Origin of the sequence: Peribacillus sp. NPDC006672 (genome assembly GCF_050274955.1) — a bacterium.
Lineage (GTDB): Bacteria > Bacillota > Bacilli > Bacillales > DSM-1321 > Peribacillus.
The window spans coordinates 1-81,599 of sequence record NZ_JBNNOR010000016.1 but is presented as its reverse complement, the minus strand read 5'-3'; the positions used below and the strand labels follow the sequence as shown (position 1 = coordinate 81,599).

The window sequence follows — 81,599 nt, the reverse complement described above, 5'->3', positions numbered from 1 at the left end:
AAAAGACGGATATGTCAGCACTAAATATCTATCGACAACAAAGCCGGGATCGGGATCCACAGTAGTTACACCTGAAAAAACGACGACGAAATATGTCAATGTCAGCTCGGGTTCCCTCAATATGCGAAAAAGCGGATCGGAAAGTGCCAGCATAGTCGCGACGCTTTCAAAAGGAACGCAAGTAACGGTGTATTCGGAATCAAATGGCTGGGCGAAAATTAAAGCCAATGGAAAAGACGGATATGTCAGCACTAAATATCTATCGACAACAAAGCCAGGAACGGAAACCAAACCAACCACACCTGAAAAAACGACGACGAAATATGTAAACGTAAGCTCGGGTTCCCTCAATATGCGAAAAAGCGGATCGGAAAGTGCCAGTATAGTCGCGACGCTTTCAAAAGGAACGCAAGTAACGGTGTATTCGGAATCAAATGGCTGGGCGAAAATCAAAGCCAATGGAAAAGACGGATATGTCAGCACTAAATATCTATCGACAACGAAGCCAGGAACGGAAACCAAACCAACCACACCTGAAAAAACGACGACGAAATATGTGAATGTCAGCTCGGGTTCCCTCAATATGCGAAAAAGCGGATCGGAAAGTGCCAGTATAGTCGCGACGCTTTCAAAAGGAACGCAAGTAACGGTGTATTCGGAATCAAATGGCTGGGCGAAGATCAAAGCCAATGGGATAGATGGGTATGTAAGTAACAAATATCTATCGACAACGAAGCCAGAAACGGATCCTAAACCAATCATACCTGAAAAGACGACCACGAAATATGTAAACGTAAGCTCTGGTTCTCTGAATATGCGGAATAAACCGTCAGAAAGTGCTTCCATCATTGTGAAATTGGCCAAGGGTGTAGAGGTAGAAGTCATCTCAGAATCAAATGGCTGGTCAAAAATTATAGCGTATGGCGGAGAAGGTTACGTTAGTACGCAATATCTATCAGAAACGAAGCCTGGTTCTGTACCGGAAAGCCCGGATCCGAATCCAGACGAAGAAGAAACCACGTTAGTTAAATATGTAAATGTGAATGATGGTTCCAGTCTGAATATGCGCTCTTCTGCATCAGCTTCCGCTTCGATTATTGCCAAGCTTGTAAACAATACGGCCGTAAATGTATATTCTGAGTCTAATGGCTGGTCAAGAGTCACAGCTAATGGAAAAACGGGATATGTAAGTACGCAATATTTAACAACCAAAGCGCCGGAAGGTCCAGGGAGTTCTAATGGATCGATAATCAGGATCGATAAAGAGTACAATCTTACGATGGACAAGATGGTTGAAATCCAAATGGCCGTGAATGGTCAAACGGATAAAACGTATAAAACATACATACGTGAGGATGGGTTAACGTTAATCAATTCAACAAAAGGTACGGTAAAAGGAACCGGATGGCGTGTAAGGGGCGGAGCTGGATCTAATTATTGGGTAGTCGGTGACGTCAGCAATAATCAATCATTGAATATTAAGTCAAAAGTCAAGGGCACTGACGGATACTATTGGTATGAGGTGGATTATAATAAGACATGGGTAAATGCCAGCCCGGAAGATATAGAATATAATCTCAATCCGGATAATTTTGTGAATGATCCAGTCAAATCGTTCCAGTTCGTTAAGCTCTCCCAAGTCACCAATATGAACGTTTCTGAAGTGAATGATAGAATCCTTTCAGGTAAAGGGATTTTACAAGGCCAAGCTGCAACCTTCACTTTGGCAGGGGAAAAATATGGGGTGAATGAAATTTACCTGATTTCACATGCTTTGCTGGAAACCGGGAATGGCACTTCGCCGTTAGCGACTGGAGTTAAGGTGAACGGGAAAACGGTCTATAATATGTATGGAGTGGGGGCTTTTGACGGGACAGCGTTAAGCAGCGGCGCTCAATACGCATATAATGCAGGCTGGTTCACTCCGGAAGCGGCCATCATAGGCGGTGCCGAATTCATCGCAAAAGGATATATCTCTGCTGGACAGGACACGCTTTACAAAATGAGATGGAATCCTACAGCTGTAGAGAAATATGGATATGCTACACACCAGTATGCAACTGATATTGGCTGGGCAACAAAACAAGTGAAACAGATTTATAATTTGTATAGTTTATTAGATTCCTATAAATTGACGATTGAAGTTCCTAAGTACAAATAAGAAAGAAGCAAAAAACGCATGAGACAGACTCAATGTGTTTTTTGCTTTTAAAACCATCTTTCCGCTCGAAAAAAGCTTCATATCGAGGAAAAAGATAAAATGAAATGAATTATTGATTATTTCATTTTATCCTTTTCTAAAATATCCTTAACGACATCCTCAATCGTTACTACTCCCAATGCCTTTTCCAAGGCAAGTTCAGCAACTGAAAAGATTGGTTCTATCGTATTTTGTATATTTCTTCCAACAGTGCATGCTGGATTAGGATTTTCATGGATTCCAAATAACTCTTTATCGGATACAACGTTAACAGCCTGGTAAACATCGAGTAAAGTAATATCCGATAATTCCTTGGCCAATGTCGCTCCGGCAATACCTGGACGAACGTTGACTAAACCTGCAGCCTTCAGCATGCCGGTAATTTTTCTGATTAAGGCTGGGTTGGTGTTTACACTTTTTGCAATAAAATCAGAAGTGTTAACGCCTTCTTTATTTATTTCTAAAAGAGATAATATATGGATTCCTACGGAAAAGCGGGTACTGATGGACATCTCTTTTTTCTCTCCTTTAAAATCTCTATTCTTATATAGTATAAATTATTTAACATGTAATTCAAGTAGTTACAAGTTATAATTGAGCTGCAAGAATAATATTTATCCATTAACCGTTTCCCTGTCAAGTAACGCCGTTCAGGCAAAGCAAAAATAAAAGGTATGTGTAATTGACAAAAATCATAGTGAAACTTATATTATTACGTGTAAATGAATCAGTTACAGGTGAGAGGCATATAGGAAGGGGGAACTGAAATCGGCCTTAATGGTGCTTATAGGTTCCATTATGGCAGTATAAGGAATTTCTAAACAACTACAACAGATGGAGGTATATGATGTCTAATAAAAAAAAGGGTAATCCAAAACAATCTTCTGCATTCATGTTTTGGGTCATAGGGTTAATCGCTGTAATCATTATTGGCTTTATATTTTTAGCGAATGGGAAAGACAAAGATACAGATACCGCTGTAAATGAAATGGATTATAAATCACAGCCCTATTTGGGAGAAGAATCGGCTCCTGTTCAAATTGTGGAATTTGGTGATTATAAATGTCCAGTCTGTAAGACATTCGAGGAGAAGTTCTTTCCTTCTATACAAAGTGAATTGATTGATACTGGAAAAGCACAATTCTATTTCATGAATTATTCGTTCATTAACGTTGATTCAATTAGATCCGCTAAATTTGCGGAAAGTGTTTATCAAGAATTAGGAAATGATACCTTTTGGAAATTTCATGAGCTGTTGTACGATAAGCAGCCAGATGATCTGAAATATGAAAAGGAAGATGTGTTTACGGACAAATTCCTAGAAGATACATTGAAAGAAATCGCAAATGACAAAGATGTGAAAAAGGTCGTTTCCTCTTTTAAAGCCGGTAATTCTGAGGGCCCATTGAACAAGGATATGAAGATTGCCGACGAATTAGGCGTTTCTGGAACACCTTCCTTATTTGTTAATGGCAAGAAGTTTGAAGGAAATACAATCGATGATTTAGTGAAAATGGTTGATGATGCAGCGAAGGAGAAATAGTTGATGAACAAGCCATTATTATTTTCGTGGATCCTATCGATCATTGCCACTGCTGGAAGTCTCTATTTTAGTGAGGTTCTCCATTATGTACCTTGTAACTTTTGTTGGTATCAAAGGATCTTGATGTATCCGCTCGTTATTCTATTGGGCCGGGCCTTTTATGAGCAGGATCTGAAAATCCATCGATACATCCTCCCATTATCGATTTTGGGCATGTTGGTTTCAGGGTATCACTATGGCCTGCAAAAAATTCCAGCACTAAAGCATTTCGAAATGTGCCAAAGTGGTGTTCCTTGCTCCGGTGAGTATATTAATTGGTTAGGCTTCATCACAATTCCGTTTTTGGCTTTTATTGCTTTTACTCTCATTACTATCTGTATGGGACTGCTAATGCGGAAGAATCGCCATATTTGATAAGCGCACCATTCTTTGTAAATTCTACAGGGAATGGTGCTTTTTTATCGGCGAAAACAGAAATATATCGACGAAAATCGGAATATATCGACGGAAACCGGAATATATCGACGAAAATCGAAATATATCGACGAAAATCAGAATATATCGACGAAAACAGGATATATCGGCGAAAATCAAAATATATAGACGAAAATCGAAACTTATCAATCGCAACTCCTCTGGCATGACTCATAAGACTAGAGTCTGGATAAAATATATTTGACAAATCAGCGACTTGTAACTTATATTATTACCTGTAAGTAATTTGATTACAATTAAAGATTCAAAAACGATATAGGAGGAATTTGAAAATGAAAATAGGTATTATTGGTGCGAGCGGAAAAGCGGGAAGTATGATTTTAAAAGAAGCATTGACTAGGGGACATGAAGTTACCGCTATTGTCAGGGATCAAGCCAAAGTCCAAATTCAAGGAGCATCCGTACAGGAAAAAGACCTATTCGATCTGAAAGCAGCCGATATTAAAGAATTTGATGTGGTAGTAAATGCCTTTGGTGCTGCGCCAGGGAAAGAACAGTTGCATGTCGATGCAGGAAAAATCTTAATTGACGCCATAAAAGGGGCTCCTCAAACTAAACTGATCGTTGTTGGTGGAGCTGGAAGCCTTTTCGTTGACGAGGCGAAAACAATACGTGTACTGGAAACACCTGAATTCCCGAAAGAATACTTTGCAACAGCATATAATCAATCCAAGAACCTTGAGGATTTAAATAATGCCACTGGCATCCAATGGACGTTCATCAGTCCTTCAGCCTTCTTTGATCCGCAAGGAAATAGAACAGGTGAGTATAAACTGGGTAAAGACAACCTTCTTGTAAACTCAAAAGGTGAAAGTTATGTAAGCTATGCCGATTTTGCCCTTGCAGTACTTGATGAAATAGAAAACCCGCAACACATCAATCAACGCTTTACGGTTGTTGCCGAAGCTGAATAATTTGTTTGTAAGGTGATCCATTATAATGGACATCAGCTCCTGTCTTAAGAGTAGGGAAGGAGCTGATGTCTAAGATTACCGAATCAAACGCCATCCCCTGATTATTGCCTCCATTCAAATTCAAAAGATTATCATCCCTAAGGCAAACCTTTTTATGTTGAAAATATTGACTGATATCCATTTATTGCTGATAATATAGCGAAGAAAGTCCTATGAATGGCTTTTTTTATTTCAGTGATAACTGTTAGTCTTAAGTAGAACATCTAGATTTCCCAACAGGGAACCAGAAAGAAAGAAGGACAATGTGAAAATGGATTATAAATGTTCTTACCACTCATGGGTGAATTTCGAAGCCCTTGATGAGGAAATGAAGTCTTTACTTAACAAGATGCAAGATGATGAAAAAAATATTGAAGATGCGTTTTATAAGAACTTGGAATTTGGCACAGGCGGTATGCGCGGGGAAATTGGGGCAGGTACCAATCGAATGAATCTTTATACGGTCCGCAAAGCAACATTGGGATTAGCCCATTATCTGCAATCGATGGGTGATGAAGCAAAACGCAGAGGTGTCGTGATTGCCTACGATTCACGTTTTAAATCACCTGAATTTGCCTTGGAAGCAGCCAAGACCTTGGCTACAGAAGGGATCAAGGCTTATCTATTCGATGAGTTAAGACCAACGCCGGAGTTATCCTTTGCCGTTCGAGAACTGAATGCCTATGCTGGGATCGTTATCACGGCAAGTCATAATCCCCCTGAGTATAATGGCTATAAAGTGTACGGGCCAGATGGTGCCCAGCTTCCTCCGGCTACTGCTGATAAAGTGATTGAATTCGTGAATGCGATTGAAAATGAACTTGCCATTTCGGTAAAAGATGAAGTGACATTGAAAGCACAGGGCCTCATTGAGATTGTCGGAGAGGAAATCGATGCCGCTTATAATGAAAAGTTGCTTACTGTGCCCGAAAACAGAAGTCTAAGCGAAGAAGTTGATGTGACAGTAGTATTCACACCACTTCATGGAACAGCAAATAAGTCGGTTAGACGGGCTTTACAAGATCTGGGATACGAAAAGGTACATGTTGTAAAAGAGCAGGAATTGCCTGATCCCAATTTTTCGACAGTCAAATCACCGAACCCTGAAGAACATGCAGCATTTGAAATGGCCATTGAATTAGGAAATGAGGTATCGGCAGACCTGTTGATCGCAACAGATCCGGATGCAGATCGGCTCGGTATCGCCGTTAAAAATAAAAATGGCGAATATGTGGTGCTTACAGGTAATCAAACTGGTGCACTAATATTGGATTATCTTTTAAAAGAAAAGAAATCGAAACGCACTTTACCTGAAAATGGAGTTGTCTTAAAAACGATAGTGACTTCTGAAATAGGCCGCAGAATCGCAAATGAATATGGCTTAGGGACCGTTGATGTATTAACGGGTTTTAAATTCATCGCTGAAAAAATCAATGAATATGAGATAAGCGGTAAGCACACATTCTTATTCGGATATGAAGAAAGTTATGGTTATCTAATCAAGGATTTTGCCCGTGATAAAGATGCAATCCAAGCTGCCGTTCTTGCGGTGGAAGTGTGTGCCTACTATAAAAAACAGGGCATGGACCTATATGAAGGTTTGCTAAATATATTTGAAAAGTACGGATATTACCTGGAGGGACTCCAGTCATTGACCTTAAAGGGAATCGAAGGCGCTGGGCAGATTCAAGGGATACTAAATCAATTCCGTGAGGATCCTCCAAAGCAAATAGCCGGAAAAGCTGTAACGGTGCAGGAGGATTATCAAAGCGGCATGAAGCTGACGGTGGGCACCGGTAAGGAAGAAGTCATTGATTTACCTAAATCAAATGTAATTAAGTACTTCCTTGAGGATGGCACATGGGTATGCTTACGGCCATCTGGGACAGAACCTAAAATCAAATTCTATTTCGGAATCCAAGGTGAAACGATGGAAGAAGCCGAGCTAAAGTTGAACCAAGTCATGAATGCTTTCATGGGAAAAATAAATGGTATGATCAATAGGACTAAATAAGTCAGTCTTTGGACCTGACAACCGTAAAATCAAGAAAATAAGGCCTTTTCCTAATATTCGTTCAGGGAAAGGCCTTATTTACTTTATCACACGTTCCATTCCAAGCTGGAGACGGTGAATAGTGTCAATTTATGTGTCTATACAGTTGTGGATGGACATTCTTCCAGTCAATAAAGCGAAATATTTACCTAATAAGTTTTAAATTTTGAATAAATTGGTATATAATAAATGGGTATGAAAGTATTGAATATACAAACATTTTAACAAAAAACCAGACTATGTTACTATGAATATAGTTTAAGAAAACTTGTAATTAAATGGATTAATTTTTGAAGTTGATATGGAGGAGTAACAAGAGTATGAAAAAAGTTAAAAAGGCCATTATACCTGCAGCGGGATTGGGAACTAGATTTTTGCCTGCTACGAAGGCAATGCCAAAAGAAATGCTGCCAATAGTGGACAAACCAACTATTCAATATATTATAGAAGAAGCCGTGAAAGCGGGAATCGAAGATATAATCATTGTCACAGGAAAGAATAAACGTGCGATAGAAGACCATTTTGATAATGCATATGAACTAGAGAATAACTTGAGGGAAAAAGGGAAATTCGATTTATTGGAGAAGGTACAATACCCATCGAATTTAGCTAATATCCACTACATTAGGCAAAAAGAACCGAGAGGCCTCGGACATGCTGTTTGGTGTGCCCGTAACTTTATTGGTGATGAGCCATTTGCCGTCCTTTTAGGCGATGACATCGTTCAAAGTGATGAGCCCTCACTACGTCAATTAATCAACGAATATGATGTGACAGGTTCGTCCATCATTGGTGTGCAGCCAGTAAATGAGAATGAAACACACAGATATGGCATCATTGATCCGCTTACTCAAGAAGGCAGAAGATACGAAGTGAACCGATTCGTTGAAAAGCCAAAACAAGGAACGGCACCATCCAATTTAGCGATCATGGGAAGGTACATCCTAACCCCTGAAATATTCGATTTCTTAGCTAAGCAGGAAACAGGAGCTGGCGGTGAAATCCAGTTAACGGATGCCATCCAAAAACTAAATGAAATCCAAAAAGTCTTCGCTTACGATTTTGAAGGAAAACGTTATGATGTAGGCGTTGTTGATGGCTTTGTGAAAACGACAATTGAATTTGCCCTGCAACGTCCAGATTTAAGAGACGACATTATAAGAGAAATGGAAAATCTCCTCAAGGTGCATAAAGCAGGAATCAAATAGGCCATTTTAAATAGGGAAAACTCCTATGTGATATCATCCCCTTTAGGTAGAGAGTGTACTAATGAACAATTTTGGATTGTACACGAATACCTGGAGGGTATTATTATGGCTAAAAGGGCTCAAGTGCGATTCAGGGACGCCCAATTCTTAAGACGCGTGAGGTTTATAAAGTGAAGAAGTCAGTTTTTTAAAAAAGGGGAAATTCTATATGATTTTGGTCGTTGGCGGTGCAGGTTATATTGGAAGTCATCTTGTAAAAGAGTTAGTAAATACAGAAGAGGTTGTTATTCTAGATAATCTCTCTACCGGTTTTCGTTCGCTGGTCGATTCGAAGGCCATCTTGGTGGAAGGGAATTTAGGGGACGAAGCGGTCTTGAATGATATATTCCTTAAGTATCCCATTAAAGCTGTTATGCACTTTGCTGCAAATAGCTTGGTTGGGGAGTCTGTCCAAGATCCTTATAAATACTATGAAAATAATGTAGGTGCAACTCTTACATTGTTGAATACCATGCTCAAGCATGATGTTAAGAATTTCATTTTTTCATCAACGGCAGCTACTTACGGGATACCGAATGTTGATATGATTGATGAGGATCAGCCAACCAATCCGATTAATCCATATGGCCGCTCGAAATTGATGGTAGAGCAGATCTTAGGAGATTTCGCAAAAGCATATGGACTTCATTATGTCGTCTTGCGTTACTTTAATGCGGCCGGAGCACATGCATCGGCAGAAATCGGTGAAAGCCATGATCCGGAAACACACTTGATTCCGATTATTTTACAGCATTTATTAGGTCAACGTGAGAAGATTTCCGTGTTTGGTACGGACTATGACACAGAAGATGGCACGTGCATCCGTGATTATATCCATGTAACGGATTTAGCTCAAGCCCATATAATCGCGCTTCAAGCCCTATTGTCCGGGAAGAAGGATACGGCCATCTACAATCTTGGGAATGGAAAAGGATTTTCGGTTAAGGATGTAATCGACACTTGTGAAAAGGTCACTGGAGTGAAGCCGACCATCGAGTATGCAGACCGTCGCCCTGGAGATCCAGCCCGTCTTGTTGCTTCAGCCAATAAGATATATGAAGAACTTGGATGGAAAGCATCAATAGATTTGGAAGAGATTATTGAAAGTGCGTGGAAATGGCATAAATCTCAAATGAATTAAAGGCCCGAATAGTTTAACAATTAAAGGTCGTTTCAGGCTGGAGACAAACTCGAAGAAAAGCGAGTTTGTCTCCAGTTTTTTTATTCGAAAAAAACTGGAGACTGGCTTTCAGCAAAGCACCAGCTCTCTTTGGAACAGAAACTATAACGTATTCTTTCTCTTCATGGAATTTTAAATAAAATTAGATTAATTTGAGTTATTGTATAATAGTCAGAAAATAAAATCAATGGTTATTACCAGCAAGGAAAACGGTTATTTCTTTTAATATAGGATAACTGGACAAAAAGGGTTTTTATAAAGGACATAGAATTACTATTCAATAGAAACATCATTCATTTAATAGGAGATGTTATATTTGAAAATGGTAAGGGTTTTCCATTACGATGCGTTCAGCAATAAACCGAATAGAGGAAATCCGGCAGGTGTGGTTTTAGATGCGGATGGGCTGACGGAAAAGGAAATGCAGGATATAGCGATGAAGGTGGGGTTCAATGAAACTGCGTTTCCCACTAAATCCGATATTGCCGATTTTAGAATCCGTTACTTTACACCAGGACACGAAATGAATCTTTGCGGACACGCCACAATGGCTACCATTCATGCACTGAAGTCCCGGGGATTATTGGATAAAGATGTGCTAACGATTGAAACGGGAGCGGGAATATTGCCAATCAAGATCCATTCGACGGTGGATCAAAATCTATACATAACGATGAAGCAGGCCACTCCGAAGTTTGAAGAGTTTAGCGGAGATAAGGGTGATTTAGCTGGTTCCCTTGGACTTGATATAGAAGATCTAGAAGCGGAATTACCTATTATTTATGGAAGTACAGGTTTATGGACTTTACTGATTCCGATTAAAGAACGCAATGCATTCAAAAAGATGAAGGCGAACAATAACCTGTTTCCGCAAATATTAAAGGAAATGCCAAGAGCTTCTGTACATCCTTTTTGCTTGGAAACGTACGATAAGGATGCCCATATGCATGCCAGGCATTTTTCTTCGCCATTTTCAGGTACACTTGAGGACCCGGTTACAGGAACCGCTTCAGGTGTAATGGGAGCTTATTATGCAAAATACATAAAGAATGACCGTGAAAATCAGTTGCACCTGTTAATAGAACAGGGAAATGAAATCGGAAAGGATGGCAGAGTTCGCGTTACGGCCACCAAAAACCATGACACCTATGATATTGAAATCACAGGGAATGCTGTCTATGTTAATGAATTTGAAGTGGAAGTCTAAAGGTGAATGAAGGGGTACGAAGTAAAAGGAGGATGGGCGGTTGAGTGATAAGCATATTTTAAAGAACCGTTCATTCCTTTTCATTTGGATGGGAAATATCATCTCTGAATTAGGTGCTGCCTTTGGGACCTTTTGCAATTCAATCCTTATCTTTCAGCTTACAGGCTCCACCATGGCTTTGGGAAGCATGTGGATACTATATTTTGTACCATCCTTGATACTGCAATTATTTATCGGACCGTTTATTGACCGATGGAGCAGGAAGCGGATCATGGTATTTTCGCAGTTGAGCAGGGGACTGGTTTTTCTTATCCCGTTATTGTCATCATTAACAGGGAATCTTGAAGCATGGCACATTTTCGCCGTCCAGATCTTCATAGGATTAATAACCCCCTTGTATTCCCCCGCCAATCAATCGATAATACCTACAATCATTCCTTCATCCCAGTTAAGCGCTGCAAATGCGTATTTGGATGGGACAATTCGGCTGATGACTTTTTTGGCACCCTTTGCCGGAGGAGTGGTCGTGGAATCCATAGGCGTGAAGGCCACAATGCCTCTTGTTTGTGCATTGTTTATTATAAGTGGTTTCATACTCCTATTAATCCAAGAATCAAGAGTGGCATTGCCTATACGAAAATCATGGCTAGAGCAATTCACCGAAGGAGTATCTTATTTTTTCAAACAGCCCCTTATTGTATGGCTGGGAGTTTTTTTGGCGTTTGTTCAATTTGGAGTGGGCGTATCGATGGTCATTAACCTTCCCTATATTACAAGGGAGCTATCTGGCAGTTATGCTGAATACGGGTATTTCATGTCCAGTTTTCCGTTAGGCTATGTTTTGGGCGCCTTGCTTGTAAGAAGACTGAGCCATAGGAGCCGAAGGGCTTTGATGCTAGGGGCTCTAATCATTGGCGGACTCACATATATCCTACTAGGAATGAATGTAAGTATCCATTTTGCCTTTGTTACGGAGAGTGTTGCGGGCGTGGCCATGGCCATTTTCAGTGTTCATAATATAACCATTTTCCAACAATATGTACCGAATTCCATGATGGGGAAAATATCATCGGTCCGATTATTCATCATTAGAGGTGCGATGCTTTTAGGGGTAATGACAGGAACGATCCTGAGTGACATTTGGCCGATCCGGCTTTTATACATATTGATAGGTTCAATAATATGCACCGTATCGATTTTAGGATTGTTACATCCATACTTTAAATTCATGGATTACCCAAATGATGAGGAACGTACTGCCTGTGAAAGGTAAATTGAACACGTAAAAACCCTGTGCTAAGACGTTTATTGTCTTTGCACAGGGTTTTTTAATCAATCATTCCCCCATGCTCATTCCTTTTAAAACGACCGCAGTCAGAAACACGGTCACGCAAATGATTGAGGTAGATACGACAATCGCAATTGGTAAAGTCATTGGAAATCCCTCCTTTAGATGATGGTCACGCCGCTAAGATCAACCTTCGCTCCATATAAAAAGTTATAAGTAAGTTTATCCATTGAAGCTCCAGTAAAATCGATTTTCTTTAAATCGGACATCCGGAATTGAACATTGATGAGTGTGGCATCACGAAATGATGCCTTTTTCAATGAAGAACCTTCGAAAATGGTTTGGTTGAATGTTTCCCCATCAAATATAAGACCAGATAGATTACAGCTTTTAAAATGGGTTTTATTATAAATGCTGTTCTTGAAAGTTACGCCTTTTAAATTTGCACTTTTAAATAAGGTGCTCGTTAAATTGGCGTTTTCAAAGATGCAATTATTTAAGTTAGTGCTTTTAAATGTGCTGTTCGTCAGGTCGGAATGGCTGAAATCAGAACGGCTTAAATCGCAGGAATTAAATTTTCCATCATGCACGGAAACCGAGCGGAAGTCGGAATCCAATAAGCGTTGCCTAGAATAGTCCATGCTTATCGCCTGCTCAAGCACATTGTATTGCAGATTGAGTGATTCTATGAGCTCTGATACTTCCCCAATCGAATCCACAGTCAGCTTATACGCTTCCTGCTCACTGGTACCATTCCTTCTATGGTCATTGTATTTTTCCAGTAAGTTTTGCAGCAGTTCTTCTTCCAATTCCTTTGCTGTTTTTGCACTTTTGTACGGGGCGAAAATGCCATGAACATGTGCATGCAGTTTTTCAATCACATTTTATCTTCCTTTCTTACAAGAGGCGCTCAAGTATTCGCTTGGCCTGCTCCCAGTCACTTTTATTTTGGATATATGTGTCTTCCCCGATGGGGGTTATTTTGTAATATTTCCTTCTCCCGCCCTGTGAGGCATCTCCCCAATAAGAGATGATGCATCCGTCCTTTTCCAGACGTTTTAAGCTGGAATACATGGTCGCTTCCTTAATTTCATATTGCTCATCCGAATCCATATAAATCAGTTTGCTGATTTCATAACCATATTTATCGCCACTTTGCAGGAGTTTTAGAATCATTGTATCTACATGTCCGCGAAGCAGGTCAGAGGATAGTTGTCGTTGAACCAAATCCTCACCTCCTATGGTATATCTTATAGTGTATTACTATGACAGTCAAGGTAATTTATTAAAATGGGCGCAGGTGTAAGGTCTGTATTTAAAAAGGTCTAGCTTTTAGAGTTGGAGGGTTGTACTTTATGAAAAGAAATACAGGAAAACCTAATGTCGGACATGCTGCTTTTAAAGCGGCAGGAGCAATCTTATGCTGATTTAAGGAAGAAAACCAATAGTGGGAACGGTTTTGAGAGATATGGGATACATGACCGTTATCGTGGAAGGAAACATCGCATGCTGAATGAACTTTACTGATTTGCCGGTAATTATATCCGCTTGGAAGGGATTTCATATGCTTTATAGAAGAAGTATGTAAGAGGTCAGGGAGGTGTGGATGTTGAATAATTCGTGGAATAAAATAATTTATAAGGTTTGGTCTCCTATATATGACAAAACCTTCAGTGCCCTCTTTTTAAAAGCCAGGAAAAGTTTATTTGAAGAGATATCATTTCATGACAATGCAAAGGTTCTGTTTGTGGGAGTAGGAACGGGTGCTGATTTAGAGTCGATCAAGCACCTTGACCTTGAGATAACAGCGATAGATCTTTCGGCTGATATGCTAAAAAAGGCGATGGTTAAATATGGGGATAGATCGATCACTTTCCTTGAGATGGATGCACAGCATATGGAATTCGATAATGAATCATTTGACTATATAGTTGGAAGTTTGGTCCTTTCCGTCGTACCTGATGCAAATGAATGTCTTCAGGAAATGATCAGGGTTTTAAAAGGCGAGGGGAAAATAATCATATTCGATAAGTTTATCTCTAAAGATGAACGGCTTTCATTACCCAAAAAGCTTCTGAGGCCCATCATTAGATTTTTAGGTACAGATATTGGCTTGAGGTTTGAAGACTTGTTAAGTAGACATGAAAAGAATATGAAAATGGAAGAAGATCGATCAATCATGCTGAATGGAATGTATAGAAAGATAATTATCAGTAAACGGATATGACGTGTAAAGACCCAATCATTCATAAAAATGGAAGGGGTCAACATGAAAACACTTATTTTTAATAATAATGAACTTACAGTACTCATATAGATTTGATAATTTGAATGATTACCAATCATCGTTCAATACTCATCAATCATGCCTTTTGTTTGTTTTGCCTTAGGTTGGCTTATATTAAATAGATTTATAAAGCGGAAAATTACTTTGGTTTTTCTAATCATCGTTATTTCATCCTTTATCAGTATGCAAATGATTTGCCAATGCTTACTGCCATCAGTATGATTTTAACCCTATTATTATCTTCTTGGAGATATCGGGAACTGCTGGTTATAGAGAGGCAGTTGTGGATTCTTTTAATCCGGTGGGATATTTTTTCTTCTAAGGTGGATTTATTTGTTTACAGGTCTTGCCATTTTGTATGGCTGCCAAAGCGATGGTAAAGAACAATAATTTTGAGGAAGCTGGTGGAGGCATGTTTCAGAAGTGGATTGGGAGTCAATTGAAAAATCCGAAAGGACCTCTCTCCAAATGGGTGGGCAGGTATATGGAGAGAGGGAACCATACTATAAATGATTGGACAATTAGCTTATTGAATAGTAATGGAAACGAAAAAATTCTGGAAGTCGGAATAGGAAATGGCTCAACATTAACTAGATTGGCTCAAGTGAACATTCTTGGCAGAAATTATGGTGTCGATATTTCCGAAAAGATGGTCAAAGAAGCAATGAGGAGGAATAGGAAGTATCTGTACGATGGGGTGGTGGATATACAGGTAGCCAATATTGAAAGCTTACCTTTTAGAAATGACTTTTTTGATAAAGTATTCACTGTCCATACCATTTATTTTTGGGATGATATTGATCAAGGCATAAGTGAAGCATACCGAGTGTTAAAACCGCATGGAATGTTATTTTTATCAATTATGGATAAAACCAATATGGAAATGATGGAGCGAACGAAGGACTTTAAACTGTATTCAATCCAGGAGATAGAAAGCAGCTTGGTACAATGCGGATTCAAGGACATCAGGATACATAATAGAGATGAGTTTTATTGTTTGGTAGCTAAAAAATAGGAACCTGTCCGCAATGTTGATAATGGTTTGTTTCTTTCAAGGAGCGTAAGTACGGGTGCATCGTTGTTTATCATTCAATAGATGCTCTTGCTTTTCTCATGGATATTGAGCAGATCAACGGGTTATTAAGTAATGTTGGATCATAACTATCAGAAGGTAGTTTGAGCACGTCTTTGCTAGCTTTACATCATATGGAACGATGCAGCTGTTACATGGCCTTTGGCAGAAATTGGTATAATTAAATTGTGGGATTTAATAGGAAGAGGTGATGGTTTTGTCGGAGACGATTACAACCTATGAAAAAAGGGAGATGGAACTATGGAAAGGCATATGACATTTGATGATGATGCGGGTATGGGCTATATCTATTTAACCGAACCATTGAAGCACCACACCATTACAAAAACGGACGAGCTCCCGCTTAACGAGAGTATCGTTCTGGATTTCGGCAAAGGCATTCCAATCATAGGAATTGAATTGGAAGGTGAAACAGCCTTGAAAATTAAAGGTCTGGCTGATGAAATGCCTACATTCACAAAAGGAACCACAGCTGATGGTGAAAGCTATTATTCCTTAAGATTGAATGATGAACTTGTAAAACGGTCAGTTACTCATCCTGATGCCAAGAAAATAGTGTTTCTCTTTTCAGATCCTGACTGCAGGGAATTTATAGGAATCGATATATATGACACGAAGTCCTATGATGAGTCATTCTTAATCGGCTGATTTTAGTTCATCTCCATACAGCCAGAACCCGAAACGAGAGGGGAATCCATTATTCAATATTTGCAAAGACGGCAAGATCTTTTTTATTGCCAACCACTAAAAGCATATCTTTTTCATGGATATCCTGATCGGGTGATGGTGCTATGATAATTTCCCCATTACTCACGATGGCAATGACGCTGATATTATATTTTGCGCGTAAATCGAGCTCCCTGAGGCTTTTTCCCTTCATGCTGATGGGGAGGATGATTTCCTCGATATTGTATTCTTTAGAGAGTTCAATATAGTTCAACATGTTGGGGGACAGGAGCTGATTCGCGACCCGTTCCCCCATATCCCTCTCAGGATAGATGACCCAGTCGGCACCAACTTTAGTGAGCACCTGACCGTGATTTTTATTAAGGGCCTTGGCAATGACTTTTTTGACCCCAAGTTCTTTTAAAAGCAAAGTAGTTAAAATGCTTGATTGCATATCAATTCCGATGGCTACGATGACACAATCGAAGTTGCGGATTCCAATGGATTTCAATGTCTCTTCTTCAGTGGTATCCGCAATGACTGCATGGGTAACGCTCAGTTCCGCATTCTCGACTCTTTCCCCGCTGATATCAATACCCAATACCTCTTGGCCGGCCGAATATAATCTATGTGCCACGCTCGTTCCGAATCTTCCTAAACCAATCACGGCATATTGTCGTTTTCCCATCTTTTACACTCCTTCATTTATGATTAACCAATCATGATTTTCCCTTTTGGACGACGGAACGGATCTGGCTTACGCCTCATTGCGATAGCAAAGGCAAAAGTCAAAGGACCCACCCGGCCTGCAAACATCGTGAAAATGATGAGCATCCGGCCAACGGGTGATAATTCGGGGGTTAAACCCATTGAAAGTCCCACGGTGGCGAAAGCGGAAGTGGCTTCAAATAAAACCATCAAGAAATCACTGCCGCTTTCAGTGATGGTCAGCAGAATGGTGATGGTTGAAACGATGAATACTCCAATGAATGTAACGGATAATGCTTTAAAGATGGTTTCACTTACAATGCGGTGCCGGAAAAATACCACATCATCCTTTCCTTTAATCTGTGACCAGACCGTTCCGATAAGCGTCGCAAATGTGGTTGTTTTAATCCCGCCGCCAGTCGATCCGGGTGACGCCCCAACGAACATCAAGAAAATGATGAGCAGTACTGTGGGGTGAGTCAAATCAGGGATATTCAGCGTATTGGAGCCTGCCGTTCTTGGTGTAACCGATTGAAATAGAGACGATAACGTTTTACCCATGAAAGATAAAGGCTGCAATGTCTTGGCATTACCGAACTCGAATAAAAAGATTAAAATTGCGCCGGCGATTGTAAGTGTCAAGCTAGTCATCAGAACAACCTTCGTATGTATGGATAAACGATGGGTATCACGATATTCGTATAGTTCATTCATCACGATAAAACCTATTCCGCCAAACGTGATCAGAAAGGCGACCGTAAGGGTTACGAATGGATCCGATACATAAGGGGTCAAACTCTTGAATTCTCCCATTAAATCAAATCCGGCATTATTGAAATTCGATATGGAATGAAAAACCCCGTAATAGATCGCTTTGCCGATTGGCATGTCAAAAGAAAAGCGAATCGATAAGATAAGGGCACCCATGCCTTCAATGATGGACGTGAAAATTAAAAGCCGTTTTACTAACTTGACTATACCTGCCATGGATAGATTATTTAAGGATTCCTGCAAGAGTAACCTGCCTTTTAAGGAAATCCTTTTGCCTAAAAGAAAAAAGAAAAACGTAGCAAATGACATGAATCCTAAGCCGCCTATCTGAATCAGTGTTAAGATGACCAATTCACCAAAGGTGGTGAAAGTCGTTCCCGTATCCACTACGACAAGCCCTGTTACACATGTAGCGGAGGTTGAGGTGAATAAAGCATCCAGAAAAGCAAGACCATTTCCATTTTCAGTGGAAATCGGCAGGGTCAGCAAATAGGCCCCAATAAGTATCAGGGTGGCAAATCCGAGTACAAGGATTTTTGGCGGATCGAACATATTTTTTGCTTTTATCAATTGATCATCCCTACCTAAAAATGACATGTGTAAAACTGTATCTTAACCATTAATCCTTTTAACGAATCTTTTTTAAGCATAATAAAAAGACCTGCGAAAACATCGAACAGCTATTTTGTCACAAAAAGCGTGCAAAAATAAGCTCCTGAAATAGGCGGTCTTATGACCTCCTTCGCTTTAGCCGACGAAGTTAGCTGACGGGTAGGATGGCGAAAGAGCTGATCTCATCCCTTCTGCAAGGCAGAATTAACCCCAAATGATTGGGTCCTCCGTACTCAATTCCCTTGAGTTTAGGCCGAAATGTATTAAATTGATAAACGTATTCTACTCCCATCATTTAGCAGTTGTAAACCCCTAAATTGTAAAAAAATATTTCTTTAACAAAACTGAAAATTTATGTTTTATTTACATTGAAAAAACGTATTGACAAATATTAGTTAGCACATTATGATAGGTTCGATTAATCCGATTATGATAACAGTGTCGGTGTACTTTATTCAACACTTTCAAGCTGAACAGGTCATTGCCAATCAATGTTATTAATATATATATATAAATTATTTTTCTTTTGAAAAGCATAAAGATAAAGAAAAAGTCATTGGATTCAAAATTTAAAGGTTTCAGACATTTTATAAAAAAGGCGGGCAATTATGGAGAAGACGTTCAATAGATATGTTATTAACGCTACAGGCAAGGGTGGCCAGACATATTTAACACAATGCCAGGATAAAGATGCACTAAGGAAATGGATAGCCGATCATGAGGACCAAATCATAATGAATGAGTTAAGGATTACGGATAAGAAAAAGAATCCGTTTTTAAAATTGTTTTCCCTAAAGTAAATCAACTGAATCCAAACATTCATTAGCGGTATTCAATTATGTCATTCCTGTGTCTTTTCCGGGAACGCTGAGCGAAAAATTCATATCTTGTTTTGCTTTCAAACTCATTTAATTTTGAATGAGTTTTTTTGCTTTGAAAATTATAACGTTTACAAAATCAAACCATCAATGTTAAAATTTAGGGGAAATGTGGTTACGATGAAGAAAAAAGTAAATGAAATGCAACTTTCCGGTGAGCTCCGTAAACTGGAAAGGAGTAACGGGTATGTATTGAAGCGCCTCCGAGTATAGGAAGTGAAGGGAGCGCCCATTATAGTGCATAGTCATTGCATGTTGTTAATGCAATACGGCCTAAGATTAATAATGGTGACATATTAATGTGGCACCGTTCTCTTGATCCCGTCCCCAAGACGCATTTCTTGGGGATGGGATTTTTTATTATTTTTATATTTTCTTTCTAAGGAGGAGAAGCGTTGATGTTCAGAAATTCATTAGTATCTTGGAAATATCCTTCCATTCTATTGTGCGGGATTGGGATTTCCAACTTCGGCGCTTGGGTTTATTTCATTGCACTTAATTTAATCGTGCTGGATATGACTGGCTCAGCCTTGGCGGTTGCTGGACTTTATATCGTTAAACCGATGGCTGCCATATTTACGAATGTTTGGGCAGGCAGCGTGATCGACCGGATCAATAAGCGTAATCTAATGATCGCACTTGATCTATTTCGTGCGGTATTGATAGCTTTGCTGCCATTGGCTTCTTCTATTTGGGTCATCTATTCCCTTGTCTTCGTGATCAATATGGCAGAGGCCATGTTTGTAACGACATCAAGGACTTATATAACAAAATTAATCCCCATTGAACAGCGGAAACGATTTAACTCATTACGAAGCTTGATCGATTCTGGAGCTTTTTTGATTGGGCCAGCGATAGCGGGTATCCTTTTCTTAATCGGTACACCGGTTGTTGCTATTTATATTAACGCGGCTGCCTTATTATTATCCGGTATCATCACTCTATTCATGCCTAATCTTGAAAAGGATCATTCCCTTGAAAAATCCAGTCATTACCTGTCTTGGACCATCATGAAAAAGGATTGGGGCATCGTCCTGGATTTCAGCCGGAAATCTTCCTATATCATGCTCATTTATTTCTTATTCAGCTGCATGGTGGTGATGGAAACGGCCATTGATTCCCAAGAAGCAGCGTTTGCCAAGGCCGTACTCCTTTTGTCGGACAGCGATTACGGATTCCTTGTAAGCATCGCCGGGGCAGGCATCATTGCGGGTGCCATAGTCAATGCGGTATTCATCAGTAAAGTGCAAATTTCATACCTGATTGGTCTTGGATCTTTGTTTGTCTCGATAGGTTATATAATCTATGCGTTTTCGAATTCCTTTTTACTGGCTGCCATCGGTTTTTTCATCATTGCCTTTTCACTGGCGTTTGCCAACACAGGCTTTCAAACCTTTTATCAAAATAATATTCCCGTGGAAATCATGGGCAGGGTCGGAAGTGTTTTTGGCTTGTTAGAAGCTTTATTGATCATCATCACTACCGCAATTGTTGGTGTTTCAGCTCATTTCATTTCGATTCGGTTCGTGGTGATTTCAGGTTCCATGATCATGTTCGCTTTATCAATTTTATTGTCGATGCTTAGTATGAAAACCTCGAAGAGCAGGTATTATTCCGTTGATAATATAGAGGTTAAAGCGGAGAAAAAGATGTAATCCAATTTTAAAGGCATGTTGATAGAACATGCCTTTAATGAATCGTTCATTGAATGAATGTGCGTAATTGGTTGATGAAGTTCAAGATTTGAAAATGGATTTTCGCCATTTCTTCCACCGTTTGCTCTTCACAATTCTCCAGCCACTCCTGTATCACTCCTAAAATCGCCGATGTCATGAAGGCATGCATATACTTGCGAAATGCTTCATCTTTAGCTGCTGGATTCATGCTGATCAAACGCTCCAATAGTACTTCACCGAACACAAGCTTTATTTTTTTTGCAAAAGAAGGATCTCCCTTATCTCCAAGAATGGCCCTTAATGCGTGCGCATGTTCACTAATGAATTGAAAAATCGCTACGAAAGGCGGGTAAAGCTGTTGTTGATGAAGAGCCATAAAAGCCTCTTTCGGCAAAATGGCAGTAATGCGAGTTTGTAGTTCATTTAACAATTCCTGCTGTAACTGATCCATCAATTCATATTTATCTGTGTAATGTAAATAGAATGTGCCCCGATTAATGTTGGCGCGCTCTGCAATTTTCTTCACTGATACATGTGAGAAACCCTCTGCTTCAACGAGTGCAATAAAATGATGTTGTATCTGCATTTTCGTCTTTTGTACCATATCCTCATGAATCGATGCCATGGAATGTCTCCTTCACTAAACATTTTTCCAAATTTGTTGATTGTATTAGACCAAATGCTACCTTAGAATGATGATACACTCAACACCGTGTTAATTAAAGAGGGAGGATGTGTGTACAATGAAAAATGCGATTTCCATTGAAGGAATTGCTAAGGGTTTTCATCAGAAGAAGGTCATTCAGCCATTGAGCCTGAATATTGAAAAAAGCGGAATTTTTGGCTTGTTAGGTCCATCCGGATGCGGAAAGACGACCTTGATTAAAATGATTGTCGGATTGATTAAGCCCGATGCGGGTAAAGTCACGGTTCTAGATCATGAAGTTCCAAATGAAGTACTGTTAATGGATGTCGGTTATATGGCACAGTCCGATGCTTTATATACAGAACTGACGGGAGTTGAAAACCTCGAATTTTTTGCGAAGCTATACCGTTTTTCGAAAAAGGAACGAAGGGAACGCATTCAATATGCAGCTGAAATCGTTCAGTTGACGAATGATTTGAACGTTCGGGTTGCGCATTATTCAGGGGGAATGAAACGCCGTCTGTCACTGGCGGTAGCACTCATCCAAAATCCTGAGATTCTCATTTTGGATGAACCGACAGTAGGAATCGACCCTTTGCTGAAACAATCGATATGGCAGGAACTTGAGCGTTTAAGAAATGAAGATCATAAGACGATCATCATTACTACGCATGTGATGGATGAAGCGGAACGATGCGATAAACTGGCGATGCTGCGCGAAGGTGCAATCATCGCGGCAGGAACTCCGGCAGCTTTAAAAGAACAATTTGCCGTGGAAACGCTTGATGATGTTTTTTTAAGGATTGGAGGTGGCCTAAAATGAGAATTGCCTCTCTTGTTACTCGAATTACACGGCAGATGCGCCGGGATCGAAGGACGCTCGCTTTATTTTTCCTAGCCCCATTGCTCATTTTAACGCTCATGTATTTTATTTTCGATACAGAAGCAAGTGATTTGAAAATCGTTGTTACAGGCGGTAATGAAGCTATGGCTAAAGCATTGAAACAAGCGGATTTTCAAGTAACGGCCGCTGAGGAATTTTCACAGGAAAAAATGATTGAAAATGATACGGATGGCTGGCTGCAGGTTGAAAATGGCAAAATAAAACTGACACTATTGAACGACGAACCGACCCGTGCAAAGGCCATTCAAATGCAAATGATGCATGGCTTGCAAGGGAATGAAAAAGACAACACTCCTTCGATTGAGGAGCAATATGTTTACGGAGATGCCAACACAAAAGGGTTTGATACGTTCAGTCCGATGCTCGTCAGCTTTTTCGTGTTCTTCTTTGTATTTTTAATAGCGGGGGTTGCGCTTTTGAAGGAGCGAACAAGTGGTACGTTGGAACGGTTGCTTGCTACACCGATTAAGCGATACGAAATCGTAGCGGGGTATGTAATCGGGTATGGGATATTTGCGCTCGTTCAAACCCTAATTGTCGTACTATATGCTGTAAATGTGTTGGATATCGTCCTTGTTGGCTCCATTTGGCTCGTTTTACTGACGAATATACTTGTCGCGCTCGTTGCATTATCGCTTGGTACATTACTATCGAGTTTCGCGACATCTGAATTCCAAATGGTACAATTCATTCCGTTGGTCATCGTGCCGCAAGTCTTCTTTACAGGAATTTTTCCATTGGATGGCATGTCAGACTGGCTGCAAAAAATCGGCAAGGTCATGCCGCTCTATTACGCATCGGATGCCATGAACGGCATTATGTACAAAGGTTTCACGTTCAATGAGGTTTTACTGGATTTACTAATTCTTCTGGCCTTTTCCGTCGTTTTTATCACCATCAATATTATTAGTTTAAAAAAATATAGAGCACTATAAACCCTTTAAAAGAAGCAGGATTCCTGGAACATGAGGAACCCGCTTTTTTGTTTTACTGGACATACTTTAGAGTTGAAAACTAGGTATAACCAAAAAATAATAGAAACTTATACTTTTTTGACCATGACCTTTTCATTGTTATAATCTGATTCGCCATTGAATGCAAAGCCGAATTTCTTATACAAATGAAGGGCAGCCTGATTATCTTCAACTATGCTTAAATAGATTTCAGGACAATCATATTCTTCTATTAATCTTTTTATTAAAGCCTCCAACAAGATACTTCCAAGCCCGAAACCCTGATGTTCAGCGTCAATGAAAAAGCGGTCTAACCACACTCTGCCATTTTCGCCTTCCCCAGGGAAAAATCCATACATCGCAAAACCGACCAAGATATCACCCGAATAAAGCCCAACTGGCCTGTAATATTTACATTCATTAGCGTCTTTTAAACATTGTTCAGTCGTTTCGATGTAAGCCTTTTGCTTTTCGTATATTCGTAATTTCAAAATATCCGCTACATTTTCGTTCGAGACTTCATTTATAGTGGTCTTCATCATTTATTTTCCTTTCTCATTTCGCACATGGTTATCCGCTTTGTTATCATGATATATTAATATCCTAAGGTATATGGTTACCATATAGTCAAGAGGAGAGGTCGTAATGTCTGATGGAAATGTAGGCAAATATTTTACTACTGGCGAATTCGCCAAATTATGCAATGTAAAAAAACAAACGCTCATTCATTATGATGAGATTGGGCTTCTTACTCCCGATATAAAAAACGAAAAGGGCTATCGGTATTACTCTTATCAACAATTTGAAGTTTTTTCGGTCATCACGCTTTTAAAAGAATTCAATATGCCTTTGAAAGAGATTAAATGGTTTCTTACTAACAGGTCACCTATGGAACTAATTGAACTTTTCAAAGAAAAGACCATAGAATTAGAAAAAAAGATAAAAAATCTTCACAGAGTGCAGAAGATCATTGAAACGAAAATATCCCTCACTGAAAAAGCGATTTGTATGGATGACTCTCAAATCACCTTGAAAATTCAGGAGGAAGAACAGCTCTTCCTTAGTGAATCCATCCTGAACTCTTCTGATGCCGAATTCTTAAAATCTACATCTGACTTCATTGATTTCTGTAATGAAAATGAATTTTACACAGGATTCCCTATCGGGGCCATGATTAGTAAAGAAAACATCATCGACGGAAATCATGATGACTATTCATTTTTGTACACGAGAGTCATGGAAAAGCACCCAGCCCCCACCTTCTATTCAAAACCGAAGGGACTTTATGTTGTTGCCTATCATAAAGGCAGTTATAAAAATATCTCCGAAACGTACGAAAGAATATTACAATTCATGGAGAGTGAAAACTTGAACCTCAAATCGTTTGCATACGAAGAATACATCTTGGATGAAGTCGCGGTAAAGGGTTATGAAAATTACCTGACGCAAATCATGGTTGAAGTGGAATGAGGATGGGGAGATATTACATAGTTCGGGCGAGAACTAAATCATGCCAAGCAATGCCATCAGCCTTGAACATACTGGCAGTTTTCTAGAATGACAGGTTTATATTCTGCAGTTTGTTGACGGGTTGTTAAAGATGTCCTAGGATATAAGGGTATGTAATGGTTTGGAAATAAATAGAAGGTGGGAGTTGTATGTCTATAAAATCGGTCATGCTTTCCCTTTTGCTGTCGCAAGCAATGTTTTTGTGCGGTTTGCCTTTTTTTCTTCAGCTCCTATTATATTTGAATCCTTTGGTGATCATGGTTGTCTGGTTTTGTATACTTCTTTTCGTTTCGTTTGCGGTTCTTTATTTTCGAGGTGAAACGGTCATGATTCCGCGCCTTTTATGGCAGGCAGCATTGTTTGGCTACAGCTTATCATTATTGGTTTTGCTGTTCTTCCGACCAAAAGGGCAGGTATATTCGTATAATTTGATTCCTTTTTCTACGATTCTTTCATATTTATCGAACGAAATGAACGGGCTCGTTTCATTTTATAACCTTAGCGCCAATGTGGGGCTATTTATTCCATTCGGGCTGTATTTGTTGTCCAGGGATGGGAAAGAGCCCTCCGCTATAACGAAATTTCTTTATCCATTACTTTCGATTTCGGGCATCGAAATCTGTCAGTTTGTTTTTCGGCGCGGAAGTTTGGATGTCGATGACCTTATCCTGAATATGATTGGTGTTTATCTTGGGTACGTTCTGTATCCTTTGTTCACGAGAGTGGTAGTGTTCCGTTCAGGAAAAGTAAAAGGATGAGAGGCAGTAAATATATTAAATGAAAGGGTGGATTTCCATGTATAGCACTTTAGAAGAATTATCGAGCCATCCGGTGTTTCATTATTTTGCAGCGATTTCCAAAATTCCGAGAGGATCGGCTAATGAAAAAGCGATCAGTGACTATCTGGTTCGCTTCGCTAAGGATAGGAACCTGGAGGTGATCCAGGATGAAGCGCTGAATGTCATTATCAAAAAGCCTGCCACAATTGGATATGAAAGTGCACCTACCGTCATTATCCAGGGGCATATGGATATGGTTTGCGAAAAGAACAAGGGTACGGTTCATGATTTTGAGAAAGATCCGCTTCGATTAAGGATTGTGGGAGACATGTTGTATGCGACGGATACAACATTGGGGGCAGATAATGGGGTTGCTGTTGCTTATGCTTTGGCATTATTGGATGCAAATGATATTCCGCACCCTTCTCTTGAAATAGTCATAACGACTGAAGAAGAAACGACGATGAAGGGTGCACTTGCCGTGGATCCGGCTCACTTCAAGGGGAAAATGATGATCAATATCGATTCGGAGGAAGATGGAAAGCTGCTGGTCAGCTCTGCAGGAGGAATACGCGTTCGGCAGATCCTGCCAATCGATTGGGAATCGGCTTCTATTGTTGATGCTGTATCTTATAACATCAGGATTAAAGGGTTGAAGGGCGGACACTCCGGTATGTCCATCCATAAGGAAAGAGGGAACTCCAATAAACTTTTGGGCAGAGTATTACATGAATTAACGACAGACTTCCCTTGCCACATACAGCAAATGAACGGGGGCCTGAAAGGGAATGCGATTCCTCGTGAAGCAGAGGCGACAGTACTGATTCATTTAGAAGATGTTCAGAAGATAGCGGATAGACTCCAGCAATGGGAGGATACTTTTAAAAATGAACTGCAATCTTCCGACCTTGAGGTATCGATTAGGTTTGAAAAGATCGAAACGATTTCTTCAAACATTTTTTCCAAAGATACGGTGACTAAAGCCATTACCTCCTTACTGGTAATCCCCCATGGCGTTCAAGGAATGAGCATGGGAATAGAAGGATTAGTGGAAAGTTCGACGAATCTAGGGGTCGTTACAACAAATGAAACGGAAATGATATTCGAAAGTGAAATCAGGAGTTCGGTCAAAAGCATCAAATATAATATGGTCACGCAGGCAAAGGCGATTGCCGACATGCTTGGATGCGAACTATTGGTTGACGCGGATTATCCGGAATGGCCCTATAATCCTGAATCGACACTCAAGAAATTATTTGAAGAGACATACAAAGAAAAGTATCATGGGGATATTGAAATCATCGCTGTGCATGCAGGGATCGAGTGTGGGGTATTCATAGATAAGATACCAGGGTTGGATACTGTTTCAATAGGACCGGATATGTTTTCCGTACATACACCTGAAGAACACTTAAGCATCCCTTCGACCATAAACAACTGGGAATATTTTGTTTACACATTAAAGCGGATGAAGGATTTATAAAAAATGCATGTCTGGGGAACAATTGAAATTCAATAGATTTGGAGACATCCTATCGTTCAACGATAGGATGTCTCTTTTTTAATTGATATAAAGAACATGATAAATGACAAAAAATGAAAATGCTTATGTCACTAGCGAAGAAGGAAGTTTCCTCATATTTATTAGACTCACTAATGTATTGAAGCTATACAGATTGTTACTTAAAAAGGAAAGTGCAAAATTGATGGTGCCAATCAAGTAGCTTGCTTTGATGAGGCTTGGCAGACAGTTGGCGGAAAGGAGCGGATTTCTGAAAACAATGAAACATTTATTTGAGGGTTTGTAAAAGGAACGTTGATTTCCACTCCAGGCACTCGCTTTCCGCGGGCGGTCCGGGAGCCTCCTCGGCGCTTTTGCGCCTGTGGGGTCTCCCTTGGACGCGCTTTTCCCGCAGGAGTCTCGTACCTTCCGTTCCAATCAACTGAACTGTTTTTTAGAGAAAACTATATGCAAACTCGCTTTTCATTGAAGTTGCCTCCATTCTGAAAGAAACTGAGGTTTCTTTACAATCGTTATAAAATAAACTATTGTAAAGAAAACCTATCATTTAGTCTAAATTATTGTTCGAAATCATTATGTATAGAGGAAGGTATAGGGAAATATGGGTGTAAAGTATAGAATGGTCGTAGAACAAATGGAGAAAGAAATATTAGAAGGAAAATATACATTAAATACTAAGTTACCTACTGAAGAAGAGTTGATGAAGCAGTTCGATGTCAGCAGGAATACCATAAGAAAAGCAATCAATATATTGGCTGAACAGGGTTATATTTATCAAGTTCAAGGAAGCGGCATATTCCTAAGGGAATTTTCCCGACCTGGCTGTATTTCGATGAAGAATATGAATGGCTTAACGAAACAGTTTGAAAAGGATGAAATGACAAGTGAAGTGTTGAAGTTAGATTTAATAGAAGCTGATGAAAAGTTGGCCGAAAAAATGAAATGTAATCTAAAAACCAAAATCTATAACCTCAAACGGGTTAGATGCTTAAATGGTGAACCCATTGTAATAGAAGAGTCCTTTTTCAATAAAGACATCATCCCCATCATAAATAAAGAAATCGCAAATGGTTCCATTTATGAATATATAGTCGAGGATTTGAAGTTGAATATTGGTTTTGCAGATAAAATCATTTCGTGTGAGAAACTAAATGATGATGATGCAAAGCTTTTGGACTTGCAACCAGGAGATCCGACATTAATTGTTGAAAATACGGTATTTTTAAAAGCAGGAGTCGTTTTTGATTTTTCAATTGAGAAATATAATTATTCTTCCGCTAAATTATTAACATTAACTTAAAGAGAGCAGGAAATTCTTAAATAAGATTATTACGGTGAGAATTGGAGATATCGATTCACACCGTTTTTTTAAATTCATTTCTCTTTTTTTCCAACTACCCCATAAAACAAAATCTTCATAATATCTTCAGTCAAAGGCAGGATGCTTTGATAAACCTCTTCCCGTTGGATATATTCATTCATCGCTTTTATATAAAATAAAATCGCTTCATTAGATAAGTTCGGATCAACGTATCCTTGTTCCTTCCCCTCGTTAAACAGATTAATAAAGCGAGGCAGTGCCTTTTCTATATATATTTTTTCCATATAATTTACTCCGGAAGTATATTCCTTCATTAAATATTGATAAAAATCTTCATGAATTTGTTTCGCTGTTTCATTCTTCGTGAACATGATTTGCTTTATTTTTTCAGGGAATGCCATGTTGCTGGTAAGTGTTTGTTCAAATTCATCCATTGCCTTATCTGTATAATAAATAAAAACCTCATGAATTAAGTTATGTTTACTTTCAAAGTAATTATATATCGTTACTTTAGATACGTTTGCTTTTTTTGCTATTTCTCCAATGGAAATCTTTTGGACACCATACTCCATGAATAAAGCTAAGGCAGCCTCTAGTATATCCAGTTTTTTTTGTTCTCTGCGGCGTTGAAATCCGTCCATCTATTTCACCTCAACTTTAGTTTAATTAAAATTATGTAATAGAACAATAAAATAAGTTCATAAACTATTGTCAGTCATTCTTAATTTATATATTATGAACTAAATCAATTAAAATATTTCATAATTTCTTTTCAGAGGAAGAGGTGGATGGGGAATGTCAGTATTGAAAACAACGGATTTAACGAAAAAGTTTGGAAAGTTTACCGCTTTAAATGGGGTGAACATTGAAGTGAATAAAGGTGAGGTATTTGGATTCATCGGTCCTAACGGTGCTGGAAAATCAACAACGATCCGTGTGTTGCTGGGGATTTTAAAAGCGACGGCTGGGGAAGCGGAGATTTTTGGAATGGATGCATGGAAAGATGCGGTTGAAATTCACAAGCGAATCGCGTATGTTCCAGGAGATGTGAACCTATGGCCCAACTTAACAGGCGGGGAAGTTATTGATCTATTTGTTGAATTACGGGGGACGAACAATAAAAGCAGACGCGAAGAACTAATAAAAAAATTCGATTTGGATCCTTCCAAGAAATGTGGAACATATTCAAAGGGGAACAGGCAAAAGGTTGCTTTGATTGCTGCTTTCTCATCTGATGCCGACCTTTATATATTGGATGAACCAACATCAGGTCTAGATCCATTGATGGAAAGAGTTTTCCAGGAATATGTGATGGATGCGAAAAATGAAGGAAAAAGCATATTACTTTCCAGTCACATTCTTTCTGAAGTGGAAAGGTTATGCGATAAAGTGGGCATCATTCGGCAAGGAAAAATAATTGAAACGGGAACATTGGATGAGTTACGCCATTTAACGAGAACAAGCTTGCTTGTCGAAACGAAGCAACCTATCCCTGCTTTAGGGAATGTAAACGGTGTTCGGGATATCGTGAGGAAAGGTCAAGCACTTTCCTTCCAAGTGGATACAAGTGAATTGGATAATATTATGAAGTATATAAGCCAGTTTGGAATTGTGAAATTGGAAAGCGCTCCGCCTACATTGGAAGATTTATTCATGACCCATTATGAAGGCGAAAGGAAGACGTCTGATTCTGGGACGGGAGGTGCGTTATAATGGCGAACCAGTCCTATCATAATACAGGAAGGCTCTCCCGATTCATCGTACGGCAAAATCGGATTAGGATCCCTGTTTGGATAATTTCCCTATCTGTCCTTTCATTTATGGTTGCAATGGCATTCAACGATCTGTATCCGACTGGGCTAGAAAGGCAAACCATTGCAGAAACGATGAGGAACCCTGCAATGACAGCGATGGTGGGGAAAGGTTACGGCCTGGATGACTATACAAACGGAGCGATGATGGCTCATCAAATGTTACTTTTAACCGCAATGGCCGTTGGGATCATGAGTATTTTACTTGTTACGCGCCATACACGCGCAGAGGAAGAGGACGGCCGTATCGAAATGATCCGTTCTTTGCCGGCTGGCCGGTTGGCTAATTTATATGCAACCATTTCCGTATCATTTGGAACGAATGGATTGATCGCGATAATAACGGGTTTCGGATTGTATGCTCTGGGAATTGAAAGCATGGATTTGGAGGGTTCCCTTATGTATGGAGCCGCTTTAGGAGCAACCGGTATTTTCTTCTCGGCGATAACGGCATTATTTGCCCAGCTTACGGAGAGTGCGCGAGGTACGATTGGTTACTCCATCACTGTTTTGCTTCTTTCCTATTTTATTCGGGCAATTGGGGATGTTAGCAATGAAACACTTTCCTGGTTTTCACCATTGGGTTGGGTTCTAGGTTCAGAAGTATATGTGAATAACTATTGGTGGCCAATCATCCTTACGATCGGTGCTGCAATCATTTTGAGTGGGCTTTCTCTATATTTGAATGCCATCCGTGATTTGGGAGCTGGATTTATACCCGCTAAGCCTGGCAGAAAATATGCTTCACCGTTATTAAAAAGTCCGCTTGGACTCGCGCTAAGGCTTCAGCGTCCAGGATTAATTGCGTGGGCATCCGGGATGTTCATTTTAGGAGCATCTTACGGTTCCGTTTTAGGAGATTTAGAATCCTTTTTTGCAAAAAATGAAATGATGGCTGAACTATTAACGCCAGTTGAAGGCTATTCACTGACAGAACAATTCTTGACAATGTTGATGTCAGTCATCTCCATGATATGCACCATTCCACCTTTAATGGCGATGCTAAAGCTTAAAGGGGAAGAGAAAAAGAACCATACTGAACATTTACTGAGTCGCGCTGTTTCCCGTACAAGGCTTATGGGCAGCTATCTTATCATTTCCGTTATTGGCGGCTTTCTCATGATTACGCTTGCTGCAATCGGTCTTTGGGCTGCCGGGAATTCAGTGATGGATGAAGGGATTGCTTTCGGAGCTTTATATAGTGCAGCAATGGTCTACCTGCCTGCGATGTGGATCATGATTGGTATCGCAGTGCTGTTTATTGGCTTTGCACCAAAATTATCTGGCTTGACTTGGCTTTACCTAACATATTCAATCTTAGTCGTTTATTTAGGAGGAATGCTTCAATTCCCGGAATGGATGGGAAAACTAACACCATTTGGTCATATTCCGAAACTTCCTGTTGAAGATTTGAACTTCATGAAAGTATCCATACTTACCATCATAGCTATCGTATTACTGGCTGTTGGCTTTATCGGATATAACAAACGGGATATCCGAGGTTGACGATTCAACTATGATTCTATTATTCCTGCAAGTTGCTCTCCAGGAAGTGACTATAGCCTGATTTCTCAATGTCTCAATGAGAAATCAGGCTTTTATTGGTTTTCAGCCATGGGGAATTAATAATAGTCTGCCTAGCGCAAGGCCTGAGTGCGGCTTTGTTGCTTAGGTGTTTAAAATGAGGGAAATAAGGAGGTGCATTTCTTACGAAGTGTGTGTTGATAATGATAATCTTCTGTTGAATTAACGTTTTATAGATAAATAGAATGTAATAAAGGGTTATTATCCTTTTTTGTGGAAATGTTTGACCGACAATACTATTTAAGGAGGCACTTTTTCATGGAATTAACGATTATTAATACGTTTACAGATCAGCCTTTTAAAGGAAACCCTGCTGCTGTCTGTCTTCTTAGCGGGGTAAAGGACAGCGAGTGGATGCAACGAATAGCTAAAGAGATTAATTTACCTGTTACTGCGTTTATTCATCTTCATAAAGATGAATGGCAACTGCGTTGGTTCACACCTTCGATTGAAATCCCGATTTGTGGACATGGGACGTTGGCAAGCTCTTTCTTTTTGTGGGAGAAAGGATACGTACCAAGGAATGAAGCAATTGTCTATCAGACAAAAAGCGAGCTTCTCACTGCCGAATTCGTGGATGGAATGGTTCAATTGGAATTTCCGTCATTAATGGAGCAGGAGACCGCTGCCCCGGAATTACTGATAAAGGCTTTGGGCGTTGTGCCTACGTATGTTGGTCAAAACAAATGGGATTATCTAGTCGAAGTTCAATCAGAGGAAATCGTAAAGAACTTAAAACCAGATATCGATTTGATCGCGCAATTACCGACTCGAGGTGTCATTGTAACGAGTCGATCGAATCTCAATGAATATGATTTCGTCTCTCGTTTCTTTTCCCCAGCCCAAGGCCTTGACGAAGATTATGTTACGGGCTCTGCTCATTGTTGTCTGGGGCCATATTGGGCAAGCAAGCTGGATAAAAATATCTGTATTGCCTATCAGGCATCGGAAAGAGGAGGGCTAGTCAAGGTTGAAGTAGCGGAAGACACAGTTAAACTTTCTGGCCATGCCGTGACAATATTCGAAGGGAACTTAACTATTTAACGCTTGGCAGAAAAATCTTACGGTGAAAATCATTTTAAACGTGAGGTCTAACTCAGAGGGTTGATATTCTTTTAATCTATGAAAAATAAGGACACTGCAAAATGATAAAACGAGCCGGAGCAAGGTACTGATTCTGTTCCGCTCGTTTTTTAAATAGGCCATGTGTTACCTTGCGAATCGCCGAGCGGCTGCCACGCATAGTACAACGGCAATATTCACAGCTACGAGTGCCGGACTGACTTTCTCATTTAGAAGCATAGCAGCAAGCAGCAGCCCAAAAAAAGGTTGAAGAAGCTGTAGCTGTCCAACCGCTGCTATACCGCCCTGGGCGAGACCGCGGTACCAGAACACGAAGCCGATGAGCATGCTGAATAAAGACACATAAGCAAGGCTGAAGAGAGCAGGATCACCGATGTCCGCCCACGAGTCCGGCGTATAATAGAACGAGAGTGGCAGCATAAGGGGAAGCGATAGAACGAGAGCCCAAGAGATCACCTGCCAATTCCCAAGCCTGCGTGAGAGCCGAGCTCCTTCTGCATAACCGAGACCACATACGATAATGGAAGCCAGCATGAATACGTCACCAATCGGTGATGATTCCCCATCTTGGAATAGGGCAAACCCTGCGACCAGGAAGCTGCCTGCAGCTGAAAAGATCCAGAAGGCGGGTCGAGGCCGTTCACCCCCCCGCAGTACCGCAAAGATCGCCGTCGAGAGCGGAAGAAGCCCAATGAAGATAATGGCATGCGCGGACGTAACATATTGCAGGGCCAAGGCTGTCAGCAGCGGGAAACCAACCACCACGCCAAACGCTACCACCAATAAAGGAATGATATCGCTTCTGACAGGACGTTGCTGCTGGAAGATGAGAAGGAGAGCGCCAGCCAATACGCCAGCTATCGCAGCACGGCAGACGGTGAGGAATAACGGATCGAAATCCGCTACAGCCAATCGCGTCGCAGGTAGCGAGCCGCTAAAGATCAGTACGCCAATAAAACCATTCATCCAGCCATTTGTTGCTTTGTTCATTACAATCACTCCAAATCATGTTTCTTCTTGGTTAAACTACTTTAAATGACTAAATCATTTTTTATCTAGATCCTCTTATTAACCCTTTCATAATGGATTACAATGACTATAAACTGACATTGACCTTTAATAAACAGCCAGTTTCCTTAAATAAAACCATGCCAGTTGGGAGGAATCATATAAATGGATATCACGTTTTTTTTAAATCGAAATCTCGAAATTCCACTTTATCAACAGCTCTATCAGCTCTTCAAAAAAAATATGCATGAGGGCCGTATTCAAAAAGGAATGAAACTCCCTTCAAAAAGGTTGCTCGCCATTCAGCTTTCAATTAGCCAAACGACTGTAGAACGGGCTTACGAACAGCTTGCTGCTGAAGGCTACATTGTGAGCAAGCCGAGAAGTGGCTGGTTTGCTGATTATAATGATTCTGATTTTGACCTTGTTAAAATGCCAAGCACCTCATCCATAAAGCCAAAAAGACAAGAGAATGAACAATCGATTGATTTTCATTATGGCAATGTGGATTCTGCCCACTTTCCTTTTTCCGCTTGGCGAAAAAGCATGGTCAGTAGTTTAGATCAATATGGTCAACAGCTTTATCGGCCAGGGAATATTTTAGGAGAACTTGAGCTGAGAACACTCATTGCAGAATACTTGTATCAATCGCGCGGCGTTAATTGTCAACCTGAACAGGTCATCTTAGGGGCTGGGAACCCTATTCTGATACAGATCTTGTGCCAAGTCTTTGGCCCGAATATTTCCATAGGGTATGAAGATCCGGGTTTTCCGAGAACGAGAAAGATTTTTGAAGTCAATCATATGAAGATCCTTCCTATACCAGTCGATGATGAAGGAATCTGTATCCAAGAAATCCGAAAAGAGCAGCCAAGCCTTGTGTATGTAACGCCATCTCATCAATTTCCACTCGGAACAATTATGACGATTAACAGAAGAATGCAACTGCTTAAATGGGCGGCAGAAAATCAATCATTTGTCATTGAGGACGATTATGACGGTGAATTTAGATACAGCGGACAGCCGATCCCCTCCTTGCAAGGTCTTGACCAGCATGACCGCGTCATTTATATGGGCACTTTCTCTAAATCTCTTCTCCCTTCAATGCGTATCAGCTATATGATTCTTCCTTTACCTCTTTTAGAAAAAGGCAGTGAAATCACTTCCTTGTATAAGCAAACAGTATCCTGTCACAATCAACTGACGCTTTCTGAATTTATAAAAAAGGGCGAATGGCAAAAACACATCAACCGAATGAGAAAGCTGTACCAAAAAAAAAGAGCCATTTTATTAGAGACCTTACAAAGCGAATTAGGAAGACAAGTGAAGATTCGGGGAGGAAACTCGGGGCTGCATATCTTGCTTGATGTTTACTCACCATTTAGTGAAAAAGAACTCATTGAGAAGGCAAAAGAGCATGGCGTGAAAATTTATCCTGCCTCCCTTTTTTATAAAAGACAACCTCCGACAACCACAGTCTTAATTGGATTCGCAGGTGTTTCTGAAGACAACATACAAGAGGGCATAAAAAAACTGAAAGCTGCTTGGATTATATAAGTCAGCTTTCGGTTTTGATTACAATATCTACTTTTCTTTTAGAAAAGACGGTTTAACGATCAAACAAAATTACTGCAAATTAAAAGAACAAAGTGATACTCTCTTTTTTTTTGTCAATTATAAAATTAGGTATAAAGACCAAGGAAGATTCGATAAGTGATGGTACTATTTTACCGTTAAATAATTTTATTGATATATCATCTATAAGTAATGGGTATTTTAGGGTGATTATAATGATAATATTCTGTTAAAATTTCGTTTTAGATTGTAAATTTGTTTTAAAATTGGATTTTTTTGTTGTAATATAGGATATACACGGATCTTTAGAGGAAAAAAGTAGGGTGGATTTGTGTATAAGTAATTAAATTTTTCTGGATTCAATTTTTCGAAAAGTATGTCAACTCTATGGGTATGTTAGCAAAATGTTATATCAGTATAGAGCATATGGGGGGATTAACTATAATGGGGAAAAAGAAAATCGTAAAAATTGCAACAGCTACCATAATGGCTGCGACAACGATCGTAGCAGTAGCACCTGCACCATCAGATGCTGCCACTAGCCTGAATAGTAAAATCAAAACGGCAAAGGCCACAATCAAAAAACCATTCGACACCTATTTCTACTCTTCTAAACTCGCTTCCGTGTCCACTGTTGAGAGACAAATCAAGTCAGCAAAACAAGCAAAAAAAGACATCAACTCTACCATTAAAAAATCAATGTTAAGCAAAAAAGAGAAAGATGCCAAATACAAAGAAATCGAAGCTTATGATAAGTACATCACTCGTTCAGAAGGATATGTAAAAGGGTATAAAGCGGCTGAAAAAGCAAAAGCTGCCAATGATAAATCGATTAACGCCCTTACGAATTCAATCATTGCCAAGAAATCAAATGATATCAGGGATCAATACAATGCATTGGATAAAGCTGTGAAAAAGGCAGACAAAGCCATTAAAGATACGGTTTATGGTGCGAAAATCGAAAAGCTTTTATACGATAAATTCACTAAATCGACCAAAACAGCTTTGAACGGTGACCTGAAAGTTCCGTACTACTATGAAAAAGTTGCTTACTGGGTGAAGAAAGGTGATTTAAAAACCGCAGACAAGCGGATGAATACCGTTTCTTCGCAGTTGAAAAAGGTCAGCAAAACATCCAAACTCGGAAAAGCCATACATGCTTATGTGAAAGAAGTGAAAGGTAAGTATGATGATGCGGTATATGTAGAAAAGAAAAAAGAAGTGGCAAAACGGGTAAATGTCTATGTAGCTCTTGCCAATGGGGAACTTAAAACGAAAGAACAGATAAACGCAGCTAAAAAGGCGAAAGCTGCCATCAATTTAAATGGAATCAAGGAGTCTGACCGAAAGGATTTCCAAGCGAAAATAGCATTGGCGGATCAAAAAGTTGCCGCTGCTGAAGAAGCTCTGAAGAATCCAGCGAAGGCAATCACGCTTTCCTTGATGCATACGAATGACACGCATGCCCACTTGGACAATGTGGCCAAAAGGGTGACAGCTGTTAAAGAAGTGCGTAAGAGTAAGCCTCAAGCCCTTTTGGTGGATGCTGGTGACGTATTCTCGGGAACACTCTATTTTAATGAATTCAAAGGGCAAGCGGATCTTCGCTTCATGAATTTAATGAAATACGACGTCATGACATTTGGGAATCATGAGTTTGATTTGGGATCAAGCGCTGAAGGGCATCAAGCTTTGGCAGACTTCATTAAAGGGGCAAAGTTCCCATTTGTCAGTTCGAATGTGGACTTCTCCAAAGATGATAAATTTAAGGGACTATTCTCTGACTTGATTTCAAGTAAGCCGAAGCAAGGGAAGATATACAATGGAATCGTAAAACAAGTGGATGGTCAAAAGGTAGGTTTCTTCGGGCTTACAACTGAAGAAACGAAAGATATCTCAAGTCCTGGAAGTATCAAATTTGAAAACTATATTAAAGAAGCCGAAAAAGCGGTCAAGGCGTTCAAAGGCATGGGTGTTAATAAGATAGTTGCCGTAACCCATATTGGTTACGATGATAATCCAGCTTATGACAATGACTTACTCTTAGCTGCCAAGGTCAAAGACATCGACGTGATTGTGGGCGGACATAGCCATACGCAGTTAGACACTCCCGTTGTTATTGACAAAGACGAGAAAGGGAAAACGAAAGATCCGACTGTCATCGTTCAAGGGTATCAGTATAACGATTTTTTAGGAACGATCGATGTGAAGTTCGATAAGGAAGGCAAGATTGTCGGACAAGCTGGTCAGCTGATTAAGCTTTCTGAAAAACAGGATGATGCTGAAGCGGCAAAAATTTTCGAAACATACTCCTCGAAGATTGAGGAGCTGAAGGAAACGAAGACTGGGGCAACAGCTGTGAAGGACTTGGAAGCCCCGCGTGATTCAGGTGTTGAAACGAAACCGAGTGTCCGTAAAAATGAAACGGAACTGGGGAATTTAATTACGGATGGAATGCTTAGTAAAGCAAAAGAATTTAATAAGGATGCGGTCATTGCTTTCCAAAATGGCGGTGGCATCCGCGCTGGCATTGATCAAGGTGATATCACTTTAGGGGGAATCCTGACCGTTTTACCATTTGGGAATACGCTGGCGACGATGAGGCTGACGGGTGCGGAAATCAATGAAGCACTAGAGCATAGTGTAAGCCTTGCTCCTAAGGAAAATGGCGGCTTCCTGCATGTTTCAGGGATGAAATTCAGCTACGATAGTTCGAAGGAACCAGGCAATCGTGTGACAAAGGTTGAAGTCCAAGGAGAAGATGGAACATATTCAAAATTGGATGCAACGAAGGAATATGTCGTGGCGACCAATGCATTCACAGCTAAGGGAGGGGATGGATTCACCGTTTTCAAGAAGGCTTATGAAGAAGGACGGGTGACGGATCTTGGGCTCTCCGATTGGGAAAATCTTCGGGATTATGTAAGTGGGCTGAAAACGGTCGATCCAAGCATTGAAGGACGCATCAAAGATGTGGCCGGAAACTCTACTGACCCGACTTCAGTATTGGCTAAAGACTTTGGCGGAACGGCTGATGCGCTAAAAAACCATGAAGGAAATATCGTTGTGGATATCACGGATATCGCTTCATTAGGAAATGCAGTGGTTAAAGGGAATCTTTCTTTAACAGGAACTCCTCCAGGTAGCTTTACTTTTTCAAATGTTACAGTCGAAGGCAATTTGGATTTATCGGGACTTAACGGTAAAACCGTGAGTATGAACGATGTCACGATGAAAGGCGAAACCATTTTTTAAGCGGTATTCAACTGAATGCTGCAGCTACGTAAAAAGTTGGAGGGGTTGAGATCTTGAAGAAGAATGGGATAAGCAAGCTTTTCTTTGCCATATTGATCGTGCTATCAACGGTTTTGCCATATGCAGCCGCTGCAAAAGCGGAAGGAACAATAACGGTAACGGAAGCGATTAATAATAATAGCGGAACGGCAACGGTGAAGGGATACATCGTCGGTACAGCTAAAAGCGGTACAAGCTATCAACAAACATCGCCTTTTACTGAAGGTACGAATATAGGTATTGCGGATAGTCCGGATGAAAAGGATGTAAAGAAAATCATGCCTGTTCAGCTTCCAGCCGGAAATATCCGAACGGCTTTGAATCTAGTCGAACATCCGGATTTACTCAAAGCACAAGTGACGATTACGGGGAAGCTGGAAAAATATTTTTCAGTACCAGGTCTGAAATCAGCAACGGATTACACAATCATCACTGATGGAGGAACACCTCCTGAACAGCCTGATGTGAAGGTTCTGGAATCTATCGCCGAGGCCCGCACGAATACCGAAGATGTTGTGCAGGTTGATGGGGTCGTCACCACAGGGCTTGGATATTGGGGAGGGAAAGGCTTTTATATCCAAGATGAAACGGCTGGGCTATATGTATATGGTTCTTCATGGCCTGCGGATGTAAAGCAAGGGGATAAGGTTCGTTTAATCGGACAAGTATCCGCTTATAATAAGGAATTACAAATTCAACCAACTTCCCTTAAAGTCGTTTCATCTGGGAATGAACTTCCTGAAATCCAAAAAATTGATGCGGCTGGCGTCAATGGGGAAACACAAGGTGAACTGGTCACCATTGAAAAAGCGACCATTACAGAATTGGCGGCATCGGGAACATATGGAACATTCGAATTCAAGGCGGCAGATACTAAAGGGAACTCTGTTATCGTTCGCCATGATAACCGGAACGGTTCGAATTATGAAGATTTCCTGAAGAGCTTTAAAGAAGGGGATGTCATTTCCGTAACCGGAATATCATCGCAATTCAATGACACGTATCAACTGAAGCCACGTGGTCTTGAAGATTATGAACTGGTGAACAAGCCAGCAGTTTATACGGATATTTTCCCTGGTACGGTAAGTGAAAATACAAAAGTATCACTTGAATCGGGTTGGGAAAAAGCGAAGATCCATTATACGCTGGATGGATCCGCACCAACGTCTTCAAGTGCTGTGTACACAGAACCTATCATTTTAACGAAAGATACTGTCATAAAGGCAATCGCTGTCAACGACAAGACATCGGAAGTGTTCACATTTGCCTATACCGTTACCAAAACCAATGAATTGAAGATTCGTGACATCCAGGGAATGAATCATTTTTCATCATATGAGAATCAACTAGTATCAGGTGTGGAAGGTGTCGTCACTTATGTAAAAGATGCGAATAACTTTTACATGCAAGATCCAAATCCAGATAAGGACTTAACGACTTCTGAGGGAATACTTGTGTATAACAAAGCGCATGGCCTAAAAGCGGGAGATCATGTCAAAGTGGCAGGTAAAGTCGTTGAGTGGTATATCGAAGGATACGCTGAAATGAAAACGACGGATCTGCCAACAACTGAATTGACTAATACGACTATTGAAAAGCTTGGCACTGCAGCGATACCAGAACCGATCGTCATTGGAAAAGATGTCATTCCGCCGTCTGAGAACATTGATGATGATAGATTGACAGACTTCAATCCGACTGAAGACGGCATTGATTTCTACGAGAGTTTGGAAGGAATGCTCGTGCAAGTATATAACCCGAAAGTGGTCGCTCCTCAAGACTATGGTGAATTGGTCGTGATCCCAGGGAATATGGAAACGAACACTGCAGTAAGAGGTGTCAAAATAACGGAAACGGATTTCAATCCTGAAAGAATTACCCTGGATATAAATGATAAATCATTTGTGGCAAAAACTGGGGATTCTTTTGGAGGCTCGGTTACGGGTGTCATCAGTTATGGATATAGCAACTATAGGGTATTGACGGATAAAAATAAGCTGCCGGCGCTAAAGGATGGCGGGACGGTACGGGAAGTGACTTCCCTAGAGAAGGATTCCGATAAACTATCGATCGCTTCCTATAATATCGAGAATTTCTCCACTCAAACCGCTAACTCGAAAGTTGAAACGATCGCAACATCCATCATTACTAATCTTAAACAACCCGATATCATCGGCGTAACGGAAATGCAAGATAATGATGGTGCAACAGATAGCGGGAAAACGGATTCTGCTCAAAGTGCCAAGAAATTGACCGACAAAATAAAAGAGTTGGGCGGACCGCAATATCAATTCATCGATATCGCTCCAGAAGATAACCGTGATGGCGGGGCACCTGGCGGGAATATCCGTGTAGGCTTTTTATACAATGTGGACCGTGTCAAATTAACGGAGGGAACGAAAGGAACGGCGACACAATCCGTGGCCTTCAAAGATGGAAAACTTACATTGAACCCTGGACGAATCGAGCCTACCGACCCTGCCTTCACTTCAAGCAGGAAGCCTTTGGCCGCTCAATTCGAATTTAAAGGGAAAAGTGTAGTGGTGGTGGCCAATCATTTTAATTCGAAGGGCGGCGATCAGCCACTATTCGGGAGAAACCAACCTCCTTTCCTTTCAAGTGAGACGCAAAGGCTTCAAATTGCCTCCATCGTCAATCGGTTTGTCAGTGATATCAAGTCACAGGATGCCAAGGCGAATATCGTCTTGCTTGGAGATTTTAATGATTATGAATTTTCGGCTCCGCTTAAAACATTAAAGGGTAAAGATTTAACTAATATGATCGAGAAAGTCCCTTTTGAAAAACGTTATTCATACACATATCAAGGCAATTCACAAGTACTGGACCATATCCTGGTATCGAATAATATGGCGGCAGCCACGAAAGTCGATATTGTCCATATTAACTCATCCTTCATGGAAGTGCATGGACGGGCAAGCGATCACGACCCTGTATTGATTCAAACCGCTTTAACTGAATCAGGGGGAGTTGAACCCGCTGCTCCGGAAAAAACGTATCATTTAACAAACGTTAAAACAAAAAGGCTTACGATTGCTTCACCTAGTGTTTTGATCGATCTTGACGAAACATCCAACATCGAAGAAGGTATCTGGTTAAAAGGTTCCTATGCTGTACTCAAAGGCCTTGGGCTGAAGAATGCAACTGTGGCGATAAAACCGGATAAGGAAGGCGCAATCATTGATTTTGGAGGCATGGCGGTGAAGGAAGTCATCATAGATAACGCCAATGTAAAAGAAATCAGGGGCGCTGAAAATGTTCAGAAATGGTCGGTAGCAGAAGGTGTTGACACGTCGAATATCAAGTTTGTCGATTCGAAAGGGGAAGCAATTGCTTCTCCTTTCGACCCTAAAGAAAATCATGCGCCCGTTGTAACGAAAAAACTGGAAAATCTTGAAGTGAAAACCGGTTCCAAGGTCACTATCGATTTGAGTGAGCACTTCTCAGATCCGGATAAAGATAAACTGACCTTTTCATCTACGATCGGTACAGTTGCCGGCCCGACATTAACCCTTCCTACGAATGAAGCTGGAACATACCTTGTTGCAGTCAAGGCTGAGGACAATCAGTCGGAAGTGGTTGCCCGTTTCACGCTGACTGTATCGAATGATAAGCCGCTTGAATCATATTACGAAACTGCGGCGGGTAAAACAGGAACGGAATTGAAGTCGGTTCTGCACTCAATAATCAAGGGTAATACGATGTTATCTTATGACCAAGTGTGGAATGCCCTTAAAGAAACGGATGAAGATCCGGATAACAAACAGAACGTCATCTTGCTTTACTCTGGAAAATCCATTTCGAAGAACAACAATGGAGGCAATGCCGGACAATGGAACCGTGAACATGTTTGGGCCAAGTCCCACGGTGATTTTGGAACAAGCAAAGGCCCTGGAACCGACCTTCATCATCTCCGTCCAGCTGATGTGACAGTGAATGGTAAACGGGGCCATCTTGATTTTGACGAGGGAGGCCAAACATATAGCGGCTGTGAATGTAAGTTTGATTCAGATTCATGGGAGCCGCCAGATCAGGTTAAAGGCGATATAGCCCGGATGCTATTTTACATGGCCGTCCGTTATGAAGGAAACGGTGAGTTGGATCTGGAATTATCCGATACAGTCAATACGTATCCAAAGCCGCTTCACGGAAAGCTATCGACACTTCTGAAATGGAATGCTCTCGATCCAGTCGACGATTTCGAGAGCCACCGAAATGATGTGATTTATGACTGGCAGAATAACCGCAATCCATTCATCGATCATCCTGAATGGGCGTCCGAAATTTGGGGAGCTGCTGAATCCATGGATGTGAAAAAAGCAAGTTAGATCGGTTTTAATAGTTGATAGAACCGAAATTCCGGAATGTTGAAAACACATTTTCAAAAAAAACTGGGAAGTTGACGAGGTGATAAAACACTTATGTTTAGGCATAGGGGAATAATAAATTATCTGATGTGTATTGATAATAAAGTTGTTTAATTCTATTCTTAGAAATACAATAACCATCTATCCATTACGCTGATAGATGGTTATTAAAGATGTTTAATTTTCGGAGATCGAATCTCTCAAAAATGCGCCCTTATTTACATCTTTCACACAATACACTATCCGCAGTTCTTGCGATTGCATTATCTAATCGTGATACTAACATATCTTTTTCAGAAGGCATTGTTAAAATAGCAGTAAAACATTCACCTACTTCGATTTTTCTCCCACAATTAGTACAAGTTAATTCCTTGGATAGAAATGCATCTTTCAATTTATCCAACAACTTTATCCACTCCTATTCTGCCATTTCTTAACTAAACGAATATTGAAATATTTTTATATTCATTATACTGAAAAACAGAAAAAAATGGTATGAAATGGAGATTTCATACCATCTTTTTAAACAACTTTTTTATTTTGTACGCAACCACGTGTGATAAAAATACCAAAATTCTCCATATAAACTCCAGATTAGTCCGGTACATTAGAGATATTAAGGAGGTGATAAAAATGAATTTTATCAAATGTGCATTTTTAAGTGTACGAGTAAGAAACGGGAAATCCCCAATTGGCTTGAGAGAAAAGGGATGTGAATTCTGTAGTACTCCTGAATCTTTAATAGGGAATTGAATGAAACCAAAAGTTTGTATCACAAATGCCAACTCAGAACACATCGTAACGCCAATTAGCAATATTTACGATGTACCATGCGCGGTCACGAAGATGTCCTCGTACAATATGAGATTCTAGAAAACGGAATTTAAGAAATTGGTGGTTTACTATATTCATTTCAAGTAACAATTATTGGGCACATCAATTTTAAATTTGTTGAAAAAAGTCAAATTTTTCAGAATTTGATCTATTATCCTCTTGTAACCCCGTTATTGTAATGATAATATCTGCAGGGTAAACCAATAAAAGGTATAAAAAGAAATTATTTACACGTTGCGTGAGGTGGAAAATGTTCCGTGTCAGTATCCAAAAGGTTTATATCATAGTTTAAAAAGGAGGAAGAAAACAATGAAAATAAAACGTAAAATCATAACGGCAACCGCTCTTGCAGCAACGTTAGCTACAGGTGCATTACCATCTACATCAGTGCTTGCAGCAGAAAAAGAAGCTTCTATTCAAGTGGAATCACCGATTAATATTCAACCGATGGCACAGAATAATTTAGAGACAGCTATTCATGCGGCGTTATATGGTCCTGAAGTTAAAAAAATAAAAGTATTTGAACATGAATTTAATGTAAAAGAAATAGATGTGGTAGATCGAGGTATAGCGGGGAAAGATGTTTATGGGCAAATTTCTCATCATTTAAGTCTTCGCCCAGATGATCAACTCTATTATAAATTTACAAAGAAAGATGGAGAGGTAACAGGATTTGAATTTCATATTGATAGGGGTGGCTGGACACCGGTTATGGCTCCGCTTTTATCGATTGTTGCTGCGTATAATGGGATTCCCGTTAATCCAAGTGATTTAAACAAACTCGGTCAAGAGCTTGGAGCACTTGTTGATGGAAGATGGGAATATGCAGCACAATCTATCGCCACTGCAGTTAGTTTAAGTTTTGATGAGAAGTAAGTGTGCGTAAATAATATACTCTATATTAGGAGTTTAAGTGATGCAAAAAAGGTTTTTCTTTTATGGAAAATCACGAAAATAATATCTCTCAATCTTTAACACATCTCCTCATTCTTCGGATTTTTTAGCAACTTTACAATTCGATTGAACAGATTGGTTTGATTACGGAGAGAAAAAAACTTCCCGCATGCTTGTCAATTTCTTTATGAACCAGATGGTTCTGTTGAAAAAGCATCTTAGCAGGTAAAAAAATGAGTTAATTACAATTAGTGGCCATGCAATTATCGGTAATGTATGTAAATCATATTACGTCAAAAACAGAGGTCCTGTTTAAGACTTCTGTTTTTTTGCATAAAGCATGAATGGTTTCTTTTTAAGGAACGAGCAGCATAACAAAGACTTTGAAATCTAGTTGAAAAAATAAGATTTATTATTTATCTATGATTCTGTTGTATGGGATCTGTACGGGTTTATTTTTTCCTTTTATCCATTTGGTAGATTAAATTCCAAATTCATGAACCCAGCGCATGTGGTTGTTGGGTAAACCGAAACACCAGTTTCTTTAAAAGTTTAGAGACGTCAAGATAGCTTAAAGGAAAACAAATCAAAACAATATCTTGTTTGAATGTTTTCCTTTAAATTTATAAACCTTTTTGAACAAGTCGATCTTTTTAAGCGGCAAAGGCCATTATATTTTGGGATAGAAGGTTTGTATATGGTACAGCAACTTATTTTACGGTACCAATCTGTTTAAGAACAGGAGAGATATAATGAAGAAAATAAAAATGAAAAAAATCATAGAAGGTGGAATCCTTATTTGTTTTACACTGGCAAGTTTATGTATGACTTCTACAGTATTTGCTGAGAGCCATCCAGGATATTCCTATGAATCCGATATAGGCTATCAAAATCCAACGTGGATGTCGAAATTAGAAGATACAAAAAGAATAAGCGAAGTATCGATTCCAGGGACACATGGTTCAATGGCTTTACATGGAGCAAGTCTAATTGATGAAAATTTGACAAGAAATCAAACAATGGCCCTATCTCAGCAATTGAATGCGGGAATTCGTTATGTAGACATGCGTGTTAGACGTGTGAAGGATTCTTTTGTGATGCACCATGGAATCGTCAATCAAAAAGCAAAGTTTGATGATGTATTAAAAGAGACCATTCAATTTTTGAGAGATAATCCTGATGAAACCATCTTAATGCGCTTAAAAGAGGAACATGATGCTGAAAGCGGCTCACTATCATTCGAAGAAATATTTAAACGTTATAAAGATAGTAATGCTGCCTATTTTTGGGACCCGAATTCTGTAACACTATCAGAAAGAAATAACCCAAAATTAGGAGATATCCGAGGGAAAATTGTAATATTGCAGAACTTTACAGCATCTAAACAGTACGGTATTAATTACGAATATTTGAATACACAAGATAAGTTTGAAGTTGGCAGTGGACCAGACGGAATGTATGAAAAATGGAAAGCGGTGAAAACCCATCTGCAAGATGCAAATACTAACTATAAAAATGGTGTCATCTATCTCAACCATTTTAGTGGTACTGGTGGTGTGACAGCATTAATTAATAATTGTTACCCATGGTTTGTTGCAAGCGGAAAAGATAGTAGGGAAACTGATAGTAATTCAAAGCTGATTCAAAAAAATGCAACAAATGAATGGGAGGATTTCCCTCGTGGCATGAATGGACAAATATTTTATGGAGGAATGAATACCCTTGGGACTGAGATACTACAAGATGGCGGCATTAAGCATTCCGGTATCATTGCAGCTGATTTTCCTGGACCAGGTTTAATAGATAGTATTATTAGATTAAATGGTATAAATTCGAGTGAAAAAGAAATATTGATTTCCCAAATTCTTTCTGAATCCAAGCCATTATCTGGACAAAAAAATCGATCGAGTCAAAATTTTAAGATTAATGATTTACCCAAAGGAACAAAGGGCTTAAAATGGATTATCGAACCTACAGAAAAAGATAATCCTTCTAATATTTCCTTCAATGTTATGGTCGATGTTTCCCTAGGAACAGATTCTGTTCGTTGGGAAAAAATTTCGAATGAATCTAGGACTGAAGCATATACAAATACTAAATATTATATTGCAAACCCAAGTGGCGCAACTAACAATTTCACAGTGAAAATATACGCTATTACAAATTAAGGGTTTATTGCAAGAGTTATTACGAGGAACTGACATGTAAGTCGAAGATGACATTGAAAAAGAAACAAAACAAAGAAAAATCAGTATGGTTTTAAAATTGAAATGATCGGCTGCGAAACTTTCAAATGTAAAGTATCTTAATATTAAACTAAGATGTAAAAACTTTATAGTTGGAACGCCGTATGCAATGAAATCTGCACGTAATGGTTTGAAGAGGGGGAAGGGCGAGGTAGAGTCGAGCCCTTACCTCTCTTGTATCTATAAAAGAAAAAAAGTCGATCCCTTAACGTGGAGGAGATCGACTTTTTAGGTTGGGATTCTCTGAGCGTATAAAATTTCTGAAAGGGGAGGTATTTCATTGCCGCTACTCCTTGAGCGACGAATGAAAAAGTAGTTGTTCTTCCTAATGAAGGATCGCAATCCTAGCCTTCCCCGAAATATAATTTTTTTTATCGTTTGGAAAGAAACATCAAAAATCTCCAGACAAACTCCTCTATATCTCCATATAAACTCCAGATTGTTTCTATATATTAAAGGTATCAAGCAGGGAGGGTATCAAGATGAATTTTATCAAACGCGCATTTTTAAGTGTTCAAGCAAGAAAGGGAAAATCCCTTATCTTATTTGCGGTATTTTTAGTTGTGACGAATCTAGTGTTGGCAGGATTCGCGATGCAAAATGTCACGGAAACAGCGAGTGATCTCGCTAGAAAAAAATTGGGAGTTGACGTAACGCTAGGATTCGATCCAGAAAAGTTTCAAAAAAAGATGGAAAAACAGATGGAAGAAAATCCAAATGAAAGAATAAAGATTCCGGAAATTTCTACAGAGGAAGCAGATAAGTTAGCTAAATCAACCTATGTAAAAAATTTCAACTATGTAAAAGGTGTGTATGGTTTAGCTGAGGGCTTTACTCCCATTGAGGTTGATGAAAATGCAGGCTCGGTTGCCATGGTTGGAGGCCAAGATGATAGGGAAATGCCCAATATATCATTGGTCGGCGCAAGAACCACTGATTTATTGCAAGGATTTACAGAAGGAACGGAGGAGATCATTAAAGGGCGTGGCATAACAGCAGAAGACAAAGGTAAGAAAGTAGCACTGGTCGAAAAACAGTTAGCTGAAGAAAACAAGCTAAAAGTTGGTGATAAGGTAAAAATCAAAAAAGACGATGGGAAATCGACAATAAAGGTAGAAATAATCGGGATTTATGAAGCATCCGAGACAGTTGGTCCAAAACCACCAATAGCATTCTTGGATCCATCTAACAAAATATATGTTTCGCTCGAATCATTAAAAGAATTCTCGGACAATAAGGATATGAAGGGCACCCCCATTGATAAAGCCATTTATTACTTAAATGATCCAGAGCAAATCGATGCTTTTAAAGCAGCGGGAAAGAAAGCAGGCATTGATTTTGACCTATTTAAACTAGATGCTCATGATGAATTATATAAGAAAATGGTAGGCCCTATTGAGAACATGGCAGCCACTTCAAAATGGATCATCTACCTGGTTTCCATTACAGGGTCCATTATCTTAGGTCTTATCATTATGTTGACCATAAAAGAACGACGGAAGGAATTAGGGATTTTACTGTCGATTGGCGAGAAAAAGGGGAAATTAATAGGACAACTTTTAGTAGAAGTATTATGTATTGCTGTTTTAGCCTTTAGCCTTTCCATATTTACAGGTGGGACAGTGTCTCAAAAAATGGGAGACAGTTTATTACAGAAAGAAATCACGGCTTCTGAAGAGCAAGAAAATAATCCTGGACAACGATCAGGGTTCGTGGCTACAAGCGACGCGGTTATGGGGAGTTACCTAGATCAAGATGTGGATCCTATAGATAAAATTGATGTAAGTGTAACATCCCAAGATGTGATGAAATTAGGGGGATTAGGCCTATTAATCGCGATCTTATCAACCATTATTCCAGCATTATCGATTCTTCGATTGAAACCAAAAGAAATATTATTAAAAGATGAATAGGAGGAACACACATGGACACGATTTTACAGTTTAAAGATTTGAATTACCATTATCAAAGCAATAATAAAAAAATCACAATATTAGATAATGTAAACTTTGCGTTTCTATCCGGACACTTTTATACCATTTTAGGACCATCGGGATCAGGAAAAACAACGACCCTTAGTTTAGCAAGTGGGTTAGATATCCCAAGTAGTGGGAATGTCGTATACAAAGGAAAGGATTTACAGAAGATCGGTCTGGATTCCTATCGAAACCAACATGTCTCGATTATCTTTCAATCATATAATCTGATTACGTATATGACGGCCCTTCAAAATGTAGTCACTGCGATGGAGATTACACGAGTCGATGTGAAAGACAAAAAAGCAAGAGCACTTGAGTTATTAGAAAAGGTAGGGCTGACAGAAGTAGAAGCAAAAAGAAAGGTATTACAGCTTAGCGGTGGTCAACAGCAGCGGGTGGCGATTGCTCGTGCATTATCCTGTAATGTAGATTTATTAATTGCTGATGAACCTACTGGGAACCTTGATCAAGAAACTTCCAGGGAGATTATCGAGTTATTTAAAGAACTTGCCCATAAAGAAAATAAATGTGTCATTGTCGTCACTCATTCGCAAGAGGTGGCTAAACAATCGGATAAAGCGGTGTATCTCGAAAAAAGAAAGTTAGTAATCAAAGAGTTAAAAGGCAAATGAATAGAATGGTAACACTGTTAGATAGAAAAAATGACATATCACTATATTAATTTAGTAGAAGTAAATGTTTCAACACAAAAAGGACTGAGAAATTTGTGGGAAAAAGTGTGGATAAAAATAGCAGCCTCCATTGGGTTAATAACAATTGGCATTTTAATTGGTTCGATTACAAACTTGATGGATTTAGGGGATAATCCAGAATTGAATGAAAAAGATAATTATGAAGATTTATTCAAGGATAATCCAGAAGTGTTTTTCTCTCCCAATCAAGATGAAATGGGACCAAATCAGGGAGAAATGCCCCCTCCTTATCAAGGGGAATCTGAGGATGGGTCTACTGGGAGAGCAGCAAAGCCCTATTGAGGTTCAGAAGATAGGTGAAAATGAAGGAAGAGTCATACGAAAAATCAAGAAGGTAACATTAATGCTATCGCCAATGAATGAATATTAGTTATAAATAATACATGCTTGAAGATTCTATATTTTTGAATATAGAATCTTTTTGGCTATGTACTTCTGTTACTTAATCGTTTACTTTGTTTCTTTTCGAGTATGTGAACAATTTGGAAATTTAATCTAATTATACATAACATCACTCATGTTTAGTTATGAGTGTTTATGATTATGTAAATTCATTGAAATTAAATAAAAGTCTGAATCTCATTTCATCCTATAGAAATGAGATTCAGACTCTTTTGTTGTTGTTTACTTGATGGATAATGGTATGGTAACTAAAAATTCTACACCTTGTTCAGTATTATTCATAGAATACGTGATAAAAAGTGCTTCAAAAATTTGCTTTACAATAAATAACCCTAAGCCGCTCCCACCAGTATTTCGATTTCTTGATTTTTCGATCCGATAAAATGGTTTGAAAATATGCTGTATATCCTCCTCATTAATTTTTACACCTGTATTGATGACTCGAATTTGGATGTGGTGCAGCTTTGAATTCTGAGTTGCCTCTATATATACTTTCTCGCCATGAGGTGAATACATAATCGCATTATGAATAATGTTTTTGAAAGCTTTTTCTAACAGAAAACGATCTGTATAAACAGAAAGGTGAGAACCAATCTGTTTTATCATTTGAATGTCTTTTTGAGAAGCAAAAAACCCGAGATTTTTAGTGATTGTATCAATTAATTCTGCGAGATTTACTTCTTCTAATTGCAGTTTAAATGTATGTTGTTCCAATTTGGATATACCTATAATCTCACGAACCAGTTGTTCCATATCCTGAACGGTTTGAAAGTTTTTTTGTAAATAAGTGTCCCGGTCTTTATAGGGACCGATATTATACATCATTCCTTCTAAGTGTCCTTTCATAACAGTGAGAGGAGTCTTTAATTCATGTGCTACAATGGCAAAAAAATCCCTGCGTTTTTTTTCTACTTCCCGCTCCTTTTCCATATCGCTTTTTAGTTTTTGATTAGCATCCTGTAAATCAAGCATGGATTGTTGGAGATTGAGTGACAAATCATTTAAACTATTGGATAATTCACCCATTTCATCATTGGAACGAACCTCGATTTTTTCGGAAAAATCCAAGTTCGCCATTTTCTGTGCCCCTCTATTAATATAAATGAGTGGTCTTGTAATGAACCTCGAATATAAATAAGCACTTCCTATACCAATAATAACTACAATGATACTAATATAGGGAAGGAAAAGGGCCAAGACCTGTGTAGCTTCATTAATGGGCTGATAGGTTGCGGATACTACGAGCGTTAAGTTTGCATCCTGAAAACGAATGGGCATGGTAACATCAAATGAATTGGGAAGGTCATTTGTATTCCTTAAGGGCTCTGAAATATCAAATATGCCATTAGGAGTCGATTGTACAGTCCCTTGAATGAAAGATAAAAAAGAAGCATAAATAATTATTCCTTCATTATTATGAAGGTAGATCATTGCGTTGTTTTTTTGTGCATATTCATCAAAAAGCGGTAGTGCATTTTGGATGGGAAGATCCTTGGATTTATCAATCATTTCTACTATCCCTGTTTGAAGCTGATCTGTTTTGTACTTCTCATAAAATGTAGGGAGAAAAAAGTATAAAGTTAAATATATCAGGCCTGCAAAGGCTATCAAAATAAGGGATGTAATCAAAAAAAGTTTATAGGTAATTCGTTTCATCTTCAAGGTTTCTAAGATTCTATTCATCAATTTTATAACCAATTCCCTTTACTGTTTTAATGTAGGGTATTTCTAATTTTTTTCGTATGTTCTTAATATGTGTATCGATAATCCGTGTTTCTCCGTGGTACTCGTATCCCCAAACTTTTTCTACGATGCTTTCTCTTGTGAGTACTTTTTTTTCATGTTGAAGCAGTAGTTGCAGCATTTCGAATTCTTTTGTCGTTAATGGTATTTCAACCTTATTTACATATACTTTATATGCATTGCAATCGACATGCATTTCTTTAAAAACTAAATGATTAGCTGTACTTTCATCATAGCTTCTTCTCAGTACTGCTTCGACTCGTCTAATCAAAACATGAAAAGAAAAAGGTTTTGTTATATAATCATCGATTCCAAGATCAAAACCTTTCAATTGATCTTGTTCTTCTTCTAAAGCGGTTAGCATAATAATGGGCACATTTGACTGATTTCGAATCATTTTGGCAACTTCAAATCCGTTAAGGTTCGGCATCATCACATCCAAAAGAACTAAATCAAAGGATTGCTTATTATATTGTTTCATTCCCTCTAATCCATCTGATGCAACTTCAACCGTATACTGTTGTGTCATTAAAAATTGTTTAATTAATTCCTGAATCTCTTGATCATCCTCAACTACAAGAATATGATAGTTCCTCATTGTATCACCTCTCGCATCATTATAACCATGTTATCTGGAGTTCATGTGGAGAAGCATTCGATATCATACATAAAAATAATAAAGAGGCATAGGGAAGCAATATTATTTTTTACCGGTTACAGTTTCAATATTCTTCATAAAAGGGCCAAGCTGTTCAACTTTTTATTAAAAGGTGGTTTAATTATTTCAAAATACTGAAAAATCAAATATTACTTCCACTTAAAAAATTTAAAAATTTTGATAGGTATGCATAGTGATATATGTTAATATGAGATAATATAAAAATGAAAGGGTTTACATTCCAAAGGGAATAAAGATATCTTAATATAATAAGAGTTCATTTAATTCTATTCCTCATTTTTCGTAGGAAATTCTTTATTTATTGAAGAACTCGACACAGCCAACTATGAAATGAAAACAAAGGACCGATGAGTTTGTTGGAAAATTGCAAATGAATTAGTAGTTCGCCTTTACATATTAAGTCAAAGTATACTAACTATTCACTAAGAGGAGAGACGTTAATGGAAATTTTAAAAGGAACGGCCTTATTATTATTGGTACTTGGTTTATTTTCTTTATTCAGTTTTAAAGCCCCAAAAGGGATGAAAGCAATGGGTGCTCTTGCTAATGCAGCGGTTGCCGCTTTTCTAGTGGAAGCATTTCAGCGGTATGTCGGAGGGGATTTATTTAATATTAAATTCCTTGGAGAAGTAGGGGATGCGGCAGGCAGCATGGGAGGCGTTGCAGCGGCTTCACTTGTTGCATTAGCACTAGGGGTTTCCCCTGTATATGCTCTATTACTTGGTGTTTCATGTGCTGGTTTAGGTTTGCTGCCTGGATTTTTCGCAGGATACCTCGTTGCTTTCCTTGTGAAAGTGATCGAGAAAAAAGTCCCTGCTGGCTTGGATTTAATCGTTACCATCATCATTGCAGCACCGCTCGTTCGGTTTATTGGTGAGAGTTTAACGCCTTTGGTCAATGCAACGCTTTTGAATATCGGAGGAATCATTACGGAAACGGCAAACAGTAATCCAATCTTAATGGGAATCATTCTTGGAGGAGTCATCACAGTCGTCGCAACTGCACCATTAAGCTCGATGGCCTTGACAGCAATGCTTGGATTGACTGGACTTCCTATGGCAATCGGGGCCCTTGCCGTATTCGGATCATCTTTCATGAACTTTGTTTTGTTCGATCGCTTGAAATTTGGAGATAGAAGTACTACAATTGCGGTTGCGATAGAACCTTTGACACAAGCGGATGTCATATCTGCCAATCCGATTCCTGTATATTCAACCAATTTCATTGGCGGAGCGGCTGCAGGTGTGGTCGTGGCCATGTTTGGTTTAGTGAATAATGCGACAGGAACGGCAACACCAATTGCAGGGTTGGCAGTTATGTACGGTTTCAATGACCCTATAAAGGTGACCATCACAGCTGGAATATGTGCAGTTGTGGGAGCAACGGTTGGTTTCCTTGGCTCGATCGTGTTCAAGAATTATAAGATCAGGACCGTTTCACAAATAAGGGTGAATGAAGAGCAAAAAGCGGCATAATGAAAGGCCGTTTAAAAAATCTATTGCCAGAAAAGGGGCATTGAACAATGAAATACAGATCTGCATTTGATATAATCGGTCCCGTTATGATTGGACCTTCTAGTTCACATACAGCAGGAGCTGCCAGAATCGGCAGAGTAGCAAGAACATTATTTGGAAAACAACCGAAGAAAGCCATTATTTCTTTGTATGGTTCTTTTGCAAAAACCTACCGGGGACACGGCACGGATGTTGCTGTCGTAGGCGGGATATTGGATTTCGATACGGATGATGAACGAATCCCCACTTCTCTGACGATGGCGGAAGAAGCGGGTATGGAAGTTACCTTTACAATCGAGGATACTGTGATGGATCATCCTAATACAGTAAAAATCAGACTGTTCGACGAGGATAAAGAAATAGAGCTTGTTGGGATCTCCATTGGCGGGGGAACGATAGAAATAACGGAGTTGAATACGTTCAAGCTTAAATTGTCAGGTGAACACCCAGCCATTTTAGTTGTTCACAACGATGTGTTCGGAATAATATCTTCGGTTTCTACAGTATTGGCAAATCATGAAATTAACATTGGACATATGGAAGTTTCACGAAAAGAAAAAGGTCAAATGGCCCTCATGGTGATTGAAGTCGATCAGAAGATCAAGGGAGATATCATGAAAGAAATTGAGGGATTGGAAAACGTTTCGCAAGTCATAAGGATGGTTGAATGAGAATCCTTAAAAGAGTTGGTATAGATATGGAGGTAAAAACATGTTCCGAAATGTAGCAGAGTTGGTTGAACTTGCTGAAAGTAAAAATGTAAAAATCGCGGAAATCATGATTTTACAAGAAATGGAGTTCTCCAGCTTGTCGAGAGAACAGATCATTGAAAAGATGGACAGGAATTTGACAGTGATGGAACAAGCGGTGGAAAGAGGTCTGAAAGGAGTGCAATCCGTTACAGGCCTAACAGGCGGGGATGCTGTTCTTTTGCAAAATTATATCAAGACGGGCAAGGCACTGGGAGGCAATTTATTATTGGATGCCGTCAGTAAAGCGGTTGCGACGAACGAAGTGAATGCAGCAATGGGGATGATTTGTGCCACTCCGACTGCCGGTTCTGCGGGCGTGGTTCCCGGTACATTATTTGCCGTGAAAGAAAAACTAAACCCGACCCGGGCCGAGATGATTGATTTTCTTTTCACTTCTGCTGCCTTCGGATTCGTGGTAGCAAACAACGCTTCCATTTCTGGAGCAGCTGGTGGCTGCCAAGCAGAAGTGGGCTCGGCAAGTGGAATGGCGGCAGCTGCGATTGTAGAACTGGCCGGCGGTACACCAAGTCAAGCCGCGGAAGCCATGGCAATCACACTGAAAAATATGCTTGGATTGGTTTGTGATCCAGTGGCAGGTTTGGTTGAAGTTCCTTGTGTGAAACGTAACGCAATGGGGGCATCTAACGCGATAACGGCAGCTGATATGGCACTTGCAGGCATTACGAGCCGCATTCCATGTGACGAAGTTATCGACGCCATGTACAAAATAGGATTGACCATGCCAGTTGCACTACGTGAAACGGCAGAGGGGGGCCTAGCTGCCACTCCGACCGGACGTAAATTGGCAGAGGAAATATTCGGTTCATATAAATAAACATTCAGCCCCATTAACAAATTTGTTAATGGGGTTTTTAATTTTTGTTAAAAAATTTGAAGAATTTTGTAATTTAAAAAGGAAAATGAAGGAAGGGGGCGGGATATGGCGTTTACGTACACGGCGATAAGAACAGCTGTCAGGAAATCTGAACTATCAGTGAATATGGAGCTGTAGCAACTTTGTAAGTTATCATTTTCAGTGATAAGATGAGTACGAAATTTACTATGGAAAGGATTGATTCTTCATTAATTTTCTCGAATTAACGTACACGTCGGCAATGGAAAAAGCAATGTTTCAGGCTCATGGTATCGGCTATGCACTATATGCTCAAAAACTGGAGCAACGCATAATGGTTGAACAAGAACGGGAACAGGATTATCTGCAAAGCAGGCGTATATCAGAGGAGATGAGATCCAATCTTTTTTTGGGGAGTTAATATCGATTAACTTATCACAGATAACATAAAACGAAAAAATCATATACAAACGAAAGAGCAATCTGAAGGTTGCTCTTTTTTCATTTTTAACAGGGAACTTTTAATGTAAAGAAGGAAGCAAACATTTTAAATAGAATGTATTTTTAAAAGAGGAGGATGATCCTATTGGAGAGAAAAGCGCTAATTGTATCTGCATTGCCGGAATATGAAGAAGAAATTGGGCGGTGGCTATGGTGTTTGGAAGATGTTCGCCGAACGCTTATAACGGAATTAACTGGAATCAGCCAAACTTCACTCGATTCGAAAATGGATGAAAGGCACACGATTGGCTCGATGATATATCACATAGCATTGGTCGAGGCAGATTGGTTATACGAGGAGGTACTTGTTACGGAATGGGATTCGGAAATCCGTGCTTTGTTTCCAGTGGAATGCCGTGCTGATGATGGATCCCTAAGCCATATTGAAGGACAAACATTAGAAGAACATTTCTACCGCCTTAATAAAGTGCGTCAAGTTTTTCTATCAAACTTCCGTTCAATGAATCTAACGGATTGGCGTAAACCGAGGGTGCTTGACCAATATGACGTCACGCCTGAGTGGGTCGTTTACCATTTGATTGAACATGAATCACATCATAGGGGGCAAATTTTTCAATTGCTGAAGAAATTACGGAACGATACAAGAAATCGGCTATAAATCCCTGGTATCCAGCTAGCTATATCCGCAGCTGCCTTTATGGAAGTTTTGTTGTAATATGTTTAATTCTAAAGCAGAAAAAACGCATTACACCGTCCTCAAATGTGGACGGTGTAAAAATAAAGATGTTTAATTCTTTGTACAATTACTGAATAAGAACTCATAGAAATAACAATAAAGTCGTTTAAAAACCCAATCATTATGCCCCGTTTGTTTAACTGTTAAAAACCTTCTATCAATACATTCATTTACCATAAAAGGTAAACTAACCAGATGCTTAGGACAATAAACCAAATGTTGATTGACAACAGGAACACTCGCTCACAAATCCCAAAGATAAATCGCAACGGCTTGAACATCGTTACAATAACAGCCCCAAGTGAGATAGAAGAAATCATGGTCATGATGTGAAAAAATGGACTTAGATTTTTAAAGCCTTCCAGTAATTTTAAATGACTTCCTCCACGATCAATGACCATGTAGGAAAAAGCGAACGCAAGAATAGCAAATAAGTAATGGAGCTTTCCTCGAACCGTAAGTTTTTCTCCTTCTAAGTCAGTTGGAAAGAATGACATGAGGATACGGGAGATGACCATTAGAATGATTAAAATCGGAATGGACGCGGGTATGGAGAAGCGATCTTTTACATTCAACAACACGATAGAAAGTGACAAAGCCCCTAAATTGCTAAGCCAAACGTAAATTAAAAATAAATTTTTTGTAGCACCTACACCGTAATCACTTACAGCATGTCGAATAGGATGATAGCCTGTTTTCTTAAAGTGAAGTATGAGAAAAAAGATAAAATAACCCAAAAAGAACAATACAGCCACAATCGATAGGATTTTCTCAATGGACAATTTCAGACCTCCCAAAGTCATCAGATTCAGTTCCCCAACCGTTCCTTTACAGCCCCCTCGCCTCTTTTTCAATAAAAAAGAAATCCTCACCATTTAATAAATGGAAAATTCATGTTTTTACTTGTGACTGGAGTCATATAATTCCGATATGCCGAAGAATAAAAAAGTAAAACATATAACTTTGTCGGCTATTTTTTATCTTTCTTAGACTTTTTAATTTAAATAACATTATTATCTTTTAAACAACTATATTTTGATTTAAACGACTTTATTATCACGAAACAAGTTTTTGCATTAGACTACTGGAAAGTAGGTATATAAAGGGTTGATATATAATATATTACAATTTATGGTATATTGGTTAGTGTCGAAACGTTACCCAAAGACCTTCTAATTTTTCAAGGAGTGGGTGTCCTTCAAGAAAATAAATCGACCTACAAAAAAAAGTCCAGAAATGATTCCTGGACTGAGTTTATATCATTTAATGAATTTGATGATTAGGACCCGGACGTAAGATGCTGCAGGCATATCCAATGAATCCCCCGACTATTGCAGGGATGACCCACCCTAGCCCTATATCGTACATTGGAAGGATTTCAGTGAAGAAATCATTGATGGATGAAATGTGAATGCCTGCTCTATTTAATCCATCCATTAAACTGATCATGAATGTTAAAAGCATACTGCCTTGATAAACTTCAGGCCTTCCTTTAAATAGGGGATGGAGAAATGTCAAGAAAATCAATACAATGGCCAATGGATAAATGGCTGTCATTACAGGTACGGAAATGGCAATTAATTCGGTTAGTCCAATATTGGCAATTATTGCACTAAATATGGATAAACTTATTGCGATTGTTTTGTAAGGCAGCTTTGGAAGTAATTTATGGAAGTACGTTGAACACGATGTAATGAGTCCTACGCTCGTCGTTATACAAGCTACTGTGATCATCAATCCCAATAGTAGCCCGCCATATGCTCCAAAGTAGTAATCCGAGACCTTTGCTAAGACAATGCCTCCATTATCCAAGTGTCCAAATTTCTCGACACTTGAAGCACCCATGTAAGAGAGAGCTGTATAAAAAGTAGCAAGGATAACGGCAGCAATTGCAGTCGCTTTTCCACAAACGATCATTATTTGTTTTTTTGTTTTAGCACCTTTTTCTTTTATGGCATTAATGATAATGATTCCAAAAACAAATGATGCAAGAGTGTCCATTGTTAAATAACCTTCTCTGAACCCATTGAAAAATGGTTGAACGATATAGTGTTCAGCTGGTGCTTGAAAATCGCCAATTGGATTAACAAAAGCGACTACCACCAGGATTCCAATGAACGTTAACTTGATGGGTGTTAAAATTTTCCCCACAATTTCGACAAATTTCGCAGGATTGAGCGAAAGAAGGCACGAAATTGTAAAAAAGATGATGGTGAAAATAAGTAAAGGCAGTGGCCCGAAACCTTCAGGCAAAAATGGTTTGACACCGATCTCAAAAGAAACGTTTCCTGTTCTAGGCATTGCGAACAATGGACCAATGGCTAAATAAAGAACGGTTGTGAATACAATTCCAAACACGGGATGGACGCGGCTTGCTAATGATTGTAGATCATCTTTTCCCGAAAAACCCAGTGCCATTACACCAAGTAACGGTAATCCTACTCCGGTTACTAGAAAGCCTGCATTAGCTGACCAGATATTCGTTCCAGCTGACTGACCAAGCATTGGTGGGAAAATTAGATTTCCTGCCCCGAAGAAGAGGGCAAATAACATTAACCCAATCACTACTATAAATGAAAATGGTACCTTATTAGACAAAATAAACCCTCCGAAAAAACCAAAATTTACTATTTTAGAAAATTATTAAATTTTCTAAAAATTATATACAAACTAATATTTAAGAACGTATCGTATTATAACTAAAAAAAATTGATATTTCAATATATTTTTTGTTTTTTGTTGATTTCTGTATGACCAGTAATCGGTCCTCATCTTATTTTGAACAACTAAAAGCTTCTCATACCATTAATAAAATTCATTTTGGATAGTTGAAATTTATAAGAAATGTGGTGGCCAATATTAAAAAAATTCTTGGCTCATTGTTTTTATTTGTGCTGATTATAGGGGCAAGTGCATGTAACAAGGAAGTGGTCAAAGAAAACGGTGAGGCATCAGAGTGGAAACCTGTTAAAGAGGAAAATGTGGTCAAAGTGGAAGAGGCTGAAAAGTTATTTAGAGGTTATTATACTGCACGATATACCATTAAAGATCCAGCCAAACCGCCAACCTTCGCTGAAATTGCAGACAATGTTAGAGGATATTTATCAGAAGATGAATATAATGCCCAAATCCTTAACCGTTATTATTCAATGCCTTCATTGGTAGCCAAAGAAATTAATAAAAGCATTGTAGTGCAAGATGTGAAGCTTGAAGAACAAAGCATAAATGAAGACGGCACAATAGATTACACATACACAGCGGAATTTAAGGTTTATGACGAGAATTCATCTAAAGTTTATGAGAAAGAAGGAGAGGCCACGATCACCACCATAGATCATGAATTAAAAGTCACTCGTGATTGGAGTAGAGGGATAAAGATTGATGGATTAGACGGAGGACTTTAATTGAATTTTTAAATGAAAAGTAATGATAAAAAGGAGTGACTATTTTTGAGCACATATTTGTTAGTTCATGGAGCATGGCATGGAGAGTGGTGCTGGGAGAGAGTTGTCCCTTTGTTACAAGGCGCTGGACATCGGGTATTAACCTTGGATTTACCCGGACATGGAAAGGATAAAACCGCATCTTCCAAAGTTACTTTGGAAGACTATACTGACTGTCTATGCAGTATTTTGGATGATGAATCAGAACAGGTTATTTTAGTGGGACATAGCATGGGGGGAATTGTCATAACACAGACAGCCGAATATCGTCCTGAAAAAATTCAATTGCTCGTATATTTATGTGCCTTTCTTCCTGCAAATGAGCAAACTTTATTTCAAATACTCGAAAATGACAAAAAAGATTCGCTTCCAACTGTAATTATAAGTGAGGATAAAACCTGTCTAAAGCTCAAAGACTATCTTATAAAGGATGCCTTTTATGGGGAGTGCTCCGAAAGTGATATTTTTGAGGCTAAAGAAAAACTTTGTCTCCAACCCCTGTTACCCTTTATCACCCCTGTTCACGTAACAGAGGATAATTTTGGTGGAGTTCCGCGTATTTATATTGAAACTCTTAAAGATAATGCCATCTCCATAAGATGCCAAAGGGAAATGTACACTAAAACAACTTGCAACCAAATAATCACCATGGATACAGACCACTCACCATTCTTTTCGCAACCGGAAGTATTATCAACACATTTGAATAAATTGGGTTAGTGAATAGGATTGAAAAGATATAGAAAAGTGGAGGGATAAAAAGGTTGAAATCAATGTTTATGTCAAAGCTTTAAAAGGGAAATATCACCAGTGAGATAGTCGTTAGGTCTTTCACGGAATATTACGGTCTTATTGATGCTTACTAAACATGGTCATTTTTATTTTGCTCCCTCTTTTTAAACAAAAACTGTGACATATGATCATGAAAGGCAAATTACAAGGGGAATAGGTTATGAAGTAATTGAGGGATTAATGATTAAAGAAGTTGGTAAGTATAATTGGTGCGAAGGAGATCTAGATTTTTTAGGCTATCTTTATTAAGCTAACGGGTTCTACATCAATAAGAGAGGTTACTGCTACATCTTTTTCTTACGGAACTAAAGAGCAGGGTAGTTCAACAAGCATAGTGTATTCGGACTGTGCATTTTTTCCTTAATGCAATTCTTTTAAAGGTGGTTTACATACGTTGTTTAGGTCAATAACGTTGCTCTAGACCCAATCGAAGTTGCTATGCTATATTCATTTAATTCCAAAAGATTCGAGGTGTAGTTATGCGTAAAACATCAAATATCGCTTTTTTATCCGTTTTAAGTAATTCTTTTGTCGTTTTGTTAAAACTTGTCGTAGGAATATTAACCGGTTCAGTTGCAGTAATTTCTGAAGCTATTCACTCTTCACTTGATTTACTCGCCTCACTAATCGCATTTATTTCTGTTAAAATTTCTGGAAAACCGGCTGATTCTAATCATCCTTTTGGGCATGGTAAAGTTGAAAATATATCCGGAACAATAGAAACATTATTAATTTTTGTAGCTGGTTTTTGGATCATTTATGAATGTATTCACAAACTTTTAAACCCTGAGCCAATTCAATTGCCTTTCTTAGCAGTTTTAGTCATGTTAGTTGGAGCAATTATTAATTTTATTGTTTCAAAAATTGTCAAAAAAGAAGCTGATAGAGTAAACTCTATGGCAATGAAATCAAACGCATTCCATTTGCTTACAGACGTTTATACTTCATTGGGTGTCGCTGGTGGATTGTTGATTGTTACGTTAACAGGTTGGCATTTTTTAGACCCAATTATAGGGATTGTCATTTCAATTTATATTATGGTTGAAGCTGTTAAATTAATGAAAGAAGCGTTTCCACCATTGTTAGATGCTCGACTATCTATTGATGAAGAAAAACAAGTTCTTAGCCTAATAGAGTCCTTTAATAACGAATATATTGAGATTCATGATTTCCGTACAAGACGATCAGGAGCTCAAGAATACATTGATTTTCATATGGTAGTTTCTTCTCATGAAAGTATTGAAAAAACACATGAGCTTTGTGACCGAATTGAGGCTGAAATTATTAATCGATTTAACAATGCCCAAGTCTTAATTCATCCCGAACCAGAAAGTAAGTCTGAAAATTAAAAAGTGTATAAGTATCCATAATGATTTAAATTTTATGGTCGTTTTGTGCCCTAGAAGTAAAATGGGAACTTGAGCGAGTTAAAGTATCTTTCACGATGTGAATCAGAAAAAACACCGTTCCTAACATCCCTGACCCAATACTAAAAAAAGTAATTTTTAATACAGAGTTTGTGTCAACTTCTCAATAAGTCTTATGCAACTAACGGGTGCTTTAGCTGAAGATCGGAGCTGTCTTTAAGGCAGCTTTTCTTTATGGAACTATCGGGGCAGGATAGTTCAAGAGTGCATATGGAGTTGTTCAACAATTGGGCCATTTTATTAAAGATGGGTCTTGTTTAAAATGCGTATATTTGAAATAATTGGAACTTGATAAAAAGAAAGAGTTTTTTGGTAGGGGTGATTCGTTCGTGGAGAGTGTTTTCGTAAAGTTAATTTTAATGTTATCCATTTTTGGACTTTTTCTCTTTTTCATTAATAAAGTTTTGAGAAAATGGCTTAATGTTGAAAAGAAAAAATTGTTTTCCTATGGCCATGTAAATGATAAACACAAAAAAATTGATTGGACAATTAGAATCATTTTTATTGTCTTTTTGTTTATCGGTTTTTGCACTAACGTCAAACGTGACCCTTTAGAGCATATTTGGTTTTTGGAAACGCATATCCTTTTGTTTGTTTTTTTAATTGTATCTGAAACAGCTAGAGTAATTATGGAGAATAGATATGCAGAAAATAGAAATGATTATATCTTTTCAACTATTCAATTAGTGATAATATCAATATTTTTACTTTCAGTGTTTACGACTGATTTTTTTGGATTGTTGAAATGGTAAAAAATCTATCTTCAGCAATCGGGCGCGATTCTTGAATAAGGTTCGCTTTTCTTATAGAACTAACGGGTGCGTAGCCGAAGATCGGAGCTGTCTTTAAGACAGTTTTTTCTTATGGCACTAATGGGGAAGGATAGTTCTATAGTACAACAAATAAAAAAACATTGACAAAAAATATTTTATATGTTATAATTAAATATTTGTTATTGAAACCTCCTTGATTAATTGGTAAATTAAACTAAACAGTTATTTAGATATGCAATTAATTAATAATTTTGGAGGGGAATTTATGAGAATAGCTAATGGAGTTGAAATGCTTGAGTTAGAAGCTGAAGCGTTTGGAGGGAAAGCAGTCATACACCCGACGCTTCTCTGGGATGATAAAGACGCTATTTTGATAGATACAGGAATGCCAGGACAATATAAGCAAATAATCTCAGCGATGGACAGAATAGGTTTATCATTAGATAAATTAAAAGCAGTTATATTAACACATCAAGATATTGACCATATTGGAAGTGTGCCAGAAATCATAAAGGCAACTAAAGGAAGTATTGAAATATTCGCTCATGAACTTGATAAGCCATACATAGAAGGGGAAATTTCTCTTATTAAAACGAACCCTAAAAGTATGGCTAAGATTTTAGACTCTCTCCCAGAGGACCAATCAAGAATAATGCTTGAACTTTGTAAAAATCCTCCAAAAGCTAAAATTGATACTACATTATCGGACGGTCAAGAACTACCCTATTTCGGAGGGATAAAAGTTCTATTCACTCCTGGACATACCCCTGGACATACCCCTGGACATATTAGCCTTTATTTGAAAAAAAGTAGAGTTCTTGTTGTTGGTGATGCAATGATTTGTATAGATGGGAATCTAAGAGGACCCGTTGAGCAAACAACACTCGATATGGACACTGCGACTTCTTCTTTAGATATATTTTTAAAATACGATATTGAATCTGTAATTTGCTACCACGGGGGAGTATGTAATAATAAGGTACATACCCAACTTGAAAATATCATTAAAAACTTATAGAACTTTCAGGAGCGATTCTTCATTAAGAAGGATTGCTTTTTCTTACGCCAGCTATAGGGGCAGGTTAGTGAAAGAAGGAATTCGCTTTCAAAACTAGAAATTAAATTAATAACTAATGGAGAGGAAGGAGATTCTTATGATAATAAAGGGTTTTGGAGGAATCTTTTGGAGAACTAAAAATCTAGAGAATATAAAAAAATGGTACAGTAAAGTCCTGAAAATTGAAATTGAAAATTGGAATGGTACCATTATTACACCACAATCAGGCAATGAAACCATCTTTTCCTTCTTTTCTGAAAATGACCGCTATTTTCCAACAGAACAACAAGTGATGTTAAACTTTCAAGTTGGAAATTTGGATGACAGTATCGAACATCTAGAAAAAATGGGTGTTCCCCTTGTTATGGAAAAGACGATTAATGAATTTGGAAAGTTTATTTGGATTGAAGATCCAGAGGGAAGACGTATAGAGCTTTGGGAGAAGTAATAGGATAATAATAAATTTTGTTGTTGAACTAAAGGGATGCGTTAGTTGGTTTACAGGGTCCGAATATAAGGGAAGTTGTAAGAGGGTACGGATGTTTCTACAATTTTTTTACAAATTAAGATAACCAGTAATTCACAATTATGGTAAGTTTAACTTTGTAATATACATCAGTTTTAAAGGGATGCTTAAACGAATAATAACTAAGTACGAACACGAAGGTCTGACCCCGGAAGAAATTAAGCATTTAAATACTATAAAAGGACAAAATCCTTATGGGATGCTAACTCTATTATTAGGTCTAGCATCCTTTATTTTTGGGCCACAGTATACTTTGTTATTTGGTTTTATTATTTACCGGACTTTTGATTCTGAAAAAGAGGATAATCCTTGAACTTTTTACATTATGTACACGTATTGAGCTAGATGTTTCTGCTATATTTAATTGTTTATTTCTTTAGCTAGACATTCACGGTCAATGGCTTGAGGTGGTCTTTCAAACCAACCGTGCTTAATCATTATGCTTGCAGCATCTCCATCAAATCGAAATGAGAGATGTAAAGTATTTAATTTTGAAGCATAAAAATAAAAAACCACTCAAAGTGGTTTTTTAATCGCGCATTGCTCCTGCCTCACGGGAAGTCATTGCACCTTGTCCTGCGCTTACATCTTTTTGAATTTCTTGTTTTACTTTTTGTGCATCAGTTCCGGAAGATTCTGGTTTCATATTAGAACCCAATTTCTCTTTAGCTTGTTGATCCTGTTGCATACAATTCCTCCTCAATTTATTGTTGAACAATCTTATTATTTACAAAAAAACACTCGTTATTCTCGAGGGTTTGAGCGAATTTCCCTAAAGTCGGGGGCTATGGCTGAACAATCGCTTCTTATGGCACTAAAGGGGCAGTTTAGTTGAATAACAAAACCTTGTAGAAAAAATCTGAATGAAATCGGTGATATTATGTTTAAGCAAAGCATCAGATTTCCCTTAATATATTTTGTGGTATTAACTGTTTGGAAATTTATTGCTAACAAAGAGGTTAATTGGATAGAAAACATAGTGGTCTGTTTTTTTATGTTCTTGTTTATTCTGTTATTTGAATGGTCGAAAATTCCATATAAGTGGAATAAGGACAAACAATGAGTAAATATAAACAATAATTTCCTTCAACTCCCATGAAAATTAAAAAAACTCAAAAACTGAAAATGGGCATAACAAAATGGACCCATCAAAATCATTGGAGGTGTCTTATAATTAAAAAAACGATTTATAAAAGTGAAGAAGGAAAAAGAAAAATTACACAGCATTACGAAAATTATATAAAATCATTAACATTTGATGTAGAACAAATATATATTGATACAAGTTTTGGTAAAACCCATATGCTTGTATCAGGTCCAGTTGAAGGTAAACCTTTGTTTATACTTCAAGGTGGCAATTGCATTAATCCGATGACACTATCCTGGTTTTCCCCTCTAATTGAAACATATAGAATATACGCACCAGATACAATTGGTCATCCTGGATACAGTGATGAAAACAGGATTTCAGCAAAAGATAGTAGTTTTGCACAATGGATAACAGAGCTAATGAATTTTTTAAACATTGAAAAATGTGCATTCATCGGTCCTTCCTATGGTGCAGGAATTATTCTAAGGCTAGCTGCATTTATGCCGAATAAGATTGATTGCTCAATATTAGTTTCACCAGCAGGAATCCAGCTAGGTTCTAAACTTGAAATGATAAAGAATATCTTATTTCCTTTAATATTGTTCAATACCACCTCATCTGAAATATATCTCAATAAAATTACAAACATTATGTCGGCTAATAGTATGAAAGAAATGGATAAACAGATTATTGGGGATATATTTAAATACATAAAACTCGAACAAGAAATGCCTAAATTGACTGAGAAGAAGGAACTTATAAATTATAATGCACCTACTTTAATCATAGCAGGGAAAAAAGATATTTTTTTTCCTGAAAGCAGGTTAAATAAAGTGGCAAAAGAAATCATATCTAATTTAACCGCATTCAAAACTTTTGATATGGGGCATTTTCCTTCTGAATATTATTTAATGAAAATTAACGATGAGATTAAGGGTTTTCTTAATAATAATTACTAAATTTTTTTCTTTTGACCTTAAACTTCAGCTGTATTGTTCAATTAAAGGGCCATATTGTGGAAGAAGGGCACTGAAACAGTCCACTTTTTTTCAGAACAATACAGTCATAAAAAATGGCCCTGGAGAATCGCTTCTAAGGCCCTTTTATTAATTGAAGATATATTTAAGTACCCCCAGGAATTTTTAATCCTTTGCTAAAAATCACCTATTCGGTAGCCTCTTGTGAATTTCATCCTTTTTTTCAAAGCCAAATGAGGTCTTCATATTCTATCACAAACATTTAAACGCTAGCTTAATTCCCAGTAATCACTGATATATATAGTGCCTTCTTTTGATTGAATTATTACCAATATGTGGAGTGGGTTCTCTTGTCATATATGTCGCATCGTGATATAGTCGTATCAAAACATATCTACTTGCGACCTATTTATTTGCTACTTTTATTTCAAAAGACTACATAAAAGCAAAACCGAAAGAGGTGGTCATATTGGACTTTGAAAAAGTGCTGAAAAAGTACGTACCCATGACGGAAACTGCGTTTTATATTCTTCTATCCTTAACAATACCGAGGCACGGATATGGAATCGTCAAACATGTAGAGGAGATTTCAGGATCACGAATTCGATTGGGGTCTGGTACAGTTTACGGCACTCTAACAAAAATGCAAAAAGATGGGATAATAACTGTATTTGCCGATGAAGAAAGAAAAACAGTTTATGAGGTTACTGAAGTTGGAAAAAATTTAATGGCTGCCGAGATAAGGAGACTTAAAGAGCTGCACCAGAATGCGATAAAATACGAGGAGGATTTTTTATGATTAAAGTATTTAGACCATTTTGGAGCTACGACGTAAAAAAAACTGAAGTATGGCTTTCTGACATGGCGAAAAAGGGTTATTTATTAGTAGGATTGAATCGATGGACACGTTGCTTTTTCTTTCGACAAGGCAAGTCAAAATTAATAACGTATCGAATAGGATACGATAAAATGCATGGTTCTTCATTGTCTAGGTCTTTATTAGATGAAGGCTGGATAAAGGTTTTACAAAGTGGAAAATGGTATGTAATTTCTAATGAAAAGCATCTTGAACAAATAAAAACCTCCTCTGTTCGCGAAGGCATAATCAAACGGAATAGGACGATTATGTACATTTTCAGTGGTATCTTAATTTATTTAACAGGTATTGCTATATCTAACCTCACTATAATTAGCTTTTCTTTGTTTCAAGATGTATCTGTTGAAATTGTCGAAAGTCCTTTGTGGATTTTAACATACTCTTTATTAGGCTTTGCAATAGCAATATATGTTCTTTCTATCTATTCAGTTTTCAAAATTAATAAAACTAACAAATACTTGATCAGTGAAAAAAACAACAAACTTCAAAGTGTAAATCACATTGAAGGAAGACTAAGTAAAGAAAAAGAAAAGCAGTTGAAACTTTCAGGTCAAATGGTTGTTAAAAGAAAGTATGGATGGATGTATTCTCCTGATAGACTTGAAAAGTGGCTCGAAACAATGGAGGAACATGGGTATAATCTTTATCGAGTTAGTAGAACAGGAACAGCTTTTTATTTTATAATTGATAGCCCTCGTAGGGTAAGTTACTGCGCTGATTATCAAAACATTTCGGATGAAAGCTATTTCGACATGCATAGAGATGCCGGTTGGAAGAGTGCTTTTATTTCCTACTCATCTTTACAAAGGTGGACGATATGGAGCCGAGAATTTTCCGAAGGCGAAGAACGACCACAAATCTATAGTGACAAATCACATCACTTAAAACATGCTAGAAGGGTAGTAATCACATATACAATTTTGTTTCTTCCTTTGATGATCATATATATTTTAAATATAGGGTTATTCATTGAAGGGATGTTTAATAACGGTACATCGAGATTGAGTTTACTAAATACGGTTATGTTTTTATTTTGTATTTTTGTCTTTGGTTCATTCACAGTAAGAACATGGCTGTATTACATGCGACTTAGAAAGCGTTATGACTTTCATTTGTAACTATGTCTAATTATTTAAAAGCTAAGGTGAAGTCACCGGAAAATTATTCATTTCAATATCACTTTTCATATCTTTGATCTTCAACAATCGTGCGCGATTCTTGAAGAAGGTTCGCTTTTCTTATAGAACTAACGGGTGCGTTAGCTGAAGATCAGGGGTAAGGCAGGCATGATAGTTCCATAAGGGAAATGGTTTTTTGTGGTAAAATCAATAGTGTTCATGAATAATAAAGTTGTTTGAAAAATAATAAAATCGTTTAAACAATAAAGATCTTTAAAAGGAGATACTGTGATTAGAAGTAGTATCTTCTGTATTTTTAAAACAAAGATAAACTGTTTATATGTAGATTTTGGATAAAGAATGATAATTTATAAATTTGCTCAAAAACCTATAGCGTTGCTACTTATACTGTTGGGGCAGGATAGTTACACATTTTTTTTAAATTAAGTTATGAATGAGGGAGTTTAATGAAAATACTTAACAAATTGCCAAAAAGTAACCCAAGTTCACATTTGGACTTAATTAAAAATGGATGGATTCCAATGAAAGAACCAAAGAATTTAATAAGTGCTATTTTGTTATCTATCCCTTTAATGATTGTCTCTGCAATCATCTCTATTAGGGTAATAAATATCTTTTCCAGTATTTCTTTGAGCGATTTTGGACTGACACCTGATGCAATTTCAATAACAATTAACTTAAGTGTTATTTTTTGGCTAGTCTTACTATTAATACTTCACGAATTACTTCATTTGATTTTTATTCCTAATTTTATTAAATCAGAAAAAACATATGTAGGACTTACTCTGTTCGGGGGTTTTGTGATAACTGAAGAAGAGATTTCAAAATCAAGATATATCTTCATTACAATTGCTCCTTTCATGATTATTTCAATAATTTTTCCGCTAATATTAAGTGTATTTGGTCTATTAACAACGACATTAAAATTTTTGATAATACTAAACTCAATGGCATCGTCAGTTGATATACTTAATCTCCTTCTTATAATTAAACAGGTACCGAAAAATGCAACTTTAAAAAGTAATGGACCAAACACTTATTGGAAAAACGCACAAATGAACGAAAAGTGTAAAGATAACGAAAGTCATCTGTTTTAACTAAATGAAGCTTTTCTACAATATCTGTGCATCATAATTATTGAAGAACGATTTGCTGTACTAGGGCGCATTGTAGAAGAACACTTAGTTCTTATATGACTTGTTGATCGTTTTGAGAAAAGTGAATATTGGATGAAGAAAATTAAACAACTATTTTTTAAACACCGTTCCATTTCCGAACGGTGTTATGTGTGTTTAGAGTATTAAGATTAAACAACATTATTATATGTGAACAATTAAAGAAAGGGGATTTTTACCTTTTTTAATTCGTATTAAAAGTAGCAGGAAATAAAATTGTCCTTTGGGGGGCGAAAAGGTGCATTATGGATTATCAAAGCGGAAAAACACGAAAGGCTCTTATTGAAGAATATGAACTTACTCCTTCTTTAGATCGGTGGATTCAACAGAGTGAAAACACAGGTTCCTTTTAGGAAAAAGATAACCGTTCTCCCGAGGAAAAAGAGCTTATCAAGCTACAAAAAGAATTGAAACAGGTACAGATGGAGAATGATATTTTAAAGCAAGCAGCGCTGATACTAGGACGAAAGTAAATGTTATTAAGCGAAACAAAGACAAATACTCGGTATCAGCCATGTGTAACGTCCTGTGTCTATCGCGGAGCACCTATTACTACGAATCAAAAGAATGAAACTCAGAAGATGATGTCACGCACGCCACGGAACACGTAAGATTAAAGTAGAGTTACTGAAGTCCGACCTAATGTCTCCAGGAGCCGAATTGGTCGGATTATGAAAGAGCAAAGGCTTGTATCATCTTATGCAGTTGCTCAATACAAACCGCAGCAATCCTCATTAACGAGTCAGTCCTGGCTAACGAATTAAATCGGGAATTTCAACAAGAAGAAGAGAAAAAGTAGTGGTCAGCGACTTAACATATGTCAAAGTCAAAATAAATGGCATTACATATGTGTCTTTGTCGATCTCTTTAATCGTGAAATTATTGGCTTTAGTACGGGCTCAATAAGGACGCCCAGCTTGTGGACGCGCATTTGCATCCATCAAAGGAAACCTTCATGATATTCAGCTCTCCACACAGATCGAGGGAATGAATTTAAAAACAAGCTAATTGATGAAACGTTAACCACGTTTAAAATTGGCCGTTCACTTAGTATGAAAGGTTGTCCATATGATAACGCCGTCGCGGAAGCGACCTTTAAAATCATTAAGACTGAGTTCGCCAATCAAAAAAAACTTACGAACTTATCCCAGCTAACGCTCGAATTTGGAGACTATGTGAACTGGTTTAATAAGCTAGAATTCATGGGACCCTTGGCTACTTAAGTCCTCTAGAATATAAAAAATTATCCCTTAAAAAAGTTGTTTGATTTAGTGTTGACAATCCAGTTGCTTGAGGCAACCTTTGTTTTCTTGTGGACCTAAAGGGGCTACGATTGGGCTCTAATGACATAGTTTATCGATCTTCTTCTCCCAGCCTTAGCATTAGTATTGACGGTTTTTTCATTCTCTGTGGTGAAGCGCTGATTTTTACGCTTCATGGGAAGTACCAATAATTTGTAAAATAAAAAGACGGATTAATACAAAACCTCTAGTAAGGAGTTTTTTGGAAGGAGGAAAAAAATTAGATATATGTTTTCATTACGTGGAGATGCTCATAAACTTTATCTTCAATTAAAAAAAGTCTCATACAAAGACCGATCTTTCAAATGTATGAAGAAACTTAAAGAAGTGGAAGAAATTCAAAATTTTTATAGTTCGATTGATAGCGGTACTTTAAAAAAAATTTATTATTGTATGATAAAAGAGAAAAACGGATCGGGAATCATTCCTATTATAATATCCTCTGGACCTTGGCTTTTTTTTCTGTTTTCAAAACAATTACAAGATTTCCTTTTCAAAGATGGGAGTTTGCTTTGGGTTGCCTTTGTTTTAACTTATATCTTCATTCTCGTCATAAGTGTGTGTCTTCATTTTCATGAAAAATCATGGGCTTTTGTTCATATTGAAATCATTCAAGAAATTTTACATGAACGAAAAGAGATAAGGGAAAAGCCCTGAGGTGAGAACCTATAACGGATTCCCTCAATGGGAAGTTTGGCGAGAAAAACATCGACTTTCGCACTGTTTCATGTGTATTTTTCAGCGCGAAATATTACAGTAAAAAAGAGGCATTGAAACCGATGCTCCTATAAATACGAAATAGCGATTATTTCTACATATTCAACCTTAATCCCATTTACTCTTTCATCCCTTTTTTTATACGGAAGCGATTCTTTAATGAGAATCGCTTTTCTTAATGAACTCCCTCGGTTCAGTAAGAGTAGATAAGGAAAGCACCAAGCCCCTTTAACTTTGATGTACGTTTCATCTAAATGCCAAGTATGATGTGCAGTTTTGTTTCCTTTTTCCAAATTTGATAAATCAGATTGCCATATTCATGCACCCAACGCATGATTGTTGTAGGGTGAACGGAAACTTCTCGTTCTTGTGGAATCTCAGATACAACGCGATAGCTTAAAGAAAAACGACAGTAGTAGCCGATGGCTACCAAAATAATATCCTTTTTGAAACGTTGCAACAGAACCACTTTTTTGATCCAACTTATTTCGAAGCAACACCAAAAGGTGGCTTCGAAATAAGTTGCAATTACAATTTAAATGAGGACATAAAAAAGAACAATTTTCTAACGTGCTACTTTAAGCCAAATTGCGCCTTAGATTGCATTTTACCATTTTGGATGGTTACGTTGGCATTTGTACTAGAACCTTTTTTCTTGTACAAGGAGTGTTTAGTATGTACCTATTTTCTCGGAATACCAATTGTTCTTCCAGCTTGTTTAGGTCTAACTAGACTTTTATGCAAAGTACCAAGACTTTCAACATATGTGTGAACCTCATTTGGGAAAGGGGCCGGCCGACCGCTGCTCATATCTATGCCCATCAACATTTGCTCACTAGTTGCGAGTTGATCTCCCTTCTCATTTTCCATAGTAAAAAAGACATGCAATCGTTTTGTGTCATAATCTAACAGCTGGACTTTGACTTGAAGCGCTTGTCCTTCATTAGCCTCAGCTAAATAACATAGGTGCGTTTCCAATGTGTAAATGGAATATTGATGTTTGTCACGAAAATCAGCATTGATTCCCAATTCTATCATGAATTGGTCTACTGCCATACTGAAGACGATAGCATAGGCAGCATCTGTCATATGACCATTATAGTCAATCCAATCTTTTTGGACGCTTTCCTTTAAGAGTGGGTTTTCAATTTGAGGCAATTGACTTCATCCTTTCATGTTAGAGTTTTCCGTTCAAGTTTGCTCCAGGCCAATATTTTTCAAGCAATTGCACAAGCTCAATCAGGAATTCATCCCGACGTTGTTCAAGTTCTGCAATGGAATGTCCAGTAGTTTGAGCTTCACACCCTTCGATCAATTGATTTGTTAGTTCGTTAGTCAGCTCTGGTGCAACTAATTTAGTCCATGGTAATTTTAAGGATGGACCAAATTGTTTAAGCATATGTCTCATTCCCTGTTCACCGCCTGCTAGGTGAAGGGTTAGTAAGGGTCCCATAAGTGCCCAGCGCAATCCTGGACCATAGATGATTGCTGTGTCCACCTCTTCTGTTGTGGCAACACCGTCATTTATAAGGTGTAGTGCTTCCCGCCATATAGCTTCCATGAGACGATCAGCAACATGGCCTTCCACTTCTGTTGAAAGCACAAGCGGCTTCATTTTAATAGATTGATAAAATTGCTCTGAAATTTTTATAATTTCGGGAGAAGTATCTTTTCCGCCAACTAATTCCACGAGTGGAATTAAATAAACGGGATTGAATGGATGTGCAACAATGACACGTTCAGGCCGTTGGCAATCTTCCTGTAAAGTACTCGGCTTCAGCCCTGAAGTACTTGAGGCAATAATTGCTTCCTGTTTAGAGAAGCGGTCAATTTCCGCTAAAATTTTTCGTTTTAAAGCTTCCCGCTCAGGTACATTTTCCTGAATAAGATCAGCATCTGCTACGGCTTTTGCCAAGTCTGGTTCGAACTTGAGCCTATCCTTTGAAGCTCCTTCAGCTAGTCCTTGCTTTTCGAGTACTGGCCAAGATTTCTCTATACTTTGCCTCATATGTAATTCTGCGTTTTCTGCTATGTCTGTTGCAACGACATCATAGCCTTGTGATAGAAAACGGGAAATCCATCCATTTCCAATAACGCCAGTTCCTACAACGGTCACTTTTTTAATCATATTTGTTCCCATATTATTTAGCCTCCGCATGAGCCTTTCTTAACCCTAGATGTTTTCGTGCTTCTTGCGGTGTCATTGGTGTAGCGCCTAATCCGCTCATGGTCGTGACAACTCGATCTACTAACTGTGCATTTGTTCCAAAAACGCCTTTATCCAAGTAAAGATTATCCTCCAGCCCCACACGAACATTTCCACCTAGAAGCATAGATTGAATCGCCATTGGCATTTGCATTTGACCAATTCCAAATGCTGACCAGTGAGCATTTTTAGGAAGCTTATCGCGCATATACAGCATTGTTTCTGCATCTGCTTCTGCTCCCCATGGAATTCCGAGGCAAAATTGGAACATCGGATCACCATCAATAAGACCCTCATCAATTAATTGTTTAGCAAAGCGAACATGACCGGTATCAAAGCATTCCAATTCAGGCTTCACACCGCTTTTCTGAATGAGGAGAGCTTGCCTACGCAACCAATCTGTCGGGCTGACGTAAAGTTGATCTCCGAAATTCATACTCCCACAATCTAATGTACAGATTTCAGGTAATAAAGCTCCTATAGGCTCATGACGCTCTTCTGGTGTTTGCATGTCCGTTCCCGGACCACCAATCGTTGGGTCCTCTTGGCTTGGAATCCAATCTCCGCCGCCACCAGCAGTAATATTTAGAATAATATCTGTATCTGATTCTCGTATTCTTTCAACAACTTCTCTAAATAAAGAAACATCATGACTAAGTGCTCCCGTTTTTGGATCACGCACATGGATATGGGCAATTGTGGCACCGGCCTTCGCAGCTTCAATGGAAGATTGCGCTATCTCTTTTGGGGTGACTGGTACTTGTGAACTTTTTTTAGTCGTTTCTCCTGCTCCTGTTACTGCACATGTTACGATTACATTTTTATTCATATTATTTCCTCCTTTTTAATCCTGCACTAACTGGCATTAATGCTCCAACTATAAATTGAGAGATTTCAAGAGTGGCAAGCGAAAGCACCCGATTCGTTCAACGAATCATTAGTGGAAATAACTGGACTTACTGATGAAGCCTTCATTTTTGTAGGCATTGCATGATTCGTCGTATTCATCAATAAATTGAGGGTTCGAAGACGTTTGACCTGGCCTTGAAAAAATAAAGAGATTGCTAAAAAGTGTTAACTACCAAAGTATGTAATCCACAAACTGGACCGTTTGTTTAATAATTCCTATCTAGATACAGAAGTAGATAACTACCTGCACAAAGAAAGAATGCAATTCGGGTTATAATATAGATTGAAAATTCAAATGAAGTGAGTTTTCTTTCCCTCTTAATCTTTTTAAAATGCCTATAATAATAAAACGAACAAAGGAGTAATACTATTGCTGATAATTGGAATGTATTTTCCAATAGACTAACCAAAAAATCATCCCCTCGCATTAATATTGGCGCCTTTTCAATCTTTTACTTTGAAAATAGTTTGCTCCACCATTTCCTTTTTTCGGTCTTTTCCAAAGACGCAGAAATCTCCTTTTGTTTTTCTTCGAGTGTATTTTTCCTGGCCAACGGTAATTGTCTATCTCTCATTTCGATTGAATTGCTTTTCTTTTGTTCAAAAGTCTGGAACATTACCTCCCGATCCTCCTCAACTGCCTTCTTTACCGCTGAATGTATAATCTTCTCTAGTTCATCCCGTGTTAAACGCAATTCCGGCTTATAGACGCTAGGTGTCTGTACAGCGTTTTGTTCCGCCCAATCCGTTGCTACAACAGCCTTTATTACGTCTGCATAAGGAATAGAATGAGAGAGGAACTTTTTTAATTCCCGAAATGCTTTAAAGTCACGCTCGTAATAGATTCGTTGATCTTTTTCATTCCGTTCAATGATGTATCCGGCCTTTTCTAAATCAATTGACCACCTTCTCAATGAAGATGGGGTTCCTAAATCTGAAGCAACACTTTTAGCAAAGTATCCAAAATGATTGGTATTTTCCAATACGTTCACCACCCCGTCCATAAGAAATTCTGATTGTAAAAACCCCTTGTTTTGAGGTGGAACCTTGCGTGGAGCATAGAAATCAATACGATACTCCAACTGTAGTACAATTTTTGTTTTTCATCTTTTTAGATTATTAAACATGTCACACCACCTTTTGTAAAACAGAAATTTTGAAATAAAAAGATATTTCTTAAGATAACCATATCTTAAACAGACATTGTTCTTCAAACAATCAAGCTTATTTGGGTGTTTTTACCCATCACCGAAAAGGGGGCTAGAGTGTAGTCTCATTTAGAAAACTTTGCAACAGAACCACAATAGCCTTAATGAAGTAACCAGTGTGCGTTAGTTGAGATCCGGAGCTGCCATTTGGTGGTTTTTTTTGCTTAATGAACTCCCTCAGTTTAATAGATAATTCTCACTTATTCGCAGGATTTCAAACCACATGGTATAGGTTGCTTTAGATGAACGAAAAAAATTGCTGATCGGCGGCTCCTTTTTCGTGCGCTCGGCATGGGTGCAATCTAAAGGGTGTGAGTCCCAAGCCATGAAGGCAGTAGTAATGGTTAGCTTAATACAAGGGTATCCATGGTGACGTGGGATCTGAAGGAAGCTCATTTAAACAACATATCCTTTAAAAGAATAATGGCCATTTTTTGTTAGAGTTTATTAACTCCAGCTATGTTAAAATGAATTAACAATATATGGATAAAAAGAGGGGAGGTTTGTTAATTGAATAAATACATTAAACCATTTTTAGTTTTTGAATGGATCACGGTATTAGGAGCATCAACAGCTGCTTACATACGTTGGGATTTTCCACTTTATATCTGTATAGGAATCGTTTTATTAGGTGTTATCCTTACTCTATACTTTTCAAAACGATACGAAAATAAATCAATTAATAAATCACAATAAATATAGAATCGGCATTAAGAAAGGGGAATTATTATGAATACTTCAAGTTCTAGTGTTAATTGGTTTGACATAACATTTCAATTTGGTTGGTTAGTTTTTTTAGTTGCAATAGGATTTTTAATATACAAAATTATCGAAATTAAGAGAATGAATAAGCATAGTTAAAACCTTTTCTCCGTTTTTAGGGATAGTTTAAGACAGGGGTGTTCGTAGTGACGTAGTTATTAATGTGAAGGAGGCGTTTAATTTAAAAAAAATTAAAACAATAGTTATTTGTACGTCTATCGTACTAATAATTTTATTTGGTATTACTTTTTTTGAATACATATTTTTAAGATTACTAGGATTACAATATAATTCAATTGGTGCTTTAGTATTTTTTTTTGTTATGTATGTATTCCTTGAAATACCTCTCTCGCTCATTACAAATTCAATACCAAAGGCTTTAAAATCTGTCGGTATTATTCAATCAAGTAAGGGCTGGTTATCATTTATTTTGAATACGGGTCTCACTTTTGCGTTAATTGAATTACTCGATACCTTCTTGGTTAATATCTCCATTACTTGGCAAGGTTCACTCATATTTGCTTTGATTTCTGTACTTATCGGTTTGAAATTAAAAGAGAAAGATGATGAGCCGCCAATGATTGATAGTGAAGAATTCAAGACAATAGAACATAGATTTAATTCCAAAAAGTAAACTATCGAACGCACGTTAGTTTAACAAGAATGGGGAAATCATTATAGATTGGTTTTCCCCTACTACCTAACTGGAGAGATTGTGAAAAAGTGTACTTAAACTAATGGGTACGTTTACCCGAAGATCGGAGCTATCTTTAAAGCAGCTTTTTCTTTATGCAACTAACGGGGCAGGATAGTGTAGGAAAATATAGAACCTTTTATAAAGGTTAAACGTCTAAATTATGGGGGTGTATGTATCGTGAAAAAAATATTTATTTTATTTATCGTAATTGGTTTTGTATTAGTCGGATGTTCTCAAGAACCAAAGAATGAAATAAGTGAAACAGTCGCTGAAAATGGTTCAGAAGCACAAGCAGAAACAGAAATAGAAACAAACTCTAAAACTAAAATGAATGATTTAGAATTAAAAGATGCGGAAGAAATAGACATTTTTAAAAGAGCAGTAAGCAATTCGAAAAAAGAGCCAGGTATTGTCAATATGGCAGAAGAACCACAGTATCAATTTAGTATTGGCGAAGAAACTTACTTTCTTTGGATTACAGAAGAATCTGGAACGATAATGAATACAAAAGACACGTACACTATTTATACACTATCAAGTAGTTCGGTTAAAGAGGTTTATGAGTTTGTTAATAAAGGTTAATCATTAAACTAATGGGTGCGTTAGCTGAAGATCGGAGCTGTCTTTAATACAGCTTTTCCTTATGGAACTATCGGGGCAGTTTAGTTCAACAAGGTATTCCGAATTAACTGGAGAAATTGTTATAAAAGCTTAAATTTAAATGAGAGGTATAGGTAATGGGTAATTATCCAAGAACAGGACTAAGATTAAGAAGTGAAGCAGGTGTACATCCAGAAGTAAGAAGTGTCTGTATCAAATTTTGTAAATGGCTAAGAACACAAATGGAATTCCCTGTTCGGGTCGTTATCTATCTCAAAAAAGACTATCAAATCAAGAATCGTACGACAAAACAAATGGTTACAGCAACTTTATTCGCTCCCTATGATAAAAATGTTGAACCTTTTATTCGTATTGCAACGGGAGATTATAGCGAGCTGATAGAGGAAAGAGGGACAAAGGATGCTTTATATGCGATGTTAGATAGCATTGCACACGAAATTATCCATTACCAACAATGGCTGGAAAACAGGGAATTGAATGAGGAAGAAGCAGAAGAAAAAGGGTATAAATTTGTTGATTCGTATGCGGAAACCATTAACTCTATTTTAGATTTTTAAATCGGGTTCTTAAAGAACTAACGGGTGCTTTAGTTCATTAAGGGAGGTTGCTGAAGCAACCTTTTTGTTATGCAACTAAAGGGGCAGGATAGTTTAGTAATCCATTGGGTTAATTGGTAAAATGCTATTAAAGATTGGAGGTAATTATTTTATGGAATTTATTACATTGGAAGAGAATATTGAAAAAATGAAAAAAATATACAAAATGTCAGATGACGTAATAAATAAGATTTTCTATACTAAACACAAAATGTATCACACTGATCCAATAGAAATGAGTGCCTTTTTAACAGCTATTGATATTGTTGATGAAGAACAAAGATTGTGTGATATTATAGAAGCCTTGCATAGAGACATAGGGTTAAGTTATGACACGTTGGCTGCATATTGTGAAATGACTACGGAAGAGTTGGAAGAATTCTTGAGAAATCAAGAATCCTTAACCGATAAGAAAAAGTTTATAATAGCTGTTAGAATAATGTTTCTACATCATGTTTTGAAAGAAAAATATCCGACTGAGGGTACTGTCGATGAGTAAACATCGCTGTTCTTATAGGAGAAGTTCTTAATGAACTAACGGGTGCTTTACTTCAATAGTAGGGGAAAATTAAGCTATGTTAGATTTTCTTTTAGGCATTCTTTCCGCAGGATTCGGTGATAATTCTTTGGATACTCGAAAAATTGATCGAAATATAGAAATGCTGAAGAATCATACTTGGTTTAAAGATATATACGAAGATGAAAAATATCATCGATTGTTTTTTGTAAATAGAAATGTTAGGCAGTATTTACAAAGTCTTTATTTAACTAACTATCAAGGGCTTTAATACAAAAAGGAACTGCAATTTTATAGTTCCTTTTTGTATGTAGTTAATGAGATGGGATTCCACAGAGATCCCATCTTTTTTCATCTTCAACTAACGGTGCAGGTTAGTTGAATTAGTAGAGAAAAAGGTTTGATTTTTCAGATATTGCATTTTTAATACAATGCACTATACTATAAGTTCAAATACTCTTATAAAAGGATGTAACATTGTAAATTCATTTTAAAGTAAGAAAAGAAAGGATCAACAAATGCAAAAAAGAAAAGGTAAAAGGACATATATCATTTTTGGGGTATTAACCCTTTTGGTTGTTATGGTTTGGATGAATAATACGAGTCTATTTTATTCGAAAGATACAAATTATAAGATTCTAGCTCATAGAGGGTTGGCTCAAACCTTTGATATTTCAAAGGTAGAGTATGATACGAATACAGCTGAAATCATTTATCCACCTGAGCACCCCTATTTAGAAAATACAATGCCTTCTATGAAAGCAGCTTTTGATAATGGTGCTGACGTAGTGGAATTAGATATTAAGTTAACGAAGGATCATCAATTAGCTGTTTTTCATGATTTCGCTTTAGAGTATAGAACAAATGGTAAAGGTGAAATCAAAGATTATTTGATGAACGAATTGAAGAAACTAGATGTCGGCTATAGATATACGGCTGATAATGGAGAGAGCTATCCGTTTCGTGGCAAAGGCATGGGTATGATGCCAAGCTTAGATGAGGTGTTTGCAGCTTTTCCTAATAAAGAGTTTTTAATTCATGACAAAGATGGAGATATGGAAACAACAAAAGTATTGTGGGATTCATATTTAAGTAAAATGTCTAAGAAACAATTAGATAAAATAACAGTTTATGGTGATGGAGACAGCGAAGGATTTGATTATTTACGTTCAAAACATGCAGAGTTGAAATTGTTAACGAAAACAATGATGATAAATGCACTATTAAAATATGAATTATTAGGTTGGACGGGATATATTCCGAAAGAATTGCATAATATGGAGCTACATTTACCTTTAAAATATGCGAAGTACTTATGGGGTTGGCCAAATAAATTTATTGATAGAATGGAGTCTGTCAACACGCGAGTCGTGATCGTAGAGGGAAATGGTAAATGGTCAGAAGGATTTGATACAAAAGAAAGCCTTGAAAAAATTCCAGAAGGATATCAGGGGTATATATGGACAAATAGGGTTGATAAGGTTACTAAATGATTTAATTCATCAAAATAGTTGATTCTTCACTATGAGGAATCGTACTTCTTATGTTATAAAACGGCAACAATCCTGTAGTGAATAGAGTGATTTCAACTAAGTTTGTGAATTTGTATACTTAAACTAACGGGTGCGTTAGCTGAAGATCGGAGCTGTCTTTAAGGCAGCTTTTTCTTGTGTGCCAGGCATGGCAACTATCTAGGTGGTGAAAGTCCACTGTGGGGGTACACATCGACCAACCACTAAGGAAGCGCAAGG

The 81,599-nt window shown here is 38.1% G+C and carries 73 protein-coding genes, 2 pseudogenes and 1 riboswitch; of the genes and pseudogenes, 54 read left to right on the top strand and 21 right to left on the bottom strand.

From position 1 onward, the window contains the following. On the top strand, positions 1-2,161 hold a 2,161-nt coding region (locus tag ACQKKK_RS21455), incomplete at its 5' end, for an SH3 domain-containing protein (RefSeq protein WP_427618926.1). Positions 2,162-2,277: 116 nt separating this feature from the next. Here the strand turns inward: ACQKKK_RS21455 and ACQKKK_RS21450 are convergent. Next, on the bottom strand, positions 2,278-2,712 hold the full coding sequence (locus ACQKKK_RS21450; protein ID WP_427618924.1) for an Rrf2 family transcriptional regulator: 435 nt from the start codon (positions 2,710-2,712) through the stop codon (positions 2,278-2,280). Positions 2,713-3,044: 332 nt separating this feature from the next. On the opposite strand from ACQKKK_RS21450, the gene ACQKKK_RS21445 reads away from it, so the two are divergent. The 8 genes from ACQKKK_RS21445 (at position 3,045) to ACQKKK_RS21410 (ending at position 12,151) form a co-directional block, all read left to right on the top strand. Further along, positions 3,045-3,743: a DsbA family protein gene (locus ACQKKK_RS21445; protein WP_427618922.1), complete on the top strand. Its 699-nt coding sequence runs from the start codon at positions 3,045-3,047 to the stop codon at positions 3,741-3,743. Between the two features lie 3 nt (positions 3,744-3,746). Further along, positions 3,747-4,157 carry a disulfide oxidoreductase gene (locus tag ACQKKK_RS21440; RefSeq protein ID WP_427618921.1) on the top strand — a complete coding sequence of 137 codons (411 nt, stop codon included), beginning with the start codon at positions 3,747-3,749 and terminating at the stop codon, positions 4,155-4,157. A 353-nt stretch (positions 4,158-4,510) separates the two neighbouring features. Then, a complete protein-coding gene (locus ACQKKK_RS21435; RefSeq protein WP_427618919.1) occupies positions 4,511-5,152 on the top strand; it encodes an NAD(P)-dependent oxidoreductase in 642 nt (213 codons plus the stop codon). A gap of 310 nt (positions 5,153-5,462) precedes the next feature. Next, positions 5,463-7,205: a phospho-sugar mutase gene (locus ACQKKK_RS21430; protein WP_427618917.1), complete on the top strand. Its 1,743-nt coding sequence runs from the start codon at positions 5,463-5,465 to the stop codon at positions 7,203-7,205. Positions 7,206-7,564: 359 nt separating this feature from the next. Then, positions 7,565-8,452 carry a UTP--glucose-1-phosphate uridylyltransferase GalU gene (gene galU / locus ACQKKK_RS21425; RefSeq protein WP_427618915.1) on the top strand — a complete coding sequence of 296 codons (888 nt, stop codon included), beginning with the start codon at positions 7,565-7,567 and terminating at the stop codon, positions 8,450-8,452. A 208-nt stretch (positions 8,453-8,660) separates the two neighbouring features. Continuing rightward, complete coding sequence (gene galE / locus ACQKKK_RS21420) at positions 8,661-9,632, top strand: UDP-glucose 4-epimerase GalE (RefSeq protein WP_427618913.1); 972 nt, start codon at positions 8,661-8,663, stop codon at positions 9,630-9,632. Between the two features lie 355 nt (positions 9,633-9,987). After that, positions 9,988-10,878 carry a PhzF family phenazine biosynthesis protein gene (locus ACQKKK_RS21415; RefSeq protein WP_427618911.1) on the top strand — a complete coding sequence of 297 codons (891 nt, stop codon included), beginning with the start codon at positions 9,988-9,990 and terminating at the stop codon, positions 10,876-10,878. A 40-nt stretch (positions 10,879-10,918) separates the two neighbouring features. Beyond that, a complete protein-coding gene (locus ACQKKK_RS21410) occupies positions 10,919-12,151 on the top strand; it encodes an MFS transporter (protein ID WP_427618909.1) in 1,233 nt (410 codons plus the stop codon). A 176-nt stretch (positions 12,152-12,327) separates the two neighbouring features. Here the strand turns inward: ACQKKK_RS21410 and ACQKKK_RS21405 are convergent, their stop codons facing one another. Both ACQKKK_RS21405 and ACQKKK_RS21400 read right to left on the bottom strand, forming a co-directional pair. Further along, positions 12,328-13,047: a pentapeptide repeat-containing protein gene (locus ACQKKK_RS21405; RefSeq protein WP_427618907.1), complete on the bottom strand. Its 720-nt coding sequence runs from the start codon at positions 13,045-13,047 to the stop codon at positions 12,328-12,330. 16 nt (positions 13,048-13,063) lie between these two features. After that, positions 13,064-13,342, bottom strand: coding sequence for a PadR family transcriptional regulator (locus tag ACQKKK_RS21400; RefSeq protein WP_427618948.1), 279 nt, complete (start codon positions 13,340-13,342; stop codon positions 13,064-13,066). Positions 13,343-13,775: 433 nt separating this feature from the next. Here ACQKKK_RS21400 and ACQKKK_RS21395 point away from each other — a divergent pair, with 433 nt between their 5' ends. From ACQKKK_RS21395 to ACQKKK_RS21385, 3 genes are all read left to right on the top strand, one after another. Then, positions 13,776-14,393: a class I SAM-dependent methyltransferase gene (locus ACQKKK_RS21395; protein ID WP_427618946.1), complete on the top strand. Its 618-nt coding sequence runs from the start codon at positions 13,776-13,778 to the stop codon at positions 14,391-14,393. A gap of 472 nt (positions 14,394-14,865) precedes the next feature. After that, on the top strand, positions 14,866-15,468 hold the full coding sequence (locus ACQKKK_RS21390; RefSeq protein WP_427618905.1) for a class I SAM-dependent methyltransferase: 603 nt from the start codon (positions 14,866-14,868) through the stop codon (positions 15,466-15,468). 318 nt (positions 15,469-15,786) lie between these two features. Continuing rightward, the gene (locus ACQKKK_RS21385; protein WP_427618904.1) at positions 15,787-16,194 is read left to right on the top strand and encodes a DUF2283 domain-containing protein; all 408 of its coding nucleotides are present in this window, start codon (positions 15,787-15,789) and stop codon (positions 16,192-16,194) included. A 49-nt stretch (positions 16,195-16,243) separates the two neighbouring features. On the opposite strand, the gene ACQKKK_RS21380 is transcribed toward ACQKKK_RS21385, so the two are convergent. Further along, on the bottom strand, positions 16,244-16,900 hold the full coding sequence (locus ACQKKK_RS21380) for a potassium channel family protein (RefSeq protein WP_427618902.1): 657 nt from the start codon (positions 16,898-16,900) through the stop codon (positions 16,244-16,246). Positions 16,901-16,923: 23 nt separating this feature from the next. Continuing rightward, complete coding sequence (locus ACQKKK_RS21375; RefSeq protein WP_427618945.1) at positions 16,924-18,243, bottom strand: TrkH family potassium uptake protein; 1,320 nt, start codon at positions 18,241-18,243, stop codon at positions 16,924-16,926. Between the two features lie 182 nt (positions 18,244-18,425). Next, positions 18,426-18,568, bottom strand: a riboswitch (cyclic di-AMP (ydaO/yuaA leader). A gap of 343 nt (positions 18,569-18,911) precedes the next feature. On the opposite strand from ACQKKK_RS21375, the gene ACQKKK_RS21370 reads away from it, so the two are divergent. Beyond that, entirely contained in the window at positions 18,912-19,103 is a 192-nt protein-coding gene (locus ACQKKK_RS21370) for a hypothetical protein (RefSeq protein WP_061465172.1), read from the top strand. 476 nt (positions 19,104-19,579) lie between these two features. Then, positions 19,580-20,836 (top strand): MFS transporter, encoded by a 1,257-nt coding sequence (locus tag ACQKKK_RS21365; RefSeq protein WP_427618943.1) that lies wholly within the window; start codon positions 19,580-19,582, stop codon positions 20,834-20,836. Positions 20,837-20,882: 46 nt separating this feature from the next. Here the strand turns inward: ACQKKK_RS21365 and ACQKKK_RS21360 are convergent, their stop codons facing one another. Beyond that, positions 20,883-21,482: a TetR/AcrR family transcriptional regulator gene (locus tag ACQKKK_RS21360; RefSeq protein WP_427618900.1), complete on the bottom strand. Its 600-nt coding sequence runs from the start codon at positions 21,480-21,482 to the stop codon at positions 20,883-20,885. Between the two features lie 118 nt (positions 21,483-21,600). Here ACQKKK_RS21360 and ACQKKK_RS21355 point away from each other — a divergent pair, with 118 nt between their 5' ends. Both ACQKKK_RS21355 and ACQKKK_RS21350 read left to right on the top strand, forming a co-directional pair. Continuing rightward, the gene (locus tag ACQKKK_RS21355; RefSeq protein WP_427618898.1) at positions 21,601-22,326 is read left to right on the top strand and encodes an ABC transporter ATP-binding protein; all 726 of its coding nucleotides are present in this window, start codon (positions 21,601-21,603) and stop codon (positions 22,324-22,326) included. Continuing rightward, positions 22,323-23,342, top strand: a complete 1,020-nt coding sequence (locus ACQKKK_RS21350; RefSeq protein WP_427618896.1) for an ABC transporter permease — start codon at positions 22,323-22,325, stop codon at positions 23,340-23,342. The genes ACQKKK_RS21355 and ACQKKK_RS21350 overlap by 4 nt, the downstream gene beginning before the upstream one ends. A gap of 107 nt (positions 23,343-23,449) precedes the next feature. On the opposite strand, the gene ACQKKK_RS21345 is transcribed toward ACQKKK_RS21350, so the two are convergent. After that, the gene (locus ACQKKK_RS21345; RefSeq protein WP_427618941.1) at positions 23,450-23,899 is read right to left on the bottom strand and encodes an N-acetyltransferase family protein; all 450 of its coding nucleotides are present in this window, start codon (positions 23,897-23,899) and stop codon (positions 23,450-23,452) included. 106 nt (positions 23,900-24,005) lie between these two features. On the opposite strand from ACQKKK_RS21345, the gene ACQKKK_RS21340 reads away from it, so the two are divergent. From ACQKKK_RS21340 to ACQKKK_RS21325, 4 genes are all read left to right on the top strand, one after another. Next, positions 24,006-24,830, top strand: a complete 825-nt coding sequence (locus tag ACQKKK_RS21340; RefSeq protein WP_427618895.1) for a MerR family transcriptional regulator — start codon at positions 24,006-24,008, stop codon at positions 24,828-24,830. A gap of 188 nt (positions 24,831-25,018) precedes the next feature. Then, positions 25,019-25,627, top strand: a complete 609-nt coding sequence (locus ACQKKK_RS21335) for a VanZ family protein (protein WP_427618893.1) — start codon at positions 25,019-25,021, stop codon at positions 25,625-25,627. 37 nt (positions 25,628-25,664) lie between these two features. Next, on the top strand, positions 25,665-27,131 hold the full coding sequence (locus ACQKKK_RS21330; RefSeq protein WP_427618891.1) for an aminoacyl-histidine dipeptidase: 1,467 nt from the start codon (positions 25,665-25,667) through the stop codon (positions 27,129-27,131). Positions 27,132-27,771: 640 nt separating this feature from the next. After that, positions 27,772-28,470, top strand: coding sequence for a GntR family transcriptional regulator (locus ACQKKK_RS21325; RefSeq protein WP_427618889.1), 699 nt, complete (start codon positions 27,772-27,774; stop codon positions 28,468-28,470). Positions 28,471-28,544: 74 nt separating this feature from the next. Here ACQKKK_RS21325 and ACQKKK_RS21320 read toward each other — a convergent pair whose 3' ends face one another. Continuing rightward, the gene (locus ACQKKK_RS21320; RefSeq protein WP_427618887.1) at positions 28,545-29,132 is read right to left on the bottom strand and encodes a TetR/AcrR family transcriptional regulator; all 588 of its coding nucleotides are present in this window, start codon (positions 29,130-29,132) and stop codon (positions 28,545-28,547) included. A gap of 154 nt (positions 29,133-29,286) precedes the next feature. Here ACQKKK_RS21320 and ACQKKK_RS21315 point away from each other — a divergent pair, with 154 nt between their 5' ends. The 3 genes from ACQKKK_RS21315 to ACQKKK_RS21305 all read left to right on the top strand — a co-directional run bounded on the left by ACQKKK_RS21315 (position 29,287) and on the right by ACQKKK_RS21305 (position 32,930). Beyond that, the gene (locus tag ACQKKK_RS21315; RefSeq protein WP_427618886.1) at positions 29,287-30,204 is read left to right on the top strand and encodes an ATP-binding cassette domain-containing protein; all 918 of its coding nucleotides are present in this window, start codon (positions 29,287-29,289) and stop codon (positions 30,202-30,204) included. Continuing rightward, positions 30,204-31,808, top strand: a complete 1,605-nt coding sequence (locus ACQKKK_RS21310; protein WP_427618885.1) for an ABC transporter permease — start codon at positions 30,204-30,206, stop codon at positions 31,806-31,808. The genes ACQKKK_RS21315 and ACQKKK_RS21310 overlap by 1 nt, the downstream gene beginning before the upstream one ends. 336 nt (positions 31,809-32,144) lie before the next feature. Further along, the gene (locus ACQKKK_RS21305) at positions 32,145-32,930 is read left to right on the top strand and encodes a PhzF family phenazine biosynthesis protein (RefSeq protein ID WP_427618883.1); all 786 of its coding nucleotides are present in this window, start codon (positions 32,145-32,147) and stop codon (positions 32,928-32,930) included. A 165-nt stretch (positions 32,931-33,095) separates the two neighbouring features. Here the strand turns inward: ACQKKK_RS21305 and ACQKKK_RS21300 are convergent, their stop codons facing one another. Then, positions 33,096-33,959 carry a DMT family transporter gene (locus ACQKKK_RS21300; protein WP_427618881.1) on the bottom strand — a complete coding sequence of 288 codons (864 nt, stop codon included), beginning with the start codon at positions 33,957-33,959 and terminating at the stop codon, positions 33,096-33,098. A 183-nt stretch (positions 33,960-34,142) separates the two neighbouring features. Between ACQKKK_RS21300 and ACQKKK_RS21295 the strand changes: the two genes are divergently transcribed. The 3 genes from ACQKKK_RS21295 (at position 34,143) to ACQKKK_RS21285 (ending at position 43,192) form a co-directional block, all read left to right on the top strand. After that, positions 34,143-35,534: a PLP-dependent aminotransferase family protein gene (locus ACQKKK_RS21295; RefSeq protein WP_427618879.1), complete on the top strand. Its 1,392-nt coding sequence runs from the start codon at positions 34,143-34,145 to the stop codon at positions 35,532-35,534. 462 nt (positions 35,535-35,996) lie between these two features. Continuing rightward, positions 35,997-38,807 carry a bifunctional metallophosphatase/5'-nucleotidase gene (locus ACQKKK_RS21290; protein ID WP_427618878.1) on the top strand — a complete coding sequence of 937 codons (2,811 nt, stop codon included), beginning with the start codon at positions 35,997-35,999 and terminating at the stop codon, positions 38,805-38,807. A 53-nt stretch (positions 38,808-38,860) separates the two neighbouring features. After that, on the top strand, positions 38,861-43,192 hold the full coding sequence (locus ACQKKK_RS21285; RefSeq protein ID WP_427618876.1) for an endonuclease: 4,332 nt from the start codon (positions 38,861-38,863) through the stop codon (positions 43,190-43,192). 253 nt (positions 43,193-43,445) lie between these two features. On the opposite strand, the gene ACQKKK_RS21280 is transcribed toward ACQKKK_RS21285, so the two are convergent. Continuing rightward, positions 43,446-43,637, bottom strand: a complete 192-nt coding sequence (locus ACQKKK_RS21280) for a hypothetical protein (protein WP_427618875.1) — start codon at positions 43,635-43,637, stop codon at positions 43,446-43,448. Between the two features lie 737 nt (positions 43,638-44,374). Here ACQKKK_RS21280 and ACQKKK_RS21275 point away from each other — a divergent pair. The 5 genes from ACQKKK_RS21275 to ACQKKK_RS21255 all read left to right on the top strand — a co-directional run bounded on the left by ACQKKK_RS21275 (position 44,375) and on the right by ACQKKK_RS21255 (position 50,179). Continuing rightward, positions 44,375-44,941: a methyltransferase gene (locus ACQKKK_RS21275; protein WP_427618874.1), complete on the top strand. Its 567-nt coding sequence runs from the start codon at positions 44,375-44,377 to the stop codon at positions 44,939-44,941. A gap of 770 nt (positions 44,942-45,711) precedes the next feature. Beyond that, positions 45,712-47,127, top strand: coding sequence for a phosphatidylinositol-specific phospholipase C (locus tag ACQKKK_RS21270; protein ID WP_427618873.1), 1,416 nt, complete (start codon positions 45,712-45,714; stop codon positions 47,125-47,127). Positions 47,128-47,687: 560 nt separating this feature from the next. After that, positions 47,688-49,118 carry an ABC transporter permease gene (locus ACQKKK_RS21265; RefSeq protein WP_427618871.1) on the top strand — a complete coding sequence of 477 codons (1,431 nt, stop codon included), beginning with the start codon at positions 47,688-47,690 and terminating at the stop codon, positions 49,116-49,118. Positions 49,119-49,129: 11 nt separating this feature from the next. After that, a complete protein-coding gene (locus ACQKKK_RS21260) occupies positions 49,130-49,816 on the top strand; it encodes an ABC transporter ATP-binding protein (RefSeq protein ID WP_427618870.1) in 687 nt (228 codons plus the stop codon). A 93-nt stretch (positions 49,817-49,909) separates the two neighbouring features. Then, positions 49,910-50,179, top strand: coding sequence for a hypothetical protein (locus tag ACQKKK_RS21255; RefSeq protein WP_192206706.1), 270 nt, complete (start codon positions 49,910-49,912; stop codon positions 50,177-50,179). Positions 50,180-50,521: 342 nt separating this feature from the next. Here the strand turns inward: ACQKKK_RS21255 and ACQKKK_RS21250 are convergent, their stop codons facing one another. Both ACQKKK_RS21250 and ACQKKK_RS21245 read right to left on the bottom strand, forming a co-directional pair. Further along, the gene (locus ACQKKK_RS21250; protein WP_427618939.1) at positions 50,522-51,961 is read right to left on the bottom strand and encodes a sensor histidine kinase; all 1,440 of its coding nucleotides are present in this window, start codon (positions 51,959-51,961) and stop codon (positions 50,522-50,524) included. Positions 51,962-51,974: 13 nt separating this feature from the next. Next, positions 51,975-52,640 carry a response regulator transcription factor gene (locus ACQKKK_RS21245; RefSeq protein WP_427618868.1) on the bottom strand — a complete coding sequence of 222 codons (666 nt, stop codon included), beginning with the start codon at positions 52,638-52,640 and terminating at the stop codon, positions 51,975-51,977. A 521-nt stretch (positions 52,641-53,161) separates the two neighbouring features. Between ACQKKK_RS21245 and ACQKKK_RS21240 the strand changes: the two genes are divergently transcribed. From ACQKKK_RS21240 to ACQKKK_RS21225, 4 genes are all read left to right on the top strand, one after another. Continuing rightward, complete coding sequence (locus ACQKKK_RS21240) at positions 53,162-54,196, top strand: PTS sugar transporter subunit IIC (RefSeq protein ID WP_427618867.1); 1,035 nt, start codon at positions 53,162-53,164, stop codon at positions 54,194-54,196. 47 nt (positions 54,197-54,243) lie between these two features. Then, complete coding sequence (gene sdaAB, locus ACQKKK_RS21235) at positions 54,244-54,906, top strand: L-serine ammonia-lyase, iron-sulfur-dependent subunit beta (RefSeq protein WP_427618866.1); 663 nt, start codon at positions 54,244-54,246, stop codon at positions 54,904-54,906. A gap of 40 nt (positions 54,907-54,946) precedes the next feature. After that, positions 54,947-55,822 carry an L-serine ammonia-lyase, iron-sulfur-dependent, subunit alpha gene (gene sdaAA / locus ACQKKK_RS21230; RefSeq protein WP_427618865.1) on the top strand — a complete coding sequence of 292 codons (876 nt, stop codon included), beginning with the start codon at positions 54,947-54,949 and terminating at the stop codon, positions 55,820-55,822. Positions 55,823-56,426: 604 nt separating this feature from the next. Continuing rightward, entirely contained in the window at positions 56,427-56,960 is a 534-nt protein-coding gene (locus ACQKKK_RS21225) for a DinB family protein (protein WP_427618864.1), read from the top strand. Between the two features lie 248 nt (positions 56,961-57,208). On the opposite strand, the gene ACQKKK_RS21220 is transcribed toward ACQKKK_RS21225, so the two are convergent. Together ACQKKK_RS21220 and brnQ are read right to left on the bottom strand one after the other, a co-directional pair. Continuing rightward, on the bottom strand, positions 57,209-57,820 hold the full coding sequence (locus ACQKKK_RS21220; RefSeq protein ID WP_427618863.1) for a DUF998 domain-containing protein: 612 nt from the start codon (positions 57,818-57,820) through the stop codon (positions 57,209-57,211). A 481-nt stretch (positions 57,821-58,301) separates the two neighbouring features. Next, positions 58,302-59,636: a branched-chain amino acid transport system II carrier protein gene (gene brnQ, locus ACQKKK_RS21215; RefSeq protein ID WP_427618861.1), complete on the bottom strand. Its 1,335-nt coding sequence runs from the start codon at positions 59,634-59,636 to the stop codon at positions 58,302-58,304. Positions 59,637-59,887: 251 nt separating this feature from the next. Between brnQ and ACQKKK_RS21210 the strand changes: the two genes are divergently transcribed. The 6 genes from ACQKKK_RS21210 (at position 59,888) to ACQKKK_RS21185 (ending at position 64,978) form a co-directional block, all read left to right on the top strand. Then, on the top strand, positions 59,888-60,442 hold the full coding sequence (locus ACQKKK_RS21210) for a hypothetical protein (protein WP_427618859.1): 555 nt from the start codon (positions 59,888-59,890) through the stop codon (positions 60,440-60,442). A gap of 45 nt (positions 60,443-60,487) precedes the next feature. Continuing rightward, a complete protein-coding gene (locus tag ACQKKK_RS21205; protein WP_427618857.1) occupies positions 60,488-61,201 on the top strand; it encodes an alpha/beta fold hydrolase in 714 nt (237 codons plus the stop codon). 551 nt (positions 61,202-61,752) lie between these two features. Continuing rightward, entirely contained in the window at positions 61,753-62,622 is an 870-nt protein-coding gene (locus ACQKKK_RS21200; RefSeq protein ID WP_427618855.1) for a cation diffusion facilitator family transporter, read from the top strand. Between the two features lie 407 nt (positions 62,623-63,029). Next, a complete protein-coding gene (locus tag ACQKKK_RS21195) occupies positions 63,030-63,452 on the top strand; it encodes a DUF4181 domain-containing protein (protein WP_427618853.1) in 423 nt (140 codons plus the stop codon). A 286-nt stretch (positions 63,453-63,738) separates the two neighbouring features. Continuing rightward, on the top strand, positions 63,739-64,491 hold the full coding sequence (locus tag ACQKKK_RS21190) for an MBL fold metallo-hydrolase (RefSeq protein ID WP_427618851.1): 753 nt from the start codon (positions 63,739-63,741) through the stop codon (positions 64,489-64,491). A 139-nt stretch (positions 64,492-64,630) separates the two neighbouring features. Beyond that, positions 64,631-64,978 (top strand): VOC family protein, encoded by a 348-nt coding sequence (locus ACQKKK_RS21185; RefSeq protein WP_427618937.1) that lies wholly within the window; start codon positions 64,631-64,633, stop codon positions 64,976-64,978. Between the two features lie 607 nt (positions 64,979-65,585). On the opposite strand, the gene ACQKKK_RS21180 is transcribed toward ACQKKK_RS21185, so the two are convergent. After that, the gene (locus tag ACQKKK_RS21180; protein ID WP_427618850.1) at positions 65,586-65,744 is read right to left on the bottom strand and encodes a hypothetical protein; all 159 of its coding nucleotides are present in this window, start codon (positions 65,742-65,744) and stop codon (positions 65,586-65,588) included. Positions 65,745-66,151: 407 nt separating this feature from the next. Here ACQKKK_RS21180 and ACQKKK_RS21175 point away from each other — a divergent pair, with 407 nt between their 5' ends. The 6 genes and pseudogenes from ACQKKK_RS21175 (at position 66,152) to ACQKKK_RS21150 (ending at position 72,272) form a co-directional block, all read left to right on the top strand. Then, positions 66,152-67,105: an alpha/beta fold hydrolase gene (locus tag ACQKKK_RS21175; RefSeq protein WP_427618849.1), complete on the top strand. Its 954-nt coding sequence runs from the start codon at positions 66,152-66,154 to the stop codon at positions 67,103-67,105. 478 nt (positions 67,106-67,583) lie between these two features. Then, positions 67,584-67,922, top strand: a complete 339-nt coding sequence (locus ACQKKK_RS21170) for a PadR family transcriptional regulator (protein WP_427618848.1) — start codon at positions 67,584-67,586, stop codon at positions 67,920-67,922. Next, positions 67,919-69,118 carry a DUF2812 domain-containing protein gene (locus ACQKKK_RS21165; RefSeq protein ID WP_427618846.1) on the top strand — a complete coding sequence of 400 codons (1,200 nt, stop codon included), beginning with the start codon at positions 67,919-67,921 and terminating at the stop codon, positions 69,116-69,118. Before ACQKKK_RS21170 ends, ACQKKK_RS21165 begins: the two co-directional genes overlap by 4 nt. A 467-nt stretch (positions 69,119-69,585) precedes the next feature. Then, entirely contained in the window at positions 69,586-70,236 is a 651-nt protein-coding gene (locus tag ACQKKK_RS21160) for a DUF3267 domain-containing protein (RefSeq protein ID WP_427618844.1), read from the top strand. 323 nt (positions 70,237-70,559) lie between these two features. After that, positions 70,560-71,581 (top strand): annotated as a pseudogene (locus ACQKKK_RS21155) (IS3 family transposase). A 361-nt stretch (positions 71,582-71,942) separates the two neighbouring features. Further along, a complete protein-coding gene (locus ACQKKK_RS21150; RefSeq protein WP_427618843.1) occupies positions 71,943-72,272 on the top strand; it encodes a hypothetical protein in 330 nt (109 codons plus the stop codon). A gap of 236 nt (positions 72,273-72,508) precedes the next feature. Here the strand turns inward: ACQKKK_RS21150 and ACQKKK_RS21145 are convergent. The 6 genes and pseudogenes from ACQKKK_RS21145 to ACQKKK_RS21120 form a co-directional block, all read right to left on the bottom strand. Next, positions 72,509-72,801: pseudogene (locus ACQKKK_RS21145) on the bottom strand (IS6 family transposase); the annotation flags it as partial. 212 nt (positions 72,802-73,013) lie between these two features. After that, on the bottom strand, positions 73,014-73,490 hold the full coding sequence (locus ACQKKK_RS21140) for a thioesterase family protein (protein WP_427618842.1): 477 nt from the start codon (positions 73,488-73,490) through the stop codon (positions 73,014-73,016). 19 nt (positions 73,491-73,509) lie between these two features. Then, positions 73,510-74,490, bottom strand: a complete 981-nt coding sequence (locus tag ACQKKK_RS21135) for a 3-hydroxyacyl-CoA dehydrogenase NAD-binding domain-containing protein (protein ID WP_427618840.1) — start codon at positions 74,488-74,490, stop codon at positions 73,510-73,512. Continuing rightward, positions 74,474-75,367: a 3-keto-5-aminohexanoate cleavage protein gene (locus ACQKKK_RS21130; RefSeq protein ID WP_427618839.1), complete on the bottom strand. Its 894-nt coding sequence runs from the start codon at positions 75,365-75,367 to the stop codon at positions 74,474-74,476. The genes ACQKKK_RS21135 and ACQKKK_RS21130 overlap by 17 nt, the downstream gene beginning before the upstream one ends. A gap of 286 nt (positions 75,368-75,653) precedes the next feature. Then, entirely contained in the window at positions 75,654-75,875 is a 222-nt protein-coding gene (locus ACQKKK_RS21125; protein WP_427618837.1) for a hypothetical protein, read from the bottom strand. 24 nt (positions 75,876-75,899) lie between these two features. Next, positions 75,900-76,430, bottom strand: a complete 531-nt coding sequence (locus ACQKKK_RS21120) for a MerR family transcriptional regulator (protein WP_427618836.1) — start codon at positions 76,428-76,430, stop codon at positions 75,900-75,902. A gap of 735 nt (positions 76,431-77,165) precedes the next feature. On the opposite strand from ACQKKK_RS21120, the gene ACQKKK_RS21115 reads away from it, so the two are divergent. From ACQKKK_RS21115 to ACQKKK_RS21085, 7 genes are all read left to right on the top strand, one after another. Next, positions 77,166-77,351, top strand: coding sequence for a hypothetical protein (locus tag ACQKKK_RS21115; RefSeq protein WP_427618835.1), 186 nt, complete (start codon positions 77,166-77,168; stop codon positions 77,349-77,351). Positions 77,352-77,580: 229 nt separating this feature from the next. Continuing rightward, positions 77,581-78,051, top strand: coding sequence for a YrvL family regulatory protein (locus ACQKKK_RS21110; protein ID WP_427618833.1), 471 nt, complete (start codon positions 77,581-77,583; stop codon positions 78,049-78,051). Positions 78,052-78,291: 240 nt separating this feature from the next. Continuing rightward, the gene (locus ACQKKK_RS21105; RefSeq protein ID WP_427618831.1) at positions 78,292-78,696 is read left to right on the top strand and encodes a hypothetical protein; all 405 of its coding nucleotides are present in this window, start codon (positions 78,292-78,294) and stop codon (positions 78,694-78,696) included. A 155-nt stretch (positions 78,697-78,851) separates the two neighbouring features. Continuing rightward, positions 78,852-79,292, top strand: a complete 441-nt coding sequence (locus ACQKKK_RS21100; protein WP_427618829.1) for a hypothetical protein — start codon at positions 78,852-78,854, stop codon at positions 79,290-79,292. Between the two features lie 151 nt (positions 79,293-79,443). After that, complete coding sequence (locus ACQKKK_RS21095; RefSeq protein ID WP_201249342.1) at positions 79,444-79,830, top strand: HTH domain-containing protein; 387 nt, start codon at positions 79,444-79,446, stop codon at positions 79,828-79,830. 76 nt (positions 79,831-79,906) lie between these two features. Further along, entirely contained in the window at positions 79,907-80,119 is a 213-nt protein-coding gene (locus tag ACQKKK_RS21090; protein WP_427618827.1) for a hypothetical protein, read from the top strand. 247 nt (positions 80,120-80,366) lie between these two features. Beyond that, positions 80,367-81,341, top strand: a complete 975-nt coding sequence (locus ACQKKK_RS21085; protein WP_427618826.1) for a glycerophosphodiester phosphodiesterase family protein — start codon at positions 80,367-80,369, stop codon at positions 81,339-81,341. Positions 81,342-81,599 lie beyond the last annotated feature (258 nt).

Coding starts and splice junctions, on each gene's coding strand:
- ACQKKK_RS21135 (WP_427618840.1), bottom strand. CDS start 74,490: ATGCGGAGGCTAAATAATATGGGAACAAATATGATTAAAAAAGTGACC.
- ACQKKK_RS21270 (WP_427618873.1), top strand. CDS start 45,712: ATGAAGAAAATAAAAATGAAAAAAATCATAGAAGGTGGAATCCTTATT.
- sdaAB (WP_427618866.1), top strand. CDS start 54,244: ATGAAATACAGATCTGCATTTGATATAATCGGTCCCGTTATGATTGGA.
- ACQKKK_RS21160 (WP_427618844.1), top strand. CDS start 69,586: ATGAAAATACTTAACAAATTGCCAAAAAGTAACCCAAGTTCACATTTG.
- ACQKKK_RS21100 (WP_427618829.1), top strand. CDS start 78,852: ATGGGTAATTATCCAAGAACAGGACTAAGATTAAGAAGTGAAGCAGGT.
- ACQKKK_RS21180 (WP_427618850.1), bottom strand. CDS start 65,744: ATGCAACAGGATCAACAAGCTAAAGAGAAATTGGGTTCTAATATGAAA.
- ACQKKK_RS21190 (WP_427618851.1), top strand. CDS start 63,739: ATGAGAATAGCTAATGGAGTTGAAATGCTTGAGTTAGAAGCTGAAGCG.
- ACQKKK_RS21095 (WP_201249342.1), top strand. CDS start 79,444: ATGGAATTTATTACATTGGAAGAGAATATTGAAAAAATGAAAAAAATA.
- ACQKKK_RS21090 (WP_427618827.1), top strand. CDS start 79,907: ATGTTAGATTTTCTTTTAGGCATTCTTTCCGCAGGATTCGGTGATAAT.
- ACQKKK_RS21365 (WP_427618943.1), top strand. CDS start 19,580: ATGTTCAGAAATTCATTAGTATCTTGGAAATATCCTTCCATTCTATTG.
- ACQKKK_RS21380 (WP_427618902.1), bottom strand. CDS start 16,900: ATGGGAAAACGACAATATGCCGTGATTGGTTTAGGAAGATTCGGAACG.
- ACQKKK_RS21345 (WP_427618941.1), bottom strand. CDS start 23,899: ATGAAGACCACTATAAATGAAGTCTCGAACGAAAATGTAGCGGATATT.
- ACQKKK_RS21085 (WP_427618826.1), top strand. CDS start 80,367: ATGCAAAAAAGAAAAGGTAAAAGGACATATATCATTTTTGGGGTATTA.
- ACQKKK_RS21130 (WP_427618839.1), bottom strand. CDS start 75,367: ATGAATAAAAATGTAATCGTAACATGTGCAGTAACAGGAGCAGGAGAA.
- ACQKKK_RS21300 (WP_427618881.1), bottom strand. CDS start 33,959: ATGAACAAAGCAACAAATGGCTGGATGAATGGTTTTATTGGCGTACTG.
- ACQKKK_RS21355 (WP_427618898.1), top strand. CDS start 21,601: ATGAAAAATGCGATTTCCATTGAAGGAATTGCTAAGGGTTTTCATCAG.
- ACQKKK_RS21260 (WP_427618870.1), top strand. CDS start 49,130: ATGGACACGATTTTACAGTTTAAAGATTTGAATTACCATTATCAAAGC.
- ACQKKK_RS21175 (WP_427618849.1), top strand. CDS start 66,152: ATGAAAATTAAAAAAACTCAAAAACTGAAAATGGGCATAACAAAATGG.
- ACQKKK_RS21310 (WP_427618885.1), top strand. CDS start 30,204: ATGGCGAACCAGTCCTATCATAATACAGGAAGGCTCTCCCGATTCATC.
- ACQKKK_RS21275 (WP_427618874.1), top strand. CDS start 44,375: ATGAAAATAAAACGTAAAATCATAACGGCAACCGCTCTTGCAGCAACG.
- ACQKKK_RS21450 (WP_427618924.1), bottom strand. CDS start 2,712: ATGTCCATCAGTACCCGCTTTTCCGTAGGAATCCATATATTATCTCTT.
- ACQKKK_RS21390 (WP_427618905.1), top strand. CDS start 14,866: ATGTTTCAGAAGTGGATTGGGAGTCAATTGAAAAATCCGAAAGGACCT.
- galE (WP_427618913.1), top strand. CDS start 8,661: ATGATTTTGGTCGTTGGCGGTGCAGGTTATATTGGAAGTCATCTTGTA.
- ACQKKK_RS21370 (WP_061465172.1), top strand. CDS start 18,912: ATGGAGAAGACGTTCAATAGATATGTTATTAACGCTACAGGCAAGGGT.
- ACQKKK_RS21315 (WP_427618886.1), top strand. CDS start 29,287: ATGTCAGTATTGAAAACAACGGATTTAACGAAAAAGTTTGGAAAGTTT.
- ACQKKK_RS21340 (WP_427618895.1), top strand. CDS start 24,006: ATGTCTGATGGAAATGTAGGCAAATATTTTACTACTGGCGAATTCGCC.
- ACQKKK_RS21200 (WP_427618855.1), top strand. CDS start 61,753: ATGCGTAAAACATCAAATATCGCTTTTTTATCCGTTTTAAGTAATTCT.
- ACQKKK_RS21265 (WP_427618871.1), top strand. CDS start 47,688: ATGAATTTTATCAAACGCGCATTTTTAAGTGTTCAAGCAAGAAAGGGA.
- ACQKKK_RS21325 (WP_427618889.1), top strand. CDS start 27,772: ATGGGTGTAAAGTATAGAATGGTCGTAGAACAAATGGAGAAAGAAATA.
- ACQKKK_RS21330 (WP_427618891.1), top strand. CDS start 25,665: ATGTATAGCACTTTAGAAGAATTATCGAGCCATCCGGTGTTTCATTAT.
- ACQKKK_RS21385 (WP_427618904.1), top strand. CDS start 15,787: ATGGAAAGGCATATGACATTTGATGATGATGCGGGTATGGGCTATATC.
- ACQKKK_RS21435 (WP_427618919.1), top strand. CDS start 4,511: ATGAAAATAGGTATTATTGGTGCGAGCGGAAAAGCGGGAAGTATGATT.
- ACQKKK_RS21335 (WP_427618893.1), top strand. CDS start 25,019: ATGTCTATAAAATCGGTCATGCTTTCCCTTTTGCTGTCGCAAGCAATG.
- ACQKKK_RS21305 (WP_427618883.1), top strand. CDS start 32,145: ATGGAATTAACGATTATTAATACGTTTACAGATCAGCCTTTTAAAGGA.
- ACQKKK_RS21430 (WP_427618917.1), top strand. CDS start 5,463: ATGGATTATAAATGTTCTTACCACTCATGGGTGAATTTCGAAGCCCTT.
- ACQKKK_RS21360 (WP_427618900.1), bottom strand. CDS start 21,482: ATGGCATCGATTCATGAGGATATGGTACAAAAGACGAAAATGCAGATA.
- ACQKKK_RS21165 (WP_427618846.1), top strand. CDS start 67,919: ATGATTAAAGTATTTAGACCATTTTGGAGCTACGACGTAAAAAAAACT.
- ACQKKK_RS21125 (WP_427618837.1), bottom strand. CDS start 75,875: ATGCGAGGGGATGATTTTTTGGTTAGTCTATTGGAAAATACATTCCAA.
- ACQKKK_RS21445 (WP_427618922.1), top strand. CDS start 3,045: ATGATGTCTAATAAAAAAAAGGGTAATCCAAAACAATCTTCTGCATTC.
- ACQKKK_RS21295 (WP_427618879.1), top strand. CDS start 34,143: ATGGATATCACGTTTTTTTTAAATCGAAATCTCGAAATTCCACTTTAT.
- ACQKKK_RS21245 (WP_427618868.1), bottom strand. CDS start 52,640: ATGAGGAACTATCATATTCTTGTAGTTGAGGATGATCAAGAGATTCAG.
- galU (WP_427618915.1), top strand. CDS start 7,565: ATGAAAAAAGTTAAAAAGGCCATTATACCTGCAGCGGGATTGGGAACT.
- ACQKKK_RS21240 (WP_427618867.1), top strand. CDS start 53,162: ATGGAAATTTTAAAAGGAACGGCCTTATTATTATTGGTACTTGGTTTA.
- ACQKKK_RS21290 (WP_427618878.1), top strand. CDS start 35,997: ATGGGGAAAAAGAAAATCGTAAAAATTGCAACAGCTACCATAATGGCT.
- sdaAA (WP_427618865.1), top strand. CDS start 54,947: ATGTTCCGAAATGTAGCAGAGTTGGTTGAACTTGCTGAAAGTAAAAAT.
- ACQKKK_RS21400 (WP_427618948.1), bottom strand. CDS start 13,342: ATGATTCTAAAACTCCTGCAAAGTGGCGATAAATATGGTTATGAAATC.
- ACQKKK_RS21440 (WP_427618921.1), top strand. CDS start 3,747: ATGAACAAGCCATTATTATTTTCGTGGATCCTATCGATCATTGCCACT.
- ACQKKK_RS21350 (WP_427618896.1), top strand. CDS start 22,323: ATGAGAATTGCCTCTCTTGTTACTCGAATTACACGGCAGATGCGCCGG.
- ACQKKK_RS21375 (WP_427618945.1), bottom strand. CDS start 18,243: ATGTTCGATCCGCCAAAAATCCTTGTACTCGGATTTGCCACCCTGATA.
- ACQKKK_RS21320 (WP_427618887.1), bottom strand. CDS start 29,132: ATGGACGGATTTCAACGCCGCAGAGAACAAAAAAAACTGGATATACTA.